The organism is Streptomyces sp. NPDC057249, from assembly GCF_042669245.1.
Lineage (GTDB): Bacteria > Actinomycetota > Actinomycetes > Streptomycetales > Streptomycetaceae > Streptomyces.
The window spans coordinates 170685-281947 of record NZ_JBHUXS010000002.1 but is presented as its reverse complement, the minus strand read 5'-3'; the positions used below and the strand labels follow the sequence as shown (position 1 = coordinate 281947).

At 73.0% G+C, this 111263-nt stretch carries 109 protein-coding genes; 44 read left to right on the top strand and 65 right to left on the bottom strand.

Annotation, left to right across the window (positions count from 1 at the left end; translation table 11 throughout):
* Positions 1-130 precede the first annotated feature (130 nt).
* Together ACFUJY_RS04960 and ACFUJY_RS04955 are read right to left on the bottom strand one after the other, a co-directional pair.
* Positions 131-793: a response regulator transcription factor gene (locus ACFUJY_RS04960; RefSeq protein WP_018100712.1), complete on the bottom strand. Its 663-nt coding sequence runs from the start codon at positions 791-793 to the stop codon at positions 131-133.
* 265 nt (positions 794-1058) lie between these two features.
* On the bottom strand, positions 1059-1718 hold the full coding sequence (locus ACFUJY_RS04955) for a DUF3000 domain-containing protein (RefSeq protein WP_383294624.1): 660 nt from the start codon (positions 1716-1718) through the stop codon (positions 1059-1061).
* A 92-nt stretch (positions 1719-1810) separates the two neighbouring features.
* On the opposite strand from ACFUJY_RS04955, the gene hemE reads away from it, so the two are divergent.
* Positions 1811-2884, top strand: a complete 1074-nt coding sequence (gene hemE, locus ACFUJY_RS04950) for a uroporphyrinogen decarboxylase (protein ID WP_383294622.1) — start codon at positions 1811-1813, stop codon at positions 2882-2884.
* Between the two features lie 23 nt (positions 2885-2907).
* On the opposite strand, the gene ACFUJY_RS04945 is transcribed toward hemE, so the two are convergent.
* Complete coding sequence (locus tag ACFUJY_RS04945) at positions 2908-4290, bottom strand: FAD-dependent oxidoreductase (protein ID WP_383294619.1); 1383 nt, start codon at positions 4288-4290, stop codon at positions 2908-2910.
* 235 nt (positions 4291-4525) lie between these two features.
* Here ACFUJY_RS04945 and ACFUJY_RS04940 point away from each other — a divergent pair, with 235 nt between their 5' ends.
* From ACFUJY_RS04940 to hemQ, 3 genes are all read left to right on the top strand, one after another.
* Complete coding sequence (locus ACFUJY_RS04940) at positions 4526-4810, top strand: hypothetical protein (protein ID WP_383294616.1); 285 nt, start codon at positions 4526-4528, stop codon at positions 4808-4810.
* 88 nt (positions 4811-4898) lie between these two features.
* On the top strand, positions 4899-6371 hold the full coding sequence (gene hemG, locus ACFUJY_RS04935; RefSeq protein ID WP_383294613.1) for a protoporphyrinogen oxidase: 1473 nt from the start codon (positions 4899-4901) through the stop codon (positions 6369-6371).
* A gap of 4 nt (positions 6372-6375) precedes the next feature.
* Positions 6376-7110, top strand: coding sequence for a hydrogen peroxide-dependent heme synthase (hemQ, locus tag ACFUJY_RS04930; RefSeq protein ID WP_383294610.1), 735 nt, complete (start codon positions 6376-6378; stop codon positions 7108-7110).
* A 132-nt stretch (positions 7111-7242) separates the two neighbouring features.
* Here hemQ and ACFUJY_RS04925 read toward each other — a convergent pair whose 3' ends face one another.
* The 4 genes from ACFUJY_RS04925 to ACFUJY_RS04910 form a co-directional block, all read right to left on the bottom strand.
* On the bottom strand, positions 7243-8019 hold the full coding sequence (locus ACFUJY_RS04925; protein WP_383294607.1) for a TIGR04222 domain-containing membrane protein: 777 nt from the start codon (positions 8017-8019) through the stop codon (positions 7243-7245).
* A gap of 63 nt (positions 8020-8082) precedes the next feature.
* Positions 8083-9180 carry a TIGR04222 domain-containing membrane protein gene (locus tag ACFUJY_RS04920; protein ID WP_383295396.1) on the bottom strand — a complete coding sequence of 366 codons (1098 nt, stop codon included), beginning with the start codon at positions 9178-9180 and terminating at the stop codon, positions 8083-8085.
* Positions 9096-10382 carry a DUF692 domain-containing protein gene (locus ACFUJY_RS04915; RefSeq protein ID WP_383295393.1) on the bottom strand — a complete coding sequence of 429 codons (1287 nt, stop codon included), beginning with the start codon at positions 10380-10382 and terminating at the stop codon, positions 9096-9098. The genes ACFUJY_RS04920 and ACFUJY_RS04915 overlap by 85 nt, the downstream gene beginning before the upstream one ends.
* 121 nt (positions 10383-10503) lie before the next feature.
* Positions 10504-11259, bottom strand: a complete 756-nt coding sequence (locus tag ACFUJY_RS04910) for an aminoacyl-tRNA hydrolase (RefSeq protein ID WP_383294604.1) — start codon at positions 11257-11259, stop codon at positions 10504-10506.
* Between the two features lie 71 nt (positions 11260-11330).
* On the opposite strand from ACFUJY_RS04910, the gene ACFUJY_RS04905 reads away from it, so the two are divergent.
* The 4 genes from ACFUJY_RS04905 (at position 11331) to ACFUJY_RS04890 (ending at position 13814) form a co-directional block, all read left to right on the top strand.
* Positions 11331-12008: an AIM24 family protein gene (locus ACFUJY_RS04905; protein ID WP_383294601.1), complete on the top strand. Its 678-nt coding sequence runs from the start codon at positions 11331-11333 to the stop codon at positions 12006-12008.
* Between the two features lie 65 nt (positions 12009-12073).
* Entirely contained in the window at positions 12074-12943 is an 870-nt protein-coding gene (locus tag ACFUJY_RS04900; RefSeq protein WP_383294598.1) for an ATP-binding cassette domain-containing protein, read from the top strand.
* Entirely contained in the window at positions 12940-13611 is a 672-nt protein-coding gene (locus ACFUJY_RS04895; protein ID WP_383294596.1) for an ABC transporter, read from the top strand. Before ACFUJY_RS04900 ends, ACFUJY_RS04895 begins: the two co-directional genes overlap by 4 nt.
* A 14-nt stretch (positions 13612-13625) precedes the next feature.
* Entirely contained in the window at positions 13626-13814 is a 189-nt protein-coding gene (locus tag ACFUJY_RS04890; protein ID WP_383294593.1) for a hypothetical protein, read from the top strand.
* A gap of 6 nt (positions 13815-13820) precedes the next feature.
* On the opposite strand, the gene ACFUJY_RS04885 is transcribed toward ACFUJY_RS04890, so the two are convergent.
* From ACFUJY_RS04885 to zapE, 20 genes are all read right to left on the bottom strand, one after another.
* Positions 13821-14513, bottom strand: a complete 693-nt coding sequence (locus ACFUJY_RS04885) for a polysaccharide deacetylase family protein (RefSeq protein ID WP_383294590.1) — start codon at positions 14511-14513, stop codon at positions 13821-13823.
* A gap of 190 nt (positions 14514-14703) precedes the next feature.
* A complete protein-coding gene (locus ACFUJY_RS04880; protein WP_383294588.1) occupies positions 14704-16131 on the bottom strand; it encodes a DUF6177 family protein in 1428 nt (475 codons plus the stop codon).
* Positions 16132-16171: 40 nt separating this feature from the next.
* Positions 16172-16351, bottom strand: a complete 180-nt coding sequence (locus ACFUJY_RS04875) for a hypothetical protein (protein ID WP_383294585.1) — start codon at positions 16349-16351, stop codon at positions 16172-16174.
* A 132-nt stretch (positions 16352-16483) separates the two neighbouring features.
* On the bottom strand, positions 16484-17140 hold the full coding sequence (locus tag ACFUJY_RS04870; RefSeq protein WP_383294584.1) for a pentapeptide repeat-containing protein: 657 nt from the start codon (positions 17138-17140) through the stop codon (positions 16484-16486).
* Entirely contained in the window at positions 17137-17913 is a 777-nt protein-coding gene (locus tag ACFUJY_RS04865; RefSeq protein ID WP_383294581.1) for a hypothetical protein, read from the bottom strand. The genes ACFUJY_RS04870 and ACFUJY_RS04865 overlap by 4 nt, the downstream gene beginning before the upstream one ends.
* 176 nt (positions 17914-18089) lie before the next feature.
* Positions 18090-18605 carry a hypothetical protein gene (locus ACFUJY_RS04860; protein ID WP_383294578.1) on the bottom strand — a complete coding sequence of 172 codons (516 nt, stop codon included), beginning with the start codon at positions 18603-18605 and terminating at the stop codon, positions 18090-18092.
* A 156-nt stretch (positions 18606-18761) separates the two neighbouring features.
* Positions 18762-18908: a hypothetical protein gene (locus ACFUJY_RS04855; RefSeq protein ID WP_383294575.1), complete on the bottom strand. Its 147-nt coding sequence runs from the start codon at positions 18906-18908 to the stop codon at positions 18762-18764.
* 155 nt (positions 18909-19063) lie between these two features.
* Positions 19064-19732 carry a pentapeptide repeat-containing protein gene (locus ACFUJY_RS04850; RefSeq protein WP_383294572.1) on the bottom strand — a complete coding sequence of 223 codons (669 nt, stop codon included), beginning with the start codon at positions 19730-19732 and terminating at the stop codon, positions 19064-19066.
* 35 nt (positions 19733-19767) lie between these two features.
* Positions 19768-20073, bottom strand: a complete 306-nt coding sequence (locus tag ACFUJY_RS04845) for a hypothetical protein (protein ID WP_383294569.1) — start codon at positions 20071-20073, stop codon at positions 19768-19770.
* A gap of 7 nt (positions 20074-20080) precedes the next feature.
* On the bottom strand, positions 20081-20728 hold the full coding sequence (locus ACFUJY_RS04840) for a pentapeptide repeat-containing protein (RefSeq protein WP_383294566.1): 648 nt from the start codon (positions 20726-20728) through the stop codon (positions 20081-20083).
* Complete coding sequence (locus ACFUJY_RS04835) at positions 20709-22880, bottom strand: hypothetical protein (protein ID WP_383294563.1); 2172 nt, start codon at positions 22878-22880, stop codon at positions 20709-20711. The genes ACFUJY_RS04840 and ACFUJY_RS04835 overlap by 20 nt, the downstream gene beginning before the upstream one ends.
* Positions 22877-23266, bottom strand: coding sequence for a DUF6507 family protein (locus ACFUJY_RS04830; RefSeq protein ID WP_383294560.1), 390 nt, complete (start codon positions 23264-23266; stop codon positions 22877-22879). Before ACFUJY_RS04830 ends, ACFUJY_RS04835 begins: the two co-directional genes overlap by 4 nt.
* A gap of 172 nt (positions 23267-23438) precedes the next feature.
* Positions 23439-24815, bottom strand: a complete 1377-nt coding sequence (locus tag ACFUJY_RS04825; RefSeq protein WP_383294557.1) for an alkaline phosphatase PhoX — start codon at positions 24813-24815, stop codon at positions 23439-23441.
* Between the two features lie 93 nt (positions 24816-24908).
* Positions 24909-26426, bottom strand: coding sequence for a sensor histidine kinase (locus ACFUJY_RS04820; RefSeq protein ID WP_383294554.1), 1518 nt, complete (start codon positions 26424-26426; stop codon positions 24909-24911).
* Complete coding sequence (locus ACFUJY_RS04815; RefSeq protein ID WP_383294551.1) at positions 26423-27142, bottom strand: response regulator transcription factor; 720 nt, start codon at positions 27140-27142, stop codon at positions 26423-26425. The genes ACFUJY_RS04820 and ACFUJY_RS04815 overlap by 4 nt, the downstream gene beginning before the upstream one ends.
* Before the next feature lie 134 nt (positions 27143-27276).
* The gene (locus ACFUJY_RS04810) at positions 27277-28908 is read right to left on the bottom strand and encodes a CotH kinase family protein (protein WP_383294549.1); all 1632 of its coding nucleotides are present in this window, start codon (positions 28906-28908) and stop codon (positions 27277-27279) included.
* Entirely contained in the window at positions 28905-29582 is a 678-nt protein-coding gene (locus ACFUJY_RS04805; protein WP_383294545.1) for a DUF4956 domain-containing protein, read from the bottom strand. Before ACFUJY_RS04805 ends, ACFUJY_RS04810 begins: the two co-directional genes overlap by 4 nt.
* A complete protein-coding gene (locus ACFUJY_RS04800; RefSeq protein ID WP_383294542.1) occupies positions 29579-30394 on the bottom strand; it encodes a polyphosphate polymerase domain-containing protein in 816 nt (271 codons plus the stop codon). The genes ACFUJY_RS04805 and ACFUJY_RS04800 overlap by 4 nt, the downstream gene beginning before the upstream one ends.
* 187 nt (positions 30395-30581) lie before the next feature.
* Positions 30582-31007 (bottom strand): OsmC family protein, encoded by a 426-nt coding sequence (locus ACFUJY_RS04795; RefSeq protein ID WP_383294539.1) that lies wholly within the window; start codon positions 31005-31007, stop codon positions 30582-30584.
* Between the two features lie 92 nt (positions 31008-31099).
* Entirely contained in the window at positions 31100-32194 is a 1095-nt protein-coding gene (gene zapE / locus ACFUJY_RS04790; protein ID WP_383294537.1) for a cell division protein ZapE, read from the bottom strand.
* 37 nt (positions 32195-32231) lie between these two features.
* Here zapE and ACFUJY_RS04785 point away from each other — a divergent pair, with 37 nt between their 5' ends.
* From ACFUJY_RS04785 to msrB, 4 genes are all read left to right on the top strand, one after another.
* Complete coding sequence (locus ACFUJY_RS04785) at positions 32232-32996, top strand: pyrimidine reductase family protein (protein WP_383294534.1); 765 nt, start codon at positions 32232-32234, stop codon at positions 32994-32996.
* A gap of 203 nt (positions 32997-33199) precedes the next feature.
* Positions 33200-33652 (top strand): indole-3-glycerol phosphate synthase, encoded by a 453-nt coding sequence (locus ACFUJY_RS04780; RefSeq protein WP_383295390.1) that lies wholly within the window; start codon positions 33200-33202, stop codon positions 33650-33652.
* 40 nt (positions 33653-33692) lie between these two features.
* Positions 33693-35090 carry a UDP-N-acetylmuramate--L-alanine ligase gene (gene murC / locus ACFUJY_RS04775; protein ID WP_383294531.1) on the top strand — a complete coding sequence of 466 codons (1398 nt, stop codon included), beginning with the start codon at positions 33693-33695 and terminating at the stop codon, positions 35088-35090.
* Between the two features lie 10 nt (positions 35091-35100).
* Complete coding sequence (msrB, locus tag ACFUJY_RS04770) at positions 35101-35505, top strand: peptide-methionine (R)-S-oxide reductase MsrB (protein WP_018100678.1); 405 nt, start codon at positions 35101-35103, stop codon at positions 35503-35505.
* A 15-nt stretch (positions 35506-35520) separates the two neighbouring features.
* Here msrB and ACFUJY_RS04765 read toward each other — a convergent pair whose 3' ends face one another.
* Positions 35521-37971 (bottom strand): GTPase-associated protein 1-related protein, encoded by a 2451-nt coding sequence (locus ACFUJY_RS04765; RefSeq protein WP_383294526.1) that lies wholly within the window; start codon positions 37969-37971, stop codon positions 35521-35523.
* A 338-nt stretch (positions 37972-38309) separates the two neighbouring features.
* Positions 38310-38930: an L-threonylcarbamoyladenylate synthase gene (locus tag ACFUJY_RS04760; RefSeq protein WP_383294523.1), complete on the bottom strand. Its 621-nt coding sequence runs from the start codon at positions 38928-38930 to the stop codon at positions 38310-38312.
* A gap of 235 nt (positions 38931-39165) precedes the next feature.
* Here ACFUJY_RS04760 and ACFUJY_RS04755 point away from each other — a divergent pair, with 235 nt between their 5' ends.
* The 4 genes from ACFUJY_RS04755 to ACFUJY_RS04740 all read left to right on the top strand — a co-directional run bounded on the left by ACFUJY_RS04755 (position 39166) and on the right by ACFUJY_RS04740 (position 43068).
* Positions 39166-39612 (top strand): MarR family winged helix-turn-helix transcriptional regulator, encoded by a 447-nt coding sequence (locus ACFUJY_RS04755; protein ID WP_383294520.1) that lies wholly within the window; start codon positions 39166-39168, stop codon positions 39610-39612.
* A gap of 235 nt (positions 39613-39847) precedes the next feature.
* Positions 39848-40876, top strand: coding sequence for an L-threonine 3-dehydrogenase (gene tdh / locus ACFUJY_RS04750; protein WP_383294517.1), 1029 nt, complete (start codon positions 39848-39850; stop codon positions 40874-40876).
* Positions 40877-40916: 40 nt separating this feature from the next.
* Positions 40917-42110, top strand: coding sequence for a glycine C-acetyltransferase (locus ACFUJY_RS04745; protein ID WP_383294514.1), 1194 nt, complete (start codon positions 40917-40919; stop codon positions 42108-42110).
* Between the two features lie 58 nt (positions 42111-42168).
* A complete protein-coding gene (locus ACFUJY_RS04740) occupies positions 42169-43068 on the top strand; it encodes a LysR substrate-binding domain-containing protein (RefSeq protein ID WP_383294511.1) in 900 nt (299 codons plus the stop codon).
* Between the two features lie 20 nt (positions 43069-43088).
* Here ACFUJY_RS04740 and ACFUJY_RS04735 read toward each other — a convergent pair whose 3' ends face one another.
* Together ACFUJY_RS04735 and ACFUJY_RS04730 are read right to left on the bottom strand one after the other, a co-directional pair.
* Positions 43089-43649: a hypothetical protein gene (locus ACFUJY_RS04735; RefSeq protein ID WP_383294508.1), complete on the bottom strand. Its 561-nt coding sequence runs from the start codon at positions 43647-43649 to the stop codon at positions 43089-43091.
* A gap of 59 nt (positions 43650-43708) precedes the next feature.
* Positions 43709-44095 (bottom strand): VOC family protein, encoded by a 387-nt coding sequence (locus ACFUJY_RS04730; RefSeq protein ID WP_383294505.1) that lies wholly within the window; start codon positions 44093-44095, stop codon positions 43709-43711.
* A 60-nt stretch (positions 44096-44155) separates the two neighbouring features.
* On the opposite strand from ACFUJY_RS04730, the gene ACFUJY_RS04725 reads away from it, so the two are divergent.
* Positions 44156-44788, top strand: a complete 633-nt coding sequence (locus ACFUJY_RS04725; protein ID WP_383294502.1) for a nucleoside/nucleotide kinase family protein — start codon at positions 44156-44158, stop codon at positions 44786-44788.
* Between the two features lie 68 nt (positions 44789-44856).
* Positions 44857-45984, top strand: coding sequence for a M24 family metallopeptidase (locus ACFUJY_RS04720; RefSeq protein ID WP_383294499.1), 1128 nt, complete (start codon positions 44857-44859; stop codon positions 45982-45984).
* A 15-nt stretch (positions 45985-45999) separates the two neighbouring features.
* On the opposite strand, the gene treZ is transcribed toward ACFUJY_RS04720, so the two are convergent.
* Positions 46000-47760: a malto-oligosyltrehalose trehalohydrolase gene (gene treZ, locus ACFUJY_RS04715; RefSeq protein ID WP_383294496.1), complete on the bottom strand. Its 1761-nt coding sequence runs from the start codon at positions 47758-47760 to the stop codon at positions 46000-46002.
* Between the two features lie 66 nt (positions 47761-47826).
* Positions 47827-48783 carry a GNAT family N-acetyltransferase gene (locus ACFUJY_RS04710; protein ID WP_383294494.1) on the bottom strand — a complete coding sequence of 319 codons (957 nt, stop codon included), beginning with the start codon at positions 48781-48783 and terminating at the stop codon, positions 47827-47829.
* Positions 48784-48957: 174 nt separating this feature from the next.
* Here ACFUJY_RS04710 and ACFUJY_RS04705 point away from each other — a divergent pair, with 174 nt between their 5' ends.
* Positions 48958-49524: an FHA domain-containing protein gene (locus ACFUJY_RS04705; RefSeq protein WP_383294491.1), complete on the top strand. Its 567-nt coding sequence runs from the start codon at positions 48958-48960 to the stop codon at positions 49522-49524.
* A gap of 8 nt (positions 49525-49532) precedes the next feature.
* Here the strand turns inward: ACFUJY_RS04705 and lpdA are convergent, their stop codons facing one another.
* Positions 49533-50954, bottom strand: a complete 1422-nt coding sequence (gene lpdA / locus ACFUJY_RS04700; protein WP_383294488.1) for a dihydrolipoyl dehydrogenase — start codon at positions 50952-50954, stop codon at positions 49533-49535.
* 88 nt (positions 50955-51042) lie between these two features.
* Here lpdA and ACFUJY_RS04695 point away from each other — a divergent pair, with 88 nt between their 5' ends.
* Positions 51043-51948, top strand: coding sequence for a LysR substrate-binding domain-containing protein (locus ACFUJY_RS04695; RefSeq protein WP_383294486.1), 906 nt, complete (start codon positions 51043-51045; stop codon positions 51946-51948).
* Positions 51949-52043: 95 nt separating this feature from the next.
* The gene (locus ACFUJY_RS04690) at positions 52044-53036 is read left to right on the top strand and encodes a cytochrome P450 (protein ID WP_383294483.1); all 993 of its coding nucleotides are present in this window, start codon (positions 52044-52046) and stop codon (positions 53034-53036) included.
* A gap of 13 nt (positions 53037-53049) precedes the next feature.
* On the opposite strand, the gene treY is transcribed toward ACFUJY_RS04690, so the two are convergent.
* Together treY and glgX are read right to left on the bottom strand one after the other, a co-directional pair.
* Positions 53050-55416, bottom strand: coding sequence for a malto-oligosyltrehalose synthase (gene treY, locus ACFUJY_RS04685; protein ID WP_383294480.1), 2367 nt, complete (start codon positions 55414-55416; stop codon positions 53050-53052).
* Between the two features lie 91 nt (positions 55417-55507).
* On the bottom strand, positions 55508-57676 hold the full coding sequence (gene glgX, locus ACFUJY_RS04680; RefSeq protein WP_383294477.1) for a glycogen debranching protein GlgX: 2169 nt from the start codon (positions 57674-57676) through the stop codon (positions 55508-55510).
* A gap of 363 nt (positions 57677-58039) precedes the next feature.
* On the opposite strand from glgX, the gene ACFUJY_RS04675 reads away from it, so the two are divergent.
* Together ACFUJY_RS04675 and ACFUJY_RS04670 are read left to right on the top strand one after the other, a co-directional pair.
* Entirely contained in the window at positions 58040-59272 is a 1233-nt protein-coding gene (locus ACFUJY_RS04675; protein WP_383294474.1) for an SAV2148 family HEPN domain-containing protein, read from the top strand.
* 67 nt (positions 59273-59339) lie between these two features.
* The gene (locus ACFUJY_RS04670; protein ID WP_383294471.1) at positions 59340-60068 is read left to right on the top strand and encodes a 3'-5' exonuclease; all 729 of its coding nucleotides are present in this window, start codon (positions 59340-59342) and stop codon (positions 60066-60068) included.
* 144 nt (positions 60069-60212) lie between these two features.
* Here the strand turns inward: ACFUJY_RS04670 and ACFUJY_RS04665 are convergent, their stop codons facing one another.
* Positions 60213-61079, bottom strand: coding sequence for a phosphotransferase enzyme family protein (locus ACFUJY_RS04665; protein WP_383294468.1), 867 nt, complete (start codon positions 61077-61079; stop codon positions 60213-60215).
* Between the two features lie 125 nt (positions 61080-61204).
* Between ACFUJY_RS04665 and ACFUJY_RS04660 the strand changes: the two genes are divergently transcribed.
* The 3 genes from ACFUJY_RS04660 to ACFUJY_RS04650 are packed head-to-tail and all read left to right on the top strand — an operon-like array spanning position 61205 to position 64286.
* Positions 61205-62158 (top strand): carbohydrate ABC transporter permease, encoded by a 954-nt coding sequence (locus ACFUJY_RS04660; protein WP_383294466.1) that lies wholly within the window; start codon positions 61205-61207, stop codon positions 62156-62158.
* Positions 62155-62994 carry a carbohydrate ABC transporter permease gene (locus tag ACFUJY_RS04655; RefSeq protein ID WP_383294463.1) on the top strand — a complete coding sequence of 280 codons (840 nt, stop codon included), beginning with the start codon at positions 62155-62157 and terminating at the stop codon, positions 62992-62994. Before ACFUJY_RS04660 ends, ACFUJY_RS04655 begins: the two co-directional genes overlap by 4 nt.
* Positions 62994-64286, top strand: a complete 1293-nt coding sequence (locus tag ACFUJY_RS04650; protein ID WP_383294460.1) for an ABC transporter substrate-binding protein — start codon at positions 62994-62996, stop codon at positions 64284-64286. The genes ACFUJY_RS04655 and ACFUJY_RS04650 overlap by 1 nt, the downstream gene beginning before the upstream one ends.
* A 59-nt stretch (positions 64287-64345) precedes the next feature.
* Here ACFUJY_RS04650 and ACFUJY_RS04645 read toward each other — a convergent pair whose 3' ends face one another.
* Positions 64346-66637 (bottom strand): MMPL family transporter, encoded by a 2292-nt coding sequence (locus ACFUJY_RS04645; RefSeq protein WP_383294457.1) that lies wholly within the window; start codon positions 66635-66637, stop codon positions 64346-64348.
* Between the two features lie 358 nt (positions 66638-66995).
* Here ACFUJY_RS04645 and ACFUJY_RS04640 point away from each other — a divergent pair, with 358 nt between their 5' ends.
* Positions 66996-68198: a S8 family peptidase gene (locus tag ACFUJY_RS04640; RefSeq protein WP_383294454.1), complete on the top strand. Its 1203-nt coding sequence runs from the start codon at positions 66996-66998 to the stop codon at positions 68196-68198.
* A 115-nt stretch (positions 68199-68313) separates the two neighbouring features.
* Positions 68314-68691, top strand: a complete 378-nt coding sequence (locus tag ACFUJY_RS04635; protein ID WP_383294451.1) for a DUF4440 domain-containing protein — start codon at positions 68314-68316, stop codon at positions 68689-68691.
* On the opposite strand, the gene ACFUJY_RS04630 is transcribed toward ACFUJY_RS04635, so the two are convergent.
* Positions 68685-69524, bottom strand: a complete 840-nt coding sequence (locus ACFUJY_RS04630) for an ABC transporter ATP-binding protein (RefSeq protein ID WP_383294448.1) — start codon at positions 69522-69524, stop codon at positions 68685-68687. The genes ACFUJY_RS04635 and ACFUJY_RS04630 overlap by 7 nt on opposite strands.
* Positions 69525-69662: 138 nt before the next feature.
* Between ACFUJY_RS04630 and ACFUJY_RS04625 the strand changes: the two genes are divergently transcribed.
* Entirely contained in the window at positions 69663-70244 is a 582-nt protein-coding gene (locus tag ACFUJY_RS04625) for a TIGR03086 family metal-binding protein (protein WP_383294445.1), read from the top strand.
* Positions 70245-70312: 68 nt separating this feature from the next.
* On the top strand, positions 70313-70945 hold the full coding sequence (locus tag ACFUJY_RS04620; protein WP_383294442.1) for a DsbA family protein: 633 nt from the start codon (positions 70313-70315) through the stop codon (positions 70943-70945).
* Between the two features lie 24 nt (positions 70946-70969).
* Here the strand turns inward: ACFUJY_RS04620 and ACFUJY_RS04615 are convergent, their stop codons facing one another.
* The 14 genes from ACFUJY_RS04615 to ACFUJY_RS04550 form a co-directional block, all read right to left on the bottom strand.
* Positions 70970-71740, bottom strand: a complete 771-nt coding sequence (locus ACFUJY_RS04615; protein WP_383294439.1) for a sirohydrochlorin chelatase — start codon at positions 71738-71740, stop codon at positions 70970-70972.
* Between the two features lie 6 nt (positions 71741-71746).
* Entirely contained in the window at positions 71747-72658 is a 912-nt protein-coding gene (locus ACFUJY_RS04610; RefSeq protein ID WP_383294435.1) for an ABC transporter permease, read from the bottom strand.
* On the bottom strand, positions 72645-73433 hold the full coding sequence (locus tag ACFUJY_RS04605) for an ABC transporter ATP-binding protein (RefSeq protein WP_383294433.1): 789 nt from the start codon (positions 73431-73433) through the stop codon (positions 72645-72647). Before ACFUJY_RS04605 ends, ACFUJY_RS04610 begins: the two co-directional genes overlap by 14 nt.
* A 34-nt stretch (positions 73434-73467) precedes the next feature.
* Positions 73468-74574, bottom strand: coding sequence for an aliphatic sulfonate ABC transporter substrate-binding protein (locus tag ACFUJY_RS04600; protein ID WP_383294430.1), 1107 nt, complete (start codon positions 74572-74574; stop codon positions 73468-73470).
* A 234-nt stretch (positions 74575-74808) separates the two neighbouring features.
* Positions 74809-76140: a sulfate adenylyltransferase subunit 1 gene (locus ACFUJY_RS04595; RefSeq protein ID WP_383294427.1), complete on the bottom strand. Its 1332-nt coding sequence runs from the start codon at positions 76138-76140 to the stop codon at positions 74809-74811.
* Positions 76141-77076 carry a sulfate adenylyltransferase subunit CysD gene (cysD, locus tag ACFUJY_RS04590; RefSeq protein ID WP_383294424.1) on the bottom strand — a complete coding sequence of 312 codons (936 nt, stop codon included), beginning with the start codon at positions 77074-77076 and terminating at the stop codon, positions 76141-76143.
* The gene (cysC, locus tag ACFUJY_RS04585; RefSeq protein ID WP_018100635.1) at positions 77073-77618 is read right to left on the bottom strand and encodes an adenylyl-sulfate kinase; all 546 of its coding nucleotides are present in this window, start codon (positions 77616-77618) and stop codon (positions 77073-77075) included. The genes cysD and cysC overlap by 4 nt, the downstream gene beginning before the upstream one ends.
* A gap of 23 nt (positions 77619-77641) precedes the next feature.
* Entirely contained in the window at positions 77642-78358 is a 717-nt protein-coding gene (locus ACFUJY_RS04580) for a phosphoadenylyl-sulfate reductase (RefSeq protein WP_383294422.1), read from the bottom strand.
* On the bottom strand, positions 78355-78534 hold the full coding sequence (locus ACFUJY_RS04575) for a hypothetical protein (RefSeq protein WP_073966074.1): 180 nt from the start codon (positions 78532-78534) through the stop codon (positions 78355-78357). Before ACFUJY_RS04575 ends, ACFUJY_RS04580 begins: the two co-directional genes overlap by 4 nt.
* Entirely contained in the window at positions 78531-80228 is a 1698-nt protein-coding gene (locus ACFUJY_RS04570) for a nitrite/sulfite reductase (protein WP_383294418.1), read from the bottom strand. The genes ACFUJY_RS04575 and ACFUJY_RS04570 overlap by 4 nt, the downstream gene beginning before the upstream one ends.
* A gap of 114 nt (positions 80229-80342) precedes the next feature.
* Positions 80343-80426, bottom strand: a complete 84-nt coding sequence (locus tag ACFUJY_RS04565; protein ID WP_309486338.1) for a putative leader peptide — start codon at positions 80424-80426, stop codon at positions 80343-80345.
* A gap of 184 nt (positions 80427-80610) precedes the next feature.
* Positions 80611-81207: a GNAT family N-acetyltransferase gene (locus ACFUJY_RS04560; RefSeq protein WP_383294415.1), complete on the bottom strand. Its 597-nt coding sequence runs from the start codon at positions 81205-81207 to the stop codon at positions 80611-80613.
* A gap of 63 nt (positions 81208-81270) precedes the next feature.
* Positions 81271-82485 carry a GAF domain-containing protein gene (locus ACFUJY_RS04555; protein ID WP_383295386.1) on the bottom strand — a complete coding sequence of 405 codons (1215 nt, stop codon included), beginning with the start codon at positions 82483-82485 and terminating at the stop codon, positions 81271-81273.
* A gap of 336 nt (positions 82486-82821) precedes the next feature.
* Positions 82822-84459 carry an acyl-CoA dehydrogenase family protein gene (locus ACFUJY_RS04550; RefSeq protein ID WP_383294412.1) on the bottom strand — a complete coding sequence of 546 codons (1638 nt, stop codon included), beginning with the start codon at positions 84457-84459 and terminating at the stop codon, positions 82822-82824.
* Positions 84460-84533: 74 nt separating this feature from the next.
* Between ACFUJY_RS04550 and ACFUJY_RS04545 the strand changes: the two genes are divergently transcribed.
* Positions 84534-85655, top strand: coding sequence for a YihY/virulence factor BrkB family protein (locus ACFUJY_RS04545; RefSeq protein ID WP_383295383.1), 1122 nt, complete (start codon positions 84534-84536; stop codon positions 85653-85655).
* A gap of 4 nt (positions 85656-85659) precedes the next feature.
* Here ACFUJY_RS04545 and ACFUJY_RS04540 read toward each other — a convergent pair whose 3' ends face one another.
* Positions 85660-86004 carry a CU044_2847 family protein gene (locus tag ACFUJY_RS04540; protein ID WP_383294409.1) on the bottom strand — a complete coding sequence of 115 codons (345 nt, stop codon included), beginning with the start codon at positions 86002-86004 and terminating at the stop codon, positions 85660-85662.
* A 55-nt stretch (positions 86005-86059) separates the two neighbouring features.
* On the opposite strand from ACFUJY_RS04540, the gene ACFUJY_RS04535 reads away from it, so the two are divergent.
* Positions 86060-86755: a helix-turn-helix domain-containing protein gene (locus ACFUJY_RS04535; protein WP_383294406.1), complete on the top strand. Its 696-nt coding sequence runs from the start codon at positions 86060-86062 to the stop codon at positions 86753-86755.
* Here ACFUJY_RS04535 and ACFUJY_RS04530 read toward each other — a convergent pair.
* Positions 86752-87150, bottom strand: coding sequence for a VOC family protein (locus tag ACFUJY_RS04530; protein WP_383294403.1), 399 nt, complete (start codon positions 87148-87150; stop codon positions 86752-86754). The genes ACFUJY_RS04535 and ACFUJY_RS04530 overlap by 4 nt on opposite strands.
* A 47-nt stretch (positions 87151-87197) precedes the next feature.
* The gene (locus tag ACFUJY_RS04525; RefSeq protein WP_383294401.1) at positions 87198-88751 is read right to left on the bottom strand and encodes a 3-hydroxyacyl-CoA dehydrogenase; all 1554 of its coding nucleotides are present in this window, start codon (positions 88749-88751) and stop codon (positions 87198-87200) included.
* A gap of 147 nt (positions 88752-88898) precedes the next feature.
* Here ACFUJY_RS04525 and ACFUJY_RS04520 point away from each other — a divergent pair, with 147 nt between their 5' ends.
* Together ACFUJY_RS04520 and ACFUJY_RS04515 are read left to right on the top strand one after the other, a co-directional pair.
* A complete protein-coding gene (locus ACFUJY_RS04520; protein WP_383294398.1) occupies positions 88899-89795 on the top strand; it encodes a LysR family transcriptional regulator in 897 nt (298 codons plus the stop codon).
* A gap of 125 nt (positions 89796-89920) precedes the next feature.
* On the top strand, positions 89921-91147 hold the full coding sequence (locus tag ACFUJY_RS04515) for an acetyl-CoA C-acetyltransferase (RefSeq protein ID WP_383295380.1): 1227 nt from the start codon (positions 89921-89923) through the stop codon (positions 91145-91147).
* Between the two features lie 37 nt (positions 91148-91184).
* Here the strand turns inward: ACFUJY_RS04515 and ACFUJY_RS04510 are convergent, their stop codons facing one another.
* From ACFUJY_RS04510 to ACFUJY_RS04495, 4 genes are all read right to left on the bottom strand, one after another.
* A complete protein-coding gene (locus ACFUJY_RS04510; RefSeq protein ID WP_383294395.1) occupies positions 91185-92642 on the bottom strand; it encodes a sialate:H+ symport family MFS transporter in 1458 nt (485 codons plus the stop codon).
* Between the two features lie 144 nt (positions 92643-92786).
* Positions 92787-93551, bottom strand: coding sequence for an N-acetylmannosamine-6-phosphate 2-epimerase (locus tag ACFUJY_RS04505; protein WP_383294392.1), 765 nt, complete (start codon positions 93549-93551; stop codon positions 92787-92789).
* A complete protein-coding gene (locus tag ACFUJY_RS04500) occupies positions 93548-94498 on the bottom strand; it encodes an ROK family protein (protein ID WP_383294389.1) in 951 nt (316 codons plus the stop codon). Before ACFUJY_RS04500 ends, ACFUJY_RS04505 begins: the two co-directional genes overlap by 4 nt.
* Positions 94499-94506: 8 nt before the next feature.
* Positions 94507-95466, bottom strand: a complete 960-nt coding sequence (locus ACFUJY_RS04495) for a dihydrodipicolinate synthase family protein (protein WP_383294386.1) — start codon at positions 95464-95466, stop codon at positions 94507-94509.
* 101 nt (positions 95467-95567) lie between these two features.
* Between ACFUJY_RS04495 and ACFUJY_RS04490 the strand changes: the two genes are divergently transcribed.
* Positions 95568-96257, top strand: a complete 690-nt coding sequence (locus ACFUJY_RS04490) for a FadR/GntR family transcriptional regulator (RefSeq protein ID WP_383294383.1) — start codon at positions 95568-95570, stop codon at positions 96255-96257.
* Between the two features lie 7 nt (positions 96258-96264).
* Here ACFUJY_RS04490 and ACFUJY_RS04485 read toward each other — a convergent pair whose 3' ends face one another.
* Positions 96265-96846, bottom strand: a complete 582-nt coding sequence (locus ACFUJY_RS04485) for a TetR/AcrR family transcriptional regulator (RefSeq protein ID WP_383294380.1) — start codon at positions 96844-96846, stop codon at positions 96265-96267.
* Between the two features lie 117 nt (positions 96847-96963).
* Here ACFUJY_RS04485 and ACFUJY_RS04480 point away from each other — a divergent pair, with 117 nt between their 5' ends.
* A complete protein-coding gene (locus ACFUJY_RS04480; protein WP_383294378.1) occupies positions 96964-98079 on the top strand; it encodes an FtsX-like permease family protein in 1116 nt (371 codons plus the stop codon).
* Positions 98076-98756, top strand: coding sequence for an ABC transporter ATP-binding protein (locus tag ACFUJY_RS04475; RefSeq protein ID WP_383294375.1), 681 nt, complete (start codon positions 98076-98078; stop codon positions 98754-98756). Before ACFUJY_RS04480 ends, ACFUJY_RS04475 begins: the two co-directional genes overlap by 4 nt.
* Positions 98757-98770: 14 nt before the next feature.
* Here the strand turns inward: ACFUJY_RS04475 and ACFUJY_RS04470 are convergent, their stop codons facing one another.
* The 3 genes from ACFUJY_RS04470 to ACFUJY_RS04460 form a co-directional block, all read right to left on the bottom strand.
* Positions 98771-100207 carry an exo-alpha-sialidase gene (locus ACFUJY_RS04470; RefSeq protein ID WP_383294372.1) on the bottom strand — a complete coding sequence of 479 codons (1437 nt, stop codon included), beginning with the start codon at positions 100205-100207 and terminating at the stop codon, positions 98771-98773.
* A gap of 17 nt (positions 100208-100224) precedes the next feature.
* Positions 100225-101226, bottom strand: a complete 1002-nt coding sequence (locus tag ACFUJY_RS04465) for an acetylxylan esterase (protein WP_383294369.1) — start codon at positions 101224-101226, stop codon at positions 100225-100227.
* A gap of 181 nt (positions 101227-101407) precedes the next feature.
* Entirely contained in the window at positions 101408-102127 is a 720-nt protein-coding gene (locus ACFUJY_RS04460; protein ID WP_383294367.1) for a FadR/GntR family transcriptional regulator, read from the bottom strand.
* 169 nt (positions 102128-102296) lie between these two features.
* Here ACFUJY_RS04460 and ACFUJY_RS04455 point away from each other — a divergent pair, with 169 nt between their 5' ends.
* The 5 genes from ACFUJY_RS04455 to ACFUJY_RS04435 all read left to right on the top strand — a co-directional run bounded on the left by ACFUJY_RS04455 (position 102297) and on the right by ACFUJY_RS04435 (position 108819).
* Positions 102297-103889 carry an ABC transporter substrate-binding protein gene (locus ACFUJY_RS04455; RefSeq protein WP_383294364.1) on the top strand — a complete coding sequence of 531 codons (1593 nt, stop codon included), beginning with the start codon at positions 102297-102299 and terminating at the stop codon, positions 103887-103889.
* Between the two features lie 92 nt (positions 103890-103981).
* Positions 103982-104932 (top strand): ABC transporter permease, encoded by a 951-nt coding sequence (locus ACFUJY_RS04450; protein WP_383294362.1) that lies wholly within the window; start codon positions 103982-103984, stop codon positions 104930-104932.
* Position 104933: 1 nt separating this feature from the next.
* Positions 104934-106901 (top strand): dipeptide/oligopeptide/nickel ABC transporter permease/ATP-binding protein, encoded by a 1968-nt coding sequence (locus ACFUJY_RS04445; RefSeq protein WP_383294359.1) that lies wholly within the window; start codon positions 104934-104936, stop codon positions 106899-106901.
* Positions 106898-107887, top strand: coding sequence for an oligopeptide/dipeptide ABC transporter ATP-binding protein (locus tag ACFUJY_RS04440; protein ID WP_383294357.1), 990 nt, complete (start codon positions 106898-106900; stop codon positions 107885-107887). Before ACFUJY_RS04445 ends, ACFUJY_RS04440 begins: the two co-directional genes overlap by 4 nt.
* Complete coding sequence (locus ACFUJY_RS04435; RefSeq protein ID WP_383294354.1) at positions 107884-108819, top strand: dihydrodipicolinate synthase family protein; 936 nt, start codon at positions 107884-107886, stop codon at positions 108817-108819. Before ACFUJY_RS04440 ends, ACFUJY_RS04435 begins: the two co-directional genes overlap by 4 nt.
* 92 nt (positions 108820-108911) lie before the next feature.
* Here the strand turns inward: ACFUJY_RS04435 and ACFUJY_RS04430 are convergent, their stop codons facing one another.
* Positions 108912-109805 carry a chaplin gene (locus ACFUJY_RS04430; protein WP_383295377.1) on the bottom strand — a complete coding sequence of 298 codons (894 nt, stop codon included), beginning with the start codon at positions 109803-109805 and terminating at the stop codon, positions 108912-108914.
* Positions 109806-110187: 382 nt separating this feature from the next.
* Between ACFUJY_RS04430 and ACFUJY_RS04425 the strand changes: the two genes are divergently transcribed.
* Both ACFUJY_RS04425 and ACFUJY_RS04420 read left to right on the top strand, forming a co-directional pair.
* A complete protein-coding gene (locus ACFUJY_RS04425) occupies positions 110188-110589 on the top strand; it encodes a rodlin (protein ID WP_383294351.1) in 402 nt (133 codons plus the stop codon).
* A 270-nt stretch (positions 110590-110859) separates the two neighbouring features.
* Positions 110860-111093, top strand: a complete 234-nt coding sequence (locus ACFUJY_RS04420; RefSeq protein WP_383294348.1) for a chaplin — start codon at positions 110860-110862, stop codon at positions 111091-111093.
* Positions 111094-111263 lie beyond the last annotated feature (170 nt).

The window sequence follows — 111263 nt, the reverse complement described above, 5'->3', positions numbered from 1 at the left end:
CCGCGGCGGGGCCCAGCCGCCCCGCGGCGGGGTGGGGGGGGGGGGCCGGCCGCCGCACGTTCCCGGCGCCCCACGCCGATGCACATAATCCAGCCGGTTCCGTACGTCGTGCACCGGCCGGGGCGGGGAATCAGTGGATGATGCCCGTCCGCAGGGCCACCGCGACCATGCCGGCGCGGTCGCCGGTGCCCAGCTTGCGGGCGATGCGGGCGAGGTGGCTCTTGACGGTCAGGGCGGAAAGCCCCATGGAGACGCCGATGGCCTTGTTGGACTGGCCCTCGGCGACGAGCCGCAGGACCTCCACCTCGCGGCCGGACAGTTCGCGGTAGCCGCCCGGGTGGCTCGGGGTGCCGGGGGGCCGGCGGTGCATACGGGCGGCGGTGGCGCCGATGGGGGCGACGCCGGGTCGGGCCGGGTGGCCGATGTTGGTACGGGTGCCGGTGACCACGTAGCCCTTGACGCCGCCCGCGAGGGCGTTGCGCACGGCACCGATGTCGTCGGCGGCGGACAGGGCGAGACCGTTGGGCCAGCCGGCGGCTCGCGTTTCGGACAGCAGGGTCAGCCCGGAACCGTCGGGCAGGTGGACGTCGGCTACGCAGATGTCGCGCGGGTTGCCGACGCGGGGACGGGCCTCCGCGATGGACGACGCCTCGATGACGTCACGAACTCCGAGGGCCCACAGATGGCGGGTGACGGTGGAACGGACGCGCGGGTCGGCCACGACGACCATGGCCGTCGGCTTGTTCGGGCGGTAGGCGACCAGGCTTGCGGGCTGCTCGAGGAGAACGGACACCAGGCCTCCTGGGGAGTGGCGGGACGGGCCGGCTCGGGGATGAAGCCGGGGCGAACCGTGCTTGAAGGGTCATTGACTCCTTCGGCAGCAGACCCCTGCTCCTTTAGGGGAAGATCACGATTTGTTGAGTAACAATTCGGGCAAATGGGGTTCCCGGTCGATTCCGGAGAGCGTTTTCCGCTGGCTGAAAGTGATCGCATGACGTGGCGTCACGGAAAACGGGGCGGCCCGAAGGCCGCCCCGTCCGGGCCGATCACGGCAGGGATCACGGCGCCTGCGGGCCCCGGCGCTGTGGGAGCGTGACCACCGCCGCGTCGAGCGGACCCGACGGCGGCAGGCCCGCGATCTGGCAGAGCAGATCGCCCCAGGCGACCAGGTGCGCCCCCGCGTCCGGTGCGCCGCCCAGGCCCTCGCGCGGGGTCCAGGAGGCCCGGATCTCGATCTGTGTCGCGGGACGCCGGGTCTCCAGCGCGCCGAAGTAGTGCGAGCCCGCCATCGTGACCGTCCCGCCCGCTTCCCCGTAGAACAGGCCGCGGGCCTCCAGCGCACCGGTCAGCCAGGACCAGCAGACCTCGGGCAGCAGCGGATCGGCGGCCATCTCCGGCTCCAGCTCGGCGCGGACCAGGGTCACCAGCCGGAAGGCCCCCTGCCACGCCTCGTGGCCGGCCGGGTCGTGCAGCAGGACGAGCCGCCCGTCGGCGAGGTCGTCCTCGCCGTCGACGACCGCCGCCTCCAGGGCGTACGCGTGCGGCGCGAGCCGCTTCGGCGGCCGGGTCGGCTCCACCTCCAGCTCGGGACGGAGCCGCGCCGCGCGCAGCGCGTCCACCGCCGAACGGAACGCGGACGGGACGGCACCACCCTCCGCGCCGTCCGTGCCGTCAGCGCCATCGGATTGACCGGAGATGTGTCCCTGAGCCGCAGCCATGCGGGGAAGAGTAGGCGGAACGGGAGCTCCGCGCGCGGAAGGACACCCGTGCGGGGCCGGGCTCGTTGTCCACGCGTGCGAAGATTCTGTCCGTGAGTGCCAACGACCGCCCCTCCGGGCAGCAGACGCAGACTTCCGCCACGTACGACTCGGCGTTCCTCAAGGCGTGCCGGCGCGAGCCGGTCCCGCACACGCCGGTCTGGTTCATGCGCCAGGCGGGGCGCTCGCTGCCCGAGTACCTCAAGGTGCGCGAAGGCATCCCGATGCTCCAGTCCTGCACGATGCCGGAGCTCGTCGCCGAGATCACGATGCAGCCCGTCCGCCGCCACAAGGTCGACGCCGCCGTCTACTACAGCGACATCGTCGTCCCGCTCAAGGCGATCGGCATCGACCTGGACATCAAGCCCGGCGTCGGCCCGGTGATCGCCGAGCCGGTCCGCACCCGCGCCGACCTGGCCCGGCTGCGCGACCTGACCCCCGAGGACGTCCCGTACGTCACCGAGGCCGTCCGGCTGCTCACCGCCGAGCTGGGGGAGACCCCGCTGATCGGCTTCGCGGGCGCGCCGTTCACCCTCGCGAGCTACCTCGTGGAGGGCGGGCCCTCCCGCAACCACGAGCACACCAAGGCCATGATGTACGGCGACCCGGAGCTCTGGGCCGACCTGCTCGACCGGCTCGCCGAGATCACCGGCGCCTTCCTCGAGGTCCAGATCGAGGCCGGCGCCTCGGCCGTCCAGCTCTTCGACTCCTGGGTCGGCGCCCTGGCCCCCGCCGACTACCGGCGCTCCGTGCTGCCCGCCTCCGCGAAGGTCTTCGACGCCGTTGCCGGGTACGGCGTCCCCCGCATCCACTTCGGCGTCGGCACCGGCGAACTGCTCGGCCTGATGGGCGAGGCCGGGGCGGACGTCGTCGGCGTCGACTGGCGGGTGTCGCTGGACGAGGCGGCGCGCCGCGTCGGCCCCGGCAAGGCGCTCCAGGGCAACCTCGACCCGGCGGTGCTGTTCGCGCCGACCTCCGCGGTGGAGGCCAAGACCCGCGAGGTGCTGGACGCGGCCGCCGGCCTGGAGGGCCACATCTTCAACCTGGGCCACGGCGTGATGCCGAACATGGACCCGGACGCGCTCTCCCGCCTCGTCGAGTACGTCCACACCAGCACCGCCCGCTGAACCGGCGCGAAGGCGGGCGCCGCTCAGGCGGTGCCCGCCTTCCGCAGCACCGACACCGTCTTGCGGGCGGCGACCAGGACCGGGTCCCAGACCGGTGAGAACGGCGGGGCGTAGCCCAGGTCCAGAGCGGTCATCTGCTCGACGGTCATCCGGGCGGTGAGCGCCACCGCCGCCACGTCCACCCGCTTCCCGGCGCCCTCGCGGCCCACGATCTGCACGCCCAGGAGCCGGCCCGTGCGGTACTCCGCGAGCATCTTCACCGTCATCGGCCGCGCGTCCGGGTAGTAGCCCGCCCGGCTGGTCGACTCGATCGTCGCCGTGACGTACCGCAGGCCCACCGCCCGGGCGTCCTTCTCGCGCAGCCCGGTCCGGGCGATCTCCAGGTCGCACACCTTGCTCACCGCCGTGCCCACCACACCGGGGAACGTGCCGTAGCCGCCGCCGACGTTGGAGCCGATGACCTGGCCGTGCTTGTTGGCGTGCGTGCCGAGCGCGAGGTGCCGGGTGTGGCCCGCGACCAGGTCCAGGACCTCGACGCAGTCGCCGCCCGCCCAGATGTTCTCGTGGCCCTGGACCCGCATCGCCAGGTCGGTGACCAGCCCGCCGTGCGGTCCGAGCGGCAGCCCGGCCTCCCGGGCCAGGGCCGTCTCCGGCCGGACGCCGATGCCGAGCACCACCACGTCCGCCGGGTAGGCCGCCCGATCCGTCACGACCTCGGCGACCCGGCCGTCCGGACCGGTCCTGATCCCGGTGACCTCCGCCCCGTTCACCGTGGTGATGCCGAGCCCGTCCATCGCGTCGTGGACCATGCGCCCCATGTCCGGGTCGAGCGTGGCCATGGGCTGCTCGCCGCGGTTGAGGACGGTCACCTCGTAGCCGCGCTTCAGCATCGCCTCGGCCATCTCGACGCCGATGTACCCCGCCCCGACGACGACCGCGCGCCGGCCCTCCGTCCGTTCCAGGGTGTCCAGCAGCGCCTGCCCGTCGTCCAGGGTCTGCACCCCGTGCACCCCGGGCGCGTCCATGCCCGGCAGGTCCGGGCGCACCGGGCGGGCCCCGGTGGCGATCACCAGCTTGTCGAACCCGGTCCAGTACGCCTCGCCGGACTCCCGGTCCAGGGCGCGCACCCGCCGCCCCGCCACGTCGATCTCCGTGACCTCGGTGCGGGTGCGCAGGTCGATGTCGCGGGCCCGGTGCTCCTCGGGCGTCCGGGCGACGAGGTCGTCCCGGTCGGTGACGTCGCCGCTGACCCAGTACGGGATGCCGCACGCGGAGTACGAGGTGAAGTGGCCCCGCTCGAAGGCGGTGATGCTCAGCTCGTCCGGGCCCTTGAGCCGCCGCGCCTGGGACGCGGCGGACATCCCCGCCGCGTCCCCTCCGATGACCACCAGTCGTTCCGCCGCCATGCCGGTCCCTCCGAAGCGTGTACGAAAGCACCCACGCTACGGGGCGGCCCGAGCCGGCGACGTACTCACTCGCCCTTCGCGCCCCGGCGGTGCAGCAGCCGCCACAGCGCGGCGAGAACCGCCACCACGGCCAGGAACGGGGCCGCGGCGCCGATCGCCATCGCCAGCCGGCGCAGCATCGTGACGAAGGCGTGCCTCCTGCGGGACGCGCAGCACCAGGTGCGAGGAGTCCCGTGTGGAGTCGATCCGCTCGGTGGTCTCCTTCTCGACCAGCCCGCCCGCGCCCTGCGCCGCCGTACGCGTCCGCGCCGCCGCCCCGCCCTCGACGCGTCTGCTGTGCCCCGGCGACGCCCCGGTCGGCGGTGCCGCCCGCATCGTCGCCGGACGCGCCGCAGCCGCTCAGTACGAGCGCGGCGGCCAGCAGCACGGCGGCCGGCCCGCACACGCGCCGGCCGGTGCGGACCCGAGGTGTTCCTCGCATGGCTGTCCCCCCAGGACGGGTGATCGATGGCGTGGGTGAGACGTACGAGGGGGTGCGGGCGGACCCGGGAATCCGGTTTCGAACCGGTCAGGGTCGGGACCGGGAACCGGTTTGAGAGAGTGGAGCCATGCAGCCATCCACACACCGCGCGGACCGGGCCCCCCGTCATGTCGTCGTCATCGGCGGCGGCATCGCCGGACTCGCGGCCGCCCACCGGCTCGTCGGCGCCGGGCTGAGGGCCACCGTCCTGGAGGCGACCGACCGGCTCGGCGGCAAGCTCATGACCGGCGAGGTCGCCGGCGTCCGGGTCGACCTCGGCGCCGAGTCCATGCTCGCCCGCCGCCCGGAGGCCGTCGGCCTGGCCCGCGCCGTGGGCCTCGGCGACCGCCTCCAGCCGCCCGCCACGGCCACCGCCGCGCTGTGGACGCGCGACGCGCTGCGCCCGATGCCCAAGGGCCATGTGATGGGCGTCCCGGGCGACCCGTCCGTCCTGGGCGAGGTGCTGTCGGCCGACGGGCTCGCCCGGATCGCCGAGGACCGTGAACTGCCCCCGGTGGCCGTCGGCGAGGACGTCGCCGTCGGCGCGTACGTCGCGGACCGGTTGGGGCGCGAGGTCGTGGACCGGCTGGTGGAGCCGCTGCTCGGCGGGGTGTACGCGGGCGACGCCTACCGCATCTCGATGCGCGCCGCCGTACCGCAGCTCTTCGAGGCCGCCCGGGAAGGCGGCTCCCTGCTCGACGGGGTCACCCGGCTCCAGGAGCGGGCCGCCGCCCGGCAGCTGAGCGGCCCCGTCTTCCAGGGCATCGAGGGCGGCATCGGCAGCCTCCCGGGAGCCGTCGCCGACGCCGTGCGCGCCGGAGGCGGCGAGATCCTCACCGAGACGCCCGTGCTCGGGCTGACCCGTACCGCCGACGGCTGGGAGATCCGCACCGACACCCGGGCCGTCCCCGCCGACGGCATCGTCCTCGCCGTGCCCGCCTGGTCCGCCGCCACGCTGCTGGCCGCCGAGTCACCGGGCGCCTCGGCCGAACTGGCGGGCGTCGAGTACGCGTCGATGGCGCTGGTCACCATGGCGTTCCGGCGCTCCGACGTGACCGGCACGGCCTTCGACGGGCGCTCCGGCTTCCTCGTACCGCCGGTCGACGGGCACACCATCAAGGCCGCCACCTTCTCCACGCACAAGTGGCAGTGGGTGGCCGACGCGGCCCCGGACCTCTTCGTGCTGCGGACCTCCGTGGGCCGGTACGGCGAGGAGGAGCACCTGCACCGCGAGGACGGCGAGCTGGTCGCCGTCTCCCTGCGCGACCTCGCCGCCGCGACCGGGCTCGCCGCCCGGCCGGTGGCGACCGAGGTCACCCGGTGGATCGGCGGCCTGCCCCAGTACCCGGTGGGCCATCTCACCCGGGTCGCCCGCATCCGCGACGAGGTCGCCAAGCTGCCCGCGCTGCGGGTGTGCGGCGCGGTCTACGACGGGGTCGGCATCCCGGCCTGCGTGGCGAGCGCCCACCGGGCGGCGGACGAGATCGCCGGGGATCTCACCGGGGAGATCATCGCCACGCCCACCCTGGTTCAGGGCACTCGGAGCGAGGCGGGACAATAGCCGTATGAGTGCTCCTGAGACTGCGACATCAAGCAAGGTTCCGAACGCCGGCAAGAAGGCCAAGGACCTCAACGACGTCATCCGCTACACGCTGTGGTCCGTCTTCAAGCTGCGCGACGTTCTGCCCGCCGACACGGACCGCGCGGCCGTCGCCGGCGAGGTCCAGGAGCTGTTCGACCAGCTCGCCGCGGAGGACGTCACCATCCGCGGCACGTACGACGTCTCGGGCCTCCGCGCCGACGCCGACCTGCTGATCTGGTGGCACGCGGAGACCGCGGACGAACTCCAGGAGGCGTACAACCTCTTCCGCCGCACCCGGCTCGGCCGCCACCTGGAGCCGGTCTGGTCGAACATGGCGCTGCACCGCCCCGCCGAGTTCAACAAGTCGCACATCCCGGCGTTCCTCGCCGACGAGACGCCGCGCAACTACATCAGCGTCTACCCCTTCGTGCGCTCGTACGACTGGTACCTGCTGCCCGACGAGGACCGCCGCCGCATGCTCGCCGACCACGGCAAGATGGCCCGCGGCTACCCCGACGTGCGCGCCAACACCGTCGCCTCGTTCTCGCTCGGCGACTACGAGTGGATGCTGGCCTTCGAGGCGGACGAGCTGTACCGCATCGTGGACCTGATGCGTCACCTCAGGGCCTCCGAGGCGCGGATGCACGTCCGCGAGGAGGTCCCCTTCTTCACCGGCCGGCGCAAGTCGGTCGCGGACCTGGTGGCCGGGCTCGCCTAGCGAACGGGCTTGTGACCACCCCAACCCGGAAGATCAGACGGCGGGCACCCGGCACCTCGTGCCGCCCGCTGGTCCAGCGACACCGGGTTCGGCTCAGCGGTGCGGCGCGCTTCTCGCGCGCCGCACCGTTCGTCATTCCCGGCCCAGCAGGCTGCGTACGCCTGCCCGGCCCGTCAGCGCGGCCCGCAGGGCCGGGTCGTCCACCGCGTCCACCCCGCGCACCGCGACCGTCACCAGCGTGTCGCCCGTCGCGCCGTCCCCGGGCACCGCGCACGCCGCCAGCAGCCGCTGCCCGTCCGGGGAGGCCCAGGCACCGTAGGGGTGCGCCTCGACCCGGGCTATGGCCAGGCAGCCCAGGGTCAGCACGAGCGGCAGCGCGAACCACACGGGCCTCGGGCCCGCGCCCCCGCCGTCGGGCGCGAGCAGGGCGGCGGCGCCCAGCGCGGCCACCAGCAGCGCCGCCCCGCGCACCGCCCGCACCGCCGACGCGACGTCCGCCCCGCGCGGGACCGCCAGACCGGCCGCGACGAGCCGGTCGGCCACCGCGCGCACCGCGTCGGCGGCGGCGGCCGACGCGCGCACCGGCGCTATCGGCGACTGGCCCTCCGGCCCTATGGCGCGGATCACCGTACGCTCCACCTCGTCACGGCCCTCGGGGTCCACGACCGTCGCCCACCCGGTGTGGGCCAGCAGCAGCCGGCGCCGCAGATGCATCGAGACCAGTGCCAGGTCCGCGACGCGGCCGGGCCCGCCCGCCAGGAACGCCGCCTCGTACAGTGTGAGTTGCCGTCCGCGCCCGCCGGTCGCGCCCTCCGGCCGCCGGGCCGCGCGGGCCCCCGCGAGACAGAGCCGGGCGCAGGAGAGACCCGCCGCACCCCACGCGACCAGCAGCAGCAGAAACGGCACCATGCCGGATTTCTATGCCGGAACCGCCCGTGGCGCCATAGCTCGTCCAGCAGGTGGACGGCGGTCTCAGGAACCGCCGCCGCAACTCGATCCACCACCGCAGCTGGAGCCGCCGCCGCAGCTGCTGCCACCGCCGCAGCTCGACCCGCCGCCCCCGCAACTGCTGCCGCCGCAGCCCGACCCGCCCCCGCAGCCCGACCCGCCGCCTCCGCCGCAGCTGCTGCCCGAGGTGCTGCCGCAGCCGCCGCCCGGGCTCGCCCCCGCGCACCACACGGCCGGCGCGACGAGCAGTGCCGAGGAGCCGCCCGCGGTGTACGAGGAGGAGGCGGGCCGGGTCCGCGCGGCCGCGACCAGGTGCGTCCGCAGCTCCGGGTCCGGGACGCCGCGCAGCCCCCGGGTCGCCACCAGGAACCCCGGGTCGGTCCGGTGAGCCTGCGCGGCCCCGAACTCCGCCGCCGCCCTGCGCCCCGCCCGGGTGATCCGGGACCGGGCCACCGCCGTGCAGACCAGGCCGGACACGAAGCCGACGACGACGGCCGGGATCAGCGCCACCGCGAACGGGTGGCTCCAGCCGGCGCCGTCGTCACCCTCCATGAACCGGGCGATGGCCAGGCCGATGGTGACCGGGCCGGACGCGAGGCACAACAGCGCCTGCGCCGGGCCCCAGACACGCCACACGGCACTGGCGCGGGGTGGGGCCAGCAGTCCGCGCGCGGCGAGACCGTCACCGGTCTCCTGCACCGCGGGATGCCGCATCACGGCCGCGCGCAGCGCCGGCAGTGCCCCGCTCGGTGCCGCGGCCACTTCCCGCAGCACCGCCCGCTCCACCGGGTCGTGGGCGACCGGCCGGAGCACGGCGACGATGCCGGGCCCGCCGACGGCCAGCCGGCCGTCCGCGTGCAGGGCGGCCAGCGCGGTGTCGACGACCCGGCCGGGCCCGCCGTTCAGGAACGCCACCTCGGACAGGTCGTGCACCGGACCGCCCACCCCGCGGCGGGAGCGGGCCAGGCCGACGATCAGCACGGTGGACGAGGCGACCACCGCAAGCGTGAGGAGCACCAGCGCGACGTCCATGCCCGTCACCGCCCCACCAGCACGGAGCGGGCGGCCCGGGCCAGCCGGGTCGCGCGCCCGGGCGGCCGGGGCGCGGCCCGGTCCCGCCACCACCGCGTCAGCCGGCGCCGGGCCGCGTCGTCCTCGGGGCGGCCCGCGATGAGCAGGTGCTCGGCGAAGTCCAGGGCGTCGCGCCGGTACCCCGACGCCATGGGCCGCGCCCCGGCGTACGCGAGGAACGCCGCCCGGTAGCCGGCCCCCAGGATCTCCGGCAGCTCGGGCGCCACCTTCGCCACGACATCGGCGCGCTTCGCGGCCAGGGCGCGGCTCTGCACCCGGAGCCGGCGCGGGTCGAACCCCTCCGGCGCGGGCGTCCCGGCGACCAGCGCGGACAGCAGCGCGGTCTGCGCGACCGCGACGCCGTCCCGGACGGACTCCGCGAGGGGCACGGCGGGCGGGCCCCCCGGGGCCGCCCAGGCGGCCGAGGCGCCCCCGCCCTTCTCCAGCACCCCCCGGATCGCGTCCAGCTCGCCCGCCAGCTCCCCGGCCGGCGGGAACGCGTCGTCGCGCTCCAGCAGCACCCCCGGCGGGTCCACCCGGGACCGCAGCTCCGCCAGCACGTCGAGGACCGGGGCGGTCACCGGGTGGGCGTGCGTGTCGTGCCACACGCCGTCCTTCTCGACCCCGCCCGCCACGTGCACGTACGCGATGGCCTCCACCGGCAGCTCGTCCAGCGCGACCGCCGGGTCCTCGCCCCGGTTCACGTGGTTGGTGTGCAGGTTGGCCACGTCGATCAGCAGCCGCACCCCGGTCCGCTCGACCAGCTCCGCCAGGAACCGGCCCTCGGTCAGCTCCTCGCCCGGCCAGGACACCAGCGCCGCGATGTTCTCCAGCGCCAGCGGCACCGGCAGCGCGTCCTGGGCGATGCGCACGTTCTCGCACAGCACGTCCAGCGCCGCCCGGGTGCGCGGCACCGGCAGCAGATGCCCCGCCTCCAGAGCCGGCGAACCGGTGCGCGCCCCGCCCGCCCGTACGAACGCGATGTGCTCGGTCACCAGCGGCGCGCCGAGCAGCGTGGCGCGGGCGGCGAGGTCCGCGAGCCTGCCGGGGTCGGGGCGGTCGGCGCCGCCGAGTCCCAGCGACACGCCGTGCGGCACCACGGTGACCCCGCGCTCCCGCAGCCGTACCAGGGAGTCCGGCAGGTGGTCGGCGCAGAGGTTCTCCGCGACCGCTTCCACCCAGTCGATCCCCGGCAGCGCCTCCACCTCGTCGGCGATCTCCGGCCGCCAGCCGATCCCGATGCCCAGCCTCATACCGTCCCCCATGCTGCTTCCCCCTCGCTTCGTGCAGGGGTGATGGCCCCCGGGCGCGGCCCTGAATCCGGAAGGGGGGACGTTCAGAGCTTCATTTGAGGTTCCGCCGGCACCGGTCCCCTCAGCGACGGCGCCGCAGCGCCGGGTGGTCGGCGACCACCGTGCAGGAGCCCGGGGCGATCTCCGTGAAGCCCGCGTCCCGCACGACCGGCAGCCCGCTCGCCGTGAGCTCCGCCCAGCGGCCCGGTTCAGCCGTGGCCACCGAGAGCGGGAAGCCGGCCTCGCGCCACGCCTTGCGCTCGGTCTCCGTCAGCTCCCACCAGGCGAGCTGCGCCCCGTGCCCGACCTGCGCCATCTCCTTGCCGGCCGACATGCCGAGGTCCGGGTTGAGCCAGAGCACCGGGTGCTCCGGGCCGGGCGCGGCCGGCGGCTCGGGGTCGTCCAGGTCCGTCCCCGAGACCTGGAGCTTGGCCAGCTCCTTGGGCCAGCCGTCCAGGGGCACCGGCGGGAAGACCCGCACCTCGGCCTCCTCGCCCGTCACCGTGATCCCGGGCAGCGCGGACGCCTTGCGCCACTCCGCGCCCCGGGCCCGCCGGACCACCTTGCGGATGCGGGCGTCCTGCCAGTCCCGCATCACCCGCGCCCACTCGCCCTCGCCCACCGACCGCTCGTCACAGAGCATCACGAGCACCGCGCGGGCGGCCGTGCGCAGGGCGTCGGTGCGGGCCGGCGGCGCCGCCTTCTCGATGTGCACCACCAACGACAGTACGTACTGCGGTGCTTCGTCCCGGCCCGTCCGCTCGGACCGGAAGGGGCTGTCGACGGGCACGGCGGACGGCTCGGCGGACGGGGACGCGGGGATGTCGTTGCTGCTCACCCACCCAGTCTGCCAGCCGTCCCGGACGCCGTTCTTGGCGGAATGGAAGGCTCCGGGCGAGGATGCCGGTTATGAAGAGCGATCTCTTTTCCAGTGAGCACATGGCGGAGCAGGCGACCGTCCCCGGGATGACGCTGCAGAACGCCAAATCCATCAAGTACGCGGTCAACGGGGAGATGCACGCCCGCCAGGGATCGATGATCGCCTTCCGCGGGGACCTCCAGTTCGAGCACAAGAGCCAGGGCATCGGCGGTCTGCTCAAGCGGGCGGTCACCGGCGAGGGGCTGCCGCTGATGGCGGTGCGCGGCCAGGGCGAGGCGTGGTTCGCGCACGAGGCGGCGAACTGCTTCATCGTGGAGATGGAGCAGGGCGACGCCCTCACCATCAACGGCCGCAACGTGCTGTGCTTCGACGCCTCGCTCTCGTACGAGATAAAGACCGTCAAGGGCGCCGGGATGACCGGCGGCGGTCTCTTCAACAGCGTCTTCACCGGCTACGGGAAGCTGGGTCTGATGTGCGACGGATATCCGATCGTCATCCCCGTCACCCCGCAGCAGCCGGTGTGCGTGGACACGGACGCCGTCGTCGGCTGGAGCGCCCAGCTGAACACCTCGCTGCACCGCTCGCAGAGCGTCGGCTCGATGATCCGGGGCGGCTCCGGTGAGGCCGTCCAACTGCGGCTGGACGGGCAGGGGTTCGTGATCGTACGGCCCAGCGAGCTGAAGCCCGAGAAGGCGGCGTCCCACTGAGCGACGGTACGGAGATCCTGCGGCTGCGGGGAGCCGGCCGACGGTACGGGCTCACCGGCCCCTGGGTGCTGCGCGGCGTCGACCTCGTCCTGCCCGCGCGCGCCCTCGTCCGCGTCGAGGGCGCCAACGGCACCGGCAAGTCGACCCTGCTGCGGCTGCTGGCCAGGATCGACGCCCCCTCCGAGGGCCGCGTCACGGGCCGGCCGCGTACGGCGTACGTCCCCGAGCGGTTCCCGGCGGCGCTGCCGTTCACGGCCGCCGGGTACCTCGTCCACCTCGGGCGCGTCCACGGACTGCGTGCCGTCGAGGCGGCCGGCCGGGCGGACCGCTGGCTCACCCGGTTCGGCGCCGCCGCGCACGCCCGGACCCCCCTGGCCGAACTCTCCAAGGGCACCAGCCAGAAGGTCGCCGTCGCCCAGGCGCTCCTCGCCGAACCGGAACTCCTGGTCCTGGACGAGGCGTGGACCGGCCTCGACACCGAGGCGCGCGGTGAACTGGACCGGGCGGTGGCGGAACGCGTCGCCGCCGGGGCGACGGTGGTGTACGTCGACCACGACCCGCGCCGCCTGGCGGGCGCGGCCGACGCGGCGTACCGGGTGGAGGGTCTCGGCCTCACCGCCGCCCCGCTGGTGGCCGCCGAGCCCCGCGTACGCATCGAGGCGACGGCCCCGCCCGGGACCCCGCTGCCGCCCGGACTGCCCGGGGCTCCCGCGTACACCCTGACCGACGACGGAACGGCCCGCCTCACGGTCCCGGCGGCGCACTCCGACGCCCTGCTCGGCGCGCTGCTGTCGGCCCGGCCGCCGTGGCACATCGGGCGGGTGGAGCCGGTGCGGGGGCCCGGAGAGGCGGGCGGCCCCGGTGCCGGGGCCCGCCCCGGACCTGAAACCGTGCCGCACCCCTCACCCACCCCGGACGGGGACCCCGCACCATGACCGCGCTCATCCGCTACCAGGCCGCCCTGCTCGTACGGTCCCAGCACTGGCTGGCCCCGGTGCTGCTGTACCTGGCCTTCCTCGCCGTCGGCATCCGCTCCGGGCAGCCCGTGCTCGACTCGCTCGGCTACACCGCCGCCGGAATGCTCCCGGTCACCGCCTGGCTGGTGCGCGTCTGCGTCACCCAGGAACCGCCCGCCGCCCGGACGGTCGTCGCGGCTGCGGTGGGCGGGCAGCCCCGGGCCCATCTGGCGGCCCTGCTCACCGCGCTGGGCGGCGCCTGGCTCCTCGGCACCGCCGCCACCGCCGTCGTCCTGGCGATCAGCGACCCGGCCAGTACGGACCACTCGGTGCGGGTGCCCCTGCCGTCCGCCGCCGCGGCCGGAGTCCTGGCCACCGCGTGCTGCGTGCTGCTCGGCGCGGCGGCCGGGGCGCTGTGCAGCCGGCCGCTGCTGCACGGGCGGGGCTGGTCGGTCACGGCGACGGCGCTCGCGTCGCTGCTGGCGCTGGTCACCGCCGGATCGCCCGCGAAGTACGCGGTGACGGGCCTGGTCACCGGCTCGCTGACCGGCACGGTCCAGGTGCCGGTGCTGCCGCTGCTCGGAGCCGCCGCCGCGGCGGCCGCCGTGTTCGCGCTCGTCTGCCGGCTCACTTCGGTACGGGGCTGAGTAGGCTCGTACGTATGACTGAGGAACCGGGGCCCTACTGCGCGACGCCGCCCGCCGAGTCGCCGGAGCGGGCCGAGGGGCCGCCGTACGCCGAGTGCGTGCTGTGCCGGAAGCCGACCGAATACGCCGAGTCGGTCAAGGGGATCACGCTGTGCCCGGTGTGCGAGTGGCAGGAGGCCCAGCGCACGGCCTGCTCCGGCTGAAGCGCCTCAGCCGGCCGCGATCAGCTCGGACACCTTGACGAAGCGGTAGCCGCGCTTCCGTAGCTCCGGCACGACCTGGCGGACCGCCTCGGCGGTGACCGGTGCCGCGCTGCGGGTGCAGTGCATGACGACGAGCGAACCGGACCGCACCCCGTCGAGCACCTGCTCGGCGACGGCGTCCGCGTCCGTCGCGAAGGCGTCGCCGCTGACGACGTCCCACTGCACGGCGGTCACCTTCTCCGGCCCGAGGGCGCGCAGCGTGTCGTCGTCGTAACAGCCGCCGGGGAAGCGGAAGTACGGCACGACATTGCGGGCGCCGGTCGCCCGGATCGCCCCGAACGCCCGCTGGACCTCCGTGCGCACGGCGTCCTTCTCGACCGTCGGGAGTCCGTAGCAGGGCGTGGTGAAGGCGTAGTGGCTGTAGGAGTGGTTGCCGATCTCGAAGAGGGGATCGGTGCCGATGGAGCGCGCCTGGTCCGGGTACTCCTCGGCCCAGCGCCCGGTCATGAACACCGTCGCGGGCACCTTCAGGCGGCGCAGCAGGGCGATCAGTTCCGGGTTGTCGAAGTGCTCGCCGCCTGCCGCGCGCGGCCCCTCGTCGGCCGTCATGTCGGCGTCGAAGCTGAGCGCGACGACCTTCGCGGCGTGCTGCGGCCCGCGCGTGAAGACGGGGGTCAGACCGCCGGGGCCGGGAGCCATGACGGGGGGCTTGTCGGCGGGCGTCTCCGTGACGGGGGAGGCGGGCGGCCGTGCGGCGGCTGGACGGGGCCCGGCCTGGCCGCAGCCGACGAGCACCGCACCTAGCACACCCAAAACAGCCGCTTTGTGCGTAAATCTGATCACTTCCGGACGCTAACCGATCGTCCGGAAGGGGCGCGGGGCTGGCGCGCTAGACCGGCGGCGCCCCACGCAGATGGCGCATCAGCTGTTCCAGGGCCGCCCAGCTCTCGGCGGTCTCGCCGTCCCCGAGCGGGTAGTAATAGCCCGGCCGCCCGCCGGGGCCCAGCCGCACCGGCGCCTCCTTGAGCGGGGTCCGGGCGGCGGTGTCCCGGCCCACCTCGGTCACCTCGGCGGAGCCGAGCGCGAAGGCGTACGGGAGCGGGGGGCGTGCGAAGCGGGGCTGGGCGTTCAGGTCGCGGCGGCCCTCGGCCAGCTGGCAGAGCATGGTCCGCAGTCCGTGCCGGGTCACCAGCTCGTCGGCGAGCTCCGGCAGCGCGTCCAGGACCGGTGCCTCGTCGGGGCCGTGGCCGAGGACGAGGGTGATGTCCTCCTCCACCCCGTCCGGGGTGCGGTTCACCTGGAGCGTGGCGACGGCGGGGCGGTCCGGGTCGCCCACGGCCACCAGCCAGGTGGGCCGGGGCGCGCGCTCGTACGCCAGGTCGGTCAGCTGCCGCCGCGACCAGGTGAGCCCGGCCGGCTCCGAGGTCCCCCAGCCGGCCGGGGGCGCGCCGGTCAGCGCCTCCCAGGCGGCTTCCAGGGCGCCGCCGAGCACGAGGTCGGCGGTGGGGCGGTGCACGGTCCGGAGCGACACGACGAGCTGCCGCTCACCGGTGGGCCCGGCCTCGGTGAACGCCTCCGCCACCGGGGTCTGCCCGTCCTCGCGCCGGTCGGGCGCGAACGTGTCGTCCTGCCAGCGGAGTACGGCGCCGGTCAGCCCGTCGTAGTAGCCGCAGCGTTCGTCCTGGACGACCCAGCGGGAGGAGGTGGACTGGAGCAGCAGCCGCGTGGGCAGCGAGAGCGTGCAGTGCGGCGGGGTGACGATCTGGAGCGACCGCTCGCTCTCCACGGTGGCCCGCAGCGCCTCCGTCAGCCAGCTCGTCATGGGGACGACCGGGCGGTCCTGGATGACGACGGCCGCCTTGTCGGTGAGCATGTCGACGGCGGGCTGCGCGGCGGCGGGGGAGGGCACGGCCGTGATGCCCGAGACGTCGACGGGGCGGGCGGCGCCGGTGGTGCCGGGGGCGTCGGCGGGCCACACCTTGCCGCCCAGCAGCATGGTCAGCCGCGCGGCGAAGGCCCCGGCCAGCTCCTCGGCCCGGTCCACCCCGGCGGCGGCCCGCGCCTCGACCCACCACCAGGGCCCGTCCCCTTCCGGAGCGGCCTCCGCCCCGAGCAGCCGGACGGCTTCCCCGGGCACCTGGATCAGCAGGGGCACCTCCACGGACACGAGCGGCCGCCCCTCGTCGTCGCACAACTGCACGACCGCCCCTTCCCCGGTCGTCCCCACCCGCAGATCGGGCCCGCCGGCCAGCAGCCCGGCCAGCACACTGAGCGAGTCGGGCATGCGCCGGGTGAGAGCGACGACGTCCTGGGTCATGCGGGGGTCCTTCGGAGATGAGGGGTCGGGGGGATTCCGGCTAGCCCGGAGGCATCGGCTGTTCCGGTGCGTCGCCGAACAGGTAGTCGTACATTTCCTGGAGATAGGCGTCCAGTGTCTCCTTGTCGGGGAACTCGATGTCGGTCAGCCCCTCGTACTCGGCCGGTCCGAAATCCGTGTCCGACATGATCTGCTCGAATCCCGTCCGGATCAGGTCCACATAGGAATCCTTGAAGCTCAGCAGGTGGGCCGCAGGTGGCCGGTGTTCTCGTACCCCCGCTCAAGGTCCAGGTACACCCTGAAGAAGTTTCTGATGTGCGGGTCCAACATGTCGCCCCCTCGACGTGCATACCTATCGCGCCCGCCCCTGCGGCGGGATCACCTGAACCTCGGCGCCACGGGCGCTGAGCCATGCTTCCAGGTCCGCGCCGCCCACTTCTCGGGAACCCTCGCTGCCGACCACGGTCACCGGCCCGAAGACCGTGCCGGTGAGGCCGCGTACCAGCGTGGTGTCGTCCACGGTGACCTTGAACGTGTTGTGGAACAGGACGGCGTCCGTCAGGTCCGCGCCCCGCAGGTCCACGTCGTACAGCGAGGCGCCCATGATGCGCGTCCCGCGCAGGCTCGCCCCCGAGGCGTCGACGTTGTGGAGTGACGCCTTGACCAGGTCGGCCCGGTCGAGCCGGGCGGACCGAAGCACGGACCGGTCGAGCTTCGCCCGGACGAGGTCGGCGCCGGCCAGATTCGCCCCGCTCAGGTCCGCCCCGCTCACGTCCGCACGGTAGAGGCGCACGCCCCCGAGCTCCACGCCCGCCAGCACCGCGTCGATGAGCCACGCGCCGGGACATTCGCCGTTTGTGAGGTCGGCACCCCGGAAGTCGTGCCCGACCCCGTACAAGGCGTAACCCGTGTCGTCGAGCCATTCCCTCAACTGCCGCGCCGCCGCCGGGTCGGAGGGAAACGCGGCAGGCTGCCAGGGGACAGACTCGCTGGACGGTGTCTCCGTCACTGCGAGCCTTCGAACGCCTCGCGGACTCTTGTCCGTACGCGCTCGTCGCCGACCGTCGTGAGGTATTCGCCGAACTCCCGGATCTCCGGCCCCTCGGCGCGGTAGACGATGGTGACGGCGTGCTCCAGTGTGCGGGGCGAGGCGGCGACGTGCAGCACGCTCGTGGCCAGTTCCACTGAGAGCGGGCCGTCGACGGGAGCCACCGCGCAGGCCAGATCGACCAGTTGGGTGGCCAGGTCGAACCGGGGCTTCTCACCGGAGGCCAGGGCGCGCACGCCACGGCCGATGGCCTCCTTGATCTCACCGAGCACCGCCCTGACCGTGGCGCTGTCGATCAGTTCACCGAGGCGGTCCTCGAAGTACTGGGTGTCGGTGATCCTCGCCAGCGCGCGGAACGCCTGTGTGCGCAGGGCGGCGGTGTCCTTTTCCTCCACCAGGAAACGGCTGCTGTCCACGGCCACCGCGAGCTGCGAGAACGTGCTGTCGACGGAGAACTTCCGGTCGATCGAGAAGTCGTACCAGGGGGTGTTCTCCGGGTCCGCCGCCGCCGCGATCACCGCCTCGAAGCCGGCCGGCTCGGCCCACGAGATCAGCGCCAGGCACGCGAGGAAGCGGTCCTTCTCGGGCTCACCCGGATCGTTCATCAGCTCGATGAGCCCAGGCACCCGCTCGCTGTGCCGGGGGTCGTCGTACGCGGTGTCGATCACATCATCGAGATCCGGCGTCGGTTCGCCGTCGAAATCCCTGCCGAGCAGTTCGTCGATCTTCGTCACAGCCGGTCTCTCTTCTCCTGCCAAAGCGCGCCTTTGATGGCCCGGTAATCAGCCCACCGCTGTGTCGGTGAGGTCCGGTCCTCGGCCATCGACAAGGTCGGGCGCCGCCAGTTCGTATCCCTCAGCGTGTCCGTAATACGTCGGCTCCCCGGGTTCCGGCTCGACGCCTAGCAGCGTCACGATCTCCTCCAGTGCCGACTTGAGTCGGGGGCGTTGGCCGCGTGGATGACGGGGTGGGGCTCGCCCCGGAAATCGCACGGGCCCCAGATGTCGTGGTGCACGGAGATCTCGGCCGAAGGGCCGATCTCGTCCGGAGACACCATCAACTCGACAAGCCGGTGCTCTCTTTGCGGCGTTCCAGCCGCGTCGAACCACGTTCCGGAGCCCAGTACGAGGATTCCGCCCATCTCGGCCTGCGGATGTCCAGCGGGCCGGCAGGAACGGAGCGCCTCCGGCAACTGCGGTTCGTCGAGCGAACGCCCGACCAGATCCAGCCGGCTGTGGATACCGAGACCGCCCTTACCGAGCTGGAACCAGTTCCATTCGAGGGCCTCCGGCTCCAGAAGGCGGTGCTTCTGGAGAACGGCACTCATACGTCCCGCCGTCAGCAGTGCGGATTCCAGACCCGGCTCCACCACGTCGTCCAGGCCCCAGAACCACGAGCCGCTTTCTCTTGGCGCGCGCGTCAGCACAACGATCGAACTTCCTTATGGGTTGACAGCATTGGCGGGTGAATAGTGACAGAGTCCTTCTTGGGCTTGAGTTCGAACGAGGCGTTGGTGCGGTCGGCGGCCCGCTGGGCCGTCATGAGAATTCGAGGTTAGCGGGAGGGGATCGGGGAATTCCGACTAGCCCGGAGGCATCGGCTGTTCCGGCGCGTCGCCGAACAGGTAGTCGTACATGTTCCGGAGGTAGGCGTGCAGTGCCTCCCGGTCGGGGAACTCGATGTCGGTCAGTCGTTCGTACTCGGCAGGGCCGAAATTCTCATCTGCCATGATCTGCTCGAACCCGGAACGGATCAAGTCAACATAGGAATCGCTGAAGCTCCACAACGTGCGCCTCAAGTCGCCTGTGATGTAATATCCACCCTCAAGGTCGAGTTGAGTTCTGAAAAAGTTTCTGAAGTCTGGGTCCGCTTGAATTGACTCGCTCAAGGTGCACCTACTGCCGGTCGGCGCGGCGGGATCACCTGAACCTGCCCGCCGCGCGCACGGATCCACGCTTCGAGTTCCGCACCGCCTACTTCGCGCGAGGAACCGTCGCCGACAACGGTGACCGGGCCGAAGACCGTACCCCGCAAGCCGCGAAGGACCGTGGTGTCGTCGACCTTGATCTCGAAGTAGTTCTCCTCGACCACGGCATCGGACAGGTCGCTGCCCCTCATGTCGGTGTCGAGCAACTCCGCACCAATGGGACGTGTTCCGCGAAAACTGGCTCCCCTTGCGTCCACGTCGGACAACGAGGCCCCGACCATGTCCGCACCGTCCAGCACCGCCGATCGGAGAATGGCCTCATCCAGGTTCGCCTTCACCAGGTCCGCCCCCGTCAGGTCCGCGCGCGTCAGGTCCGCCGAACGGAGATCTGCACGGTAGAAGGAAGCTCCGACGAGCCGTACATCGACGAGTACGGCGTCGGTGAACCAGCAATTCGAGAAATCCCCACCCGAGAGGTCCGCGCCCCGGAAGTCCCGCTCCATGCCGTTGAGGTTGTATGTCTCGGAGGGGATCCATTCCTCCAGTCGTCGGACTGCCGCCACATCGGTCGGGAAGGCGGCTGGCCTCCAGCTCCGAGGAATGTCGGCCGACATGATCACCTGCATATCTTGGTAAGGGTGGGGAGTCGCTCACAATAAACCTACTCGGGAGGCAGCGGTTGTTCCGGTGCGTCATTGAAGAGGTAGTCGTACATTTCCCGCAGGTACGCGTGTAGCGTTTTCTTGTCGGGAAACTCAATATTGGTGAGTCGTTCGTATTCCGCGGGTCCGAAATTTTCGTCCGACATGATCTGCTCGAAACCTGAGCGGATCAAATCCACGTAGGAATCTCTGAAGCTCAACAAAGTGGGCCTCAGTTCGCCGGTGTTCTCGTACCCCCGCTCGAGATCAAGGTGGGCACTTAAGAAATTCCTGAAGCGGGGGTCTTCCTGGATGTTTCCTGCCAAAACCCACCTACCGTGCCGGCCGGTGTGGCGGGAGCACCTCAACCTGCCCGCCGCGTGCACTGACCCACGCCTCCAATGCCGCGCCGCCCACTTCGACGGAGGCATCGCCGCTGATGACCGTGATCGGCCCGAAGACCGTGCCGGTCAGCCCGCGTACCACAGTGGTGTCATCGACGGTGACCTTGAACGTGTTGTGGGTCAGGACCGCATCGGTCAGGTCCGCCCCCCTCAGATCGACGCCGAACAGTGACGCGGCCATGATCCGGGTTCCGCGGAAGCTCGCCTGCGACGCGTCGACGTTCTGCAGCGACGCTTTGACCATGTCGGCACCGTCGAGTCGTGCGGAGCGGAGTACCGCCTCATTGAGATTCGCCCGGACCAGATCGGCATCGGTGAGGTCCGCACCGGTGAGGTCTGCCGACTGGAGGTCCGCACGGTAGAAGCTCGCACCTGTGAACCGCACGCCCGTCAGGTCCGCCTGGGTGAACCATGCCTGAGTGAAATCACCGCCCGAGAGGTCGGCGCCCCGGAAGTCCTTCTCGACTCCGAAAAGGCTGTAACCGTCCTCGGCGAGCCATTCCTGCAATTGGTGCGTTGCCTCAGGATCGGCGGGAAAGGCGGCCGGTTTCCAAGTCCTAGGGGTACCAGATGACATGATCTTCCCAACCGTGGCTCTTGACGATGTCCTTGATGCTGTCGATTGCTGCTTGATTCGCGTTCCGGACGTCGATCACGACGATGCGGCCCATGTCGTCGATCTGTTCGGTGAACGTGTTGGTCCAGGTCTGGACGTGCTTTGCCGGGTTGTACGCACCGGGGAAAGGCCGGGCAAGGAGATCTGGATTCCGCACGTTGTTGAAGGGTGGCCAGAAGGAATGGACGCCCTTGATGTCATAGTACTTGCCGGTGCTCGGCGAATAGAACTCGCCCATGTCCGCGTTCGCCGGTCGCTGAATGTCCGCCGGAAGGCGCCCCTGCTCCCGCAGGTCGAGTCCCACGCGCGCCTCGTCCATCGAAGAGAGGGACACCTCGCCCCGGTGATCCGGGTCGTACTTCAGGTCGTCGAAGTCCTCCGGAGCCCGCTTCTCCACCTGGTCGAGGTGGTCCCAGTGTCCGGCCCGTTCCTCCGCCGTCAGTTCGGGCAGCGGTTCGTTCGGGCGTTCGCCGCCTCCGGGTGCCCCGTCCGTGTGGCCGTCGCCGCCGGAACCGTCGTTTCCGTCGCCGTGACCGCCGCCACCACCGGGCGTGTTGGCGTCGGAACCGCCGCTGTTGCCACCACCGGTGCCGGTGTGCGATCCCGCACCGGACTCGCCACCGGCGCCATTGGGGTGCTCCGTCACATGCCCGCTCGTCGACGGGGACGTGTGGTGGGTCGTCGTCCCCTCCGGCGAGGAGTGCGGCGGCTTCGCCGAATTCTCCACGCGGCTCGGGCCCCCCGCGCCCTCCAGGACCTTCTCCCGGTCCGGTACGCGCTCGTGCGTGTCCGGGAGCTCGTTCTTGTGGGGCTCCGGGACCGGCTCGGTGTCCGGTACGGGGTTGCCGTGCTCGTCGCGGATGACCGCGTCGTCGCCGACCACGCGGGGGTTGCCGTTGTGGTCGGTGTAGTGGAAGCCGGGGGTCTCCGTCGCCGGGTGCGGGGCCGTGCCGGTCGGGGCCGTACGGGCCATGTCGTCCACGCCCGCGGTGCCCGTCTTCAGGCTCTCCATCAGGTCGCCGACCTTGATCTTGGTGACGCCCGCCGCCTTGCCGAGGTAGCTCATCGGGTCGGCCAGCGCGCCCGCCTTGCCCACCGCCGAAGCGGCGTCCGAGACCGCGCCCAGCTTGCCGGCCTTGCCCAGCTTGAGGAGGGAGCCGGAACCGATGGTCACCACGTTGAACAGCACCGTGCCGAAGGCGCGTGACGGGTCGTGGCCCCACTCGTCCCAGGCGACCAGCGACTTGCCGAAGTTGCGCAGGGCCGCCTTCTGGCGGTCGCTGTCGCTGTGGTCCGCCGGGCCGAACATCTTGTCCATCGCCCAGTCGTACGGCGTCATGATGTACGCGCTGATGCCGCCGAAGACGTCACCGATGCCCGACCAGGTCTTCTTGAAGTTGTCCCAGTCGAAGACGTTGACCATGCTGCCGAGGCCCTTGATCGTGCCCCAGACCCCGTCGACGAAGAAGCCCTTCAGCGCACCGCCGACGTTGTCCTTCGTCCACTCCCACGCGGCCCGCAGCCCGGTGTACTCGCGCTCGTCCACCGTGCCCCACGGCGTCTCGCCGGCGTCCTTGACGTCGTCCGCCTTGAAGCCGTACATGCCGGCCTTGTGCGAACCGTCGTCCACGACGAAGTGCGTCCCGCCGACCAGCGCCGTGATCTTGTTGGCCGCGTCGCGCTCGGCGCCCTGGAAGGCCACCCACGTCGTGCCGACCTCGTGGACGAGGCGGGCGTTCTCGTCGATCTTGTCCTGGTCCTGCTGCCAGTCGTCGTCGTCCCGGTTCTCCGCGACGAACCGCGCCGCGTCCTCCCGGAGCCGGTTCATCCTGGCCACCAGCGGCCGGGCCGTCGTCGCGAAACCCGTGAGCGCCCCGCTCACCGACTCCAGCTTGTCCGCGAACGCGTCCGCCTTGTCGCGTACCGGCATCGTGGAGTCGAGCAACTCCTCCTGCTCCGGGGCGTCGTAGACCGGGTCCAGCGCCTGGAACGCCGTGTGGACGTCCTTGCCCGTGGTCCGGATGTCGGAGGCGGTCGTCTTCAGCGTGGCCGCGTGCTTCTCCAGGGCCTCCAGATTGCCGGTGAAGAAGGGGATCTTCGCCAGGTCGATCACTTCTTGGGACCCTTCCCCTTCAGCTCCTCCGGAGTCGGCGCCTTGGAGTACTGCTCCTGCTTGTTCTTCGCCATGTCCAGATCGCCCGCGAGGTACGCCTCAGTGGCCAGGCGCGCCCCCGTCATGGACTTCGCCGCCCGGACCGGAAGGAACTTGAGGTCGTTCAGCGTGTGCTGCTGGAACTCCTGCAACGCCTGCGCCACCGGCCCGAACGCGCCCCCGGCGGGAATCTCGGTCCCGCCCAGCACCATCGTGCCCGCCGAGGTCGCCGACCCCACCAGGCCCTCGTTGTACGACGTGAACTCCGTCTCGAAGTCGCCGCCCACCTCGGCGGTCTTCTTCAGGACCCGACGCACGCCGTCGGGGTCGATGTCCCACTTGGTCACGGTGCCCCCCCCGTAAAGATCGCTTCCCTTGGGCGTCCGGGCGCCGGCGCGCCGAAGCGCGGGCGCACCGAAGCGCACCCCGTCATCCTGCCCCGGCACACCCGGATGGATCAAACCCGATGTTGCCGTATGCAAAGACGCGGCGGGGTGCGCCGCGGTTCCGCTCGGCCCGTCAGCGCCAGGGGCCCGTGACCGCGAACGTGGTGCCCGGAGTGTAGACGTTCACGTACATCGTCCCGTGATCCGGCGCGAACGTGACGCCCGCGAACTCGCCCCACTCCGGCTCCTCGGGCGTCCCGATGTTCTGCCGGCCGCGCGCCATCGGGTACACCTCGCCGCGCCGGGTCAGGCCGAACACGTGCTGGGCGCCGCCGCCGTCCTCACAGACCATCAGGCCGCCGCCGGGGGCCAGGGTGATGTTGTCGGGGGACTCGCCCGGGAGCCGGAGGTCGGTGTCCGGCCCGAAGACGACGACCAGGGTGAGCCGGCGGCGGTGCGGGTCGTAGCGCCAGACCTGCCCGTAGTGGTCCGCCGCCGAGCCCTCCGCGCTGTGCGCGAAGCTGGAGACGAAGTAGACGCACGAACCGCCCCAGTAGCAGCCCTCCAGCTTCTGGCCGTGCGTGATGCCCTTCCGGCCGAAGTCCTGGAAGCGGATCGGGGTCTCGGCGGCCTGCGGGTCCGGTACGGGCACCCACTCGACGCCCTCGAACACCGTCCCGGTCTCCCGGACGGCCGAGAGGTCGGGCACCCCCGGCACCCGCATGGCCTCCAGCCGGCCGCCCGCGCGCAGCGAACCCGTACCGCCCAGCGGCTTCCTCGGCAGGAAGCGGTAGAAGAGCCCGAACGGCTTCTCGAACGCGTCCTCCGTCTCGTACACCGTCCCGTCGCGCGGGTCGACCGCGATCGCCTCGTGCTGGAAGCGGCCCATCGCCGTCAGCGGTACGGCGCCGGTGCGGCGCGGATCGGCGCCGTCCACCTCGAAGATGTAGCCGTGGTCCTTGGTGTAGCCGTTGGTGCCGGCCTTGTCCTCCGTCTCCTCGCAGGTCAGCCAGGTGTTCCAGGGGGTGCGCCCGCCCGCGCAGTTCACCGCCGTCCCGGCGATGGCGACGCGCTCGGACAGCACGCGGTTGTGGCCGTCGAGCTCCAGGGCCGTACAGCCGCCCTTGCCCATCGGGTCGTACGTCAGCCCCTCGACCACCGGGACCGGAATCGCCGCGTCCACCCGGTTCTCGTGGTTGCGGACCAGCCGGACGTGCCCGCCCCGGCCGGCGAACGCGGCCATACCGTCGCAGTGGCTGGGCACCCGCCCCTCGCCGGAGCGGAGCCGGTCGCCCTCCCGGGACAGCACCCGGTAGTGGAAGCCCTCGGGCAGGTCGAGCAGGCCGTCCGGGTCCGGCACGAGCGGGCCGTAACCCGCATGACCGCGCGCGGCGGAGGTGCCCGCGAAGAGTTCGGTGAACGCTCCGGTGAAGGCGATCGAGACGGCGGCGGCGCCGCCCGCCGCAAGAACGTTTCGCCGGGAGGCGGTGGGACGGGGTGCGACTGACATGGGCAACTCCCTGCTGGGGGGACAGGTGGCATGGCTTCGTCAAGAGCAGCCCTGCCCATCCGAGGCCACCCGTGAACGTTGTCATGCCGTCCTTCACGGATCGGGGCCGACGCTCCGGGGCAGCAGCAGACGGAAGACGCAGCCGGCGCCCGGCCGGGTGTCGAGTTCGAGCCGCCCGCCGTGCGCCTCGGCGATGGTGGCCGCGATCGACAGGCCGAGCCCGGACCCGTGCGGGCCGCCCTCCCGGTCCGCCGACGGCCCCCGGTAGAACCGTTCGAAGACCTGCCGGGCGGCGTCGGCCCCCAGCCCCGGCCCGTCGTCCGCGACCTCCACCACGCACGCCTCCACCCCGGCGGGCAGCGCCGCCGTCGCGCCGCAGCGCCCGGGCCGGTCGGTCCCGCCGGTGTCCGGCCCTGTGCGCACCGAGCCGACCCGCACCTCGACGCGCGCGGTGGGCGGGGTGTGGACGCAGGCGTTGGCCAGCAGGTTGCCGATCACCTGGGACAGCTGGTGGGCGTCGCCCAGCGCCTCCGCCACGTCCAGCGCGGCGCCCGGCCCGTCCGTCCCGTCCCCGCCCAGCGGCGCCAGCCGCACCTCGCGGCCCGGATGCGCGACGACGGCCGCGCCGACCCCGTCGGCCGCGAGCGACAGCAGGTCCACCGTCTCGCGGCCCGCCACGGGCGCGTACCCCAGCTTGGCCAGCAGGAAGAGGTCGTCCACGAGCCGGCTCATCCGCTCCGCGTTGCGGGCGATCAGCACATGGGCCTCGCGCCGCCGGGCGGCCGGCAGCCGCGGCTGTTCCACCAGGAGCTCGGCGAACCCCTGGATCGAGGTGAGCGGGGTGCGCAGCTCGTGGCCCGCGTCCGCCATGAAACGGCGCAGCCGCTGCTCGGACGCGTCCTTCCGGCGCAGCGCGGCCCGGACCTGACCGAGCATCGTGTTGAACGCGAGCCCGAGCCGCCCGGTCTCCGTGCGCGGGTCGGTGTCCGTGACCGTCAGGGCCGACTCGCCGCCGGTGATCCGCAGGGCCGTCCGTTCCATCCGGGCCAGCGGGCGCAGCCCGAGGCGCACGGCCGCACTGCTCAGCAGCCCGACCCCGGCCGCGGTGGCGACCCCGATCGCGAGGCTGAACCACAGCAGCTTCGACGTGGCCCCCTCCACCGTGCCCAGCGGCAGCGCGACGACGACGCGCCGCCCGTCCGGGCCCGTGTCGGCGACCACCCGCCACGCCGAACCGCCGTCCGCGTCCGGCACGGTGGCGGGCCGGCCGCGCTCCTGGACGAGGGCGGAGGCGGTCGCGGGCAGCCGGGGGCGGCCGGTGCCGCTGCCGAGCGAGTCGGGCCGGAGCCGCCCGTCGGAGCCGTAGAAGAAGACCCGGAAGTCGGAGGGCAGGGCGTCCCCCGGCGGGGGGCCGTGGAGCGGCCTCCCGTGCGCGGCCGGGGGCGGCGGGCGGAACTCGACGAGCCGGCGGTCGATCTGGCCCGTCAGCCAGGACCGCATCACCGCGAGCCCCGCCGCCTGCGAGACCAGTACGGCAGCGGTGGCCAGCACGGTCGAGATCAGCACCAGCCGGGTCCGCACCGAGCGGGGCCGGCGCGGCGGGAACCTCACCGCGCGTCCTCGCGGGGCAGCCGCAGGCAGTAGCCCACGCCCCGCACCGTGTGGATCAGCGGCCGGTCCGCGCGGTCGATCTTGCGGCGCAGGTTCTTGATGTACGTGTCCACGATGCGGGTGTCCCCGGCGAAGCCGTAGCTCCACACGTCCAGCAGGATCTCCTGCTTCTCCAGCACCTTCTCGGCCCGCGACACCAGGCAGACCAGGAGCCGGAACTCGGTCGGCGACAGCCGCACCGGCTCCCCGCCCCGGTGCACGGTGTGCCGCTCGCGGTCGACGCTCAGGTCCGCGTACCGCAGCGGCGGCTGCTCGGCCGGCGGGCGGGGCGTGGCGCCGGTGCGGCGCAGGATGGCCCGTATCCGCAGCAGGATCTCCTGGATGTGGAACGGCTTGGTGACGTAGTCGTCGCCGCCCGAGCTGAGCCCGATGATGCGGTCCTCGATGTCCGTGCGCGCGGTCAGGAACAGCACCGGGGTGTAGTCGCCCCGCGCCCGCAGCGCCCGCGTCACGGCGAAGCCGTCCGTGTCCGGGAGCGTCACGTCCAGCACGATCAGGTCCGGCCGTAGGCGTTCCACCTCGTCCAGCGCCTCCCGCCCGTTCGCGGCCGAGGCGACGTGGTGACCGGCCGCGGTCAGCGCGGAGGTGAGCAGGGTACGGATACCGGGGTCGTCCTCGACGACCAGGACGGTGTGCCGGGCGGACCGGTCGCCCATGGGAAGGATCACCTCGCGGCGTTGCGGACACGGTCCGGGCGGCGCCGTGCGGCGCGATGCTACGGGCCGAACTTGTGCGCGTTCACAGGAAAGGCGGCGCGCCCCGGCGGGGGCCCGGGACGCGCCGCCGGAGGTCAGCCGGTCACCTCCTTGTTCTTCGCCAGAGCCGCCGTGCGCTCGGTGACCGTGGTGCGCAGGGTGCCGGCCGCGGTCTCGACGTCCTTCGCGGGGACGCCGGCCCGGGTGGCCTGCTCCGCGAGTCCGTCCAGGGCCTTCACGGCCTTCCCGGAGGCGTAGAACTTCTCGTAGAGGTCCCGGTACGCCGCCTGGTAGACCGCGTCGAACGCATCGAGCTCCAGGAACCGCTCCTTCAGGGCGTGGCCGGACATCATGCCGCCGCGCCGGCCGCCGGCCGCGTCGTCGCCGTCACCGCCGGGCCCGCCCTCGGGCATTCCTTCCGGCACGCCCTCGGGGAAGCCGTCGGGCATCCCTTCCGGCACGCCCTCCGGCCGCTCGCCGCCGCCCTGGCCTCCGCCGGGGCCGCCGCCCATGCTCATCCGGTCGTCCGGCCCCGCCGTCGCGTCCCCGCTGAAGGTGAGGTTGTAGTCCCACCCCAGCACCGAGAACTTCTTGCTGTTCAGGTCGTACCCGAGCAGGTAGTTCTTCCCAGGTCCCGCCATGTCGTCGAAGTTCATCAGCAGGTTCTGCGTGGCGACGTAGTGGGCGAACGAGTCGACGTCGACGTACCTGCCGAGGTCGGCGGCGAACTCCTCGTCGGAGGACTTCTCGACCCACTCGGTCAGCTTCATCACGGGTTCGAGGTCCTGGCTGCCGACCTTGTTGAGCTGCCGGAAGGACGTCTCGTACTTCGAGGGGTCGTCCCCCTGGTAGTCGAACGTGCCGCCCGCCCTGGCCTTGTAGACCACGGACTCGCCCCCGACCGCGTCCGCGTACTCGGTGTCGGGGTTCTCGACCATCAGCCGGACGGCCGTCGGCCGGTTGTTGACCTTGAGCGTGGTGAAGCCGTACCGCTCGGCCGGCTCCCCGGTGCCGTCGATCAGCGCGAGCGCCAGCGCCTCGTTGAGGGGGACCTGGGCGTTGCTGCCCGGGCGCAGCGAGATCTCCCGCTCGCCCTGGTAGGCGCGGCCCTCCACGTACTCGTCGATCTTGATCAGCCAGGGCAGCTCTTCGGGCTTGTCGGCGGAGAGGTTGTACTGCGTCATCCCCCCACCGCGCCCGCCGCCCGCGCCGCCGGGAGCCTGCCCGTCGCGCTGCCCCGTGCCGTCCGTGGGCATCCCGCCTGCCGGCGTCCCGTCCCCGGGCATCCCGCCCCGGCCGCCTCCGGGTCCGCCGCCCCGATTGCCGCGCAGGGACATCAGCGTCGAGTTGCCCTTGAGGCGGATGCCGACGTCGCTCAGGAAGACCCCGTCGATCGTGAGGTCGGCCGGGATGGAGTCCTTCGTGCCGTCCTTCTTGAACTCCTTCATCATCTTGTCGAAGTCGGTCTGCTGGTACTCCAGTTGCACGGAGTGCTTCACCGATGTGTCGTACAGGCCGACCGTGCCCCGCACATCGTCCGTGATCGTGTCCGCCTCCACCCGCGAGGCGGAGGTGACGTACGGGGAGACCCGGGCGTCGCCGAACGCGTACAGCATCACCGCGAGCCCGGCGCACAGCGCCCCGGCGGGTTTCCAGTGGTGTCGCAGGCGTACGGGAATCCGGTCGCGCAGCCGTCGCCCGCGGGGCGTGCCGTCGACGGGGCTCACAGGTCGGTGGTGTCGTAACCGGTCAGAACCGTCACGCGCTGGCCGGAGGTGCGCTCCTGGAGCGCGGTGACCAGGTCGCCGGGCTCGGTGCCCTTCTTCATGCGGACCGTGTAGAACACCTCGTTCAACGCCCCGCCCCGGATCGTCTCCGTGGAGACCAGCTCGAATTCGGTCGTGTACGTGATCAGCACGTCACGGATGCCCGGCGTGTAGTCCTCGCCCGCCGGGACCTGGACCTTGACCACCTGGCGTTGCACGTTCAGCGCGAACCAGTCGAACTTGTGCATGATGACGACGACCGCGCAGATCACGACCGCGCCGACCGCGGCCAGCGTGTAGAAGCGGGCGCCGCAGGCCATGCCGATCGCCATCGCCAGGAAGATGAACCCGACGTCCCGAGTCTCCTTGACCGCGTTCCGGAACCGGACCACGGACAACGCGCCGACCAGGGAGAACGCGCGCGCCAGGTTGGACCCGACGACGAGCATGATCAGCGCGACGATCATGCCGACGATGACCAGGGTCTGGACGTAGGACTGGCTGTACGACACGTTCCGGTGGGTGTACCGGTAGACGTAGCCGATGAGCGTGCTCAGGACGAAGGACAGCGCCATCGCCGCGACGACGTCGGCGACGCTGAACGTCCCGCTGAGTTCCTGCAGATCGAAATTCACTGGGCTCCTGCTTCGGGTGCTGCGAGATGGAAGACGGACCGGGGCGCCAGCCCGAACGCCTCGATGGACTGGACGTACTTGGAGACCCGGACGAGGCTCAGATTGCGGCGGGCCGCGAGGTCGGTGATCCAGTGCGGGGTGCGCTCGTTGACCTTGACCTCCATCACCGCCAGGTGCGGCGGCACGGTGAACCGGTTCTCCGGACCGGCCTGCCCGAAGTGGAAGTCGCGGTCCCGGCCCCGGATGCGCCGGTCGAAGGTGACCCGGAGCCCGGTGTCGGCGGCGCGCCCGACCAGTGCCTCGCGCTGGTAACCGGTCATCGCGGTGGGCCGGAGGTTCAGCCGCAGGACCAGGTCGAGCACCTCGTGGACGAACGCGCGCTCCTTGGGGGAGTGCGCCACCAGCTCGCGTGCGTCGCAGAGTTGACGCGCCGTCGCGTACGGGACGGTGATGCGCCGCTTCTGGGTGACCCGGTTGACGCGCTGTTTGATCTCGACGCAGACCGGGGAGGCGTCCGTGACCCCGGCCGGGTCGCCGTAGTGCCTGATGCGCAGCTTGCGGCGGAACTTCAGGCCCTCGATCTTCTCCCAGTAGAACCGCAGCTCGGGGGAGTCGTAGTACAGGCTCCACACCCCGTAGCCGCCGACCGGGCTGTTCAGGTCGCGGTCCATCCGCTCACCGAGCTCGTCGCGCAGTTCCGCGGCCAGCTCGACCGGGACCAGGTACTTCAGCTCGTACCGGTTGAAGGCGTGCAGCCTGCTCGCCACATGCGTCGGTGGGGGGTCCTTCGTGGCTGTGTCGGGTTGCGACACCGTGCGCCTCCTTCGTCGTCCGTGCCGGACCGGCCGGCCCGCGACACGGAACCAACGACGGATGAGGAAGCGATGAGAAACCGGGGTGGATCGCAGGAGGATCGAAGATGGCCGGAAGGTGAACACGGCCGGTGCGCAAACAGCTGTGTCCCCGGGCGGGCGGCCCGGGGACACAGCGGGGCGGAGGTCAGACGAGCGACGCGCTCAGCGTGATCGTGGTGCCCGAGAGCGCCTGGCTGACCGGGCAGTTGGCCTTGGCGTCCTCGGCCGCCTTGACGAAGCCGGCCTCGTCCAGACCGGGCACCTCGCCGACGACGGTGAGGTGGATGCCGGTGATGCCGGTGCCCGGCTGGAAGGTGACGTCCGCCTTGGTGTCGAGCCGGGCCGGCGGGGTGCCGGCGCCGCTCAGGCCGTGCGAGAGCGCCATCGAGAAGCAGCTGGAGTGGGCCGCGGCGATCAGCTCCTCCGGGCTGGTCTTCCCGTTCGCCTCCTCCGCGCGGGACGGCCAGGAGACCGGGTAGTCACCGATCCCGGAGGAGTCGAACGTGACGACGCCCGAGCCCTCGGCCAGATTGCCTTCCCAGACCGTGTGAGCCTGACGCGTGGTAGCCATGCTGGTTCCCTTCGAACGGAATGCGCGGTTGTACGGGGACGGCGGGGCACTGCGTCGTGCGCCGCCGGTGGTACGTCCTTACGCCCCCGAACCTACTGCGCCACCAGACCCTTCGCGTCACGCGCCAGTGCCGTGAGCCGGGAGATCGCCCGGAAGTACTTCTTCCGGTACCCCCCGTTCAGCATCTCCTCACTGAACAGCCGGTCGAAGGGCAGCCCGGCCGCGAGGACCGGCACCTCCCGGTCGTACAAGCGGTCGGCGAGGACCACGAGGCGGAGCGCGGTCGACTGGTCCGGCACCGGCCGCACCTCGGTCAGGCACACCGCCCGCACCCCGTCCGTCAGCGCCCCGTACCGGCTGGGGTGGACGCGGGCCAGGTGGTCGAGGAGCGCCGGGAAGTCGTCCAGACTGGCGCCCGGCGTGGCGTACGCGGCCTTGGTGACCTGCTCGTCCGAGAACGGCGGCGGGGCCTCGGGCAGACCCCGGTGGCGGTAGTCCTCGCCGTCGATGCGCAGCGGGCGGAAGTGCGCGGACAGGCCCTGGATCTCGCGCAGGAAGTCGGCGGCGGCGAACCGGCCCTCGCCGAGCTTGCCGGGCAGCGTGTTGGAGGTCGCGGCCAGCGCCACGCCCTCCTCGACCAGCCGGCTGAGCAGCGAGGACACCAGCACGGTGTCGCCCGGGTCGTCCAGCTCGAACTCGTCGATGCAGAGCAGCCGGTGCCCGCTCAGCGTCCGCACGGTCTGCTGGAAGCCGAGCGCGCCCACCAGGTTCGTCAGCTCCACGAAGGTGCCGAAAGCTTTCAGCGAGGGCGCCGCCGGGGTGGCGTGCCAGAGCGAGGCGAGCAGATGGGTCTTGCCCACCCCGTACCCGCCGTCGAGGTACACCCCGCGCGGGCCCGAGGGCGCGGCAGCCGCCTTCCGGCCGAACCACTTGCGCTTCCCGGACCCCGAGGCGTGCGCCCCGCCGAGCCCGGCCGCGAAGTCGCTGAGCACCCGGACGGCCTCGGTCTGGCTCGGCTGGTCCGGGTCGGGTACGTACGTATCGAAGCGCACCGAGTCGAAGCGCGGCGGCGGCACCATCTCGGCGACCAGACGGTCGGCGGGGACGTGCGGCTCGCGGGCGCACAGGGACAGCGGGGCCGTTTCGGCTATGGGGCTGGACCCCGGCACGGCGTGGGAGGACGACACAACCGTCAAGCTTACGACCCGTGTCACACTGCCGGACATGCGACGCCTGTTCCCTGTGACCGACCTGACAGCGGCCGACATCTCCGGCGACTGGAGCCTGGACCGCCTCGCCGATGCCTACGCCTACCCGGCCGTGGACGGCCCCTGGCTGCGCGCCAACATGGTGTCGACCCTGGACGGGGCCGCCCAGCACGACGGCCGCTCGCAGCCCATCTCGTGCGAGAGCGACATGCGAATCTTCGGCACCCTGCGCGGCCTGGCCGACGTGGTGATCGCGGGCGCCGAGACCGTACGCCAGGAGGGTTACCGGCCGGCCAGGGCGCGGGACGCCTTCGCGGCGCGGCGGGCGGAGGCCGGCCAGACCCCGGCCCCGGCCGTCGCCGTGGTCAGCGGCAGCCTGGACCTGGACTTCTCGCTCCCGCTCTTCGTCTCGCCGCTGGTCCCGACGCTCGTCCTGACCGGTGCGGGCGCGCCCCCGGACCGGATCGCGACGGCCCGGAAGGCGGGCGCCGAGGTGGTGATCGCGGGGGAGGGCTCGCGCGTCGACCCCGCGCGCGCCGTGCGGGAGCTGGCCGACCGGGGGCACCGGCGGCTGCTGACGGAGGGCGGGCCCCGGCTGCTCGGCCAGTTCGTGGCGGAAGGGGTGCTGGACGAGCTGTGCCTGACCGTCGCGCCGATGCTCACGGCCGGTGACGCCCAGCGGATCGCGGGCGGGCCCGCCGTCGGCGTGCCGAAACGATTCGTCATGGCCTCGCTGCTGGAGGAGGACGGCTTCCTCTTCAGCCGCTACCGCCGTCCCTGAGGGCCCCTTCGTCCTCGTACGCCCCAGAGCTCTCCTCGTACCTCCCCGTGCGGTGGCAATGAGCGGAATATCATGTTCCGGTTAGCGTTCCGTGGGCAGAATGGATCTCGCAGACCCCGTGCGAGCGCGGGGAAGGATGGTTTCAGCAGCGGCCCGTGACGGTCGCTGAAGAGAAGGGCTCTGTGGTGTTCACCAGCGTTTTGATGATCGAGAAGGCCCTCACCTCCGGGGACGTCGAATTCGTCACCACCCTGCACGGGGAGGAGCGCATCTCCTTCGTCGTCCTCATGCAGCCGCGCGGCGACCAGGCGGACGTGCTGCTGCGGGCCATCGACGACCTGGCGATGGGCGAACTGAAGGAAGCGGCCCGCGAGAGCGAGGAGCCCGAGGGCCGGAGCGCCCGGGAGTCGGCCGAGCTCGCCCTCCAGGTCTCCCTGGAGGCGCTGCGCCAGGCGGGCGCCGAAGCCGTCGGACAGGTGATCGAGAGCCACCCCCTGGACAAGCTCACCACCGTGGTCGAGCAGTCCGACGCCGACGAGGTCATCGTGCTGACCGCACCCCACTACGTCGAGGAGTTCTTCCACCGCGACTGGGCGTCCCGGGCCCGGCACAAGGTCGGCGTCCCGGTGCTCAAGCTCTTCGCGCACAGCGAATAGGCTGGGAGCCCTTACCCGTACGCACCTGGGAGAGACACGTATGGCACCCGGCATCCCCGCCGCCATGGAACGACCCCACTTCATCGGCATCGGCGGCGCCGGAATGTCGGGCATCGCCAAGATCCTCGCCCAGCGCGGCGCGAAGGTCGCGGGCAGCGACGCCAAGGAGTCCCCCACGGCCGAGGCGCTGCGCGCGCTGGGAGCGACCGTCCACATCGGGCACGCCGCCGGGCACCTGGCCGACGACGCCAGCTGCGTGGTCGTCTCCAGCGCCATCCGCGCCGACAATCCGGAGCTGGTGCGCGCCGGGGAGCTGTCCGTCCCCGTCGTGCACCGCTCCGACGCACTGGCCTCGCTGATGGGCGGGCTGCGCTCCATCGCGGTCGCCGGCACCCACGGCAAGACCACCACCACCTCGATGCTGGCCGTCGCCCTGCGCGAGCTGGACCTCGACCCCTCGTACGCCATCGGCGGCGACCTGGCGGGCCCGGGCACCAACGCCACGCACGGCGAGGGCGACATCTTCGTCGCCGAGGCGGACGAAAGCGACCGCAGCTTCCAGAAGTACGACCCCGACGTCGCGATCGTCCTCAACGTCGAGCTGGACCACCACGCGAACTACGCCTCGATGGACGAGATCTACGAGTCCTTCGAGACCTTCGCCGGGAAGATCGTCCCCGAGGGCACGCTCGTCGTCTCCGCCGACCAGTCCGGCGCCGTCGAGCTGACCCGCCGGGTCCGCGCGGCCCTGCCCGCGCTCACCGTCGTCACGTACGGCGAGGCCGAGACCGCCGACGTGCGCGTCCACAAGATCACCCCGCGCGGCCTGACCAGCGAGGTCACGGTGGTCCTGGGCGGCAAGTTCCTCACCTTCACCGTCTCCGTGCCCGGCCGGCACTACGCGCTCAACGCGGTCGCCGCCCTCGCCGCCGGGATCGCCCTCGGCATCCCCGCCCACAACCTCGCCTCGGCCCTCGGCAACTACACCGGGGTCAAGCGCCGCCTCCAGCTCAAGGGCGAGGCGGCCGGCGTCCAGGTCATCGACAGCTACGCCCACCACCCCACCGAGATGACCGCCGACCTGGAGGCCATGCGCGGCGCCGCGTCCGACGCCCGCCTCCTCGTCGTCTTCCAGCCGCACCTGTTCTCCCGCACCCAGGAGCTCGGCACCGAGATGGGCCAGGCCCTCGCACTCGCCGACGCCTCCGTGGTCCTGGACATCTACCCGGCCCGCGAGGACCCGGTCCCCGGCGTCACCAGCGCCCTGATCATCGACGCCGCGACCGCCGCGGGCGCCGACGTCACCGCCGTCCACGACAAGGACCGGGTCCCCGGGGTCATCGCGGGAATGGCGAAGCCCGGCGACCTCGTTCTCACCATGGGAGCGGGCGACGTCACCGACCTCGGCCCGCTGATCCTGGACCACCTGTCGAGCTGAAGGAGCCACCGTGACGTACGACGTCGAGAAGCCGGACGAACAGTGGCGGGAGGAGCTCACCGCCGCCGAGTACGCGGTGCTGCGCAAGGCCGGCACCGAGCCCGCGTTCGTCGGTGAGTACACGGACACCAAGACCGAGGGCGTCTACTCCTGCCGGGCCTGCGGCGCGGAGCTGTTCCGGTCCGACACCAAGTTCGAGTCGCACTGCGGCTGGCCGTCCTTCTACGACCCGAAGGACACCGACGCGGTCGAGCTGATCCAGGACCGCAGCCACGGCATGGTCCGCACCGAGGTCCGGTGCGCGCGCTGCGGCTCGCACCTGGGCCACGTCTTCGAGGGCGAGGGCTACCCGACCCCGACGGACCAGCGCTACTGCATCAACTCGATCTCGCTGCGGCTGACACCGGACGCCTGATCCCAACGGCGGAACTCAGCCCCGCCGCACCCGTCCCGCGATGCGGCGGCCCAGGCGCCCCAGGGTGCGGCGGTCGCGGCGGTTCCAGTCGCGGAAGGCGTCCGCCCGGCCGCTGCTGCCCGAGCGGCCGACCGCGTCCTCGACCGCCGCGACCCGGTCGCCGGGCAGCCCCCGCACCACCGGGCGCAGCACCTCGTCGAGGAGCCCGGCGGCGGCCTCGGTCCACACCTCACCGGCGTGCGGGTGAGCCGTCCACACGGTGAAGCAGTCGGCCGCGTAGGCCGGATCGGCCGCCAGCCGGGCCCGGACGCCGTCACCGCGTGCGGTCCGGGCGTAGGCGGCGATCAGGTCCGCGTCCCCGCTCTGCACGAGGGCGTACAGCTCCTCGTCGGGCCGCTCCGGCGCCAGCAGCCGCCCGGCCACCGCGTCGCACGCCTGCCCGAGCACGCCCGGCTCCACGGGCTCCGCCTCCGCGCGCAGCGCCCGCACCCGCTCGGCCCAGCCGGGCTCGGCCGCGCCCGAGCGCACCTCGCGGGCGAACTCCAGGAGCTGGAGCGCCGCGCGCACCCGGCCCCCGGTCTCCCGCGGGAAGCCGCGCAGCAGGTCGTGGGCCAGCTCCGGGGCCGCCCCGTCGCCGGCGCCGGCCGCGAGCGCGGCGGCCACCAGGACCGACCAGGTGCCGGCCGCCCGGTGCGCGTCCGAGGTCGCCGCCTCCAGCAGCTGCCGGGCCTCGGCGGCCGTCGGCGCCTCCTCGTCCCACACCAGGCCCACCCCCGTCCGCAGTACCAGCGGCTCCGCGAACGGCGACACCCCGCCGGCCCGCAGAATCCGCTGGAGCGTCGCGACCCGGTCGTCGCCGCAGTCGGCCCTGGCCTCCGGCGCCCCGGCGCACATCCGCAGGTGCGGCAGCGCCTGCGTGCCGGTGAACGGCAGCGGCACCCGGCCCAGCAGCCGCGCCACCCCCGCCGGATGGTCCGGCGCGATCCGGTCGAGCGCGCCGAGCAGCGCCGTACGCACATCGAACTGCTCGTCCATCAGTTCGAGGAGGGCCGGTGCCCAGCCCGGTGCGCCCTCCTCGCCGCCCGTCAGCAGCGCGGGGGCCAGCCGGTCCACCACGGAGGGCAGCAACGCGGCGCAGTCCACCCCGAGCAGCCGGGCCACCCGCAGCAGCTGCACCGTACGGGCCACGTCCAGGCCGACGCCCGCACCGCCCAGCTCGGTCACGATCTCCGGCCCGAGCACGCCGGCGACGGCCGCGCCCTCGGGGCCGCTGAAGGCGGTGCGGCCGGGCAGTTCCAGCGAGCCGTTGCCGCCGCGCACCGCCTCCGTCACCAGCATCGCGGCGAGCGGGGCGGTGGTGGTCGCGGGGGAGCGGCCGTCGAGCGCGGCGAACAGCCGCCCGGCGGCGTCGAATTCGGGACCGGAGCGGTCGTCCGTGCCGGGCGAGGTCAGCGCCTCGACCAGCCGGCGGGTCCGGGCCCCGTCCAGGGCGTACGGCCGCTCGGCGGCCCAGTCGGCCGCCGCCGCGCGCTCCTCGGTGCCGAGCGGTATGCCGGCGCACAGGGCCGTCACCGCCAGCGGCCCCGCCGCGAACGGCTCCCCGGGCAGCGCGGCCGCCTCCCGGAACAGCTCCGGTGCCCGGCCGCGCCAGACGCGGGCCGCCGTCTCGGCCCAGGTGTCGCCGGCGGGCCCCGCCGGGCGCGGGCCGGTGCACATGTGCACGCTCAGCCCGGAGCCGGCCAGCTCCTCGGCGTCCTCGGGCAGCACCCCGACCACCCGTTGCGCCGCCTCGCGCGGGCGGCGGGTGTACGTGGTGAAGGTCAGGTGTTCGGCGAGCCCGTCCGGCAGGGCGAGTCCGGCGAGCGCGATCCACCGGGCGACGTCCGCGCTCTGCCGCTCGACGAGGACGACCCGTTCCGGTCCGTCCGGTCCGTGCAGGCGGCGCAGGTCGGACAGCACACCGGCGAGCCAGGGCCCCCGGGAGACGGCGAAGTCGTTGAGCGCCTCGCGCTCGCGGGCCTCGTGGCCGGCCGGGGCGGACAGCGCGGCGAGCGGGTCGGGCAGCGGGCGCTCCGGAGTGGCGGCGGCCCAGCGGGCGGACCGGCAGGCGGTGAGGGGCAGGGTCCCCTCCGGCAGCCGGGTGCCGGAGGGGAGGTGGACCGCGTGGGCGTGGAAACGGACGGCGGAGGTCCGGGGGGAGCGCACCGGGACGGTCCGGGCCAGCAGCCCGCTGCCGTCGGAGAGCAGGCTGAAGCTGTACGTCTCGGGCAGGGCGCGCAGGGCGGTGTCCGTGAGCCGGTCCGGGGTGCCGCCCGGCGCCTCGTACGCCAGCAGCGGTCCCGCCTCGGTCAGCACGGACGCGGGTATCGAGGCGTCGACCGAGGTGAAGCGGGCGGGGGCCGGTCCGTCCTCGCCGGTTCCGTCCCCGTCCACCGCTGAGGTGTAGTGCAACTGCGCGAGGCTCATGCGTCGGCTCTCTTCGTCCCTGCCTGAAGATCCCCTGCCACCCGCACCCGCCCTCGCGGTGGCAGCGCCGTCCCGGCAGAGAGCGGCGACCCCGGCGGGGAGTGCTCCGCAGTCGCTGGGGCGACGCTATCAAGGAGCGACACGCCCTTGTGCCTCTGCGACCGGATGCCCGTGGGGCCGGGACGGCGGACGGGCATCCGGTCGCGTGGCCGAGCTGACGATGTCACCGGGGCGGGAGGCGGTCCTGGAGGCGAACGGCCTCGCGTTCCACGACAGTTCGCGCCCCTTCGAGACCGGCCCCGCACCCCGGGTGGCGAGGTCGCGGGGGCCGGGTCCGGCTACTCGAAGCGTGAGATGTCGCCGGCTCCCCGGCGTACGATCTCCAGCTCACCGCCCGAGAAGTCGATGACGGTCGTCGGCTCCGTACCGCAGTCGCCGGAGTCGATGACGATGTCCACCTCGTGGTCCAGGCGTTCCTTGATCTCCCAGCCCTGGGTGAGGGGTTCGGCCTCGTCGGGCAGCAACAGCGTGCTGGAGAGCAGCGGTTCGCCCAGCTCGCCCAGGAGCGCCTGCACGACCGGGTGGTCCGGGATGCGGACGCCGACGGTCTTCTTCTTGGGGTGCAGCAGCTGGCGCGGCACCTCCTTCGTGGCAGGCAGAATGAAGGTGTACTGGCCGGGCGTCGACGCCTTGACCGTACGGAACACGTCGTTGTCGATGTGCACGAACTGCCCGAGCTGGGCGAAGTTCTGGCACATCAGCGTGAAGTGGTGGCGGTCGTCGAGGTCGCGGATCGACCGGATGCGGGCCAGGCCGTCCCGGCTGCCGAGCTGACACCCGAGTGCGTAGCAGGAGTCCGTCGGATACGCGACGAGCGCTCCGGAGCGGATGCTTTCGGCCACGTTGGTGATGGTGCGCTGCTGGGGGTTTTCGGGGTGTACGTCGAAATACTTCGCCATCCGGCGAGTCTACGGCCGGGCGGGCGAACGGTTCCCGTCACGGCGGATTGTCCGGACCGCAGGCGGGAAGGACAACCGGTTCGAGTGGCGGACGCCGTTCAAACCTGCCCGGCCCCGCGTGGCAGAGTATGCATCATGCATGATACGTGCATCGTGCACACATTCCGTGGTATATGTGTACAGAGAGGTCGCCGTCCCGGTGGGGGAGGCGTACCGCAGTCGTAGGGAGCCGTGCGTGGACATGCCTGTGGACCGGATCGAGTTCGAGACGATGCTGCTCGGCCGGCACATGAGCCTGCTCACCCCGCGCGGCGACGGGCGGCTCGACCGGAGCGCGTACATCCTCCTCAGCCGCATCCGGGCCCAGGGCCCGATGTCGATCGGCCAGCTGCACGAGGCCTTCGGGCTCGACACCTCGACGCTGAACCGGCAGACCGCCGCGATGCTCCGGGCCGGCGTGGTCGACCGCATCGCCGACCCGGACGGCGGGATCGCGCGCAAGTTCGTCATCACGGAGGAGGGCGAGCGCCGCCTCGACAAGGACCGGGCGGAGAACCGCGAGGGCCTGCGACGGGTCCTCGCCGCCTGGACCCCGGAGGAGGCCGCCCGCTTCGCGGACGACCTGGCCCGGCTCAACCGCGACATCGAACGCCTCGACGGCCGGCCCTGGCCGCGCGACTGAGCCGTACGGCGGAACCGCGTGCGCGGTGTGAAGCCAAGCTGCGGGCCCGCTTAAGAAAACCTCGATGGACCTGGGGCGCGGGGTACGGCAGATTTCTCCGTGACGGCGGAGGATGGTGCGCGGCAGCCGGTGCGAGCGCGCTGCCATGCCGTCCCTCTCATCTTTCCCCGGGCCGCAGGCTTCCTCAGGCATGCCCCGGTCCGGGGAGCTCAACGCCGTACAGGGAGCCGCAGCCGTGAAGGCACTCGTGAAGCAGAAGGCCGAGCCCGGACTCTGGCTGATGGACGTCCCCGAGCCCGAGACCGGCCCCGGCGACGTACTGATCAAGGTCCTGCGCACCGGCATCTGCGGGACCGACCTGCACATCCGGAACTACGACGGCTGGGCGCAGCAGGCCATCAGCACCCCGCTCGTCCTCGGCCACGAGTTCGTGGGCGAGGTCGCCGCGATCGGCGCGGACGTGGTCGACATCGCCGTCGGCGACCTGGTCAGCGGCGAGGGCCACCTCGTCTGCGGCAAGTGCCGCAACTGCCTGGCCGGCCGCCGCCACCTCTGCCGCTCCACGCTGGGCCTGGGCGTCGGCCGCGACGGCGCCTTCGCCGAGTACGTCGCGCTGCCCGCGTCCAACGTGTGGGTGCACCGGGTCCCGGTCGACCTCGACGTCGCCGCGATCTTCGACCCGTTCGGCAACGCCGTGCACACCGCGCTGTCCTTCCCGCTGGTCGGCGAGGACGTCCTGATCACCGGCGCGGGGCCGATCGGCATCATGGCCGCCGCCGTCGCCAAGCACGCCGGCGCCCGCAACGTCGTCATCACCGACGTCAGCGAGGCCCGCCTGGAACTGGCCCGCAAGGTCGGCGTCAGCCTGGCGCTCAACGTCGCCGGTTCGACCATCGCCGACGGCCAGAAGGAACTGGGCCTGCGCGAGGGCTTCGACATCGGCCTGGAGATGTCCGGCCGCCCCGAGGCGATGCGCGACATGATCGCCAACATGACGCACGGCGGCCGGATCGCCATGCTCGGACTCCCCGCCGAGGAGTTCGCCGTCGACTGGGCCCGGATCGTCACCTCGATGATCACGATCAAGGGCATCTACGGCCGCGAGATGTACGAGACCTGGTACGCCATGTCCGTCCTGCTGGAGGGCGGTCTCGACCTCGCCCCCGTGATCACCGGCCGGTACGGCTACCGCGACTTCGAGGCGGCCTTCGACGACGCGGCGAGCGGGCGCGGCGGCAAGGTCATCCTCGACTGGACCGCTTGAGCCCTGTCCGTACCAGTCCCGACCCCTTAAGGAATCCGGCATGTTCGACTCCGTACGCGACGACCTGCGCACCACCCTCGAAGAGATCGAGGCGGCCGGGCTGCACAAGCCCGAGCGCGTCATCGGCACCCCGCAGTCCGCGACCGTGGCCGTCACCGCCGGGGGCCGCCCCGGCGAGGTGCTGAACTTCTGCGCCAACAACTACCTGGGCCTTGCCGACCACCCCGACGTGATCGCCGCCGCGCACGAGGCGCTGGACCGCTGGGGTTACGGCATGGCCTCGGTCCGCTTCATCTGCGGCACCCAGGAGGTCCACAAGGAGCTGGAGCAGCGGCTCTCCGCCTTCCTGGGCCAGGAGGACACGATCCTCTACTCCTCCTGCTTCGACGCCAACGGCGGCGTGTTCGAGACGATCCTCGGCGCCGAGGACGCGGTCATCTCCGACGCCCTCAACCACGCCTCGATCATCGACGGCATCCGCCTGTCCAAGGCCAAGCGCTTCCGCTACGCCAACCGGGACATGGCCGACCTGGAGACCCGGCTCAAGGAGGCGTCCGGGGCCCGGCGCCGCCTGATCGTCACCGACGGCGTCTTCTCCATGGACGGCTACGTCGCGCCGCTGCGCGAGATCTGCGACCTGGCCGAGCGCTACGACGCCATGGTCATGGTCGACGACTCGCACGCCGTCGGCTTCGTCGGCGCCGGCGGACGCGGTACGCCGGAGCTGCACGGGGTCATGGACCGCGTCGACATCATCACCGGCACCCTCGGCAAGGCGCTCGGCGGCGCGTCCGGCGGTTACGTCGCGGCCCGCGCCGAGATCGTCGCCCTGCTGCGCCAGCGCTCGCGTCCGTACCTCTTCTCCAACTCGCTCGCCCCGGTCATCGCCGCCGCCTCGCTCAAGGTCATCGACCTGCTGGAGTCCGCCGGCGAGCTGCGCGAGCGGCTCAACGCCAACACCGCGCTCTTCCGCACCCGGATGACCGAGGAGGGCTTCGACATCCTGCCCGGCGACCACGCCATCGCCCCCGTCATGATCGGGGACGCGGCGAAGGCAGGCCGGATGGCAGAGCTGCTCCTGGAGCGCGGTGTGTACGTGATCGGGTTCTCGTACCCGGTCGTCCCCCAGGGCGCGGCCCGCATCCGCGTCCAGCTCTCCGCGGCGCACTCCACGGACGACGTGAACCGCGCGGTGGACGCGTTCGTCGCGGCGCGCGCCGAGCTGGAGGGCTAGTCCCCGGCTGGTCGCGGGGGCGGTCAGGGCGCCCCCGCGACCTGGGACAATGGGTCGCATGATCGATGCCCGGCGGCTGCGTGTCCTGCGTGCCGTGGCGGACCACGGCACGGTGACCGCCGCGGCAGCCGCCCTGTACCTGACCCCGTCCGCCGTCTCCCAGCAGCTCGCCGCCCTGGAGCAGGAGACCGGCCACCGGCTGGTCGAACGCGGGTCGCGCGGGGCCAGGCTCACCCCGGCCGGCGAGATCCTGCTCACCCACACCAACGCGGTCCTGGCCCAGCTGGAGCGGGCGGAGGCCGAGCTCGCCGCGTACGGCTCGGGCGAGGCCGGTACGGTCACGGTCGCCGCGTTCGCCACCGGCATCGGCCTGGTGCTCGCCCCCGCCATCGCCGCGCTGAGCCGGACCGCCCCCGGCATCAAGGTCCGCGTCCAGGACGCCGAGGGCGACGCGAGCGTCCCCATGGTCCTGGACCGGCAGGTCGACGTCGCCGTCGCCGTCGAGTACCGGGGCGCCCCGGGCGAGGACGACCGCCGGCTCACCCGCGTCCCCCTCTACTCCGAACCGTTCGACGCGGTGCTCCCGGTGGACCACCGGCTGGCCGGCCAGGACCAGGTGGCCGTCGCCGAGCTGGCCAAGGACGCCTGGATCGGGCCCTACCCCGGCAACCCCTGCCACGACGTGGTGGTCCTGGCCTGCGAGTACGCCGGGTTCGCCCCGAACCTCGAACACTCCTCGGACGACTTCCACGCGGTCGTCGCCCTGGCCGGCGCCGCCGCCGGAGTGGCCCTGGTGCCGCGCACCGCCCTCCGGGGCATGCCGCTGACCGGCGTGGTGGTCCGCCCGGTGCGCGGGACCGCCCCGACCCGCCGGGTCTTCGCGGCGGTGCGCCGGGGCGCGGAGGCCCACCCGCTGATCGCCCCGGTCCTGGACGCGCTGGCGGGCGCGGCGGGCTGAGCGGGGCGGGGGCCGGCGCGCTACTCGTCGAGGAGCACCGGGAGGCCGGGGGCGAAGGCGCCGACCGCGGAGACCAGCGCGGGGCGGTCCAGGGTCCAGCCGTTGACCGCGCGGCACATCACGACGGGGACCACACCTTCGGGCAGGCCCGGCACACGGTCCCGCAGTTCGGGCCGTGAGAGGGCACCCCGCCCCGGTCCGGCCGGCGGGACCGCGTCCGGGCGGACGACCGCGCCGACCCAGGGCATGGCGCGGCCGGGGAAGCTCTGCCGCCACACGACGACCGCCGCGACGTCCGCCCACGGCACCCGCGCGGTCGTCGCCCGGTAACGGACGGGCGCCCCGCCGAGCAGCACGCCGTCCGCGTCGACGCGGAAGGCCGGCCTGCGGCCGAGGCATTCGAACGCGGTCAGGAGGGCGGCTCCGCCGAACACGACGACGCCCGCCCACCGCACCGGCGCGGGCACGTCCAGAACGAGCAGCAGCACCGCGAGGGCGACGGACCCGGCCCCGATGCCCACGGTCATGCGGGTCCAGCCGTACCGTTCCTCGTACACCACGGGCCCCCTGTCCGTCGCCATGGGGGGATGATGACAACCCGGGCGGCACATGTGAAGGGTGCCCGGCGGACGTGCTCGCGTCACGCCGGCTGGAGCAGGTCCCAGCGGTTGCCGTACAGGTCCTCGAAGACCGCGACCGTGCCGTACGCCTCGTGGCGCGGCTCCTCCGTGAAGCGCACCCCGGCCGCCGTCATCCGGGCGTGGTCGCCCGCGAAGTCCTCGGTGTGCAGGAAGAAGCCGACCCGGCCGCCGGTCTGCGCCCCGACGCTCGCCGCCTGCGCCTCGTCCGCGGCGCGCGCCAGCAGCAGCCCCGTGCTCCCGGTGCCCCGCGGGCGCACCACCACCCAGCGCGAGCCGTCGCCCCGGTCGGTGTCCTCCACCAGTTCGAAGCCCAGGGCGCCGGTATAGAAGGAAAGGGCTTCGTCGTAGTCGCGGACGACCAGCGTGACCAGGGCGATGTGCGGCATGGAACTCCTCGCGGCGCGGAAGGGGGACGGGACGCCGCCCCCGGACGCGACACTATCCGCATGGACCTCCCCGACCTCACCGCCCGCGCGCGCCGTCTCGCCCGCACCGGGCGACGTCGCGTCCTCGGCATCGCCGGGCCGCCCGGAGCCGGCAAGTCGACGCTGGCCGCGCGGATCACCGACGCGCTCGGCCCGCTCGCCGCCCTCGTCCCCATGGACGGCTTCCACCTCGCCGGGGCGGAGCTCGAACGGCTCGGCAGGGCCGGCCGCAAGGGCGCGCCCGACACCTTCGACGCGGCCGGGTACGCCGCCCTCCTGCGCCGGCTGCGCGCCCCCGAACCCGGGACCGTCGTCTACGCCCCCGCCTTCGACAGGTCCCTGGAGGAACCGGTCGCCGGGGCGATCCCGGTACCGCCGGACGTCCCCCTCGTCGTCACCGAGGGCAACTACCTGCTGTACGGGGAAGGGCCCTGGGCCCCGGTGCGCGGGCTGCTGGACGAGGCGTGGTACCTGGACCCGGACGACGCGGTACGCGTGCCCCGGCTCGTCGCGCGGCACGTGCGGTACGGGAAGACCCGGGCCGCCGCCGAGCGCTGGGTGGCCCGGTCCGACGAGGCCAACGCCCGGCTCGTCGCGGCCGGTCGCGACCGGGCCGACCTCGTCGTGCGGGAGGGTGCCGGCCCCCGCCCCTGACCCGCTCGCGTCCGCACCGGCGGCCGGGCAGGATGGGAGGGCCTTTCCGTGCCGTCAGGAGGACCCGCATGTCCACGAACCAGCCCGCGCCGTTCACCGCCGACGACTACCGGGCCAGGATGGCGCGGGCGGCCGAGAGCGCCGCCGCGGCCGGGCTCGCCGGGGTACTGGTCGCACCGGGGCCCGACATGGTCCACCTGACCGGCTACGCGCCGCCCGCCGACACCGAACGCCTCACCCTCCTCGTCCTCGCGGCGGACCGGGACCCCGTGCTCGTCGTGCCGACGCTGGAGGCACCGGACGCGGAGAAGGCCGTCGGCGCCCCCGCCCTGACCCTGCGCGACTGGACGGACGGCACGGACCCCTACGACGTCACCGCCCCGCTGCTGGACGAGCGGGGCCGCTACGGGATCAGCGACAACGCCTGGGCGATGCACCTCCTGGGCCTCCAGCGGCGGCTGCCCGGCAGCTCGTACGCGTCGCTCACCCGGGCGCTGCCGATGCTGCGCGCGGTGAAGGACGCCCACGAGCTGGCCCGGCTCGCCGCCGCCGGGGCCGCCGCCGACGCCGCCTACGAGGAGATCCTGAAGGTCCGCTTCTCGGGCCGGAAGGAGACCGACGTCGCCGCCGACCTGGCCCGGCTGCTCACCGAGCACGGGCACTCCCAGGTCGACTTCACCGTGGTCGGCTCCGGCCCCAACGGCGCCAACCCGCACCACGAGGCGGGGGAACGCGTCATCGAGCACGGCGACATGGTCGTCCTCGACTTCGGCGGCCTCAAGCACGGCTACGGCTCCGACACCTCCCGCACCGTCCACGTCGGCGAACCCACCGCCGAGGAGCAGCGGGTCCACGACATCGTGCGCGAAGCGCAGCAGGCGGGCTGCGCGGCGGTGCGCCCCGGCGTCGCCTGCCAGGAGATCGACCGGGCCGCCCGCGCGGTGATCACCGAATTCGGTTACGGGGACCGCTTCATCCACCGCACCGGCCACGGCATCGGCGTCACCACCCACGAGCCGCCCTACATGATCGAGGGCGAGGAGCAGCCGCTCGTGCCGGGCATGTGCTTCTCGGTGGAGCCCGGCATCTATCTGCCGGGCCGGTTCGGCGTCCGCATCGAGGACATCGTGACCGTCACCGAGGACGGCGGGCGCCGCCTCAACGCCACCGCCCGAGAACTCGCGGTCGTGGAGTAGGAGCGGGGCCGCCGGTCAGTCGTCGGCGAGGACCACGCAGGACTCCGGCGGCAACCGCAGCGCCCCGTCCGGCCCCGGCGGCTCCACCGGCAGCCACGCGGCGAGCACCCGCCCCGGACCGCCCCGGTGCCGCCCGTTGCCCAGCGGGATCGCGGCCGGCCGGCCGTCGAGGTTGACCGCGATCCGCAGGTCGCCCCGGCGCACCGCGAGCCACCGCGCCCCGTCGTCGTACGCCGCCTTCACGCTCGCCAGGTCCGGGTCGCGCAGGTCCGGCAGGGTGCGGCGCAGGGCGATCAGCTCGCGGTACCAGGCGAGCAGCCGGGCGTGCGGCTCCCGGCCGGGCTCGTCCCAGTCCAGGCACGAGCGGGCCCGGGTGGCCGGGTCCTGCGGGTCCGGGATGTCCTCCTCCGCCCAGCCGTGCTGCCCGAACTCCCGCCGCCTGCCGGTCCGGACGGCCTCCGCCAGCTCCGGGTCCGTGTGGTCGGTGAAGAACTGCCACGGGGTGCGGGCGCCCCACTCCTCGCCCATGAACAGCATCGGCGTGAAGGGGCCGGTCAGCACGAGGGCCGCCGCGCAGGCCAGCAGCCCGGGGGAGAGGGAGGCGGCGAGCCGGTCGCCGAGGGCCCGGTTGCCGATCTGGTCGTGGGTCTGGGCGTAGCCCACGAAGCGGTGGGCGGCGCTGCGGGTGACGTCGACGGGGCGGCCGTGCGTACGGCCCCGGAAGCTGGAGTACGTGCCGTTGTGGAAGAACGCGCTCGTCATCGTCTTGGCGAGCCCGGCCAGCGGGGCGGCCGCGAAGTCCGCGTAGTAGCCCTGGGACTCGCCGGTGAGCGCGGTGTGCAGGCAGTGGTGGAAGTCGTCGTTCCACTGCGCGTGCAGCCCGAGCCCGCCCTCCGCGCGCGGGGTGGTGGTGCGCGGGTCGCACAGGTCGGACTCGGCGATCAGCGGCAGCGGGCGCCCCAGCTCGGCGGCGAGCGCGTCGGCCGCGGCGGACAGCTCCTCCAGGAAGGTCAGCGCCCGGGTGTCGGCCAGGGCGTGCACCGCGTCGAGCCGCAGCCCGTCGAGCCGGTAGTCCCGCAGCCAGGCGAGCGCGCTGCCCAGCAGGTACGCCCGCACCTCGTCGGAGCCCGGCGCGTCCAGGTTGACCGCCGCGCCCCAGGGGGTGTGGTGCGTCTCGGTGAAGTACGGGCCGAAGGCGGGGAGGTAGTTGCCGGACGGGCCCAGGTGGTTGTGGACGACGTCCAGGACGACGGCCAGCCCGAGGCCGTGCGCCGCGTCGACGAAGCGCTTGAGCCCTTCGGGCCCGCCGTACGGCTCGTGCACGGCCCACAGCGACACGCCTTCGTACCCCCAGCCGTGCACCCCGGGGAACGGGCAGACCGGCATCAGCGACACATGCGTGATGCCCAGCTCCGCGAGATGCCCGAGCCGGGCCGCCGCCGCGTCGAACGTGCCCTCGGCGGTGAAGGTCCCGATGTGCAGCTCGTACAGGACCGCGCCCGGCAGCGCGCGCCCCGGCCACTCGGAGCGCCAGGTGTACGCGTCGTGGTCGACCACCGCCGACTCACCGTCCGGGCCGTCCGGCTGACGGCGCGAACGGGGGTCGGGGCGCACCGGACCGCCGTCCAGGGCGAAGCCGTACCGGTCGCCGTCCGCGGCCTCCGCCTCGGCCGTCCACCAGCCGGGCCGGCCCGGATCGGGCTCCATGGGGTGCGGTTCGCCCGCCAGCCGCAGCACGGCCGACCCCGCATCGGGTGCCCATACCTCGAACAACATGCAGCACTCCCTCGCTCCCGGGGCCCGGTCGCCCCGGCCCATCGTGCTACGGCGGCGAGGCGGCCGTCAGCCGTCCCACACCATGTCGAAGGCCCGCTCGAAGTCGACGTAGCCCAGCCGGGCGAACGCCTTCGCCATCGGCACGTTGCCGAGGTCCGTCGCCGCCCGGATGCGCTCCACGCCCTCCTGCGCGGCCAGTATCCGCGTCCCCTCGGCGAGGATGTCGTCGATGAAGCCGTGGCCGCGGTGGGCGGGCAGCACACCGATGTACGCGATGATCGGGTTGTAGTCGTTACGGGCCGGGATCACGAAGCCCACCGGTTCGCCGTCCGGGAGCTCGGCGACGCGCCACCACTCCCGGGGCGTGGCGTACCCGGCCAGCTCCTCCTCGTAATGCTTCTCGGCGGCCTGGCGCGGCGTCAGGCCGGACGCCAGGTCCTGCCGCCCGTGCGCGTCGAGGGTGCCCTCCATCACCGGCGTCATCAGCGCGAGCAGGTCCTCGCGCCCCGCCACCGGCCGGAACCGCAGCCGCCCGCGCGCGGCCGGCACCGGGGTCCCCGCGCGCCACTCCAGGCGCAGCCGCTCCACGAGCATTCGGGCGCCGGTGCGCTCCATGATCCGGACCCGGGTCTCGACGGCCTCGCGCACCGCCGGGTCCTCGCGCCAGTCGGCCGGCACGAACCGCCCGTACTCGGGGCGCGGCGCCCCGGCGGGGACGACGGCGGCGGTCGCCGTCCCGACCAGCCGCAGCCCGGCCTCCTCGCGCTCGGCGAGCGGCAGCGTGTCGTCCAGGTCGAAGAAGTCGAGCAGCAGCGGCGCCGCGCCGTCCCTGCTCCACCAGGCGATCCGCGCCACCACCCGGTCACCGCACAGCGCCACCCACATCCATTCCGGGCGGCGCCGGCCCGTGGCGAGGTCGTCGGCCAGTTCGTGGTCGAGGACGTAGGGCAGTTCGAGGAAGAGCTTCAGCTCCTCGGGGCCGGTCAGCGGACGGATGGTCAGATCAAGCGGTGCGTCGGGCACTGGGCTCCCAAGGTGAAGGGGCGCGTCACGGTGGTCTCCGGACGGCGGCGGCCGACCCTAGCAACGTTCCGTACGGGCCGCCCCCGGTTATCCGCAGCGGTCCGGTGCAGGTCAGGAGGGCGGAAAGCGGGGTTCTTCTGGACACCCCGGGGCGGTCGGACCGACAATCGAGCCGTGACGTCCCCGTTCGAGTACCACACGCCCACCGCGCGCCTGTCCGACGCGCAGCGCGACCGTGTCCTCGGGGTCCTCAGGGAGGGCGCCGCCCAGGGCAAGCTCTCCCAGGACACCTTCATGCGGCGCATGGAGGTGGCGCTGACGACCAGCCGCCCCGAGGAGCTGGAAGCCCTCACCAAGGACCTGGAGCGCGAAGGCCGTTGGTCGCGGGGGCTGTTGCGTGTCGTCGGCGGGGTCTCCGGCTTTCCCGAGCGGGTCCGCCGGGCGTGGCGGGCGGAGCGGCTGCCCAAGCTGCTGCTGCCCGCCCCCAGCCCGCACCCCCTGCTCATCGGCCGCGATCCGGGCAACGGGCTGCGGCTCAGCCACGAGACCGTCTCCCGGATGCACGCGGAGCTGACCGCGCACGGCGACCGCTGGCTGCTGCGGGACCTCGGCTCGACCAACGGCACCTGCGTCAACGGCCAGCGCGTCACCGGGACGGTCCCGGTGCGCGAGGGGGACCAGGTGAGCTTCGGCCGCATGATGTTCCGCCTCTCTGCACCGGCGCTCCGGCCGCCCGCGTAGGGCCGCGCTCACGCCTGCTGGTGCAGCCCCCGGCCCGCCAGGGTGAGGAAGGATTCACCGATCGCCTCGGAGAGCGTGGGGTGCGGGTGGATGTGCTGGGCCACGTCGAAGGGTTCCGCGTCCCAGCCGACGATCAGCTGGGACTCGGCGATCATCTCCGAGACGTGCGGCCCGACCAGGTGCACGCCCAGCACCCGCCCGTCCCGCTCCGCGACCACCTTCACCATGCCGCCCTGCCCGTGCACCATGCCCTTGGCGACCGCGGTCAGCGGCATCGTGTTGACCACCACGTCGTGCCCCGCGTCGCGCGCCGCCGCCTCGGACAGCCCGACCGCCGCGGTCTGCGGCGCCGAGTACGTGACCCGGGGCACCGCGTCGTAGTCCACCGCCGCCGTACGCCGCCCCGCCAGGGCCTCCGCGACCGACAGCCCCTCCGCGAACGAGGCGTGGGCCAGCCCGAGGGACGGCGGCGGCAGCAGATCGCCGACCACGTGGATGCCCGGCACCCGGGTCTCCAGCCGCGACCAGTCCGCCGGTGCCACGTACCCCCGCCCGTCGGTGGCCAGTCCGGCGGCGGCGAGTCCGAGCCCGTCCGTCACCGGGACCCGGCCCACCGCCACCAGCAGCCGCCGGGCCTCGACGGTGCGGGTCTCCCCGCGCGGGGTGCGGAGCGTGGCCCGTACGCCGTCGTCGAGGAGCACGGTCTCCAGCAGCCGCGTCCCGGTCCGCACGTCGATGCCCCGCTTCTTCAGCCCCCGGGTCAGATGGCGCGACACATCGGCGTCCTCCAGCGGCACGAGCCGGTCGGCCGCCTCGACCAGCGTCACCCGCGCCCCCATCGACCGGTGCAGCGAGGCGTACTCGACCCCGATCGCGCCGCCGCCCAGCACCAGCACCGAATCCGGCAACCCGGGCGCGAACAGCGCGTCGTCACTGGTCACCACCCGCCGCCCGTCCGCCGCCGGGCCCGGCAGCGTCCGGGGCCGCGAGCCCGTCGCCAGCACGATGCCGCGCCGGGCGGCCACCACCCCGTACCCCTCGATCCGCACCGTGCGCGGTCCGGTCAACCGGGCGCTCCCGGCCACCACTTCCACGTTCGCGTGCGCCAAATGGGCCCGCACGCCCCGGTGGTTGCGGGCCACGATCTCGTCACGGGTGGCCACCAGGGCCGGCCAGTCCACCGACTCCAGCACCGCCTTCACCCCCCACCGCTCGCGTGCCTCCGCGATGCCGTCCACGAGTTCGGCCGCGTGCAGCATCGCCTTGCTCGGGATGCAGCCCCGGTGCAGACAGGTCCCGCCCACCTTGTCGCGCTCCGCGAGCACCACGCTCAGCCCGAGCCCGGCGGCCCGCAGCGCCGTCGAATACCCCCCGGTCCCGCCGCCGATGACGACGACGTCCGCTTCCTCCACCCGCTGCTCCTGTGTCATGGCCCCCACCCTCCGCCCGGTCCTTGCCATGAGTCCAAGGCAATGTTTGTGTGGTCTCCATGCACGGAGCTCATGTCAGGAGGGCGCGTTGAGCCTGCGGCAGATGGAGTACTTCGTCACCGTGGTCGAGGAGGCGTCCTTCACCCGGGCCGCCGAACAGCTCCACGTCACCCAGCCCGCGCTCTCCCACCAGATCAAGGCCCTGGAACGGGCCGTCGGCGGCCCCCTGCTCGAACGGCTGCCGCGCGGGGTGCGGCTCACCGCGATGGGCCGGGCCTTCCTGCCGCACGCCGAACGCTCCGTACGCAGCGCCGCCCAGGCCCGCCGCGCCGCGCGCGCCGCCGCCGGTGCGCGGGGCGGCGAACTCCACATCGCCACCGTCCACGCCATCGCCGTCGGCATCCTCCCGGACGTCTTCGCCCGCTGGCGTGCCGCCCACCCCGGCGTCGCCCTCGTCCTGCACGAGTACGCCACCACCGAGGCCCTGGAGGACCAGATCGAGCGGGGCACCGCCGACCTCGCCGTGGGCCCGCCGCCCGCCCGCTGGAGCGGCCCGGTCGTCCCCGTCGGCGCGGAGGACATCGTCCTCGTCGTCCCCTTCGACGACCCGCTCGCGGGCCGCGCCTCGGTCCGCCTCCAGGAACTCGCCGACCGCTTCTGGGTGCGCTGCGCCATGGAGGCCGTCGTGGAGGGGCGCCCCTTCCTCGACTGGGCGTGCGCCCGCGCCGGATTCAGCCCGCGTACGGCGGTGCGCACCGAGCACACCTCGACGGCGGTACGCATGGCGGCGGCCGGGGTCGGCGTCGCCACCGCCCCCGCCCACGTCGTCCGGGGCGCGGTCGGCGAGGACTGCGCCCTGCTCACCGTGGACCCGGCCTGGCGCCGCGAGCTGGCCGTCTTCTCCCGCGTCCCGCTGACCGGCGCGGCAGCCGCCTTCACCGACCTGCTGGCCGACATCCGGAACACCGGCGAGGCGGCCCCCCGTGTCACCTGAACGGCCGCGCGCCGACTGCGACGCGACCGTTCAGGTGATGCCCTGAGGAGGACCGCGCCGTCCACCGGCGTACCGACTCTCCCGGGGGAACCGCCATGCAGGCAGACGCGCCCCGAGACATACCCGCCCCGACCACCTCGCCCGAGCCGCACGCCCACGCCACCCGGGCCCGGTCCCGCAGGACCGGCCGGCCCCGCACCGGGCCGAGCCTCCTCGCGCGCGGCGCGGCCCGCGACCCGTACCGCTTCTACCGGATGCTGCGCGAGCAGTACCCGCTCAGCTACGACGCGCCGCTCGGCGCCTGGCTGGTCAGCCGGTACGACGATGTGACCGCCGCGCTCACCGACCCCCGGTTCACCGGCTTCCCGCAGGACGGGGCGCCCCGGGGCGGGCCCGCGCCGCTCGGCCTGTGCCACGGCAGCCCGCGCTGTCTGCCCGCCGACCGCTACACCGTGGTGACCGGCACGGTCCCGGACCGGCTCGCCGAGCGCGTGGAGCGCACCGCCTTCGTGCTCGCCCGGCGGATCGCCCGCAGCCCCCGGGCCGACCTGGTCGAGGAGTTCTGCCGCTGGCTGCCCGCCGCGCCGGCCGGGGACGGGCCCTGCGCCCGGGACACCGCCCTGCGCCGGACCGTGCTCGCCTCGCTCCTCGCCAACCTGCTGGACGACCCCGACCTGCTGGCCGCCCTGCGCATCGAACCCGCGCTCACCGGCCGGGCCTGGACGGAGTCGCTGCGCCGCGACCCGCCGGTCCAGGTCGTCCTGCGCCGCACGGTCGCCGAGGTCACCCTCAGCGGCGGCACCCTCCCCGCGCGGGCGCCCGTCGCCTGCCTCGTCGGCGCCGCCGCGCGCGACCCCGGGCGGTTCGCGGCCCCGGACACCTTCGATCCGTTCCGCCCGGACCAGGACCGCACCCTCACCGGCCCGGCGGGCTGCCCGGCTGTGGCGCTCAGCCGCCTGGAGGCCGAACAGGGCCTGCGCGCCCTGCTCGACGCGATGCCGCGGCTCCGCTGGGCGGAGGGCTTCCGCCCGGCCGCCACGGGCCTGCTGACCCGGGGCCCGCGCTCCCTCCTCGTCCGGCCGGGCTGAGCCAGGGCGGCCCTCACCCCCGCACGAGCAACGCCACCGGCCGGTCCGCGAACAGCTCCGCCGCCTCCGCCGTGCCGCCCGTGAACGCGCGGCCCGGCGTGAGGAGGTCCCGCCACACGCCCTCGTCGGGCAGCGCCAGCCGGGTGCCGCGCCAGCCGCCCGACTCCGCGAGCCGCAGCGAGAGCCGGGTCACCGCCGTGACGACCTCGCCGGAGCGGCAGAAGGCCACGCAGTGCGAGGCCGCCGGGCCCGAGGCGCGCAGCGGGGCGTACGTGCCCGACTCGCCGAAGACCGCGGGCCGCTCCCGCCGCAGCCGCAGCGCCGCCTTCGTCAGCTCGGCCTTCTCGTCGGCGGGCGCGTCCGGTGACGGCTCCCGGAACGGCCGCCGGTTGTCCGGGTCGACGAGGGCCAGATACGTGCGCTCGGTGCCCTGGTAGAGATCCGGCACCCCCGGCATCGTCAGGTGCACCAGCGCCGCGCCCAGCGACTGCGCCCGCACGTGCGCGGCGAGCGGGGCGGCGAACTCCTCCACGAGGGACCGCACCGGGCCGGTGTCCGCGGCCGGCCCGGCGGCCACGAAGTCCGACGCCATCCGCTCGTACACCGGATCGGGCTCCGTCCAGCTGGTGAACAGGCCCGACTCGCGCACCGCCTTCAGCAGCGCCGGCTCCAGCCGCGCCGCCCGCTCGCCGGCCGGGATGCCCGCGCAGCCGACCGCCGTCTGCCACGCCTGCCAGGCCAGCTGCGGATCGGGCGCGGCCTGGGCGGACCGCCCGAGCCCCGCCACCAGTCCCGCCCACCGCCCGGGGCACTGCGACAGCACCGCGATGCCCGCCCGCACATCGGCGCTGCGCTTCGTGTCATGGGTCGTCAGCGCGGTCCCGGTGGCGGGCCAGTCGCGCGCCAGCCGGGTGCAGAAGGCGTGGAAGTCCTCCGGCTCGACCGCCGGGTGCCCCGGATCGCCGCCCACCTCGTTGGCCGAGATCAACGGCAGGTACCGGTAGTACGCGGTGTCCTCGACCGCCTTCGCCCGCAGCGCGGACGACGTCTGCGCGAACCGGGCGCAGAACGCCGCCCGGTCGGCGCCGCCGCCCAGCCGCCCGAGCGCCAGGTCCCGCACCACGTCGACGGCCGAGGCCTCGTCCCGTACCGCGAACACCGCCTTGGCATCGCTCACCGTCGTCGCGTCGAGCGTCGCCTCGGCCGCTTCGGAGCAGGGGCCGCCCGCCGTCACGTACGGGCGGTAGACCGGGACGCGGACCAGCAGCTCGCGCACGGCGGTGCGCAGCGCCCAGGGGGCGTGGTCGCGCAGCGCGGGGTCGCCGGCGCAGATCCGGGAGGCGAGGCGGGTCAGCAGCTCGGTCTCCGCCGCCAGTTCATGGGTGACGACGCGGTACGCGGCCCGGCGCACGGTCGCCGTCCAGTAACCGCCCCGGTCGCCGGCCGGGGACGCGGACTCGCGGTAGTGGCCCAGCAGCTCGGCGGCGCCCTGCGGGTCGGTGAAGAGCCCGTCGACGCGGTACAGCGCGTCGTAGCCCGTGGTCCCGGCGACGGCCCAGCCGGCCGGCAGCCGCTCGGAGCCGGTGAGGATCTTCTCCACCACCGTCCACACCCCGCCGCTCGCCTCGGAGAGCCGTTCCAGATAGCCGGCCGGGTCGGCGAGACCGTCCGGGTGGTCGATCCGCAGACCGTCGACCACCCCGTCCCGGACCAGTTCGAGGATCTTGCCGTGGGTGGCGGCGAAGACCTCCGGGTCCTCCACCCGCACCCCGATCAGGTCCGCGATGGTGAAGAACCGCCGGTAGTTCAGCTCGGTACGGGCCAGCCGCCACCAGCCGAGCCGGTAGTGCTGGGCGTCCAGCAGTTCCGGGAGCGGGAGGCGGGCGGTGCCGGCCCGGAGCGGGAACTCCTGCTCGCCGTAGCGCAGCACCTCGCCGTCGACCCGCATCCGCTCCATCTCGTCGCCGATCCGGCCGCCCAGCACCGGCAGCAGCATCCGCCCGTCGCCGGCCGCCCAGTCGATGTCGAACCAGCGGGCGTACCGGGACTCCGGCCCCTCGCGCAGCACCTCGCGCAGGGCGTGGTTGTGGACGGGGTCGGCCGCCATGTGGTTGGGCACGATGTCCAGGACCAGGCCGAGCCCGTGCTCCCGCGCGGTGCCCGCCAGCCGCCGCAGCCCCTCCTCGCCGCCCAGCTCGGCCCGTACCCGGCTGTGGTCGGTGACGTCGTAGCCGTGCCGGGAGCCCGGCACCGCTTCCAGGACCGGGGAGAGGTGCAGATGGGAGACGCCGAGCGAGGCGAGGTACGGCACGGCGTCCTCGGCGGCGCGGAACGGGAACTCCGGCTGGAGCTGGAGGCGGTACGTGGCGGTGGGCGTCATGGAACCCTTCGTACCCACATCAAGGCCGCCTGTGTCACCCCGCCCGGCACAAGGGCACGACGGGGTGACGCCGGCGGCCCCGCGCGACCGGTCAGGCCGGCCGTTGCAGCACCACCATGCTCCGGCCCACCAGCGTCACCCGATCGCCCGCCGCCACCTTCGGCCCGGCCCCGGGCAGCACCCCGGCCGGGCGCGCGGTGTCCACGACGGCGTGCCACTGCCGGCCGTGGTTGACGGGCACGGCGAATTCCAGGGTCTCCGCGCTCGCGTTGAACATCAGCAGGAACGAGTCGTCGGAGATCCGCTCCCCGCGCGGCCCCGGCTCCGAGATGGCGTGTCCGTTCAGGAACACCGTCAGGGCCTTCGCGTGGGCGGCCTGCCAGTCCCGCTGGGTCATCTCCTGACCCTCGGGGGTGAACCAGGCGATGTCGGAGAGCTCGTCGTGCGTGCCCTCCACCGGGCGGCCGTGGAAGAACCTGCGGCGGCGGAAGACCGGGTGGTCGCGGCGGAGCCACACCATCGCCCGGGTGAATTCGAGCAGGCTCATGCCCCGCTCCGCGCCGTCCGGCTCGACGTCCTCGTCCTCGCCGTCCTCGCCCACCGCGGCGGCCGGCTCGGGCCAGTGCACCCACGCCAGCTCGTTGTCCTGGCAGTAGGCGTTGTTGTTGCCCTGCTGGGTCCGCCCGAACTCGTCGCCGTGACTGAGCATCGGCACGCCCTGCGACAGCATCAGCGTCGCGATGAAGTTGCGCATCTGACGCTCGCGCAGCTCCAGCACCTCGGCCCGGTCCGTCTCGCCCTCGGCGCCGCAGTTCCACGACCGGTTGTGGCTCTCGCCGTCCCGGTTGCCCTCGCCGTTGGCCTCGTTGTGCTTGTCGTTGTACGAGACCAGGTCGTGCAGGGTGAAGCCGTCGTGGCAGGTGGTGAAGTTGATCGAGGCGAGCGGGCGCCGCCCGTCGTCCTGGTACAGGTCCGACGACCCGGTCAGCCGGCCGGCGAACTCGGCCAGGGTCCGGGGCTCGCCCCGCCACAGGTCCCGGACCGTGTCGCGGTACTTGCCGTTCCACTCGGTCCACAGCGGCGGGAAGTTCCCCACCTGGTAGCCGCCCTCGCCCACGTCCCACGGCTCGGCGATCAGCTTCACCTGGCTCACCACCGGGTCCTGCTGCACCAGGTCGAAGAACGACGACAGCCGGTCCACCTCGTGGAACTGCCGGGCCAGCGTGGCCGCCAGGTCGAAGCGGAAGCCGTCCACATGCATCTCGGTCACCCAGTACCGCAGCGAGTCCATGATCATCTGGAGCACGTGCGGCGACCGCATGAGCAGCGAGTTCCCGGTGCCCGTGGTGTCCATGTAGTACCGCTGGTCGTCGGTCAGCCGGTAGTACGAGGCGTTGTCCAACCCCCGGAAGGAGAGCGTGGGCCCGAGGTGGTTGCCCTCGGCGGTGTGGTTGTAGACCACGTCGAGGATGACCTCGATGCCCGCCTGGTGCAGCGCCCGCACGGCCTGCTTGAACTCCAGGACCTGCTCGCCCCGGTCGCCCCAGGAGGCGTACGCGTTGTGCGGGGCGAAGAAACCGATCGTGTTGTAGCCCCAGTAGTTGGCGAGCCCCGCGTCCGCGAGCCGGTGGTCCTGGACGAACTGGTGCACCGGCATCAGCTCGATCGCCGTGACCCCCAGCTCGGTGAGGTGGGCGATGATCTCCGGGTGCGCCAGCCCGGCGTACGTGCCGCGCAGCTCCTTGGGGAGCCCCGGATGGAGCATCGTCAGGCCCTTCACATGGGCCTCGTAGATCACCGTGCGGTGGTAGTCCGTACGGGGGCGCCGGTCGTCGCCCCAGTCGAAGTACGGGTTCACCACGACCGACGTCATGGTGTGCGGGGCGGAGTCGAGGTCGTTGCGCGCGTCGGGCTTCCCGAACGGGTAGCCGTAGACCGCCTCGCCCCACTTGATCCGGCCGGACACCGCGCGGGCGTACGGGTCCAGGAGCAGCTTGGCGGAGTTGCACCGAATGCCCCGCTGCGGTTCGTACGGGCCGTGCACGCGGAATCCGTAGCGCTGACCGGGCATCACCCCGGGCAGGTACGCGTGCCGGACGAACGCGTCGGTCTCTCTCAGCTCCACCGCCGTCTCGGAACCGTCGTCGTGCAGCAGGCACAACTCGATTCGGTGGGCGGCCTCCGAGAAGACCGCGAAATTGGTCCCGGCGCCGTCGTACGTGGCACCGAGCGGATACGCCTGTCCCGGCCACACCTGCATGGATTCGACTCTTCCCGTCCTGCCGCGGTCGCCCTGGGGAACGCGGGCCGCCTCTCCCCGGGCCAGATCTTCCCCGAAAGAGCGCCCCTTACCTAGGACGTCGGCCCGTCGGTCAACCTCGTGCCTCTCCGTGTCGCCCGGAACCGGCCTCCGATCGCTCCCCGCCGGCGGCCGTCCGGTCCGCGGCCCCCGCTGGGGTGTTTAATCCCTATGAATCCGCTCACTCCCGTCGAACCGGCCGACCGGAACAGGTTTGATTCGATGGGGAGTTGGTAAAGGAGCCTGCGCATCCGGCTGCACCGGCTCCCGCTCCCGGAGTACCCTTCCTTGATCGTTGGTGGGGGAGTGGAAGGCGGTGCGTGGGTGAGCTCGGGAGGGTTCGAGCTGCCCCCGGGTGACGCGGGTCACGAGGGGGACGTGGCCGAGGTCCCGCCCGGGGCGGTCTCGCTGGCACAGCCCCTGGAGATCGGTGCGGAGCTGGACTGGGACGCCGACGCCTGGAGCGAGGTGCGCACGCGCGCCCAGCGGGCCGGGCGCGCCTACATCTGGCTGAATCTCGTCGAACAGCGGCTGCGCGCCGTCGTCGCGGCGGTGCTCCGGCCGATCTACGAGCCCGTCCACGGCGAGGACTGGGTGGTGGCCGCCGCCGGGCCCGCCGGCCAGGAGTGGGTGCAGCGCGCGGTCGCCGTGCGCGAGGTCTCCCGCCGCAAGGGCTATCTGCTCGACCCGGCCGACGACAACGTCCTCAGCTTCCTCACGCTGCCCCAGCTCCGCGAGCTGATGGTCCAGCACTGGCCCTGTTTCGAGCCGTACTTCGACGACCGCCGCGATGTCGAACTGGCGCTCGACGAGCTGGAGGTCGCCCGCAACGTCGTCTCCCGCAACCGCGCGCTCAACGAGGCGGTGCTCGCCCAGGCCGAACGGGCCTCCGCCCGGCTCCTGGAGATGCTGGGCAGCGGCGCGGGCGTGCCCTCCGCGGACCGGCTCCCGGTCGACGCCGTCGAGGAGCTGGTCGGCGACCGGTACGCCGACGTGGTCTCCGTCCACTCCGACCGGGTGCGCCTCCAGCGCCAGCTGCCCGCCGAGGACCTGTTCGGCGACGCCCGCCGGCTCGACGCGATCGGCATCGGGCTCAACCTCCTGGTGCAGAACTTCTCCGGACGCCGGCTCATCCGGCTCGCCGAGTCGGGCTGCCGGATACGGCTGCTCTTCATCAACCCGGCCAGCAGCGCGGTCAAGCGCCGCGAACGGGAGCTCGGCCTGAAGAAGGGCGAGCTGAGCCGGTCCGTCGAGATGAACATCCTGCACACGCGCCGGGTGCGCGCCAAGCTCCGCGACCCGGACGCCTTCCAGATCCACGTCTTCGACGAGACCCCGCGCTTCACGGCCTACCTGGTGGACGGCGACGGGGCCGACGCGGTCGGGGTCGTCCAGACCTATCTGCGCCGGGCGCGCGGCATGGAGGCACCGGTGCTGGTGCTGCGCGGCGGCGGGCGTGCGGTGGTCCGGGCCGGGCAGGGGTACGAACACGGGCTGTTCGAGACGTACCGCGAGGAGTTCGAGTCGGTGTGGAGCGACTCCCGGCCGGTCTCCTGAGCGGCGTTGTCAGTGGCCCGTGCGAGGGTGGTCGTCATCCGGGGGAGCACCATGAAGGAGGTACGGGATGAGCTGGCACCGGCACGCGCTGGTCGGCTTCGATCTGGAGACGACGGGGACGGACCCGCTGGAGGCCCGGATCGTGACGGCCGCGGTCATCGCGGTGGACGACCGGGACGGTGAGCCGGCGGCCCGGCACACCTGGCTGGCCGACCCGGGCATCCGCATCCCCGCTCAGGCGTCCGCGATCCACGGCATCAGCAGCGAGCGGGCGGCGGCGGAGGGCCGCCCCGCGCGCGAGGTGGCCGACGAGATCGCCGACACGCTGGCCGGCTACTGGCGCCGGGGCGTCCCGGTCGTCGCGTACAACGCCGCCTTCGACCTGACGCTGCTCACCGCCGAGTTGCACCGCCACGGACTGCCTCCGCTCGCCGACCGGCTGGGCGGCGCGCCCGTCGGCCCCGTCATCGACCCGTACACCATCGACCGGGCCGTCGACCGCTACCGCAAGGGCAAGCGCAATCTGGAGGCGGTCTGCGTCGAGTACGGCGTGGTCCACGGCGGCGCCCACGACGCGGCGGCGGACGCCCTGGCCGCGGTCCGGGTGGCCTACGCGATAGCCGCCCGGCACCGCGTCGTCGCGGAGCTCGCGGCGGACGCCCTGCACGCCCGCCAGATCACCTGGCACGCGGAGTGGGCGGCGGACTTCCAGGACTTCCTCCGCCGCAAGGGCACCCCGGACGCGGTGGTGGACGGCCAGTGGCCGGTGCGGGAGCCGGTGCGCACGACCGCCTGACCCGCGCGTTGTCCTGAATCGCCGGACGGGCTTGGGTTTCTGCCCGGATTCCGGCTGCGGGAAGAACACGGCAGGCGGCACAATCAAACCCGTCCGGCGATTGAGGACACACGCTGGTCCGGCGCGCCGGAGGACCTCACCGACTCAGAACGGATACCACCGCACCGCAGGGTCCCCGTCCCGCAAGGACGCCACCCGCCGCCGGAACTCCGCGAGAGCGGCATCGTTCGAGGGCGCGTGCTGCGCCACCCACGCACAGCTCGCCGTCTCCCGCGCCCCCCGCAGCACCCCGCACCCGTCCCACTCCCGTACGTCCCACCCGTACGCCTCGGTGAACGCGTCGTACGCCTCGGCCGCCAGCCCGTACCGGTCGCGGGACAGCGCCAGGACCACCAGATCGTGCTCGCGCAGATCGGAGGAGAAGGTCTCCAAATCCACCAGCACCGGCCCGTCCGCCCCGACATGGACGTTGCGCGCCAGCGCGTCCCCGTGGATCGGCCCCGGCGGCAGATGCGGGACCAGCGCCGCTGCCGCCGCCGCGAACCCGTCGCGCCGCTCGCGCAGATACGCCGCGTCGGCCGGATCGATCGCGTCGCCCGCCAGCCGCAGCCACCGCTCGACGCCGCCCAGCAGCTCCCGGCGCGGCAGCGCGAAGTCCTCCGGCACGGGCAGCGCGTGGACGGCGGCCAGCAGGGGAGCCAGATCGCGCGGCTCGGCGGGCCGCACCGCCTCGGACAGCCGGTGCCACACGGTCACCGGGTGACCGCCGACCTGCCGCGCCCCGTCCCCGGCCGCCCGCACGGCGGGGACCCCGGACGCCGCGAGCCACCGGGCGACGGCCACCTCGCGCTCGGCCCGTTCCAGCAGCTCGGGGTGGCGCGCGGCGTCCCGGCCGACCTTCACGACGAGGCCGTCGGCCGTGAACACCGCGTTCTCACCGAGCGCCAGCAGCTCCGAGCCGCCGGGGAACCCGGCGGCGGCCAGCACCTCGCGCGCTTCCATCTCGTTCATGGTCCGATTTTCGCATCCGTGCAGGTTGCCTTGACGAACCGGCGGCCCGTCAGCACGATGACGGAGGCCACCTGAGCGGCCAGAACGGCAAGTAGCCGGTCGAACGACGCAAAGGGGGCGTAATCATGACATTGGCGAGTGCGACCGTGGGATCGGGGCGGCACGGGCCGCCCGGCAAACGCGCCGGCAAGCGCACCGAAGGCCGGCTCGACCGGGGCGCCGGCACCTGGTTCCTGGTCCTCCCCGCCCTCATCCCGATCCTGGTCCTGAGCGTCGGCCCGCTGCTCTACGGCATCGCGCTGGCCTTCACCGACGCCCAGTCCGGCCGCACCCGCGCCACGCAGTGGACCGGCACGCTGAACTTCCAGGACCTGCTGCACGACGGGCTGTTCTGGGAGTCGTTCCGGATCGGCCTGGTGTGGGCGGTCGGCGTCACGGTCCCGCAGTTCGTGCTGGCCCTCGGCCTGGCCCTGCTGCTCAACGAGAACCTGCGGATGCGCTGGCTGGCCCGCGCCCTGGCGATCATCCCGTGGGCGATGCCCGAGGTCGTCGTCGGCATCATGTGGCGGCTCGTCTACAACCCGGACGCCGGCATCCTCAACGAGACCATCCGCGACCTGGGCCTCGGGGACGGCCGGGACTGGCTGACCGGGCTCGCGACCGCGCTGCCGGCCGTGATCGTCGTCGGCGTCTGGTCCGGGATGCCGCAGACCACGGTCGCCCTGCTGGCCGGGCTCCAGAACACCCCGCACGAACTCCACGAGGCCGCCGCGCTGGACGGGGCGGGCGCCTGGCGCCGGTTCCGGACGGTGACCTGGCCCGCCATCAGACCGGTCGCCCTCTCCATCACCGCGCTCAACTTCATCTGGAACTTCAACTCCTTCGCCCTGGTCTACGTCCTGACCAACGGGGGCCCCGGCGGCCGGACCCGGCTGCCGATGCTCTTCGCGTACGAGGAGGCCTTCCGCTACGGGCAGTTCGGCTACGCCGCCGCGATGGGCTGTGTGATGGTCGCGGTGATCTCCGTGATCCTCGCCGTGTATCTCGCCGGGCGGCTCAGGGGAGGCGACGACCGATGAGCATGCGTACCAAACGGTCCGTGCGCGCCGGGCAGTACGTGGCGCTGCTGTGCTACCTGGTCTTCCTGGCGTTCCCCTTCCTGTGGCTGATCTCCACCGCCTTCAAGCCCGCCCCCGAGCTGGGCTCCCTGCACCCGACCTGGATTCCGCAGCACCCGACGCTGGACAACTTCCGGCAGGCGTTCGACGAGCAGCCGCTGCTGAGGGCCACCGCGAACTCGCTGATCGCCGCGCTCTCGGCCGGGCTGATTGCCGTCCTGATCGCCACCCCGATGGCCTATGTGATGGCCCGCCACCGCACCCGCCTCGCCACGGCCGCCACCGGCTGGGTGGTGGTCAGCCAGGCGTTCCCCTTCGTCCTGCTGATCATCCCGCTCTTCCTGATCCTGAAGAACCTGCACCTGATCAACACCCTCTGGGGCCTGATCCTGGTCTACGTGGTGTGGGCGCTGCCCTTCGCCTTGTGGATGCTCGTCGGATACGTACGGGCCGTGCCGCGCGAACTGGAGGAGGCGGCGGCGGTCGACGGGGCCGGGCGGCTGCGGACGCTGGTCTCGGTCACCGCCCCGCTGCTGGCCCCCGGGATCGTCGCCACGGCCCTCTTCGCGTTCATCACCGCGTGGAACGAGTTCTTCTTCGCGCTCGTCCTCCTCAAGACCCCGGAGAAGCAGACGTTGCCGGTCGTACTGACGCACTTCCTCGGCGCCGAGGGCGCCGCCGACCTCGGGCCGCTCGCCGCCGCCGCGTTCCTCGCCACCCTCCCCTCGCTCGTGCTGTTCGCCCTGATCCAGCGGCGGATCACCGGCGGCATGCTGGCCGGGGCGGTGAAGAGCTGATGCGCGCGCTGGTACGTACGGCAGCCGGGGCGGCCACCGCGCTCGCGCTGCTGCTCACCGGCTGCGGCGGGAACGGTGACGGCGACGCGGACGGGAAGATCACCCTCCGCTTCCAGTCGCTGGCCTGGCAGAAGGAGTCCGTCGACATCAACAAGCAGCTGGTGAAGGAGTGGAACGCGGCCCACCCCGACATCCGGGTCGAATACGTCCAGGGCAGCTGGGACAGCGTCCACGACCAGCTCCTCACCTCCTTCGAGGGCGGCGAGGCGCCCGACGTCATCCACGACGCCTCCGACGACCTCGCCGACTTCGCGTACGGCGGCTACCTCGCCGACCTCCGCCCCCTCCTCCCGGACGCGCTGACCGAGGGCATCCCGCGCAACAGCTGGGAGACGGCCACCTTCGACGGCGGGGTGTACGGCGTCCCCTTCCTCCAGGAGCCCCGCGTCCTGATCGCCAACACCAAGATCCTCAAGGCGTCCGGGGTCCGCATCCCCACCCCCGAGAGGCCGTGGAGCTGGCCGGAGTTCCGCCGGGTGACCGAGCAGCTGACCGGCGACGGCCGCTACGGGGTCGCCTGGCCGCTCAAGGAGCCGGTCTCCGTCACCCTCAACCTCGGCCTCTCGGCGGGCGGCGAGCTCTTCCACCGGGGCGCCGACGGCAAGGTGACCGTCGCGATGGGGGAGGGCGACCAGGTGGTCCCGGACACCATCCACGACCAGGTCAACACCGACCACAGCGCCGCCCGCACCGCGCTCGGCATGGGCGGCGGCGACACCCTGCCCGGCTTCTTCGGCGGCAAGTACGCGATGGTGCCGCTGGGGTTCTCGTACCGCCAGCAGGTCGTCGAGCAGGCCCCGAAGGGCTTCGAGTGGACGGTGCTGCCGGCCCCGGCCGGCCGGGACGGGCTGGCGCAGGGGGTCAGCCCGCAGACCCTGTCCGTCGCCGAGGACAGCCCGCACAAGAAGGAGGCCGTCCGGTTCATCGACTTCCTGCTCAAGCCCGCCAACATGGTGCGGCTGGCCAAGGGGGACTGGATGCTGCCCACCGGCACCGAGGCGCTGGCCGACCCCTCCCTGCACACCGCGGACCGGGGCTGGGCCACCGGCGCCGCGCTCGCCGGGTCGCTGCGGTCCGCCCCGGCCCAGTCGGTGCGCGGCTATCCCGAGTGGAAGGACAAGGTGGCGACGCCCGCGCTCCAGGAGTACTACAGCGGGGCGATCGACGCGGCCGAACTGAAGGAGCGTCTGGTCACCGACGGCAACCGGGTCCTGGCCCGCTACCAGCGCTGAACGGCGTGGGCCCTCCTCCCGGCGGTCCGGGAGGAGGGCCCACGTAGGTACAGCCCGGGTCAGACGCCGACCCGCTCCGGCTCCTCACCGCCGCGCGCCGGCGCGGACAGGACCGGCTCGTCGTCGTACGACTCGTCGTGCGTCATGTCGGGCAGCCACCGCAGCCAGTTCGGGAAGTACCAGTTGCGGTCGCCCAGCAGGGCCATCGCGGCCGGGAGCAGCACCCCGCGGATGATCGTCGCGTCGATCAGCACGGCCGCCGCCAGGCCGACGCCCATCTGCTTCATGGACTGCATCGAGAGCGTCCCGAAGATGGCGAACACCGCGACCATGATCACGGCGGCGCTGGTGACGACCCCGGCCGTGGTGACGACACCGTGGGCGATGGCGTCCCGGGTGCTGCGGCCCTGGAGGCGGGCCTCACGGATACGGGAGACCACGAACACGTGGTAGTCCATCGAGAGCCCGAAGAGGATCACGAAGAGGAACAGGGGCAGCCAGGAGATGATCGCGCCGACGCCCTCGGCGCCCACCAGTGAGGCGCCCCAGCCGTGCTGGAAGACCGCCGTCAGGATGCCGTAGGCGGCGCCCACCGACAGCAGGTTGAGGATGATCGAGGTGATGGCCACCGTCAGCGACCGGAAGCAGAGCAGCATCAGCAGGAAGGCGAAGACGACGACGAAGGCGAAGACCGGCACGACCGAGCCGACGATCTGGTCGTTGAAGTCCTTCGAACCGGCGACCTGTCCGGTGACCGGCGCCTCCACCCCGTCGACCTTGCCGAGCGTCGCCGGACGCACGGTGTCCCGCAGCAGGTCCAGGCTCTTCTCGGCCGCGGCCTGGTCCGAACCGCCGACCAGCGGCACGTCGATGACCGCGACGTTCTCCGCGTCGTGCGTCACGATGTCCACCGGGCCCTTCGAAGCGCCCGAGGAGACGGCCTGCCGGCGGAACTCCTCCAGCGCCTCGCGCACCGGAGCGGCGCCGATGTCGTCGGCCTTCACCACGACCTGCGCCGGGTCGGCGCCCCCGGGGAACGCCTCGTTCAGCCGGTCGTAGGTCCGCACGATCGGCAGCGAGTCGCCGAACTCCTGGTCCAGGGTGAGGTTCTGGGTGTGCATGCCGAGCGCCGGCAGGGCGATCGCGGCGAGCGCCCCGGCGGCGACCACGAGCGCGGTCCACGGGCGGCGCAGCACGGCGGTGAGCACCGCGCGCCAGACCCGGCTCTCGCCGTCGGCGCCGCCCCGCTCGGAGCGCTTCAGGCGGTTCAGGAACGGCACCCGGCCCTTCTCGACCCGCTCGCCGAGCAGCGAGAGGAGCGCGGGCAGCACGGTGACGGAGCCGACCATGGCGACGGCGACGACCATCAGCGAGGCCAGGCCCATCGCCTCGAACTCCGCGATGCCGGTGAAGAGCATGCCCGCCATCGCGACGCAGACCGTCACACCGGAGACGACGACGGCGCGTCCGCTGGTCGCGGCGGCGATCATCAGCGCGGTCCGGGGGTCCCGCCCCTTGGCCCGCTCCTCGCGCTCCCGGCGCAGGTAGAACAGGCAGTAGTCGACGCCCACGGCCAGACCCACCAGCAGCATCACCGAGTTGGCGGTGTCGCTCATCGGCTGGAAGTGGCTCACCACACCCATCAGGCCCATGGTCGCCATGATCGCGGTGAGAGCCAGGGCGACCGGGAGCAGTGCCGCGACCAGTGCGCCGAAGGCGATGAGCAGGATGCCGAGCGCGACCGGCACGGCGGAGAGTTCGGCCCGCTGGAAGTCGCTGCCGAAGGCGTCGTCGAAGGTCTTGCCCATGCTGGCGCCGCCGATCTCCTCGATCAGGAGGCCGTCGTGCGCGCCGTCCACCTTCTCGACGGCCGCCAGCACGGGTGCCACGCGGTCGCTCGCCGTCTCGGGGTCGCCCTTCATCTCGAACTGCACGAGCGCGCTGTGCCCGTCGGCCGAAATGGTCTTGGTGGTGTACGGCGAGGTGACGGCGGTGACCTCACCGGTGTCCTGCACGGCCTCGATGACGTCCTCGACGGCCGCCCGGAACTCGGCCGACCCGGCCACCGCCCCGCCCCCGCCCTCCGACTGGATGAGCACGGTCTCGCCGGCCGGGTCCTTGAGCCCCGCGTCCTCGATGATCTGCACGGCCCGGCCCACCTCGCCGGACATCTGCTCGCTCTCCTTGACGTCGACCCGGCCGGCCGCGGAGCCGAGGCCCATGGCCAGGACGACGAACAGCACCCAGATCGTCACCGCCGCCCAGCGGTGCCGGGCGCTCCAGCCGCCCGCCCGGGCCGCGACGCCCCGCACCCGCGGCCCCCGCGTCCGCGCCGAATCCACATTCCCCATGACGGGCCTGCCCCCTCGTGACCGGCACCGGCCCATCGCCGCCGCCTCCCGATTCGAAGGTAGGGGCGGCATAAAGCGAGTTCGTCATGCTCTCCGGCGAGCCGGACGCGGTCCCTCTCCGTCCTGGGGACGGGGCATGCCCCCGAGAAGGAGGATCGAAGCCCCTTACACGTAAAGGTGATCGGCGTATCGAGGGGCTCCTGCGACCGTCCTGTGACGAAAGGTTGGCGAGTGCGTCGGAGCTGTAGCGAGGTATTGATCTGCGCGCGTCAATCGGTCAGGGTTTCGAGCCAACCCCCGGAGATCTTCCGGCCGGAGGTCAATCCCCCCACAAAGAATGACGAGGAGACCCCTCTTCATGGCCATTCACAAGCGCGCACGCCGGTTCAAGCTGACCGCCTCCATCACCGCGGTCGCGGCCGCCGCCGGCGTCACCCTGCTGGGCACCCCGTTCGCCGGAGCGACACCCGCTCCGGCCATGGGCAAGATCTACGGCGCCGACGCGGCGACCGCGGTCTCCGGCAGCTACATCGTGATGCTGGACCAGAAGGCGGACAAGGCGGAACTCGCCGAGGAGTACGGCGGAAAGCTGAAGCGCAACTACAGCTCCGCCATCAACGGCTTCTCCGCGAGCGGTCTTTCGGAGACGGAGGCCAAGCGCCTCGCCGCCGACCCGGCCGTCTCCAAGGTCGTCCAGAACAAGAAGTTCCACATCGACGCCACCCAGGACAACCCGCCCTCGTGGGGCCTGGACCGCATCGACCAGACGGAGACCGCCGGCGACCACGCGTACACCTACCCGGACAGCGCGGGCGAAGGCGTCACCGCGTACGTCATCGACACCGGCGTCCGCACCACCCACGAGGAGTTCGGGGGCCGCGCCAGCTCCGGCTTCGACGCCGTCGACAACGACGACAGCGCCGACGACGGCAACGGCCACGGCACCCACGTCGCCGGCACCATAGCCGGGGCCACCTACGGCGTCGCCAAGAACGCGAAGATCGTCGCCGTCCGCGTCCTGGACGACTCCGGCTCCGGCACCACCGAGCAGGTCGTCGCCGGCATCGACTGGGTCACCGAGCACCACCAGGGCCCGTCCGTCGCCAACATGAGCCTGGGCGGCGGCGCCGACGAAGCGCTCGACGCGGCCGTCCAGAAGGCCATCGCCTCCGGCGTCACCTTCGCGGTCGCCGCCGGCAACGAGTCGAGCGACGCCGGCGGGGGCTCCCCCTCCCGCGTCCCCGAGGCCATCACCGTCGCCTCGTCCACCGTGGACGACGAGCAGTCGTCGTTCTCCAACTACGGCTCGGTCGTGGACCTCTACGCCCCGGGCTCCGACATCACCTCGTCCTGGAACGACAGCGACACCGGCTCCAACACCATCTCCGGTACGTCGATGGCGACCCCGCACGTCGTCGGCGCCGCCGCCGTCTACCTGGCCGGGCACCCGGACGCCACCCCGGACGAGGTCGCCACGGCCCTGACCGATGGGGCCACCCCGGACGCCATCGGCAACGCCACCGAGGGAACGGCGAACAAGCTCCTGAAGATCGTCGAGTAACAGCGCGACCGGCCGTCGGCCACCGCGCCCTCCCCCACGGGGCGCGGCGGCCGCACGGTCCGCCCGCAGCGTCCTACGCTTGCCCCATGACGACCGATACGGGCGGGAGGCGGGCATGACCGGACCGGCGCCGGGCGTGGCCGCGGCCATCGAGGGGGAACTCCGGCTCCTGGACCCCCTGGTCCGGACCTCCGCCGACCTCCTCGCCCAGGTCCTCCACCCCGACTACCACGAGGTCGACACCACCGGCCGCCACTGGGACCGGGACACCATCATCGACCTGCTCGTCTCCGGGCGGGCCCCGGGCCCCGGCCGGCTCACCGCCTCACGCATGCGCGGCGTGCACCTCGCCGACGGGCTCGTCCACCTCACCTTCGACACCGAGGCCAAGGGCAGGCGCGCCCACCGGAGTTCGCTCTGGCGCCGCACCACGGCCGGCTGGCTGCTCTACTACCACCAGGCCACGCCCTTCGAGGCCGCACCCGGCTACTGAGCCCGCGGCGCCCGCCGTGCCCGGGCCGCCCAGCGGCCGTCCGTCCGGCTGATGCGGACCGGATGGCCGAAGCACTCGCTGACCAGGTCCGTGGTCAGCACCTCGTCCGCCGCCCCCGAGGCCAGGCACCGCCCGCCGCGCAGCAGCATCGCGTGCGTGGTGGAGGCGGGCAGCTCCTCCAGATGATGGGTCACCAGCACGGTCGCCAGCTCCGGATGCTCCTCGCGCAACGCGTCCAGGCTGTCCAGCAACTGTTCCCGGGCGGCCAGATCGAGCCCGGTCGCCGGCTCGTCGAGCAGCAGCAGCCGGGGCTGCGGCATCAGCGCCCGGGCGATCAGCGTCCGGCCGCGCTCACCCTGCGACAGGGCCGGCCAGCGCGACCCCGTCTTGCCGCCCATCCCGAGCATCGCCAGCAGCCGCTCCGCCCGCTCCCGCTGCCCCGGGCCCGGCGACCAGCGCGGCACCGGCTCGACCGAGTTCGTCAGACCGGTCAGCACCACCTCGTTCACCGTCAGCGGGGAACGCAGCGGATGGCGCGGATTGACATGGCCGAGCAGGGTCCGCAGCTCCCGCAGGTCCACCCGCCCCAGCGTCCGGCCCAGCACCTCGACCGACCCGCGCGTCGGATGCGTCACCGCCCCGAGCAGCCCGAGCAGGGTGCTCTTGCCGGCCCCGTTCGCGCCCAGCAGCGCCCAGTGCTCCCCGCCGCGCACGGTGAGCGACACCGCGTCGAGCAGGACGTTCCCGTCGCGCACGAGAGAGACCTCGGCGGCCCGGATGACCGGGACCGGAGCCGTGACGACGGAGGGGGACAGAGGGGCGGTGGTGGTCACGTGCGGCTGCTCCTTCGTACGGGCGCGAGCGCTCTTCCGCGCACCGGAAAGCCTATCCGTGGCCCGTACACCCGCCGCGCCCGGCACCTGTCGCCTTTCTTCAAGACCGGCCGCGCGCGCCTGCCTACGTTGGGGCGCATGAAGAACGAGCACGCCCACATGACCGAATGCTCCGCCGAGGCCGCCCGTGTGGCCCGGGGCATCACCGCAGCACAGCTGGAGACCACCACCACCCCCTGCGCGGACTGGGACCTGCGCACCCTCCTCAACCACTGGGTCCTCTACACCTCGCACGGCATGGAGCACCGCGCCCGGCGCACCGAGCTCCCCGAGGAGCTGATCGCCCGCGACTTCACCGCCGACGCCGACTGGGCCGACCGGTACGCCGACCGGCTCGACCGGGCCGTCGCCGCCTGGTCCGACCCCGCCGTCTGGGAAGGCACCATCGGCGAGGGCGACTCCGCGTCCCCGGCCGCCGACACCGCCGCGATGCTCGTCGAGGAGATCGTGCTGCACGGCTGGGACGTGGCCCGCGCCACCGGCCAGGAGTTCCGGATCTCCGGGGAAGCCGCCGCGTACGTCCTCGCCACCGTCGAGAAGACGGCCGCGCTCTACCGCCAGTACGAGGGATTCACCGACGAGGTGGACGTCCCCGGCGCCACCGGACTCACCCGCGCGCTGGCGCTGAGCGGGCGCGACCCGCAGTGGAGCGCGGGCTGAGAATGGCCCAGGCGAACGGGTGCCGAATGGCCCGGGGGAGTGCGCCACCGGCTGGCTAGGCTCGCCCCATGACCACTCACTCCGCCCCGGAACAGGGCAGGCCGGTCGTCGACTTCTACTTCGACCCGGCCTGCCCGTTCGCCTGGATCACCTCCCGCTGGATGCTGGAGGTGGAGCAGCACCGCGACATCGAGCTGCGCTTCCACGTCATGAGCCTCTACCTGCACAACGAGGGCAACGAACTCCCCGACTGGTACCGCGATCTGGTCGACCGGTCGATCGGCCCCGTCCGGGTCGCCGCCGCCGCGGCCGAGGAGCGCGGCGAGGAGATCCTGCGCGACCTCTACACCGCCTTCGGCAGCCGCATCCACCAGCAGAAGAACGAGGACTTCGACCAGGTCGTCGCCGAGGCCCTGGCCGAGCTGGACCTGCCCGCGCACCTGGCCGACGCCGCGCACGGCGAGGCGTACGACGAGGCCGTGCGGCGCAGCCACGAGGCCGGCCAGGACCCGGAGGCGGGCGGCTACGTCGGCACGCCCACGATCCACGTCGACGGCACGGTGTGGTTCGGGCCGGTGCTGCGGGCCATCCCGCGCGGCGAGGAGGCGGCCCGGCTCTTCGACAGCTTCCGGACGCTCGCGGGCCACGCCGACTTCTTCGAGCTCAAGCGCACCCGGACCGGCGGCATCGACGTCGGCTGAGCCGGGTCCGCCGCGCCGCCCGCCTCAGGCGCTGACCGCGACCGGCCGCGCGGTGGCCGCGTGGGCCCCGTCGTACCGGTGCAGCAGCAGCCGGGCCAGCTCCGGGGCCGGGCCCAGCACCCCGGCCAGCACCTCCGCACCGGCCTCGGCCGCCCCCGCCGCGATGCGGTCCGGGAGGCGGCCGGGCGCGATCACGTACGGGGCGACGGCCACCCGGCGGACGCCCTCCGCCCGCAGGGCGCGTACGGCGTCCTCGGTGCGGGAGAGGCCGCCGGCACTTACAGCGGAGGCGAACGCAGGCCGCACGGAACACCAACCGGTGTGCCGCAGCTCCCGCGCGATTTCAGCGATCACTGCGATCGCCTCCGGGTCCGAGGAGCCCGCCGAGGCCAGGACGAGCCCGGTCGAGCCACGGTCGCCGGGGCGCACCCCGGCCTCGTACAGCCGCCGTTCCAGCGCGGCGTTCAGCAGCGGCGACGGGCCGAGCACCTCGGCCTGCCGGACCCGCAGCCGGGGCAGCGCCGCGCGGGCCTCCCGCAGCACCGCCGGGATGTCCGACTTGGCGTGGAACGCCCGGGTGAGCAGCAGTGGCAGCGCCACCACCTCACCCGCCCCCTCGGCGGCCAGCCGCTCCAGGACCCTCGGCACCGAGGGCGCGTTGAAGTCCAGGAACCCCGTCTCCACGCGCAGCCCGGGGCGCAGCGCCCGGACCCGTGCCGTCAGGGCGTGCACGGTCGCGGCGTGCCGCGGGTCGCGGCTGCCGTGGGCGATGACGAGGAGGACCGGAGAGGACATGGCGGCTCAGTTCCTGACGAGGAGGCCGCGGCTGCGCAGCACCCACCGCTCCAGCGGGCTGAAGATGAGCAGGTCGATGGCGATGCCGACGAACAGGATCAGGATGATGGCGAGGAAGATCCCCGGCATGTCCGCGTTGTTGCGGCCGTTCTCCAGCAGCTGGCCGAGCCCGAGGCCGAGGTCCGGGGACGAGGCGATGATCTCGGCGGCCATCAGCGAGCGCCAGGAGAACGCCCAGCCCTGCTTGAGGCCCGCCAGATAGCCCGGCAGGGCGGCCGGCATCACGATCAGCCAGGTCCCGCGCAGCCCGGTCGCGCCCAGGGTGCGTCCGGCCCGCAGGAAGAGCGGGGGCACCTGGTCGACGCCCGAGACCAGCCCGTTGGCGATCGACGGCACCGCGCCGAGCAGGATGACCGCGAACATCATCGAGTCGTTCAGCCCCAGCCAGATCACCGCCGGCGCCACCCAGGCCACCGAGGGCAGCGACTGGAGCCCGGACAGGATCGGGCCGATCGCGGCCCGCACGAACTTCACCCGGGCGACCAGCAGACCCAGCGGAGTGCCGATCGCCACGGAGAGCAGGAAGCCGAGGAGACCGCGCGAGACGCTGGTCCACACCACGTCGAGCAGCGTCCCCTGGAGCCACATGTCGCGAGCGCTGTGCCAGACGGCGGACGGCGCGGGCAGCTTGTAGTCCTCGGTCACCCCGCCCCGGACGAGCAGCTGCCAGACCACCAGGACCAGGGCCACCGCGACGAGCGGGGGCAGGACCTTGCGCAGCAGGACCTCGCGCACCGGGGTGCGCTGCACCTGCACCGCGTCCAGGGCGTCCAGACCGGCTTCGAGGCCGGCCAGGTCGTCCGGCTTCCCGCCCCTGCCGGACCCCGCCTCGTCCGACTTGATGTCAGTGCTGGCCATGACGGCGGATCTCCCCACGCAGTTGTTCGGTGATCTCGACGGACAGTTCCGCGACGGCGGTGTCCTCGATACGGCGCGGCTGCTCGATGTCGACCGTCCACTCACGGGCGATCCGGCCCGGGCGGGACGAGAGCAGCACCACGCGCTCGGCGAGGCGCACGGCCTCGCGCACGTTGTGTGTGACGAAGAGGACCGAGACGTTCGTCTCCCGCCAGATCCGGGTCAGCTCGTCGTGCAGCACATCGCGGGTGATGGCGTCGAGCGCCGCGAACGGCTCGTCCATCAGCAGCAGTTGGCTGTCCTGGGCGAGCGCGCGGGCCATCGCCACGCGCTGCCGCATACCGCCGGACAGCTCGTGCACCCGCTTCCCGTACGCCCCGCCGAGCCGGACCAGCTCCAGCAGCCGTTCCGCCTCGGCGCGGCGCCGCGCCTTCGGCACCCCGCGCAGGCGCAGGGCCAGTTCGATGTTCTTGCCCGCGGTCAGCCACGGGAACAGGGCGTGCTCCTGGAACATCAGCGCGGGCCGGCCGCCGGGGGTCTCGATGCTGCCCGCGGTCGGCCGGTCGAGACCGGCCACCAGACTGAGCAGCGTCGACTTGCCGCACCCGGAGGCTCCCAGGAGGGTGACGAACTCGCCCGGGGCGACATCGAGGCTGATGTCGTCCAGGACCAGCTGCGTTCCCGCGGGCCCGGCGAAGGACTTCGAGACATGCGCGATGCGAGCGGCGTGCCCGACCGAGACACGGTCCTCGCTCTGGGTGAGGGTGTTCGCCATGGTCGTCACCTCCTGGGAGTCTTCGGGCGGCTGGTTACTTGACGCCGAGGCCGGCGTCGTCGGCCCCGGGCTTGCCCGCGGCCTTGAGGATCTTGTTGAGCGGCTTCAGGTCGTAGATGCCCTTGAGGTCGGGCTTCTCCAGCAGACCGGCCTCGACCGCGTACCGGGCCTGCGCTTCGAGCGTCGCGGCCAGCGGGTCGTCGGTGATCCGGATCGACTTCCAGGCGGGGTCGATGACCTCGGCCGGCAGCTCCTTGCCGGTGAGCTTCTTCAGCGCGGCGTTGGCGGAGTCCTTCGCCCGGTCCGGGTGGGCGTTGATCCAGGCGTTGGTGGCCACGGAGCCGCGCAGTACGGCCTCGACCACGTCCGGGTGCTCCTTCAGGAACTTCTGCGACACGATGATGTTGGTGATCACGAACTTGTCGTCCGGCCACAGCGTCGACTCGTCCAGCAGTTCCTTCGCGCCCTCGGCGACCAGCTTGGAGGCGGTCGGCTCGGGGACCCAGGCGCCGTCGATGGAACCGGAGCGGTAGGCGTCGGGCGTCACCTTGTTGTCCGTGCGGACGACGGAGACGTCACCCTTGCCGCTCTGGGCGTCGACCTTCCAGCCCTTCTCGGATATCCAGTTGAGGAACGCCACGTCCTGGGTGTTGCCGAGCTGCGGGGTCGCGATCCGCTTGCCCTTCACGTCGTCCAGGGTCTTGATCTTCTCCGGGTTCACGACGAGCTTGACGCCGCCGGACGCGGAGCCGCCGATGATCCGCAGGTTCTGGCCCTTGGACCGCGTGTAGCCGTTGATGGACGGCGACGGGCCGATGAAACCGATGTCGATCGAGCCGGCGTTCAGCGCCTCGATCTCGGAGGGGCCGGCGTTGAAGGTGGCGGTTTCGAGCTGGGTGCCGCCCAGCTCCTTCTGGAACAGGCCCTCCTGGTCGCCCACGAGCGCGGTGGCGTGCGTGAGGTTCGGGAAGTACCCGACGCGCACGGTGTCAGCGGAGAGCTTCTCGCCGTGGGCGGTGTGCGCCTCGTCGTCGTCCGCCGCCTGGGAGCCGTATCCGCAGGCCGTCAGGGCCAGGGCCAGCAGGGGCAGGGCGGCGACGGCGGCGATACCGCGGCGCCACGTGGTACGGGGGGCAGGCACGGGAGGTGTTCCTCTCGGAGGCCCGGAGCTCACGCCCCTCGTACGTGCGGGGGCGCGGCCGGGAAGTCGGCAGGTCTTCGTCGGTGCGTGCGGAGCTGTTGGTGCTTCCGGGCGCGCGGGCGGTGCGCGTACGTCATCGCGCACATCGCCCGACTCCGCCCTGGCCGCTGCCCAGGGCGCCGCTGCCGACGCGGCCGCCCTCCTTCGCGAACGTCGAGAAGACGTCGATGCCCATCAGAAGTCCCACTCCGCGTCGTCGTCCGCGGCCGGCGGCTCCTCGGCGGCGGCGAACGAGGCGCCCGCCATGCCCGCCGACAGGGTGGTGCCGTCCGCCGGGTCGATCAGCAGGAAGGAACCGGTGCGCCGCGAGTCGGCGTACGCGTCGAGCGCCAGCGGCTCGGCGGTCCGGACCACGACCCGGCCGATGTCGTTGGCGACCAGCTTGCCCGGGGCCGGGTGCTGCGAGAGGTCGTCCAGGGTCAGCCGCGAGGGGATGTCCTTGACGATCGCCTTGACCGTGCGCGTGGTGTGCTTGAGGAGCACCCGGCGGCCCACGGTGAGCGGTTCGTCGGCGACGTGGCAGACGGTCGCCTCGACGTCCTGGGTGACGGCCGGCGCGTCGTCCACCGGCGCGATGAGGTCGCCGCGCGAGACGTCGACGTCGTCCGCCAGGCGCAGGGTCACCGACTGCGGCGCCCAGGCGATGTCCACCGGCTCCCCGAGCAGGTCGATGCCCTCGATCGTGGAGGTGCGGCCCGAGGGCAGCACGGTCACGGACTCGCCGACCCGGAACGCGCCGGCGGCGATCTGGCCCGCGTAGCCCCGGTAGTCGGGGTGCTCCGCGGTCTGCGGCCGGATCACGTACTGGACCGGGAAGCGCGCGTGGCAGCCGGTCAGGTCGTGGCTGACCGGGACCGTCTCCAGGTGCTCCAGGACCGTGGGGCCGCCGTACCAGTCCATGTGCGCGGACGGCTCCACGACGTTGTCGCCGGCCAGCGCGGAGATCGGGATCGCGGTGATCTCGGGGACCCCGAGGGATGCCGCGTACGCGGTGAACTCCTCGGCTATCGCGGCGAACACCGGCTCCGCGTAGTCCACCAGGTCCATCTTGTTGACGGCCAGGACGACGTGCGGGACGCGCAGCAGGGCGGCGACGGCGGCGTGCCGGCGGGTCTGCTCGACCACCCCGTTGCGGGCGTCGACCAGGACCACGGCCAGCTCCGCCGTGGAGGCGCCGGTGACCATGTTCCGGGTGTACTGCACATGGCCCGGGGTGTCCGCGAGGATGAACCGGCGCCGGGGCGTCGCGAAGTAGCGGTAGGCGACATCGATGGTGATGCCCTGCTCCCGCTCGGCGCGCAGCCCGTCGGTGAGCAGTGCCAGGTCCGGCGCCTCCTGGCCCCGGTTGCGCGAGGCGTGCTCGACGGCCTCCAGCTGGTCGGTGAGGACCGACTTGGAGTCGTGCAGCAGGCGTCCCACGAGGGTGGACTTGCCGTCGTCGACGGACCCGGCGGTGGCGAAGCGCAGCAGGGTGGTGGCGCTCAACTGCTCGGCTGTGGTGGTCATTTAGAAGTACCCCTCGCGCTTGCGGTCTTCCATCGCGGCCTCGGACATCTTGTCGTCGGCGCGGGTGGCGCCGCGTTCGGTGAGCCGGGAGGCGGCGATCTCGTTGATCACGGCGTCCAGTGTGGTGGCGTCGGAGTCGACGGCGCCGGTGCAGGACATGTCGCCGACCGTGCGGTAGCGGACCTGGCGGGTCTCGGTGGCCTCGTGCTCCCGGGGCCCGCCCCAGTCGCCCGCCGTCAGCCACATGCCGGAGCGGTTGAAGACCTGGCGTTCGTGGGCGAAGTAGATCGACGGGAGGTCGATGCCCTCGCGCTGGATGTACTGCCAGACGTCGAGTTCGGTCCAGTTGGAGATCGGGAAGACGCGGACGTGCTCGCCGGGGGCGTGCCGGCCGTTGTAGAGCTGCCAGAGTTCGGGGCGCTGGCGGCGCGGGTCCCACTGGGAGAACTCGTCGCGCAGTGAGAAGACGCGTTCCTTGGCGCGGGCCTTCTCCTCGTCGCGCCGGCCGCCGCCGAAGACGGCGTCGAAGCGGTGCTGGCGGATGGCCTCGGTCAGCGGCACGGTCTGGAGCGGGTTGCGGGTGCCGTCGGGGCGCTCGCGCAGGGTGCCGGCGTCGATGTACTCCTGCACGGAGGCGATGTGCAGCCGCAGTCCGTGCTCGGCGACCACGCGGTCGCGGTAGGCCAGGACCTCGGGGAAGTTGTGCCCGGTGTCCACGTGCAGCAAGGCGAACGGCACCGGCGCCGGCGCGAACGCCTTCAGCGCCAGGTGCAGCATCAGGATCGAGTCCTTGCCGCCCGAGAACAGGATCACCGGACGCTCGAACTCGCCCGCCACCTCACGGAAGACGTGCACCGCCTCGGACTCCAGCGAGTCCAGATGGCTCAGCGCGTACGGATGGTCGGTGCCCTCTTGCACAGTCGCGACGGTCGTCACGCCGCACCCCTCTCGCTCAGCAGCGCGTACAGCTCCGCCGCGGACTCCTGCACGGTCTGGCGGTGCGACTCGATCCGCAGATCGGGTGACTCGGGCGCCTCGTAGGGGTCGTCCACCCCGGTGAGCCCGCTGATCTCGCCCGCCGCCTGCTTGGCGTAAAGACCCTTCACATCGCGCTCCGAGCACACCTCGACCGGCGTGGCGACGTGCACCTCCAGATACGCGGTGCCCTCGGCCTGGTGGCGCTTGCGGACGGCGTCCCGGCTGTCCGCGTACGGGGCGATGACCGGGACCAGCACCTTGACGCCGTTCGCCGCCAGCAGTTCGGCGACGAAGCCGATCCGCTGCACGTTGGTGTGCCGGTCCTCGCGCGAGAAACCGAGGCCCGCCGACAGGAACTCGCGGATCTCGTCGCCGTCGAGCACCTCCACGCGGTGGCCCTCGGCGCGCAGCCGCCCGGCGAGTTCATAGGCGATGGTGGTCTTGCCGGCGCTCGGCAGACCGGTCAGCCAGACGGTGGCCCCCGTCTCCGTCACGCTCATCGAAGTCTCCTGATCAGTCGTCATCAGCCGTGCAGCCCGCATTCGGTCTTGCCGCGCCCGGCCCAGCGGCCGGCCCGGGCGTCCTCGCCCTCCAGCACCCGGCGGGTGCAGGGCGCGCAGCCCACGGAGGCGTAGCCGTCCATCAGCAGCGGGTTGGTGAGCACCCCGTGCTCGGCGACGTAGGCGTCCACGTCGTCCTGGGTCCAGCGGGCGATCGGCGAGACCTTCACCTTCCGGCGCTTCTCGTCCCAGCCGACCACCGGGGTGTTCGCCCGGGTCGGGGACTCGTCGCGGCGCAGCCCGGTCGCCCAGGCGGCGTAGGCGGTCAGTCCCTCTTCCAGGGGCTTGACCTTGCGCAGCTTGCAGCAGAGGTCGGGGTCGCGGTCGTGCAGCTTCGGCCCGTACTCGGCGTCCTGCTCGGCCACCGTCCGGCGCGGTGTCAGCGTGATGACGTTGACGTCCATCACGGCGTCCACCGCATCCCGGGTCCCGATGGTCTCCTCGAAGTGGTAGCCGGTGTCCAGGAACACCACGTCCACACCGGGCATCGCCCGGGAGGCGAGGTGCGCGACGACCGCGTCCTCCATCGAGGAGGTGACGCAGAACCGGGGGCCGAAGGTGTCGGCGGCCCAGGTGAGGATGTCGAGCGCCGAGGCGTCCTCCAGCTCGCGTCCGGCCTGCTCGGCGAGCTCCCGCAGCTCATCGTCGGTCAGCGCGTCGATGTTCTGAGTGGCCGTCATATCCCGTCCCCTCCAACGTTGTTGGGCGTCAGTCCCCGGCTCAGCAGCCCCAGGAACTTCAGCTGGAACGCACGATTGCAGGAGGCGCATTCCCACGCCCCGTGCCCGGCCTCGTGCGGGCGCAGGTCCTCGTCCCCGCAGTACGGGCAGTGGAACGGGGCGGCGCGCTCGCTCATGACAGCGACTCCGCACTGGCCCGGGCCGCCCAGGTGGCGAAGCGCTCGTCGGCCTCGCGCTCCTCCAGGTAGCGGCCGATGACGCGCTCGACGTAGTCCGGCAGCTCCTCCGAGGTGACCTTCAGGCCGCGCACCTTGCGGCCGAACCCGGCGTCCAGCCCGAGCGCGCCCCCGAGGTGGACCTGGAAGCCCTCGACCTGGTTCCCGTCGGCATCGACCATGAGCTGGCCCTTGAGGCCGATGTCCGCGGTCTGGATGCGGGCGCAGGCGTTGGGGCAGCCGTTGAGGTTGATGGTCAGGGGCTCGTCGAAGTCGGGCAGCCGGCGCTCCAGTTCCTCGATCAGCGAGGCGCCCCGGTTCTTCGTGTCCACGATGGCCAGCTTGCAGAACTCGATGCCCGTGCAGGCCATCGTGCCCCGCCGGAACGTCGAGGGCTTCACCTGGAGCCCCAGCGCCTCAAGACCGGCGGACAGCGACTCGACCCGGTCCTGCTCCACGTCGAGGATGATGAGCTTCTGCTCCACGGTGGTGCGCACCCGGTGCGAGCCGTGCGCCTCCGCCAGCTCGGCGATCTTCGTCAGCGTGGCGCCGTCCAGCCGGCCGACGCGCGGCGCGAAGCCCACGTAGAACCGGCCGTCCTGCTGCGGGTGGACGCCCACGTGGTCGCGCCAGCGGGAGACCGGCTCGGCGGGGGCGGGCCCGTCGAGCAGCGGGCGCTTCAGGTACTCGTCCTCGAGGACCTGGCGGAACTTGGCGACGCCCCAGTCGGCGACCAGGAACTTCAGCCGGGCGCGGTTGCGCAGCCGCCGGTAGCCGTAGTCGCGGAAGAGGCCGGTGACTCCCGCCCAGACGTCGGGGACCTCGTCCAGCGGCACCCAGGCGCCGAGGCGTTCGGCCAGCCGGGGGTTGGTGGAGAGCCCGCCGCCGACCCACAGGTCGAAGCCCGGACCGTGCTCGGGGTGGTCGACGCCGACGAACGCGATGTCGTTGATCTCGTGGACGACGTCCTGCACCGGCGAGCCGGAGATCGCGGTCTTGAACTTGCGGGGCAGGTTGGAGAAGTCCTTGTTGCCGATGTAGAGGTCGTGGATCCTCTCCAGCGCGGAGGAGCCGTCGATGATCTCGTCGGCGGCGATCCCGGCCACCGGCGAACCGATCATCGTGCGTGGGCAGTCGCCGCACGCCTCGGTCGTGGAGAGCCCGACCGCCTCCAGCTTCTGCCATATCGCCGGCACGTCCTCGATGCGGACCCAGTGCATCTGCACGTTCTGCCGGTCCGTGATGTCGGCCGAGCCGCGCGCGTACTCCTGCGACACCTCGCCGATGGCCCGGAGTTGATCGGTCGTCAGCCGGCCGCCGTCGATGCGCGTGCGCATCATGAAGTACTTGTCCTCGAGCTCCTCCGGCTCCAGGGCGCCGGTCCGGCCGCCGTCGATGCCGGGCTTGCGCTGGGTGTAGAGACCCCACCAGCGGAACCGGCCGCGCAGGTCGGACGGGTCGATCGAGTCGAATCCGCGCTTGGAGTAGATCGTCTCAATGCGTGTCCGCACGTTGAGACTGTCGTCGTCCTTTTTGAGCTGTTCGTTGGCGTTGAGGGGCGTGTGGTGACCCATGGCCCACTGGCCCTCACCACGATGGCGCCCCGCCTTGCGGCGGGGCGTCGGGGTAGCAGTGTTCTCCGGGCTGGCGGCCATGGCGATACGTCCTTCGGGACTGCAGGAGGGCGGCTCTGAACTGCACACTCGCGTGAAGCGCGGCGGTGCGCAGGGCTGAACTGAAGCGGGGGGATCTCGGCGGTGCTGGGACTCTCAGCTCGCCGGACAGATGGCGCTGGACATGCGGCCGAGGTCGACGTGGCGTCGACTCACCAAGGCAATTCCAGTTCCGGACATGACGGAAGCCTGTCATGGGGATCTCGCGGCAGTCCACCACTATCCATGATGTGGACGAAGCGGTCTCGTGTGATGAGATGACGCAGTGCCCGTCACACCTGTGACGGGCACCGGGGCGAAGCGTGAAACCGGACAAACGCGATGATGTGCCACCGAACCGGTCGCGGGTGTGCGGGGGCGCGGCTCAGCGGCCGGAACCCGGCCACGGGCCCGGGGTGGGCACCGGCTCCTCCAGCTCCGTCCGCGTGTCGAACAGCCGGAATCCGCGCCTCAGATAGTTGTCCATCGCGTGCGGACCGTCCTTGGAGCAGGTGTGCAGCCACACCCGCTTCGTCGCCGGCCGCTCCGGCCACCGCTCGGCGAGGTCCCAGGCGCGGGCGGCGCCGTACGACAGCAGATGGCCGCCGATCCGCCGCCCCCGGAAGGCCGGGATCAGCCCGAAGTACATGATCTCGACGACGCCGTCGTCCTGCGGGTCCAGCTCGATGTAGCCCGCGGGCGTCCCGTTCGCGTACGCCACCCAGGTCTCCGCGCCCGGCCGCTCCAGGGCCTCCCGCCACTGCGCGTACGTCAGACCGAGGCGGTCCGTCCACCGGATGTCACCGCCGACCGCCGTGTAGAGGAACCGGCTGAACTCGGGCAGCGGCACCTCCGACCGCACGATCCGGACCTCGGCGTCCGGCACCGCGGACGGCCGCAGATCGTCGGGGGAGGTCTGCTCCAGGGACCAGACGGTCACCTCTTCGCGGGCCGGCGGATCAGGACGTACGGGGTCGCTCATGGCTGCCAGACAACCATGCCCCGCCCACCCCGCCCCACCCGGCCCCTGGTCACCCGGACCCCGTCACCGCGCCCCCGGCCCCCTCCCCGCACGCGCGTCCCGCGCCGCCGCCACCACCGGGGCCTGCGAGCGGGGCAGCAGATCGGCCGGGTGCTCCGGGTGGACCACCTCCACCTCCACGCCCTCGCCGAACCGGTACGGACGGTGCGCCAGCACCTCGGCCAGATGGCGCCGCAGCCGCGATATCTCCGCCCGGACCGTCACCGTCCTGGTCGCGTCGCCGAACAGGTCCTGCGCCAGCTCGGAGGCCGTACGCCCCTCGCGGTGCAGCGCCAGCGCGTACAGCAGTTCGGCGTGGCGCGGGGAGAGCCGCTGGGTCCAGGTGCCCACCGGGCTCACCACGTTCACCGCGAGCGCGCGCGGCCGGCTCAGATCGAGGACCACCCGGCGTGGCGGGCTGTCCATCGCCCCGTCGGCGACCTGGACCAGCCAGCCGCCCGGCAACGGCTCCACCCGGCACATCCCGAGCGACGGCAGCCACACCCGGCCCGGCCCCAGCGACTTCGGCAGCGGCAGCCGGTCCACCGGGGGCATGCCCGTCACCGCCGCCGTCCAGCCGTGGCCGTCCACCGCCACCGCACGGCCGCCGAGCCGGCTCAGGACCGGGGCGGCCACCGCGCGCAGCCGGTCCACCGCCTCCAGGTGGCGCACCCGGATCTCGCTCTCCGCCAGCCGGGCCACCGACCGCACCAGGGCCAGCGTCGTCGGGTGGAACGTGGACGCGGGCCCGCTGATGTCCACGATCCCCATCAGCCGGCCGTCCCGAGGATCGCGCACCGGGGCCGCCGCGCACGTCCAGCCGTGCAGACTGCGCACGAAGTGCTCCGCCGAGTGCACCTGCACCGGGGCCCGGGCCGCGAGCGCCGTACCGATCGCGTTGGTGCCGGTGATCTCCTCGGACCACGCCGCGCCCTCCGCGAGGCAGATGCCGTCGGCCCGGCGCAGCACCCCCGTGTTGCCCTCGCGCCACAGCACCCGGCCCTCCACATCGGTGACGACCATGATCTGCTGCGAGGCGTCCGCGATGCTCGTCAGCCCGTCGCTGAGCAGCGGCATCACCTCGCCCAGCGCCGAGCTGCGGCGCCGGTGCTCGATCTCGTCCGCCTCCAGCAGCCTGCTGTGCGTCGGCTGTTCGGGATCGAGGCCGCTGCGCAGCACCCGGTCCCAGGAGGCGCCGATCTCCGCCCGGGGCGCGGCGGGCATGCGGTCGCCCGCCATCCGCGCCTCACGGGACCGGTGCACCAGGCGCCTGGCCTGCGCGCCCCCCTGAGCGGCCGGCCGCCTCGCGTCCGCCGAAGTCGTCTCCACGCCGGTTCCCCCTCACCCAGTGCCGGCCCGGTGCGCGGGCCGCGCCCTCCATCCTGCCGCCGGCCGGGCCGCGAAACCGCGACTCCCCACCATGGTTGCAACCCTCTGCAACTCTGGCGAGGGCCCCCGGACCGTACAAGAGTGGCGGCACACCGCACCGCGGGACTCCGGCCCTCACGTGCGGTGTGTACAGCATGGGGGGTGGTGCCGTGTCGGCGCAGCACCACCCCCCGTCGCTGCGCCCGGTCAGCGCTCCACCGGCCGGGCCCGGGCCACGACCGACGCCAGATCCAGCGTGTGCGGAAGGGTCCCGAACGCCGCGCCCCCGTCCCCGCCCAGGCGCGAAGCGCAGAAGGCGTCCGCCACCTCGGGCGGCGCCCAGCGCACCAGCAGCGAGCCCTGGAGCACCAGCGCGATCCGCTCCACCACCCGGCGCGCCCGCGCCTCGATCCCCGCCAGGTCGGCCAGCTCCGTCAGCATGTCCCTGATCGCCGCGTCCAGCCGGTGATCGGCGCCCCGGGCCCGCCCGACCTCCCGGAGGAACGCGTTCAGCGCGAGCGGTTCGCGCCGCAGCACCCGCAGCACGTCCAGCGCCTGGACGTTCCCGGACCCCTCCCAGATCGAGTTGAGCGGCGCCTCCCGCAGCAGCCGGGGCATCCCCGACTCCTCCACGTAGCCGTTGCCGCCCAGGCACTCCAGCGCCTCGCCCACCAGCGGCGTGCACCGCTTGGTCACCCAGTACTTCGCCGCCGGCACCGCGATCCGCAGGAACGCCGACTCGCTCTCGCCGCCGTCGTCGTACGCCGCCGCGAGACGCATCGCCAGTACGGTCGCCGCCTCCGACTCCACCGCCAGATCGGCCAGCACGTTGCGCATCAGCGGCTTGTCCGCGAGCGGGCCGCCGAACGCGGACCGGTGCGTGGTGTGGTGGACCGCCTGCGCCACCGCCTGCCGCATCAGCGCCGCCGAACCGGTCACGCAGTCCAGCCGGGTCGCCGCCACCATCCCCATGATCGTGCGGACGCCCCGGCCCTCCGCGCCGATCCGCCGCGCCCACGTCCCGTCGAACTCGACCTCCGCCGACGCGTTGGACCGGTTGCCCAGCTTGTCCTTGAGCCGCTGGATCGCGAACGGATTGCGGCTGCCGTCCGGCAGCACCCGGGGCAGCAGGAAGCAGGTGAGCCCGCCCGGCGCCTGCGCGAGGACCAGGAACCCGTCGGACATCGGTGCCGAGCAGAACCACTTGTGCCCGGTCAGCACGTAGGCGCCGTCCTCGGACAGCGGCTCGGCGCGCGTGGTGGTCGCCCGCACGTCCGAGCCGCCCTGCTTCTCCGTCATGCCCATCCCCAGCAGCACCCCCGCCTTCCGCCCGGGCGGCCGCAGCCCCTCCTCGTACACCCGCGAGGTCAGCAGCGGCTCCCACGCGGCGGCCACCTCCGGCTCGGCGCGCAGGGCCGGCACCGCCGCGTGCGTCATGGAGACCGGGCAGCCGTGCCCCGCCTCCGCCTGCGTCCACACCAGGAAGCCCGCCGCCCGGCGGACGTGCCCGCCCGGCCGGTCCCAGGCGTCGGTCAGCCCCGCCCCCACGGCGTGCCCGAGCAGCCGGTGCCAGGCCGGGTGGAAGCCGACCTCGTCGACGCGGTGCCCGTAGCGGTCGTGGGTGCGCAGCCTCGGCGGGTTCGCGTTCGCCTCGGTGCCCCAGGACGCCGCCTGCGCGGAGCCGGCCGACCGGCCGAGCGCGGTGAGCCCGTCGCGGGCCTCGTCCAGGACCTCGGGCGGAAGATGACGTTCCACGGCCTCGCCGAGTACCCGGTCCGCGCCGAAGACGTCATAGCCGAGCAGGGGAGGGGGCTGGTTGGACACGGTGTGGGTGGTGGTCGCCATGCCGATACGGTAAGGACGTGCAGGCAGCAGACGAAACACCCGAGCGGCCACCGGGCCGGCTCCACCGGGCCCGAGTGCTCTACCGCAACGTATCCAAGCGGCAGCTCGCCTGGCAGCTGCTGAAGGACACGGTCAACTCGTGCATGGAGTACCGCATCCTGGGACTCGCGGCCGAGGCCGCGTTCTTCACCCTGCTGTCCCTGCCCCCGCTGCTCCTCGGTCTGATCGGCCTGCTCGGCTACGTGGACGAGTGGACCAGCACCACCACGGTCGCGTCCATCGAGCGGAACATCCTGAGCGCGGCCCACACCATGCTCTCCGAGCGCGGCGTCAACGACTTCGCCAAGCCGCTGCTGGCCGACGTCACCACCGGCGCCCGGCCCGACGTCATCTCCATCGGCTTCGCGATCGCCCTGTGGTCCGGGTCCCGCGCGGTCAACGTCTTCATCGACACGATCACCGTCATGTACGGGCTCGACGGCCAGCGCGGCATCGTCAAGACCCGGATGCTCGCCTTCCTGCTGTACGTGGTGGCGCTCCTGCTCGGCGCGGTCGTGCTGCCGCTGCTCGTGGTCGGCCCGGACCGGGTCGTGGAGCTCATACCGTGGGGCACGGAGGTCATAAGCGTCCTGTACTGGCCGCTGGTGATCGTGCTCTCGGTCGCCTTCCTCACCACCCTCTACCACGTGTCCGTGCCGGTCCGTTCGCCGTGGATCGAGGACATGCCGGGCGCCCTGGTGGCCCTGGCGATGTGGGTGCTCGGCAGCTTCCTGCTCCGCTTCTACCTGACCAGCACGGTCGAGGGCCCCACGATCTACGGATCGCTGGCCGCCCCCATCGCGGTGCTGCTGTGGATCGGCGTCTCCGCCTTCGCGGTGCTGGTCGGCGCCGCGGTCAACGCGGCCATCGACCGGGTCTGGCCCTCGGTGGCGACGGCCGCCGCCCGCGCCGCCAACGACCGGGTGCGCGCCGCCCAGGCCGCCGAGTTCGTGGCCCGCACCCAGGCGGAGAGCTGGCACGGCGGCCCGCCGGCCGACGACGACGAGGACGACGGCGACGAGGGCGACAGCCCGTACATGCCCTCCGAGTTCCCCGAGCGGTGGTCCCGGTTCCTGCCGCCGGACGACGTGAAGTCCCGGCTCCAGAAGCCCGGCCGCGAGAAGGACCCGGACCGGTCCGACCCGTACGACGAGTGAGCGCTCAGCCGGCGGCCGGTGCGTTCTCCGACCCCGGCGACCAGGACAGCTTCACCGTGAGGTGGCCCTCCAGCGCGCTCTTCGCGATCACCGCGCCCGCCTCCGAGGTGATCTTCACGCCGAACTCAAGCTCCACCCCGTCCGGCTTCAGCCGCCCGTCCCGGAACACGGCCAGCGCCGACTCGGCCGCCGACCGGATGCCCTCCAGGGCGCTGTCGAACGTGCGCCCCGCGCGCACCAGGGCGTGCGGCCCGTCCCGCGACACCAGCTGCGCCCCCGGCGCGTGACGGTCCACCTCCACGGTCACCGTCGCCCCGTTGTCCGTGGTGAACTCCATCAGTGCCGCCATGACCGCCCCCGTAGCCGATACGTACGCCGCCGTGTCCGTGGACGACACTAGCGGCATGGGCGACAGCTACACAGAGCGCGCGGCGCGGCTCGACGGCGCACGGGTGTGGACCCTGACCGCGGAACCGGGCACCGCCCATCCGGTGCTGCCCGACGGCTGCATGGACCTGCTGTGGAGCGGTGACCGGCTGCTCGTCGCCGGGCCCGACACCCGCACCGCGCCGCCCACCGGGACCGGCGGCAGCTGGGCGGGCGTCCGCTTCGCCCCCGGCACCGCCCCCGCCCTGCTCGGCGTCCCCGCCCACGAACTCCGCGACCTCCGCGTCCCGCTCGCGGCCCTGTGGCCCGGCGCCCCGGCCCGCCGCCTCACCGAGCGCGTCGCCGAGGCGGCCGACCCGGCCGCCGCCCTGGAGGAGATCGCCCTCGGCCGCGCGGCCCGCACCGAGCCCCCGGACCCGGCGATGCGGGCGGTCGCCGCGCGTCTGGCGGCGGGCAGCAGCGTCGCGGAGGCCGCCCGGTGCGCCGGGCTCGGCCCACGCCAGCTGCACCGCCGCTCCCTGACCGCCTTCGGCTACGGGCCCAAGACCCTGGCCCGCATCCTCCGCCTCCAGCGGGCCCTGACCCTCGTACGCTCCGGGCTGCCGTACGCCGACGCGGCGCTCGCGGCGGGCTGCGCCGACCAGGCCCACCTGGCGCGGGACATGCGCGACCTGGCCGGCACCACGCTCACCGCGTACTTCGGCAGCCCCTAGGACGCCAAGGGCGCGAACAACGAGACCGCGCAGCCGTCCGGGTCGAGGACGACGGCGTACCGCTGCCCCCACACCGCGTCCCAGGGCTTCAGATGGCCGCGGTAGCCGGCGCCGGTCAGGTCCGCGTAGACCACGTCGACCTCCGCCGGGCTCTCGCACAGGAACGCGAGCCCGAGCCGGTCCCCGCCGGACGGCGGCGGCGCCCAGCCGGGGTCGAAGGAGCGGACGACGTCCTCGGTGTCCCAGAGCAGGCGCCCGCCGCCCGGCAGGGCCACCTCCACATGGGGTGCGGACTCCGCGCCGTCCGGGATGCCGAGCCCCAGCCGGCGGTAGAAGGCGAGGGATGCGGGCAGGTCGGCGGTGGTGAGGGAGATCGCGTCGAGTCGTGGAGTCATGGACCGACCGTAGGCAGAACCCCGGACCGCCGTCGTGGACGAATCGGTCACGGCGCCCCGAGCACATCCCCCGGCGACGTTCCCGGGTCCGTCAGCGCCAGCCCCAGCGCCGCCCGCTCCGCGACCCAGCGCGTCGGGCGGTGGCGCGGGTCGCCCGTCGACGCGTACAGCGCCCGGTGCAGCTCCAGCATCCGGGCGGCGCCGACCCGGTCGCCCCACGCCAGCGGGCCCACCGGGTAACCGAGCCCCGTCGTGACGGCCACGTCGATGTCGGCCGGGGCGGCGAGCGCGCGCTCCGCGATGGACGCCGCGACCGACACGATGGAGGCCAGCAGCCGCTGCGCCACCGAGCCCGCCGTGTCCCGGACCACCGACACCGCGAACGCCTCTCCGCCGTCCGCGGCCCGGGCCAGTGCCGCGCGGGCGTCCCGCGCCGCCGCCGCGTCCGCGGCCGGGGTCACCGCGAGCACGCGCCGCCGCCCCGCCGCCGGCAACGAGTCGACGCCGAAGGTGCGCCCGGCGGGCAGCCCGTGCGCGGCGACCGCCGAGGCGACCGGGGTGCCCCAGACCGGGACCAGGACGACCGCCGCGTCCGACGGCCGCTCCCCGCTCTCCACGGCGGCGCCCGCCGAGGCCAGCGCCTCGCGGAGAGCGGCCGCTTCGGCCTCCCGCGCGGGGTCCGGCGCGAAGACGTGCACCGGGCGGTCCGCGTCCCCGGTGACCGGCGGCTCCGGGGCGGGGCCCGCGGCCTCGGGGCCGTACGCGTACCAGCCCCGGCCGGTCTTGCGGCCGTGCAGCCCGGCCGCCACCCGGTTCGGAGTGAGGAAGGAGGGGCGGAGCCGGTCCTCGTGCCGGAAGCCCTCCCAGATCGAGTCGATGACGGCGGCCGTCACATCGAGCCCGGTGAGGTCCATCAGCTCGAACGGGCCCATCCGCAGCCCGAGGACGTCGCGCGCGATCCGGTCGATGTCCGCCGGCTCCCCGACGCCCTCCTCAAGGAGCGCCAGCGCCTCTGTCACCAGGCCGCGCCCGGCGTGGTTGATCAGGAAGCCCGGGGTGTCCGCGACCGTCACCGCGCGGTGGCCGCAGCCCTCCACAAGCGAGGTGAGCAGCGGCGGGATCTCCGGCCGGGTCGCGGCGCCGGGCACCACCTCCACGATCCGCATCAGCGGCACCGGGTTGAAGAAGTGCAGCCCGGCCAGGCGCGTCGGGTCCTTCAGCGCGGCGGCGATCCGGGTCACCGACAGCGAGGAGGTGTTGGTGGCGAACACGGTGGAGGCGGGCAGCGCCCGTTCCAGCCGGCCGAACACCTCGGTCTTCGTCGCCAGGTCCTCGCGTACGGCCTCGACCACCAGCTCCACGCCCGGGCCCGCCGCCCACGGGTCGTCCAGCGGGATCAGCCGCGCCACCGCCGCCTCCGCGTCCGCCGCCGCCATCCGCCCCTTGGCCACGGCCCGGTCCAGCATGGAGCGCACGAAGGCGACGGCGTCCGCCACCGCCTCGGCGCGTACGTCGCACAGCTCGACGGTGTGTCCGGCCGAGGCCGCCCACTGGGCGATGCCACGGCCCATGGCTCCGGCTCCGACGATCCTGATACGCATGCGGGTCACGGTCCTCTCACTGGGGCGGGCCGGATGCCCGCGCTGCCGACGCTTTCAGCGGCTTTGATCGCCGTCCAATACCGAATTAGGCTCGGACCGAGACGCCGGAGCAATCAATGACACGGGCGGACCCGGGGAGGGGACGGCATGGAGCTGCGCCACCTCGCCGCGTTCCTCGCCGTGGCGGAGGAACTGCACTTCAGCCGCGCCGCCAAACGGCTCCGGATGGCGCAGCCGCCGCTGAGCCAGCAGATCCGCCGCCTGGAGAAGGAGCTCGGCGTCCAGCTTTTCGAACGCAACACCCGCTCGGTGCGGCTCACCAGCGCGGGGGAGTCCTTCCTCCAGCCGGTGCGGACCGTGCTGGACGACCTGGACACGGCGGTACGGGCCGCGAGGGCGGCCGGACAGGGCGCGTACGGGAGGGTCCGCATCGGCTTCGCGGGCGCCTCCAGCCACGAGACGCTGCCGCTGCTGACCCGGGCGGTGCGGGCCGCCCACCCGGGCATCGAGCTGGTCATGACCGGCCAGACCTACGCCGACGTGGCGCTCGCCCGGGTCGCGGACGGCTCGCTCGACCTGGGGTTCGTCCGGCTGCCGGTGACGCGGCCGGGCGTGAGCTGCCGGGTGATCGACGAGGAGGAGCTGGTGTGCGCGCTGCCCCTCGACCACCCGCTCGCCGGCCGCCCCGAGATCCCGCTGGACGCGCTGGCCGGGGAGCCGTTCGTCGCGTTCCCCGCGAACACCGGCTCCACCGTGCGGGACGCGATGACCGAGGCGTGCGAGGCGGCCGGGTTCACCCCGCGCGTGGTGCAGGAGGCGCCGGACTCGTACACCATCCTGGCGCTGGTCGCGGCGGGCGTCGGGGTGACGCTGACCGTCACCTCCGTCCAGCACATCCAGCTCAGCGGCCTGGTCTACCGCCCGCTGGCCGGGCCGCCGATCAGACGGCAGCCGGCGCTCGCCTGGCGGACGGACAACCCGTCGGCCGCCCTGCGGGCGGTGCTCGACGTGGCGGAGCGGGCGCTGCCCACCCCGGGCGGCTGACCCGGCGCGCGCGGCTGATTGAGACGCCGGGCGTCTCGGTTCCGGGGGAACTGGGTATTGGACCGGTCACGCCGCCGGGTGCGAGGGTCGTGCCAGACCACTCCGTCTCCCGGAAAGGCCCCGCCGTGCCCGACGCCCTCGATGTCGTGATCTGCGAACCCCTGCGCACCCCCATCGGCCGCTTCGGCGGGGTGTTCGCCGGGGAGAAGCCGGCCGCCCTCGCGGCCCGCGTGATCGCCGAGGTCGTCGCCCGGACCGGCATCGACCCCGACCGGGTGGACGAGGTGATCCTCGGCCACGCGTACCCGTCGGCGGAGGCCCCCGCGATCGGCCGGGTCGCCGCCCTGGACGCCGGGCTCCCGCAGTCGGTGACCGGCCTCCAGACCGACCGCCGCTGCGGCTCCGGGCTCCAGGCGGTCCTGGACGCGGCGATGCAGATCCGGGCCGGGTTCAGCGAGGTCGTCATCGCGGGCGGCGTCGACGTGATGAGCGGTGCCCCGTACTACACGCACGAAGGGCGCTGGGGCATCAGGGGCCCCGGCCTCCAGCTCCACGACGCGCTCGCCCGGGGCCGGGTCACCGCGGGCGGCGTCCACCACCCGGTCCCCGGCGGCATGATCGAGACCGCCGAGAACCTGCGCCGTGCGTACCGGATCAGCCGCGAGGACCAGGACGCGCTGGCCCTGCGTTCGCAGAAGCGGGCGGGGCTGGCCGCCGCCGAGGGCCGGTACGAGGCGGAGACGGTCCCCGTCACCGTCACGACCCGGAAGGGTGCGACGGTGGTCTCCGCCGACGAGCACCCCCGCCCCGACTCCACCGCCGAACAGCTCGCCGCGCTCCGCCCCGTCCTGCTGAAGTCCGACCCGGACGCCACCGTCACCGCGGGCAACGCGAGCGGCCAGAACGACGCGGCGGCGGCCTGCCTGGTGACGAGCGCCGCCACCGCCGAACGCCTCGGCCTCACCCCGCTCGTGCGGCTGGTCTCCTTCGCCCGCGCCGGGGTGCCCGCCGCGACCATGGGCCTCGGTCCCGTCCCGGCGACGCAGGCCGCGCTCGGCCGCGCCGGGCTCACCCTCGCCGACCTCGACCTGATCGAGCTGAACGAGGCGTTCGCCGCCCAGGTCCTGGCCTGCACCCGGGAGATGGGCCTCGGCGAGAAGGACCACGAGGAGCGGATCAACGTGAACGGCTCCGGCGTCTCGCTCGGCCACCCCGTCGGCGCGACCGGCGCCCGCATCCTCGCCACGCTCGCCCGCGAGCTGCACCGCCGCGAGGCCCGCTACGGCCTGGAGACCATGTGCATCGGCGGCGGCCAGGGCCTCGCCGCGGTCTTTGAGCGCGTCGCCGTCTGAGACCCGGCCCCGGCACCGCGCCGGGCGGACGAGCCGCCTACCGCTTCACCGCGACCGGCTCGTCCGCCACCGGCCCCGCCGCCAGGTGGTCCTCCGCCGCGTCCGGGTCCGTCAGCCGGTTCAGCCGGGCCGGCACGTCGAGGCCCACCAGCAGCACCACGATCACCGTGCCCGCGAAGGTCAGCACGGCCAGGGCCCGCCCCAGGCTCATCCCCGACGCCAGATGCGCGCCGAGCACCGGGGCGACCGCCCCGCCCAGCGCCCCCACGTTGTACGTGAAGCCGAGCGCCGCGCCCCGGCTCCGGGTCGGGAAGTGGCCGCCGATGTAGCGGGGGAGCAGGCCGGAGATGCCGAAGCTCGTCGCCTGGAGCAGGAACAGCAGCGCGCCGAGCAGGAGGAGGTTGTCCTCCACCGCGAAGACCGGGTAGACGAAGGCGAGCGAGGCCAGCAGCGTCAGCGCGTACGCCTTCTTCGTGCCGATCCAGTCACCGAGGAACCCGGCCGCCCAGCAGCCCACCATGGTGCCGAAGCCCGCGAAGTACAGGACATCGGTGACCTGGCCCGTGGAGTAGCCCAGCTCCGTCTTCAGATACGTCGGCAGCAGCGCCTGGATCGGCCAGGAGTACAGGAACGCGAAGAACAGCGTCACGATCATCGACAGGTAGAGCACCCAGCCGCGCTTCCCGCCCAGCTGCACCGCGAGCGCCGCCAGTGAGGCCCCGGCGACCACCGAGAGCTCCGGCACCAGGCCCGCGCCGCCCGGTGTGAAGACCAGGAACAGCGAGAGCGTGGCGACGGCCACCAGGACCGTGTTGACGGTCGCCCGGCGCGGGGTCAGGAACAGCGGCCGGAACGGGTTGGGCTTCGCGCCCTCGTCCGCCACGGACTCCGTCCACTCCTCCGCCTCGGGCAGCGCCCGCCGCATCCACAGCGCGATGGCGATCGGGATCAGCCCCAGGTAGAACATCCAGCGCCAGCCGAGCGAGGGCACCACCCAGTCGTACACCTGGGCGGCCAGCACCGAGCCCACCGAGAAGCCCGAGATCAGGAAGCCGCTGGCACGGTTGCGCAGGGCGGGCGGCCAGCTCTCCATGACGTACGTGGAGCTGGCGCTGTACTCGCCGGCCATGCCCATGCCGATGGCCAGCCGGGCGGCGAACAGGCTGTGGTAGTTCCACGCGAACCCGCAGGCGAAGGTGCCCAGCGAGTACAGCAGGATGCTCGCCACCATAGACAGCTTCCGGCCGTAGCGGTCACCGAGGGCGCCGAGCACGGCGCCGCCGAGCCAGCGGGTGATGAAGGCACCGGAGATCAGGCTGGCGGCCTGCACCGTGCTCAGCCCGAAGTCGTCGCTGATCTCGGTCAGCACGAGGGTGATCAGCACGAAGTCGAAGCCGTCGAGGACATAGCCGATCCAGGCGGCGAAGAACGACTTCCACTGGGTGCGGCTCACCTGGCGGTACCAGGGGAGCGTGGGGGGTGTGGTGGTGTGCACGGTGACTCCAGAATGCGGGACGGGGTTCGCCTTTGAACAGCCGTCCCGCGAAAAGGGGCAGGTCAGCGGTGGGGGTGTCTTGTCGGTCAGGGCCGGATCAGGCCGCGGCGTCTGGTGCGGTGCATCGCAAGGCGCCGGAGCGTCCTAATGGCGGAGCCATTCGGTCGTTTCGGCAACGCGGCGAGGTGCCGTGCCAGGCGTCGCGGACCCGGCCCTGACCGACAAGACACCCCCTTGGGTGATGCCCGTCACGAAGCGGGCGGTGAGGGCGGTGGGCGCGGTGATGGCGGTGCCGACGACGACGCTGTGCGCGCCGCGTGCCAGGGCCTCGGCCGCGTCCTCGGGGGTGTTGACACGGCCTTCGGCGACGACGGGTACGTCGGTCGCGGCGGCGAGTGCGGCGACCAGGTCCAGATCGGGCCCGGTCTGCTTCGGCTGCCCGGGCACATAGCCGGACAGGGTGGTGGAGACGAAGTCCGCACCGAGCCGGGCGGCCGTGACGCCCTCGGCCAGGGTGGAGACGTCGGCCATGACGAGGGCGCCGGCCGCGTGCACCGCCTCGACCAGCTCCGCGAAGGCCGAACCGTCGGGGCGCGGCCGGTCGGTGGCGTCCGCCGCGACGACGGCCGCCCCGGCCCCGGCCACCGCGAGGGCGTGCCGGACGGTCGGTGTGATGTAGACGCCGGTGTCGCCGTCCTTCCACAGCCCGATGACCGGCAGGTCCACGGCGGCCGTGATCGCGGCGACGACCTCCGGTTCGTTGGCCCGGATCGCCGCGCCGCCGCCGGCGGCCGCCGACCGGGCGAGCCGCACCAGCGTGGCGGTGTCCCGCATCGGGTCGCCCGGGGGTGCCTGGCAGGACACGATCAGCTTGCCCCGGAGGGTGGTGGCCAGTTCCTGTGCGTTCATCGGGGAGCTCCCGGGTGGTGGAGGGGAAGGGTGAGGACGAGGGCCGCCGCGCCGAGCACGGCCGCGTCGTGGCCGAAGAGTGGGGGGCGCGGGACGAGCCCGCGCAGCGGACCCATCAGCTCGGCCGCGAACGCCTCGCGCAGCGCGTCCCCGTACAGCGGCCCGATGCGCGGGACCCCGCCGCCGACGACGACCCGGTCGGGGCCGAGCGCGTTGGCGAGCCCGCCGAGCACCCGGCCGGCCGCCGAGGCGCCCGTGGTGATCGCGGTGACGGCGTCCGCGTCGCCCTCGGCGGCGCGCGCGGCGACCGTCTCCAGGCGGTCCACGGGCGCGCCGGTCAGCCGCTCGTAGTGGGCGGCGATCCCGGGTCCGGAGGCGATGACCTCCAGATGGCCGGTGGCCCCGCAGGTGCAGGGCAGCCCGGCCGCCTCCGGGCTCGGCAGGTGGCCCAGGTGCCCGGCGATGCCGGCCGCACCGTGCACCATCCGCCCGTCCGCCGCGACCGCGCCGCCGACGCCGGTTCCGATGGCCGCGAACAGCAGCGAGGCGTGATCCCCGTCCTCGGCGCGCAGCGCGTCCAGCTCGGGGCCCGCCGTGGCGCGTACGTCGTTGTCGCAGGCGACCGCGTATCCGGTGCGGTCCGCCAGGCCGGCGCCCAGCGGGGTGCCGGCCCAGCCCCGGAGCGCGTCCGTGGCGCTGGTGACCGTGCCGCTGCGGGGATCGATCACGCCGGCCGCCGCGACGCCGAGCACGGACGCGGTGCGGCCGGGGTCGGCCTCGGCGACGGCCGCCGCGAGCGCGTCGAGCACCGCCGCCGCGCCGTCACGGGCCGGGGTGGGCCGGGAGTGCCGGGCCACCACGGCGCCGTCCGCGCCGAACAGCGCGGCGGCGATCTTCGTACCGCCCAGGTCCAGGCCGACGACCGGGCGCCGCGTCGAAGCCGTCATGGGAGCCGTCATCGGACCGGCGGCAGGCCGGCGTCGCGCAGCCGCCCGGAGACGTACGCGACGGACTCCGCCGACAGCTGGATCTGCGGGAACACCGTGTCGCCGTACTCGATGACCCCGAGCAGCCTCAGCGCCGCCTTGAACGAGCCGAGCGCCGACGAACTGCGGCCCATGTCCGCCTCCGGGCCCGCGTCGACCATCGCGAACAGCCGGACCAGCCGCTCCTGCTCCATGGCGGCCAGCGTCCAGTCGCCGGCGCGCGCGGCCTCGTAGAGCCGTACGTAACCGGCCGGGTCCACGTTGCCGATGCCCGGGACGACCCCGTCGGCGCCGGCCAGCAGGGCGGCGTCCACGGTCAGCTCGGAGCCGGTGAGGATGCTGAAGCCCGGCACCGGACCGTGCGCCCGGCCCTCGCGGCCACCGAGCTCCACGACGAGCCGGCGCAGCCCGCCCTCGTCGCCGCTGCTGTCCTTGAGGCCGGCCAGCGTGCCGTCCTCGGCCAGCTCGCGGACCAGGGCGGCGGAGAGCTTGCTGAGCACCGCGACCGGGATGTCGTAGGCGAACAGCGGCAGTTCCACCTCGGCGCGCAGCCGGCGGAAGTGCGCGGCGATCTCGCGGGGGTGGGTGCGGGTGTAGAAGGGCGCGGTCGCGACCAGGGCGTCAGCGCCGAGGGCGGCGGCCGCCCTGGCGTGCTCGGCGACCCGGGCCGTGGTGGTGTCGATGACCCCGGCCAGGACCGGGACCCGGCCGTCGGTGGCGTGGACGACGGTCTCCAGGACCGTGGCGCGCTGTTCGTCGGTGAGGTAGGCGACCTCGCTGGTGGACCCGAGCGCGAACAGGCCGTGCACACCGCCGCCGACGAGGTGGTCCACGAGCCGGGCGAGCGATGCGGTGTCGACCTCCCCGTGCGCGTCGAGGGGGGTGCAGACCGGCGGGACGACGCCGCGCAGCGGTGCGGGCAGAGACATGAGGGGCTCCAGACGTGAGACGTAAGATGTCTTATGTCTGCGGTACCTTAATCAGACGCTCCTGCGAACGGTCAAGGGGCACCGGCACCCGGGAGGACGTTGTGGCGCGGCCCACCATGGCTCAGGACATCGAGCGCAGGGTCAAGGAGCTCATTCTGGAGCGCCGCCTCGCCCCCGGCGACGCCCTGCCCACCGAGACCGAGCTGATGGACCTCTTCGAGGCCGGCCGGGTCTCCGTGCGCGAGGCCCTGAAGTCGCTCCAGGCGGTCAACGTCGTGGAGATCCGCCGGGGTTACGGGACCTTCGTGGGCTCGCTCTCCCTGTCACCGTTCGCCGAGGGCCTGGCCTTCCGGGCGGCCGTCCGCCACCGTCAGGGCGAACCGGGCCTGGCCGAGCTGATGAAGGTGCGCGAGGCGCTGGAGGCCGGGCTCGTCGGGGCCGTCGCGGCAGGCGTCCCGGAGGACGACCTCGGCGTGCTGCGCGCACTCGTCGCGAAGATGGAGAGCGAGGCGGCGGACGGCGGCCGGGTCGCGCGCGCCACGGACCGGGCCTTCCACCTCGCGCTCTACGCCTCCCTTGACAACCACCTGCTCAGCGAGGTGCTCGACGCGTTCTGGGCCGCGATGGACCGGGTGCGGGAGGACTTCGACGACGGCCACCAGGACCCGTCGGTCACCTGCCGCCAGCACCACGAGATCGTGGCGGCGGTGGCGGCGGCCGACGGGGAGCGCGCGGTCCGGGCCATGCGCACCCACTTCGACGGCATCCGGGACCGGCTGGACGCGGGGTGAGGGGGACTCAGGTCCCGCCCGTGATCGCCGTGACCGCCATGCGCACCGCCCGCTCGGAGACCGCCGCGTAGTCGTCGCCCGCCTCGATCGCCGTCGTGGCGGCGTTCACGATGCCCTGGAGCAGGACCGCCGTGCGCCGGGGGTCGTCCTCGCCCAGCTCGGTGAGCGCCTCGGTCAGCGGGGTGAGGAGCGCCGCGTGCACCCGGCCCGCGCTCTCCCGTACCAGCTGGGCGTCCCGCACCCCGGCCAGGGCCCGCGCGATCCGGTGCTCGCCGCCGCGCACCAGTTCCAGCTGCGCCGACACATACGCGGCGATCCGCTCCCGGGGGGTGCGCGCCGCCGCCATCCCGGCGTCGATGGCGTCCGTCCAGCGGGGCAGCGCGTCCTCGACCACGGCCGCGAGGAGCTCGGGCCGGCCCGGGAAGTACTTGTAGACGCTGTTGCGCGCCAGGCCCGTCGCCCGGGCCACCGCCGCGAAGGTGACCGCCTCCGCGTCACCGCCCTCCAGCAGCTCGCGCGCCGCCCGCACCAGGGCCCGCCGCTGCTGGGCGTGGTGCTCGGCGACCGTGGCGGCGCTGATCCGGGGCATCCGCCCAGTCTAGAAGCACCGTGCTTCCGGTGGACCGACCCCACTTGGGGACGGTGCGTCCCCATCATCTATGTTGGCGACGCACCGTCCCTAAATCGAACCTCGAAGGGAACCGCCGTGTTCCTCGCACTGCTGGAGCTGCGCGCCGCCCGAGGGCGCTTCGCACTCATGGGGTCCGTCGTGGTGCTCGTCGCCGCACTCGTCGGCATCGTCTCCGGTTTCACCACCGGCCTCGGCGACGACACCGTCTCGGCCCTGCGCGCCCTGCCCGCCTCCCACCTGGTCTTCTCGTCCGACGCCCGCTCCGACCAGTTCGCCCGCAGCCTCCTCGACGCGAAGACGGCCGCCGCCTGGCGCCAGGACGCGGGCACCGACACCACGCCGCTCGGCGTGTCCATCACCCGTGGCACGACCGACCGGGGCGCCGAGGTCGACCTCGCCGCCTTCGGGGTCGAACCGGACGGCTTCCTCAGCCCCGCCGTCACCGGCGGCAGCCGGCTCACCACGGCCGACGCCGGCACCGTCGTGATCTCCGACGCGCTCACCGACGAGGGGGTGGCCGTCGGCGACACCCTCGTCATCGACCGCCTCGGCATCCGGCTCCGCGTCGTCGGGACCACCGGCCGCCTGAGCTACGGCCACGTGCCCGCCGCCTACGTGCCCCTGAAGACCTGGCAGCGCATCCGGTTCAGCACCCCCGGCGCGCCCGCCGCCACCGCCGTACCCGACCAGGTCAGCGCCCTCGCCCTGCGCACCCCGCCCACCACCCCGGCGGCGGACCTGGACCAGCGCCACTCCACCACCACGCTCACCGAGGAGGAGGCCTACGAGGCGGCCCCCGGCTACACGGGGGAGCGCGTCACGATGACCTCGATCCAGGTCTTCCTCTACCTGATCGCCCCGCTCGTCGTCGGCGCCTTCTTCGCCGTCTGGACCGTGCAGCGCGGACCCGAACTCGCCCTGCTCCGCGCCCTCGGCGCCTCCCGCAGGCGGCTGCTCGCCCACACCGTGGTCCAGGCGGCCCTGGTCGTCGTGGCCGGCACCGCCCTCGGCGCCCTCCTCGCGGCGGCGGTCGGCCTGCTCGTGGGGGAGCGGGTGCCCTTCAGCCTGCCGGCCACCACGCTCGTCACCACCATGTGCACCGTCGCGGCCGTGGGGCTCGCCGGCACCGCGCTCACCCTGCGGCGGGTCACCGCCGCCGACCCGCTGATCATGCTGGGAGCCAACCGATGAACGCCCCGACGCCCCGCACGCTCGAACTGGACGGCGTCACCGTCTCCTTCGGGCGGGGCGACACCCGTACCACCGTCTTCGAGGACCTGGCCCTCACCTTCGAACCGGGCGTGATGACCGCCCTCGTCGGCCCCTCCGGCTCCGGGAAGTCCTCGCTGCTGGCCGTGGCGGGCGCCCTGCTGCGGCCCTCGGCCGGCCGGGTCCTGCTGGGCGCCGACGACCTGGCGGCCCTCACCGACGCCGGGCGCGCCCGGGTCCGCCGCGACCACATCGGCTACATGTTCCAGAGCGGCAACCTGCTCTCCGCGCTCCCCGCGGTCGAACAGCTCCTGGCCGCCGCGTACATCGGCGGCCGAAGCCCCCGCACGCACCGGCCCCGGGCCGAGGAGGCGCTGCGCGCGGTGGGCCTCGGGCACCGGCTGCGCCACCGCCCCGAGCAGCTGTCCGGCGGCGAACGCCAGCGCGTCGCCCTGGCCCGCGCGCTCTTCCTGTCGCCCCGGCTCCTCCTGGTGGACGAGCCGACCGCCGCCGTCGACCGGTCCCAGGCGGGCGAGCTGGCCGCGCTGCTGGCCGAGCGCACCCGCGAGGACCACTGCGTGACCGTCGTCGCCACCCACGACCCGGCGGTCGCCGAGGCGGCCGGCCGGGTCGTGGACATGGCCACGCTGACCGTGTGAAGGGTGCGCGGCGGTTACGGCGTGACCGTCACCGTCGCGCTCCCCGACGCCGTCTTCCCGCTCGCCCGGTACGTCGCGGTGAGCTTCACGGCACCGGAGGCGCCCGGGGCGACGGTGACCGGCACCTTCACATTGGCGCCCTCACCCGGCCGGGTCGCCGGGAAGGCCACCGGCTTCGTCGTCCAGCCGGCGGGCACGGTCAGCTCGACCGTGCCCGCGTCGCGGCGGACGTCCATCCGGTTGACGACCCGGACGGTGATCTCGGCGGCCGTCCCCGCCTTCAGCGTGGCCGGCGGGGTGATGGTGATGTCCGCGCAGGTGCCGCCGAGCCACTTCAGGTCGAACGAGGAGTACGTGATGTGCTCGTAGTTCCCCCGCTCGTACAGCAGGCCGAGCCGCCCGCCCGGGAGCCGGGTCAGCGTCGAGTAGGCGGCGGCGCCCGGGTCCACCACCTTCTTGATCGGCCAGGTCCTCCCGTTGTCGCAGGACATCTTGACCGTGAGGTTCTTGCGCGAGGTGGCCTCGGTGTTGCTGAACAGCAGCCAGGAGGACTGCGGGTCCGAGGCCGGCGCGTCCGGGGCGTAGCGCATGACCGAGCCGTTGTTCGCCGGGTCGGGCAGCTCGGTGTCCTGGACGAACGGCGTGTACGTGACCCCGCCGTCCGAGGAGTACGCGACCGTACGGTACGGCGCCGAGCGGTTGTTGAGCATGACCGTGCCGTCGTTCAGCTCGACGGTCTTGTTCTCGTCGCCGCCCGGACCGACCGGGGTGCCCATGTGCCAGGTGTCGCCGTGGTCGTCGCTGTACGCGCTGACCGCGTAGTTGGCCCCGTTGTCCCGGATCGCGTACTGCTGGATCAGCCGGCCCTTGTGCGGGCCGTTGCGCAGCTGGATGCCCTCGCCCGACGCGGCGAACATCCCGCCCCAGGCCGGGTCCTTGATCTGCTTCGTGATCCGGCGGTGGGTCCAGGTGAGCCCGTCGTCGTCGGAGTAGCTGTAGTCGGCCTGGAGGACGTCCGGATCGGATTCGTCGTTCCCGGTGGCCGAGCCGAAGAAGCCCTGGTTCACCCCGGCCGCGTAGAACAGGAAGATCCGCCCGGTGACCCGGTCGACCAGCAGGCTCGGGTCCCCGTACCCCTGGGGCGCGGCGTCCTTGCGGACCACCTGCTGCGCCTGCCAGGTCGTCCCGCCGTCCGTGCTGCGCCGCAGCACGATCCCGATGTTGGACGGCAGGTCGCCCAGGGTGGGCCGGGCGTCGTACGCGGCGAGCACGGTGCCCTCGTTCGAGGTGGTGAGGGCCGGGATGCGGTAGTGGGGGGAGCCGACGCCGTCGACGGTCAGGTCCTGGGACGTGAGCGTGCCGGGGGCGGGTGACGCGGCCTGCGCGGTGCCGGTCGTGGTGACGACCAGCAGGGCGGCGCCGAGCAGGGCGACAGGGACGGTTCGCTGCATGGACGATCTCTCTCTCGTCAGGAGCGACCGGCCTGCCCCGATGACAGGCCGGTGAACAGGGAGGCCACCCAGGCCAGTTGCTCCCGCTGCTGGTACTCCGCGCCGCCCTCGTGACCGTTGAACGGATAGACCCGTACGTCCTTGGGCCCGGCGTAGCCGTTGTAGGCGGTGAAGCAGGTGGAGGGCGGGCAGATGTCGTCCATCATCGCGATGGAGAACAGCGCGGGGGCCGTGGTCCGGGTGGCGTGGAGTGCGGCATCGAAGTACGCGAGCGTGGCGAAGACCTGCTCGGCGCGGTCGCGGTGCAGTTTCAGGTACTCGGCGATCTCGGTGTACGGAGGGCGGCCCGCGATCTCGGCGCCCCGGCGGACGTGGCACAGGAACGGCACGTCCGGCATGACCCCGGCGAGCCCCGGCACCAGCCCGGCGACGGCCAGGGTGATGCCGCCGCCCTGGCTGATCCCGGTCACCACGATCCGGTCCGGGTCGATCTCCGGGTGCTCGCGCACCGCGTCCACGCACCGCACCGCGTCGGTGAACAGCCGCCGGTAGTAGTACGTCTCGGGGCTCTCGATCCCCCGGGTCAGGAAGCCGGGCACCACGCCCGGCGCGCCCCCGTCCGGATCGGCGGTGGCGCCGCCGGCTGCCGACCAGCCCTGCCCCCGGGTGTCCATCAGCAGGTGGGCGTGACCGGCCGAGGCCCACAGCAGGTTCTCGTGGGCCAGGCCCCGGCCGCGCCCGTAGCCCAGGAACTCCACCACGCAGCCCAGGGGTCCGGCCGCCCCGGCGGGCATCCGCAGCCAGCCGCGTACCGGCTGCCCGGCGAAGCCCGGGACCGTCACGTCGTAGGTGCGGACCTGGGTGAGCCCGGTCCGCACCTCGGCGAACACGGGCTTGCCGGACGCCTGGGTGCGGGCCTCGTCCAGGGTCCGGGACCAGAAGGCGTCGAAGTCCGCGGGGACGGGCAGCGGCGGCCGGTAGTCGCGGCAGGCGTCGAGCGAGAGGTCCGTCAACGGCATGGAGGTGCCCTCCTGGGGGCGCGGCGGGGAGCTGCCGGGAGCGTGGGCGTCGACATCAGATGCATGACGTCAGATGTCCTATCGGCACACGGACCCTAGGCACCGCCCGAGGCGGCCGTCAAGGGTCGTCACGGGACCGTCCCGGCTCGTCCGCGCGGCGGTTCGGCGCCGCGCGGACGGTTCAGCGCCGGGCGCGGGCCTCGGCGATCCGGCGGCGCACGGGCGCGTAGTGCTCGCCCAGCGCCTTCATGAACCCGGTGATGTCACCGGCCCGCGCGGCGTCCACGATGTTCTGGTGGGCGGTGATCGTCTCCGTCTCGTCGGCCTGGGTGAACCCGTCCAGGTGTGGCGCGACGATCGTGTACACGTCCCAGAAGGCCATCGAGAGCTGGCCGATCAGCTCGTTGCCGAGCGGGGCCACGAGCTGGGCATGGAAGGCCCGGTCGGCGTCCACGAAACCGTGCCCCTCCTGGGCGCCCGTCTCGCGCATGGTGGCCACGAGGGCGTCCAGCGAGTCCAGTTGCTCCGCGCTGAGCCGCGAGACGATCCGGTCGGCCATCCCGCGCTCGAACAGTTCGCGCACGTCGACCAGGTCGGCCATGACCTGGAAGTCGTCGTCGGGGGAGAGCAGGCCCCGGAAGGTCAGGCTCTCCACGAGCGCGGACAGGCTGAGCCGGCCGACGTAGGTGCCGTGGCCGTGGCGGACCTCCACGATGTCCAGCGCGTTGAGGATCTTGACGGCCTCGCGGACGCTGGAGCGGCTGGCGCCGAGTGCCTCGCACAGGGCGGGTTCGGTGGGCAGCGGGTCCCCGGGGCGGAGCCGTTCCTCCAGGATGTACCGCTTGATGCCGTCCACGACTTCCTGCCGGAGCAGCTGCCGGCCGGGTTTCGTTCCGGACATATGTGAACTCCCCACCTCTTGACCCCTCTCGATTGTCAAGCTACGTTCCCACGCTATCAAGGCATCAGACATCTGACGTCTGACGCTCAGGGTCCCACGGCCCCCGTGAACCCGCGCCAGCTCCCCGATTGCCGTCCCAGACGCCCCACCTCAAGTCCCTGGAGGACCCGTGCCCGAGCTGAGATCAGCCGGTGTCGAGCGCCGCACCTTCCTGCGTTACACCGGCGTCGTCGGCGCCGCGGCCGCCATCACGGCCGGCCTGTCCGCGTGCGGCGGGCCGTCCTCGACCGCCAACGGCTCGACCGACAAGGGCGGCGGCGACCTCATCGAGGCCGGCCTGTCCTACCCGCTGTCGACCGGCTTCGACCCCATGATCACCTCGGGCGCGACCCCGTACGCTGCCAATATGCACATCTTCGAGGGCCTGGTGGATCTCGATCCGGCAACACTCGTGGCACGGCCCGCCCTCGCCACCGAGATGCCGAAGAAGATCAACGCCACCACCTACCGCGCCACGCTCCGCGAGGGCGCGACCTTCCACGACGGCTCGCCGGTCACCGCCGACGACGTGGTGTTCAGCTTCGAACGCATCCTGGACCCGAAGAACGCCTCCCTGATGGCCCAGTTCGTGCCCTTCATCGACACGGTGAAGGCCGTCGACGCGGGCACGGTCGAGTTCAAGCTCACGTACCCCTTCGCGCTCTTCCCGTCCCGCATCGCCGTCGCCCGGATCGTGCCGAAGAAGATCGTGGCGCCCGACCCCAAGGCGTTCGACGCCAAGCCGGTCGGCTCGGGGCCGTACAAGTTCGTCTCCGCCACCCGCGAGGACAAGATCGTCTTCGAGGCGTACGACAAGTACAACGGCGCCCACCCCGCCAAGGCCAAGAAGATGGTCTGGCGCCTGATGTCCGACCAGTCGGCCCGCGTCAGCGCCATGGAGTCGGGCCGCGTCCAGGCCATCGAGGACGTCCCCTACATCGACGTCAAGCGCCTCTCGGGCTCCGCCGAGACCGAGTCGGTGCAGTCCTTCGGCCTGCTCTTCCTCATGTTCAACACGGCAGACGAGCGGTTCGCCGACAAGCGGGTGCGCCAGGCACTGCACTACGCCCTGGACACCGAGAAGATCATCTCCACCGCCATGGTCGGCAACGCCACCGCCGCCACCGGCTACGTCCCCGCCACCCACCCCGACTACCACAAGGCAGCCACCGTCTACACGCACGACGTGGACAAGGCGAAGAAGCTCCTGGACGAGGCGGGCGTCAAGGGACTCTCCTTCACCGTCCTGACCACCGACACCGGCTGGGTCAAGGACATCGCCCCACTGCTCAAGGAGAGCTGGGAGGCCGCCGGCGTCAAGGTCACGCTCGACATCGCCCAGTCTCCGGCCCAGTACGCCAAGATCGACAAGGGCGACTTCGACGTCCTCGTCGCCCCCGGCGACCCCTCGGTCTTCGGCAACGACGCCGACCTGCTGCTGCGCTGGTTCTACTACGGCTTCTGGCCCGAGAGCCGCTACGGCTGGGGCAAGTCCGCCGCGTACAAGAAGGTCAGGCAGACCCTCGACAAGGCCGCCCAGGCCGCCGACGAGGCCAAACGCAAGGAACTGTGGGGCCAGGTCACCGACCTCGTCGCCGACGAGGCCGCGCTCTATCCGATCCTGCACCGCAAGCTGCCCACCGCCTGGAACGAGAAGGCGCTCCCCGGCTTCAAGCCGCTGCCCACCACGGGCCTGTCCTTCCTGGACGTCAGCCGCGGCTGAGGCCCGCCGGCCCCGCCTGAAAGCCCCGGTCCGGGACGTACGACCCCACCCGGCGCCCCGGACCGGACCGCCCAACCGCAAGGAACCCGACGATGGTTGCTTTTCTCCGGCTCGCGCTGCGCCGCGTCGCGATGATGCCGGTGATGATCCTCGGCATCGCGCTGCTCGTCTTCGTGGTGCTGCAGTTCTCGCCGGTCGACCCGGCCTTCAACGCGCTCGGGGAGAGCGCCACACCCGAGGCCCGTTTGGCCTTCGCCGAGGCCAACGGCCTCAACGACCCGCTGCCCGTACGCTACTTCCACTTCCTGGGCCAGCTGCTCCACCTGGACCTGGGCATGACGGTCCCGCCCAGCCAGCCCGTCGCGGACCGCATCACCGCCGCCTTCCCGCTCACCCTCCAGCTGACGATCCTCGGCCTGATCCTCGCGATCGTCCTCGCCGTCGTCGCCGGTGTGCTCGGCGCGATGTACCGCGACCGCTGGCCCGACCAGCTCTTCCGGGTGCTCTCCATGGCCGGGGTCGCCATCCCCTCGTTCTGGCTCGGCGTCCTGCTCATCCAGCAGTTCGCCCTGAACTCCCCGGTCTTCCCGACCGGCGGCTACACCAACCCGGCCGACTCCTTCGGCGGCTGGCTGCGCTCCATGGCCCTGCCCGCCGTCTCGCTCGCCGTCCCCGTCGCCGCCTCGCTCGCCCGCCTGGTACGGACCTCGATGGTCGCCGAACTCGACCGCGACTACGTCCGCACCGCACGCGGCAACGGCCTGCCCGTCTTCCTGGTGATCCGCTCGGTGCTGCGCAACGCGCTCGTCACCCCGCTCACCGTGCTCGGCGTCAAGGTCGGCTACCTGCTCAGCGGCGCCGTCGTCATCGAAGCGATCTTCGACCTGCCCGGCATGGGCAAGCTCATCCTCGAAGGTGTCACGGGCGGCGACGTCGCCCTCGTCCAGGGCACCGTACTGACCATCGCCATCGCGTTCCTGGTGGTCAACGTCATCGTCGACCTGCTCTACCTGCTGGTCAACCCGCGCATCAGGACGGTCTGACATGTTTGCCACCAGCCGGCTGACCACCAAGCTCTCCCGCCCCGGGATCGCCTTCCGCGCGCTCCCGGCCACCTCCCGCATCGCGCTCGGCGTGCTGGTCCTCGTCGTCCTCGGCGCGGTCCTCGCCCCGCTGCTCACCCAGAACCCGCTCACCACCGGAACCCCCGTCCAGGCACCGAGCGGTGACCACTGGTTCGGCACCGACCGGGCCGGCCGCGACGTCTTCGCCCGCGTCGTCCACGGCTCCCGCTACTCACTGGTCGTCGGCCTCGGCGCCACCGCCGTCGCCCTGGTCGCCGGCTCCGTGCTCGGCGCCCTCGCCGCGACCTCGCGCAAGCTCGGCGACGAGTCCGTGATGCGCACCCTCGACGTGGTGATGTCGTTCCCGCCGATCGCGCTGGCCGCCGTCCTCGTCGCCGTCTTCGGCACCAGCATCCCCGTCATCATCTTCACCATCGCCTTCGTCTACACCCCCTCGCTCGCCCGCGTCGTCCGCGCCAACGTGCTGTCCCAGTACGGGGAGGACTACGTCGCCGCCGAGAAGGTCATCGGCGCCCGGCGCGGCTACATCGTGCTGCGGCACGTCGCCGTCAACTGCATGGCCCCCGTCATGGTGTTCGCCACCGTCATGGTCGCCGAGGCGATCATCTTCGAGGCCAGCCTCTCCTTCATCGGCGCCGGGGTGCAGGACCCCGACCCCAGCTGGGGCAGCGTCCTCGCCTACGGCCGGCAGATCCTGCTCGCCGGCGGCTGGTGGGCCACCTTCTTCCCCGGCGTCGCCCTGCTGGTCACCGTGCTCGCCCTCAACATCCTCTCCGAGGGCCTCACCGACGCCTCCGCCGCACCGAAGGCGGCCCGCCCCGCCGTCCCCTCCGACGCCACCACCGCCCCCGACCCCGTCGAGGCCCGCTCCACCGTGGACATCGACGCCGCCCTCACCAAGCTCGCCCGGCGCGTCAACGCCCAGGAACCCACCATCACCCCGGTCCCCGAGGACGCCGCCGAACTCCTCGTCGTACGCGACCTCGCGATCCGCTTCCCCGACCGCTACGGCACGACGCCGGTCGTCGACTCACTCTCCTTCACGGTCCACGAGGGCGAGACCCTGGGCCTCGTCGGCGAGTCCGGCTGCGGCAAGTCCATCACCAGCCTGGCCGTGATGGGCCTCCTCGCCCGCAACGCCGAGGTCAGCGGCGAGATCCTGTACCGGGGCCGCGACCTCCTGGGGCTCCCGCCGAAGGAACGCCGCGCCCTGATGGGCCCCGAGATCGCGATGGTCTACCAGGACGCGCTCTCCTCCCTCAACCCCTCCGTACTCGTCGGCACCCAGCTCAAGCAGCTCACCTCGCGCGGCGGTACGAAGACACCGGCCGAACTCCTCGAACTCGTCGGCCTCTCACCCGAACGCACCCTGCGCAGCTACCCCCACGAACTCTCCGGCGGCCAGCGCCAGCGCGTCCTGATCGCCATGGCCCTCTCCCGCAGCCCCCGCCTGCTCATCGCGGACGAACCGACCACCGCACTGGACGTCACCGTCCAGGCCCAGGTCGTCGAACTCCTCGTACGGCTCCGCGAGGAACTCGGCTTCGCCATGGTGCTCGTCTCGCACGACCTCGCCCTCGTCGGCGACCTCTCGCACCGCGTCGCCGTGATGTACGCCGGACGCCTCGCCGAGATCGGCGCCACCCGCTCCGTACTCACCGCCCCCACCCACCACTACAGCCGCGGCCTGCTCGGCTCGGTCGTCTCGCTGGAGGCCGGCGCCGACCGGCTGCACCAGATCCGCGGCGTCGTCCCCGCCCCCCAGGGCTTCGGCCCAGGCTGCCGCTTCGCCTCACGCTGCGGCGCCGCCACCGACCTGTGCCGCACCACCACCCCGGCACTCACCGCACACGCCGCCACCGAGGACCACGGCTTCGCCTGCCACCACCCCGCGAAGACCGCACAGCTGGAAGGGAGCGCCCTGTGATCAGGCTCGACGGCGTCCACGTACGCCACATGGCACGCAGCGGAGGCGTCTTCCGCCGCGACGCCGTCCACGCCCTCACCGACGCGAACCTGGAGGTGAGGCGCGGCGAGATCGTCGGCCTCGTCGGCGAGTCCGGCTGCGGCAAATCCACCCTCGCCCGGGTCCTGACCGGCCTCCAGAAGCCCACCGAGGGCACGGTCGCCTTCCACGGCCGGGACCTGTGGGAGATGACCGGGCCCCAGCGCCGCCAGGACTTCGGCTCCGCCGTCGGCGTGGTCTTCCAGGACCCGTCCACCGCGCTCAACCCGCGCCTCACCGTCGAGCAGATCCTCCGCGACCCGCTCGACGTGCACCGCCGGGGCACCCGCGAGGCACGCACCGCCCGGGTCGCCGAACTCCTCGACCTGGTCGGCCTCCCCGGCCACACCCTCGCCGCGCTGCCCGGACAGCTCTCCGGCGGCCAGCGCCAGCGCGTCGCCATCGCCCGCGCCCTGGCCCTGGAGCCCGAGCTGATCGTCGCCGACGAGCCCACCTCCGCGCTCGACGTCTCGGTCCGCGCCCAGGTCCTCAACCTCCTGGTGGACCTGCGCGAACGCCTCGGCCTGGGCATGGTGTTCATCTCGCACGACATCCAGACCGTCCGCTACCTCGCCGACCGCATCGCCGTCCTCTACCTCGGCCGCATCGTCGAGGAGGGCCGCGCGGCCGACGTCGCCGGCGCCCCCTCGCACCCGTACACCGAGGCCCTGCTCTCCGCCACGCCCAGCCTGCTGGAGACCACCGAGCGCATCGTACTCACCGGCCCCGTCCCCTCGGCGACCAACCCGCCGGCCGGCTGCCCCTTCCGCACCCGCTGCTGGAAGGCGGACGACGCCTGCGCCACGGTCTTCCTGGAACGCACCGAGGGGCCGGACGGGCACCGCCACCACTGCGTCCACCCCCAGACCGGCCCGATCCCCGTACCGTCCGCAAGGAGCACCGCATGACCGCCCGCACCCCCCGCTACACGGGAGTGATCCCGCCCGTCGTCACCCCGCTCACCGCGGACGGCGAGCTCGACATCCCCTCGCTGGAGCGGGTCGTGGGGCACCTCGTCGACGGCGGGGTCACCGGACTCTTCGCCCTCGGCAGCTCCGGCGAGACCGCCTACCTCACCCCCGGGCAGCAGGACCGGGTCATCGAGGCCGTCACCGCGGCGGCGGGCGGCCGGGTGCCGGTCCTCGTCGGCGCGATAGAGACCACCACCAACCGGGCGATCGAGCGCGCCCGCCGCGCCGCCGAGCTGGGCGCCGACGCCGTCGTGGTGACCGCGCCGTTCTACACCCGCACCCACGCCACGGAGATCGACCGCCACTTCCGGGACGTCGCCGCCGCGCTCGACCTGCCGGTCCTGGCGTACGACGTGCCGGTCTGCGTGCACAGCAAGCTCGACCCGGAACTGCTGCTGCCGCTCGCCGCCGACGGCGTGCTGGCCGGGGTGAAGGACTCCAGCGGTGACGACGGCTCGTTCCGCCGGCTGGTCATCGGCGCCCGCGAGCTGCCGGGCTTCTCCGTGCTCACCGGCCACGAGCTGGTGGTCGACGCGATGATGCTCGGGGGCGCCGACGGCTCGGTGCCGGGGCTCGGCAACGTCGATCCGCACGGGTACGTACGTCTGCACGAGGCGGCGGTGCGCGGTGACTGGGCGGCGGCGCGCGCCGAACAGGACCGTCTGGTCGGGCTGTTCGACATCGTGCGCGCCGCCCGTCCGGGCACGGCGTCCGCCACGGCGGCGGGGCTCGGAGCGTTCAAGACCGCGCTGATGCTGCGCGGGATCATCGCCACCAACGTCATGAGCCCGCCGATGCGCCCGCTCGACGCGGAGGAGACGGCGGCGGTCGCCGGCTGCCTGGAGCGCGCGGGGCTCGCCACCGTCTGACGCGTACGCCGCCCGGGGCGGAAGACAAAAGGTCCGGCCGGACAGCTCAGGGCTGTCGGGCCGGACCTCTTCGTGCTCGGGGAAGCGTCAGCTCACTTCTTCGCGGCGCGGGCGCGGCGCATCAGCAGGCCGCCACCGAGCAGCAGCGCGGCGCTGGCGCCACCGGCGATGCCCAGGTTCTCGTTGGCACCGGTGTGCGCCATCTGCGGCGGCTTGTGGTGCTTCGGAGGCGTGTGGTGCCAACCGGTGTGGGTCGGCGGGTTGTGCGTGGGCGGCTCCTCCGTGGGCGGGGTCGGCGGGTTGTGGTGGTGGCTGGGCGGGCAGTCGTCGTCGTGGTGGTGCACCGGCGGCTTCGGGGGCTTCGGCGGGTGGTGCGGCTTCGGCGGGTTGTGGTGGTGGCTCGGCGGGCAGTCGTCGTCGTGGTGGTGCACCGGCGGCTTCGGAGGCTCCGGCGGGTTGTGCTCGTTGCCGCAGTCGCAGTCGTGGTCGTGGTGACCGGTCGGCGGCTTGTGGTGCGGGGGCTTGTGGTGGTGCGGCGGCTTGTGCGTCGGCGGTTCCTCGGTGGGCGGGTTGCCCTCGTCGTCGCCGTTCTCGCACTCGTTGCCGGCGGCCGGGTTGAGCAGACCGATCACGTTGACGGTGTTGCCGCAGACGTTCACCGGGACGTCGACCGGCGCCTGGATCAGGTTGCCCGAGAGCACGCCGGGGGAGCCGGCGGCCACGCCCTCGGCGCTCGCCCCCTGGGCGTCACCGGCCTCCGCGTCGCCGCCCTCGTTCTCGCACTCGTTGCCGAAGGCGGGGTTCAGCGCGCCGATCACGTTGACCGTGTTGCCGCAGAGGTTGACGGGGATGTGCACCGGGACCTGCACGGCGTTGCCCGAGGCGACGCCGGGCGAGCCGACAGCGGCACCGTCGGCCGAGGCATCGGCGAAGGCATAGCCCCCGGAGGCCGTCAGGATGCCTGACGCCGCCGCCATGACGAGCATGCTCTTACTCAAGGATTTTCGCATTGGTGCCCTTCCTTGGGACATTTCTCGCGGACGCGCGGTCCGCAGTTCGTTCATCAGGCGGTGCAGCAGCCGTCGGACCTGCCCGTCCACGGGCGGCCCTCCTGGCGGAGCGGCTTGACGACACCCATAACGACGTCCGCGTGCGTGAGAAACGTAAATGCGGTGAATTTTCCGTGCGCACGCGGCGAGGTTGCGAGTGAACGTTTCGTCTCTCGATTTCCGACAGTATTACTCGATCACTTTCGTACGGACGTCCGTGTCTTCCGGGCATTCGAGTGAATGGTGATAACCAAACGTCGGCCCGGCAGTTGTTCAGGGCGCTCCGGCTACGGGGCGTCCAGTACGAGAAGGGTTCATCGTGATCAAGAAGGTCCTGGCTACGGGTGCCGTCGCCGCCTCCATCCTCGGTCTCGGCGCCGCGCAGGCGATGGCCATCGGCAACGACGGTGGCACGACCTCGGTCAACGGCAACGGTGCCTCGCAGGTGTTCGGGAACGCCGAGACGCGCGGCGACGGCAGCCCGCAGTTCGACCTGGTCCAGGGCTCGCTGAACAAGCCCTGCGTCGGCCTGCCGGTCAAGGCGAACCTCGGTTCGCTCATCGGTCTCGTCCCGATTACGGTCCAGGACGTCAACGTCCTGTCCAACCCGCAGAACCAGCAGTGCACCGAGAACTCCACCCAGGCCAAGGGTGACGAGCCGCTGTCGCACATCCTGGACGGCATCCCGGTCCTCTCGGGCAACGGCGCCGGCAACCGCTGATCCGGCCCCCTTCCGGGCCCGGGCCGTCGGCGCTCCTCCTCCGACCGGCCCGGGCCCGCTGCCGCCCCGCCACCTCGCGGGCGGGAACACGGTCGGCTGACCGGAACTGCATCATTCGGGCGGTATTGGAGCAATCTCCTCGCCGAGCAGTGTCGCGTACCGCCCGAAATCGTTACGAATGAAAGCGGCGGAGTTACGAGCGATCAGGTCCGCGCTCGTGCGGCACGAAAGCCGTGGCCGCTCCGGACTCCGCACAAGAAAGGGTTTCACGTGAAGTACACCAAGATCGCCGCCGTCGCCGCCGGTACGCTCATGGCCATGGGTGCCGCCGCCCCGGCCTTCGCCGACTCGGGCGCCGAGGGTGCGGCCGTCGCCTCCCCGGGCGTCATCTCCGGCAACACCATCCAGGTTCCGGTGCACATCCCGGTCAACGTCTGCGGCAACACCATCAACGTCATCGGCCTGCTGAACCCGGCCTTCGGCAACGCCTGCGTCAACGACTGACCCAGGCCCGCCGAGTTCACTCGGCTCGAAAGGCCCCGTCCCGCGCTCGCGGCGGTCCGGGGCTTTTCCCGTGCCCGGAAACCGTTTCGTTCCCGTCTTTTCCGCACCCGTGCCGCGAGAAATTCCGGGCCGCCCAGTTTCCCCGCCGAGGCCGGTTCGTTAACCAGGGA

What these genes read in the sequence shown, in the direction of transcription:
- ACFUJY_RS04785 (WP_383294534.1), top strand. Translation starts at nt 32,232, where the DNA reads ATGCGACGCCTGTTCCCTGTGACCGACCTGACAGCGGCCGACATCTCC.
- ACFUJY_RS04650 (WP_383294460.1), top strand. Translation starts at nt 62,994, where the DNA reads ATGCGCGCGCTGGTACGTACGGCAGCCGGGGCGGCCACCGCGCTCGCG.
- ACFUJY_RS04615 (WP_383294439.1), bottom strand. Translation starts at nt 71,740, where the DNA reads ATGTCCTCTCCGGTCCTCCTCGTCATCGCCCACGGCAGCCGCGACCCG.
- ACFUJY_RS04895 (WP_383294596.1), top strand. Translation starts at nt 12,940, where the DNA reads ATGACCGCGCTCATCCGCTACCAGGCCGCCCTGCTCGTACGGTCCCAG.
- ACFUJY_RS04475 (WP_383294375.1), top strand. Translation starts at nt 98,076, where the DNA reads ATGAACGCCCCGACGCCCCGCACGCTCGAACTGGACGGCGTCACCGTC.
- ACFUJY_RS04520 (WP_383294398.1), top strand. Translation starts at nt 88,899, where the DNA reads ATGGAGCTGCGCCACCTCGCCGCGTTCCTCGCCGTGGCGGAGGAACTG.
- ACFUJY_RS04840 (WP_383294566.1), bottom strand. Translation starts at nt 20,728, where the DNA reads ATGTCATCTGGTACCCCTAGGACTTGGAAACCGGCCGCCTTTCCCGCC.
- ACFUJY_RS04460 (WP_383294367.1), bottom strand. Translation starts at nt 102,127, where the DNA reads ATGTCCGGAACGAAACCCGGCCGGCAGCTGCTCCGGCAGGAAGTCGTG.
- ACFUJY_RS04945 (WP_383294619.1), bottom strand. Translation starts at nt 4,290, where the DNA reads ATGGCGGCGGAACGACTGGTGGTCATCGGAGGGGACGCGGCGGGGATG.
- ACFUJY_RS04575 (WP_073966074.1), bottom strand. Translation starts at nt 78,534, where the DNA reads ATGAGCGAGCGCGCCGCCCCGTTCCACTGCCCGTACTGCGGGGACGAG.
- ACFUJY_RS04570 (WP_383294418.1), bottom strand. Translation starts at nt 80,228, where the DNA reads ATGGCCGCCAGCCCGGAGAACACTGCTACCCCGACGCCCCGCCGCAAG.
- ACFUJY_RS04730 (WP_383294505.1), bottom strand. Translation starts at nt 44,095, where the DNA reads ATGCCGCACATCGCCCTGGTCACGCTGGTCGTCCGCGACTACGACGAA.
- ACFUJY_RS04740 (WP_383294511.1), top strand. Translation starts at nt 42,169, where the DNA reads ATGATCGATGCCCGGCGGCTGCGTGTCCTGCGTGCCGTGGCGGACCAC.
- ACFUJY_RS04530 (WP_383294403.1), bottom strand. Translation starts at nt 87,150, where the DNA reads ATGACTCCACGACTCGACGCGATCTCCCTCACCACCGCCGACCTGCCC.
- ACFUJY_RS04850 (WP_383294572.1), bottom strand. Translation starts at nt 19,732, where the DNA reads ATGCAGGTGATCATGTCGGCCGACATTCCTCGGAGCTGGAGGCCAGCC.
- ACFUJY_RS04435 (WP_383294354.1), top strand. Translation starts at nt 107,884, where the DNA reads ATGACCGCCCGCACCCCCCGCTACACGGGAGTGATCCCGCCCGTCGTC.
- ACFUJY_RS04540 (WP_383294409.1), bottom strand. Translation starts at nt 86,004, where the DNA reads ATGGCGGCACTGATGGAGTTCACCACGGACAACGGGGCGACGGTGACC.
- ACFUJY_RS04450 (WP_383294362.1), top strand. Translation starts at nt 103,982, where the DNA reads ATGGTTGCTTTTCTCCGGCTCGCGCTGCGCCGCGTCGCGATGATGCCG.
- hemQ (WP_383294610.1), top strand. Translation starts at nt 6,376, where the DNA reads ATGAGTGCTCCTGAGACTGCGACATCAAGCAAGGTTCCGAACGCCGGC.
- ACFUJY_RS04765 (WP_383294526.1), bottom strand. Translation starts at nt 37,971, where the DNA reads ATGAGCCTCGCGCAGTTGCACTACACCTCAGCGGTGGACGGGGACGGA.
- murC (WP_383294531.1), top strand. Translation starts at nt 33,693, where the DNA reads ATGGCACCCGGCATCCCCGCCGCCATGGAACGACCCCACTTCATCGGC.
- ACFUJY_RS04580 (WP_383294422.1), bottom strand. Translation starts at nt 78,358, where the DNA reads ATGACGGCCACTCAGAACATCGACGCGCTGACCGACGATGAGCTGCGG.
- ACFUJY_RS04855 (WP_383294575.1), bottom strand. Translation starts at nt 18,908, where the DNA reads ATGGCAGATGAGAATTTCGGCCCTGCCGAGTACGAACGACTGACCGAC.
- ACFUJY_RS04745 (WP_383294514.1), top strand. Translation starts at nt 40,917, where the DNA reads ATGTTCGACTCCGTACGCGACGACCTGCGCACCACCCTCGAAGAGATC.
- ACFUJY_RS04780 (WP_383295390.1), top strand. Translation starts at nt 33,200, where the DNA reads ATGATCGAGAAGGCCCTCACCTCCGGGGACGTCGAATTCGTCACCACC.
- ACFUJY_RS04760 (WP_383294523.1), bottom strand. Translation starts at nt 38,930, where the DNA reads ATGGCGAAGTATTTCGACGTACACCCCGAAAACCCCCAGCAGCGCACC.
- ACFUJY_RS04430 (WP_383295377.1), bottom strand. Translation starts at nt 109,805, where the DNA reads ATGCTCGTCATGGCGGCGGCGTCAGGCATCCTGACGGCCTCCGGGGGC.
- glgX (WP_383294477.1), bottom strand. Translation starts at nt 57,676, where the DNA reads ATGCAGGTGTGGCCGGGACAGGCGTATCCGCTCGGTGCCACGTACGAC.
- ACFUJY_RS04890 (WP_383294593.1), top strand. Translation starts at nt 13,626, where the DNA reads ATGACTGAGGAACCGGGGCCCTACTGCGCGACGCCGCCCGCCGAGTCG.
- ACFUJY_RS04445 (WP_383294359.1), top strand. Translation starts at nt 104,934, where the DNA reads ATGTTTGCCACCAGCCGGCTGACCACCAAGCTCTCCCGCCCCGGGATC.
- ACFUJY_RS04465 (WP_383294369.1), bottom strand. Translation starts at nt 101,226, where the DNA reads ATGCCGTTGACGGACCTCTCGCTCGACGCCTGCCGCGACTACCGGCCG.
- ACFUJY_RS04595 (WP_383294427.1), bottom strand. Translation starts at nt 76,140, where the DNA reads ATGACCACCACAGCCGAGCAGTTGAGCGCCACCACCCTGCTGCGCTTC.
- ACFUJY_RS04470 (WP_383294372.1), bottom strand. Translation starts at nt 100,207, where the DNA reads ATGCAGCGAACCGTCCCTGTCGCCCTGCTCGGCGCCGCCCTGCTGGTC.
- ACFUJY_RS04495 (WP_383294386.1), bottom strand. Translation starts at nt 95,466, where the DNA reads ATGTCTCTGCCCGCACCGCTGCGCGGCGTCGTCCCGCCGGTCTGCACC.
- ACFUJY_RS04645 (WP_383294457.1), bottom strand. Translation starts at nt 66,637, where the DNA reads ATGGGGAATGTGGATTCGGCGCGGACGCGGGGGCCGCGGGTGCGGGGC.
- ACFUJY_RS04535 (WP_383294406.1), top strand. Translation starts at nt 86,060, where the DNA reads ATGGGCGACAGCTACACAGAGCGCGCGGCGCGGCTCGACGGCGCACGG.
- ACFUJY_RS04720 (WP_383294499.1), top strand. Translation starts at nt 44,857, where the DNA reads ATGTCCACGAACCAGCCCGCGCCGTTCACCGCCGACGACTACCGGGCC.
- lpdA (WP_383294488.1), bottom strand. Translation starts at nt 50,954, where the DNA reads ATGACACAGGAGCAGCGGGTGGAGGAAGCGGACGTCGTCGTCATCGGC.
- ACFUJY_RS04905 (WP_383294601.1), top strand. Translation starts at nt 11,331, where the DNA reads ATGAAGAGCGATCTCTTTTCCAGTGAGCACATGGCGGAGCAGGCGACC.
- ACFUJY_RS04655 (WP_383294463.1), top strand. Translation starts at nt 62,155, where the DNA reads ATGAGCATGCGTACCAAACGGTCCGTGCGCGCCGGGCAGTACGTGGCG.
- ACFUJY_RS04605 (WP_383294433.1), bottom strand. Translation starts at nt 73,433, where the DNA reads ATGGCGAACACCCTCACCCAGAGCGAGGACCGTGTCTCGGTCGGGCAC.
- ACFUJY_RS04915 (WP_383295393.1), bottom strand. Translation starts at nt 10,382, where the DNA reads ATGAGGCTGGGCATCGGGATCGGCTGGCGGCCGGAGATCGCCGACGAG.
- ACFUJY_RS04955 (WP_383294624.1), bottom strand. Translation starts at nt 1,718, where the DNA reads ATGGCTGCGGCTCAGGGACACATCTCCGGTCAATCCGATGGCGCTGAC.
- ACFUJY_RS04815 (WP_383294551.1), bottom strand. Translation starts at nt 27,142, where the DNA reads ATGGGCGACCGGTCCGCCCGGCACACCGTCCTGGTCGTCGAGGACGAC.
- ACFUJY_RS04625 (WP_383294445.1), top strand. Translation starts at nt 69,663, where the DNA reads ATGAAGAACGAGCACGCCCACATGACCGAATGCTCCGCCGAGGCCGCC.
- cysC (WP_018100635.1), bottom strand. Translation starts at nt 77,618, where the DNA reads ATGAGCGTGACGGAGACGGGGGCCACCGTCTGGCTGACCGGTCTGCCG.
- ACFUJY_RS04555 (WP_383295386.1), bottom strand. Translation starts at nt 82,485, where the DNA reads ATGGCGGGCGACCGCATGCCCGCCGCGCCCCGGGCGGAGATCGGCGCC.
- hemG (WP_383294613.1), top strand. Translation starts at nt 4,899, where the DNA reads ATGCAGCCATCCACACACCGCGCGGACCGGGCCCCCCGTCATGTCGTC.
- ACFUJY_RS04735 (WP_383294508.1), bottom strand. Translation starts at nt 43,649, where the DNA reads ATGGCGACGGACAGGGGGCCCGTGGTGTACGAGGAACGGTACGGCTGG.
- ACFUJY_RS04690 (WP_383294483.1), top strand. Translation starts at nt 52,044, where the DNA reads ATGCAGGCAGACGCGCCCCGAGACATACCCGCCCCGACCACCTCGCCC.
- ACFUJY_RS04525 (WP_383294401.1), bottom strand. Translation starts at nt 88,751, where the DNA reads ATGCGTATCAGGATCGTCGGAGCCGGAGCCATGGGCCGTGGCATCGCC.
- ACFUJY_RS04640 (WP_383294454.1), top strand. Translation starts at nt 66,996, where the DNA reads ATGGCCATTCACAAGCGCGCACGCCGGTTCAAGCTGACCGCCTCCATC.
- ACFUJY_RS04505 (WP_383294392.1), bottom strand. Translation starts at nt 93,551, where the DNA reads ATGAACGCACAGGAACTGGCCACCACCCTCCGGGGCAAGCTGATCGTG.
- ACFUJY_RS04560 (WP_383294415.1), bottom strand. Translation starts at nt 81,207, where the DNA reads ATGAGCGACCCCGTACGTCCTGATCCGCCGGCCCGCGAAGAGGTGACC.
- ACFUJY_RS04925 (WP_383294607.1), bottom strand. Translation starts at nt 8,019, where the DNA reads ATGGTGCCGTTTCTGCTGCTGCTGGTCGCGTGGGGTGCGGCGGGTCTC.
- ACFUJY_RS04660 (WP_383294466.1), top strand. Translation starts at nt 61,205, where the DNA reads ATGACATTGGCGAGTGCGACCGTGGGATCGGGGCGGCACGGGCCGCCC.
- ACFUJY_RS04610 (WP_383294435.1), bottom strand. Translation starts at nt 72,658, where the DNA reads ATGGCCAGCACTGACATCAAGTCGGACGAGGCGGGGTCCGGCAGGGGC.
- treY (WP_383294480.1), bottom strand. Translation starts at nt 55,416, where the DNA reads ATGACGCCCACCGCCACGTACCGCCTCCAGCTCCAGCCGGAGTTCCCG.
- ACFUJY_RS04550 (WP_383294412.1), bottom strand. Translation starts at nt 84,459, where the DNA reads ATGGCGACCACCACCCACACCGTGTCCAACCAGCCCCCTCCCCTGCTC.
- ACFUJY_RS04635 (WP_383294451.1), top strand. Translation starts at nt 68,314, where the DNA reads ATGACCGGACCGGCGCCGGGCGTGGCCGCGGCCATCGAGGGGGAACTC.
- ACFUJY_RS04665 (WP_383294468.1), bottom strand. Translation starts at nt 61,079, where the DNA reads ATGAACGAGATGGAAGCGCGCGAGGTGCTGGCCGCCGCCGGGTTCCCC.
- ACFUJY_RS04670 (WP_383294471.1), top strand. Translation starts at nt 59,340, where the DNA reads ATGAGCTGGCACCGGCACGCGCTGGTCGGCTTCGATCTGGAGACGACG.
- ACFUJY_RS04725 (WP_383294502.1), top strand. Translation starts at nt 44,156, where the DNA reads ATGGACCTCCCCGACCTCACCGCCCGCGCGCGCCGTCTCGCCCGCACC.
- ACFUJY_RS04565 (WP_309486338.1), bottom strand. Translation starts at nt 80,426, where the DNA reads ATGTCCGGAACTGGAATTGCCTTGGTGAGTCGACGCCACGTCGACCTC.
- ACFUJY_RS04885 (WP_383294590.1), bottom strand. Translation starts at nt 14,513, where the DNA reads ATGGCTCCCGGCCCCGGCGGTCTGACCCCCGTCTTCACGCGCGGGCCG.
- ACFUJY_RS04825 (WP_383294557.1), bottom strand. Translation starts at nt 24,815, where the DNA reads ATGTCAGTCGCACCCCGTCCCACCGCCTCCCGGCGAAACGTTCTTGCG.
- ACFUJY_RS04620 (WP_383294442.1), top strand. Translation starts at nt 70,313, where the DNA reads ATGACCACTCACTCCGCCCCGGAACAGGGCAGGCCGGTCGTCGACTTC.
- treZ (WP_383294496.1), bottom strand. Translation starts at nt 47,760, where the DNA reads ATGTTGTTCGAGGTATGGGCACCCGATGCGGGGTCGGCCGTGCTGCGG.
- ACFUJY_RS04500 (WP_383294389.1), bottom strand. Translation starts at nt 94,498, where the DNA reads ATGACGGCTTCGACGCGGCGCCCGGTCGTCGGCCTGGACCTGGGCGGT.
- ACFUJY_RS04485 (WP_383294380.1), bottom strand. Translation starts at nt 96,846, where the DNA reads ATGCCCCGGATCAGCGCCGCCACGGTCGCCGAGCACCACGCCCAGCAG.
- ACFUJY_RS04795 (WP_383294539.1), bottom strand. Translation starts at nt 31,007, where the DNA reads ATGGCTACCACGCGTCAGGCTCACACGGTCTGGGAAGGCAATCTGGCC.
- ACFUJY_RS04880 (WP_383294588.1), bottom strand. Translation starts at nt 16,131, where the DNA reads ATGACCCAGGACGTCGTCGCTCTCACCCGGCGCATGCCCGACTCGCTC.